The organism is Hymenobacter lapidiphilus (assembly GCF_003417065.2).
Taxonomy (GTDB): Bacteria; Bacteroidota; Bacteroidia; order Cytophagales; family Hymenobacteraceae; genus Hymenobacter.
The window spans coordinates 55037-159336 of record NZ_QVLT01000007.1; the positions used below are offsets into that span (position 1 = coordinate 55037).

The 104300-nt window shown below is 59.5% G+C and carries 79 protein-coding genes and 1 tRNA gene (1 of these 80 cut by a window edge); 31 read left to right on the top strand and 49 right to left on the bottom strand.

Translation table 11 applies throughout. From position 1 onward, the window contains the following. Positions 1-13 carry the 3' end of an EamA family transporter gene (locus D0N36_RS05920; protein WP_116940488.1) on the top strand. Its footprint begins 428 nt before the window's first position, so the window shows 13 of its 441 coding nt (coding positions 429-441); its start codon lies beyond the left edge, outside the window; it ends in the stop codon at positions 11-13. Between the two features lie 64 nt (positions 14-77). On the opposite strand, the gene D0N36_RS05925 is transcribed toward D0N36_RS05920, so the two are convergent. From D0N36_RS05925 to D0N36_RS05960, 8 genes are all read right to left on the bottom strand, one after another. Further along, the gene (locus D0N36_RS05925; RefSeq protein ID WP_116940489.1) at positions 78-1025 is read right to left on the bottom strand and encodes an NAD(P)-dependent alcohol dehydrogenase; all 948 of its coding nucleotides are present in this window, start codon (positions 1023-1025) and stop codon (positions 78-80) included. A 355-nt stretch (positions 1026-1380) separates the two neighbouring features. Then, positions 1381-2130, bottom strand: coding sequence for a carbonic anhydrase (locus D0N36_RS05930; RefSeq protein WP_116940490.1), 750 nt, complete (start codon positions 2128-2130; stop codon positions 1381-1383). Between the two features lie 89 nt (positions 2131-2219). Beyond that, the gene (locus tag D0N36_RS05935) at positions 2220-3827 is read right to left on the bottom strand and encodes a SulP family inorganic anion transporter (protein WP_116940491.1); all 1608 of its coding nucleotides are present in this window, start codon (positions 3825-3827) and stop codon (positions 2220-2222) included. A gap of 305 nt (positions 3828-4132) precedes the next feature. Next, positions 4133-5536: a sensor histidine kinase gene (locus D0N36_RS05940; RefSeq protein ID WP_116940492.1), complete on the bottom strand. Its 1404-nt coding sequence runs from the start codon at positions 5534-5536 to the stop codon at positions 4133-4135. A gap of 180 nt (positions 5537-5716) precedes the next feature. Then, on the bottom strand, positions 5717-6394 hold the full coding sequence (locus tag D0N36_RS05945; RefSeq protein WP_116940493.1) for a response regulator transcription factor: 678 nt from the start codon (positions 6392-6394) through the stop codon (positions 5717-5719). A gap of 77 nt (positions 6395-6471) precedes the next feature. Further along, a tRNA-Lys gene (locus tag D0N36_RS05950) sits at positions 6472-6547 on the bottom strand. Positions 6548-6725: 178 nt separating this feature from the next. After that, positions 6726-8465, bottom strand: a complete 1740-nt coding sequence (locus tag D0N36_RS05955) for a M3 family oligoendopeptidase (RefSeq protein ID WP_116940494.1) — start codon at positions 8463-8465, stop codon at positions 6726-6728. A gap of 222 nt (positions 8466-8687) precedes the next feature. Further along, entirely contained in the window at positions 8688-9794 is a 1107-nt protein-coding gene (locus D0N36_RS05960; RefSeq protein WP_116940495.1) for a ferredoxin--NADP reductase, read from the bottom strand. A 270-nt stretch (positions 9795-10064) separates the two neighbouring features. On the opposite strand from D0N36_RS05960, the gene D0N36_RS05965 reads away from it, so the two are divergent. After that, positions 10065-10763, top strand: coding sequence for a peptidoglycan DD-metalloendopeptidase family protein (locus tag D0N36_RS05965; protein WP_116940496.1), 699 nt, complete (start codon positions 10065-10067; stop codon positions 10761-10763). A gap of 171 nt (positions 10764-10934) precedes the next feature. Here the strand turns inward: D0N36_RS05965 and D0N36_RS05970 are convergent, their stop codons facing one another. After that, positions 10935-12149: an ABC transporter permease gene (locus D0N36_RS05970; RefSeq protein WP_116940497.1), complete on the bottom strand. Its 1215-nt coding sequence runs from the start codon at positions 12147-12149 to the stop codon at positions 10935-10937. A gap of 44 nt (positions 12150-12193) precedes the next feature. On the opposite strand from D0N36_RS05970, the gene D0N36_RS05975 reads away from it, so the two are divergent. The 3 genes from D0N36_RS05975 to D0N36_RS05985 all read left to right on the top strand — a co-directional run bounded on the left by D0N36_RS05975 (position 12194) and on the right by D0N36_RS05985 (position 15094). Next, the gene (locus tag D0N36_RS05975) at positions 12194-13447 is read left to right on the top strand and encodes an exo-beta-N-acetylmuramidase NamZ family protein (protein ID WP_116940498.1); all 1254 of its coding nucleotides are present in this window, start codon (positions 12194-12196) and stop codon (positions 13445-13447) included. Positions 13448-13551: 104 nt separating this feature from the next. Further along, positions 13552-14499, top strand: coding sequence for a methionyl-tRNA formyltransferase (gene fmt / locus D0N36_RS05980; RefSeq protein WP_116940499.1), 948 nt, complete (start codon positions 13552-13554; stop codon positions 14497-14499). 109 nt (positions 14500-14608) lie between these two features. Continuing rightward, on the top strand, positions 14609-15094 hold the full coding sequence (locus tag D0N36_RS05985) for a dihydrofolate reductase (RefSeq protein WP_116940500.1): 486 nt from the start codon (positions 14609-14611) through the stop codon (positions 15092-15094). A 141-nt stretch (positions 15095-15235) separates the two neighbouring features. Here the strand turns inward: D0N36_RS05985 and porU2 are convergent, their stop codons facing one another. Together porU2 and D0N36_RS05995 are read right to left on the bottom strand one after the other, a co-directional pair. Further along, a complete protein-coding gene (gene porU2 / locus D0N36_RS05990; protein ID WP_190242539.1) occupies positions 15236-19756 on the bottom strand; it encodes a putative type IX secretion system sortase PorU2 in 4521 nt (1506 codons plus the stop codon). A gap of 60 nt (positions 19757-19816) precedes the next feature. Further along, a complete protein-coding gene (locus D0N36_RS05995) occupies positions 19817-20914 on the bottom strand; it encodes a putative type IX sorting system protein PorV2 (protein ID WP_116940502.1) in 1098 nt (365 codons plus the stop codon). Between the two features lie 277 nt (positions 20915-21191). Between D0N36_RS05995 and D0N36_RS06000 the strand changes: the two genes are divergently transcribed. Together D0N36_RS06000 and D0N36_RS06005 are read left to right on the top strand one after the other, a co-directional pair. Beyond that, positions 21192-21539: a PadR family transcriptional regulator gene (locus D0N36_RS06000; protein ID WP_116940503.1), complete on the top strand. Its 348-nt coding sequence runs from the start codon at positions 21192-21194 to the stop codon at positions 21537-21539. A 50-nt stretch (positions 21540-21589) separates the two neighbouring features. Next, positions 21590-24226: a PspC domain-containing protein gene (locus tag D0N36_RS06005; protein ID WP_116940504.1), complete on the top strand. Its 2637-nt coding sequence runs from the start codon at positions 21590-21592 to the stop codon at positions 24224-24226. 364 nt (positions 24227-24590) lie between these two features. Here the strand turns inward: D0N36_RS06005 and D0N36_RS06010 are convergent, their stop codons facing one another. The 5 genes from D0N36_RS06010 to D0N36_RS06030 all read right to left on the bottom strand — a co-directional run bounded on the left by D0N36_RS06010 (position 24591) and on the right by D0N36_RS06030 (position 30919). After that, positions 24591-25622: a DUF4249 domain-containing protein gene (locus D0N36_RS06010; RefSeq protein ID WP_116940505.1), complete on the bottom strand. Its 1032-nt coding sequence runs from the start codon at positions 25620-25622 to the stop codon at positions 24591-24593. Between the two features lie 121 nt (positions 25623-25743). Beyond that, entirely contained in the window at positions 25744-28149 is a 2406-nt protein-coding gene (locus D0N36_RS06015) for a TonB-dependent receptor (RefSeq protein WP_116940506.1), read from the bottom strand. Between the two features lie 265 nt (positions 28150-28414). Beyond that, a complete protein-coding gene (locus D0N36_RS06020) occupies positions 28415-29833 on the bottom strand; it encodes a CCA tRNA nucleotidyltransferase (protein ID WP_116940507.1) in 1419 nt (472 codons plus the stop codon). Between the two features lie 140 nt (positions 29834-29973). After that, the gene (locus D0N36_RS06025; protein WP_116940508.1) at positions 29974-30243 is read right to left on the bottom strand and encodes an entericidin EcnAB; all 270 of its coding nucleotides are present in this window, start codon (positions 30241-30243) and stop codon (positions 29974-29976) included. Between the two features lie 94 nt (positions 30244-30337). Then, positions 30338-30919 carry an L-threonylcarbamoyladenylate synthase gene (locus D0N36_RS06030; RefSeq protein ID WP_116940509.1) on the bottom strand — a complete coding sequence of 194 codons (582 nt, stop codon included), beginning with the start codon at positions 30917-30919 and terminating at the stop codon, positions 30338-30340. A 332-nt stretch (positions 30920-31251) separates the two neighbouring features. On the opposite strand from D0N36_RS06030, the gene D0N36_RS06035 reads away from it, so the two are divergent. Then, positions 31252-31959, top strand: coding sequence for an outer membrane beta-barrel protein (locus tag D0N36_RS06035; RefSeq protein WP_116940510.1), 708 nt, complete (start codon positions 31252-31254; stop codon positions 31957-31959). A gap of 68 nt (positions 31960-32027) precedes the next feature. On the opposite strand, the gene mce is transcribed toward D0N36_RS06035, so the two are convergent. After that, complete coding sequence (gene mce, locus D0N36_RS06040; RefSeq protein ID WP_116940511.1) at positions 32028-32444, bottom strand: methylmalonyl-CoA epimerase; 417 nt, start codon at positions 32442-32444, stop codon at positions 32028-32030. A gap of 157 nt (positions 32445-32601) precedes the next feature. Between mce and D0N36_RS06045 the strand changes: the two genes are divergently transcribed. The 3 genes from D0N36_RS06045 to D0N36_RS06055 all read left to right on the top strand — a co-directional run bounded on the left by D0N36_RS06045 (position 32602) and on the right by D0N36_RS06055 (position 34743). Continuing rightward, positions 32602-33816 carry an IscS subfamily cysteine desulfurase gene (locus D0N36_RS06045; protein ID WP_116940512.1) on the top strand — a complete coding sequence of 405 codons (1215 nt, stop codon included), beginning with the start codon at positions 32602-32604 and terminating at the stop codon, positions 33814-33816. Between the two features lie 99 nt (positions 33817-33915). Then, positions 33916-34332 (top strand): Fe-S cluster assembly scaffold IscU, encoded by a 417-nt coding sequence (iscU, locus tag D0N36_RS06050; RefSeq protein WP_116940513.1) that lies wholly within the window; start codon positions 33916-33918, stop codon positions 34330-34332. A gap of 84 nt (positions 34333-34416) precedes the next feature. Further along, positions 34417-34743: a HesB/IscA family protein gene (locus D0N36_RS06055; protein WP_116940514.1), complete on the top strand. Its 327-nt coding sequence runs from the start codon at positions 34417-34419 to the stop codon at positions 34741-34743. Positions 34744-34933: 190 nt separating this feature from the next. Here D0N36_RS06055 and D0N36_RS06060 read toward each other — a convergent pair whose 3' ends face one another. After that, positions 34934-37309 (bottom strand): T9SS type A sorting domain-containing protein, encoded by a 2376-nt coding sequence (locus tag D0N36_RS06060; RefSeq protein ID WP_190242541.1) that lies wholly within the window; start codon positions 37307-37309, stop codon positions 34934-34936. Positions 37310-38003: 694 nt separating this feature from the next. Between D0N36_RS06060 and D0N36_RS06065 the strand changes: the two genes are divergently transcribed. Further along, on the top strand, positions 38004-38267 hold the full coding sequence (locus tag D0N36_RS06065; RefSeq protein WP_190242542.1) for a hypothetical protein: 264 nt from the start codon (positions 38004-38006) through the stop codon (positions 38265-38267). Positions 38268-39402: 1135 nt separating this feature from the next. On the opposite strand, the gene D0N36_RS06070 is transcribed toward D0N36_RS06065, so the two are convergent. The 12 genes from D0N36_RS06070 to D0N36_RS06120 form a co-directional block, all read right to left on the bottom strand. Continuing rightward, positions 39403-42612: a T9SS type A sorting domain-containing protein gene (locus D0N36_RS06070; protein WP_116940516.1), complete on the bottom strand. Its 3210-nt coding sequence runs from the start codon at positions 42610-42612 to the stop codon at positions 39403-39405. Between the two features lie 714 nt (positions 42613-43326). After that, complete coding sequence (locus D0N36_RS06075; protein WP_116940517.1) at positions 43327-44853, bottom strand: carboxypeptidase-like regulatory domain-containing protein; 1527 nt, start codon at positions 44851-44853, stop codon at positions 43327-43329. Positions 44854-44940: 87 nt separating this feature from the next. After that, positions 44941-45324, bottom strand: a complete 384-nt coding sequence (gene csgH / locus D0N36_RS06080) for a curli-like amyloid fiber formation chaperone CsgH (RefSeq protein ID WP_116940518.1) — start codon at positions 45322-45324, stop codon at positions 44941-44943. 181 nt (positions 45325-45505) lie between these two features. Next, a complete protein-coding gene (locus D0N36_RS06085) occupies positions 45506-46105 on the bottom strand; it encodes a hypothetical protein (protein ID WP_116940519.1) in 600 nt (199 codons plus the stop codon). 137 nt (positions 46106-46242) lie between these two features. After that, complete coding sequence (locus tag D0N36_RS06090; protein WP_116940520.1) at positions 46243-47016, bottom strand: hypothetical protein; 774 nt, start codon at positions 47014-47016, stop codon at positions 46243-46245. Positions 47017-47891: 875 nt separating this feature from the next. Next, positions 47892-49310, bottom strand: coding sequence for a CsgG/HfaB family protein (locus tag D0N36_RS06095; RefSeq protein ID WP_116940521.1), 1419 nt, complete (start codon positions 49308-49310; stop codon positions 47892-47894). 108 nt (positions 49311-49418) lie between these two features. Next, positions 49419-49844: a curli production assembly/transport component CsgF gene (locus D0N36_RS06100; protein ID WP_116940522.1), complete on the bottom strand. Its 426-nt coding sequence runs from the start codon at positions 49842-49844 to the stop codon at positions 49419-49421. A 48-nt stretch (positions 49845-49892) separates the two neighbouring features. After that, positions 49893-50426 carry a CsgE family curli-type amyloid fiber assembly protein gene (locus tag D0N36_RS06105; protein ID WP_200793380.1) on the bottom strand — a complete coding sequence of 178 codons (534 nt, stop codon included), beginning with the start codon at positions 50424-50426 and terminating at the stop codon, positions 49893-49895. Positions 50427-50617: 191 nt separating this feature from the next. Continuing rightward, a complete protein-coding gene (murI, locus tag D0N36_RS06110; RefSeq protein ID WP_116940524.1) occupies positions 50618-51454 on the bottom strand; it encodes a glutamate racemase in 837 nt (278 codons plus the stop codon). A gap of 97 nt (positions 51455-51551) precedes the next feature. Then, a complete protein-coding gene (locus D0N36_RS06115; RefSeq protein WP_242478818.1) occupies positions 51552-53279 on the bottom strand; it encodes a RecQ family ATP-dependent DNA helicase in 1728 nt (575 codons plus the stop codon). After that, a complete protein-coding gene (locus D0N36_RS19520; RefSeq protein ID WP_242478819.1) occupies positions 53267-53476 on the bottom strand; it encodes a DEAD/DEAH box helicase in 210 nt (69 codons plus the stop codon). Before D0N36_RS19520 ends, D0N36_RS06115 begins: the two co-directional genes overlap by 13 nt. 38 nt (positions 53477-53514) lie before the next feature. Next, positions 53515-54666, bottom strand: coding sequence for an endonuclease/exonuclease/phosphatase family protein (locus tag D0N36_RS06120; RefSeq protein WP_190242544.1), 1152 nt, complete (start codon positions 54664-54666; stop codon positions 53515-53517). Between the two features lie 177 nt (positions 54667-54843). Here D0N36_RS06120 and D0N36_RS06125 point away from each other — a divergent pair, with 177 nt between their 5' ends. The 3 genes from D0N36_RS06125 (at position 54844) to D0N36_RS06135 (ending at position 58204) form a co-directional block, all read left to right on the top strand. Beyond that, on the top strand, positions 54844-55461 hold the full coding sequence (locus D0N36_RS06125) for a MarC family protein (RefSeq protein WP_116940526.1): 618 nt from the start codon (positions 54844-54846) through the stop codon (positions 55459-55461). Between the two features lie 101 nt (positions 55462-55562). Beyond that, positions 55563-56597, top strand: coding sequence for a uroporphyrinogen decarboxylase (hemE, locus tag D0N36_RS06130; protein WP_116940527.1), 1035 nt, complete (start codon positions 55563-55565; stop codon positions 56595-56597). A 161-nt stretch (positions 56598-56758) separates the two neighbouring features. After that, positions 56759-58204 carry a DUF6056 family protein gene (locus tag D0N36_RS06135; protein ID WP_116940528.1) on the top strand — a complete coding sequence of 482 codons (1446 nt, stop codon included), beginning with the start codon at positions 56759-56761 and terminating at the stop codon, positions 58202-58204. Between the two features lie 201 nt (positions 58205-58405). On the opposite strand, the gene D0N36_RS06140 is transcribed toward D0N36_RS06135, so the two are convergent. From D0N36_RS06140 to D0N36_RS06160, 5 genes are all read right to left on the bottom strand, one after another. Continuing rightward, positions 58406-59422, bottom strand: a complete 1017-nt coding sequence (locus D0N36_RS06140) for a bifunctional heptose 7-phosphate kinase/heptose 1-phosphate adenyltransferase (RefSeq protein WP_116940529.1) — start codon at positions 59420-59422, stop codon at positions 58406-58408. Between the two features lie 128 nt (positions 59423-59550). After that, entirely contained in the window at positions 59551-60777 is a 1227-nt protein-coding gene (locus D0N36_RS06145; protein WP_116940530.1) for a pyridoxal phosphate-dependent aminotransferase, read from the bottom strand. 191 nt (positions 60778-60968) lie between these two features. Then, complete coding sequence (locus D0N36_RS06150) at positions 60969-62972, bottom strand: glycosyltransferase family 2 protein (protein ID WP_116940531.1); 2004 nt, start codon at positions 62970-62972, stop codon at positions 60969-60971. Positions 62973-63102: 130 nt separating this feature from the next. Further along, the gene (recR, locus tag D0N36_RS06155; RefSeq protein WP_116940532.1) at positions 63103-63717 is read right to left on the bottom strand and encodes a recombination mediator RecR; all 615 of its coding nucleotides are present in this window, start codon (positions 63715-63717) and stop codon (positions 63103-63105) included. Between the two features lie 85 nt (positions 63718-63802). After that, positions 63803-64084, bottom strand: a complete 282-nt coding sequence (locus tag D0N36_RS06160) for an ATP-dependent Clp protease adaptor ClpS (RefSeq protein WP_116940533.1) — start codon at positions 64082-64084, stop codon at positions 63803-63805. Positions 64085-64278: 194 nt separating this feature from the next. Here D0N36_RS06160 and D0N36_RS06165 point away from each other — a divergent pair, with 194 nt between their 5' ends. After that, a complete protein-coding gene (locus D0N36_RS06165; protein ID WP_116940534.1) occupies positions 64279-64836 on the top strand; it encodes a hypothetical protein in 558 nt (185 codons plus the stop codon). Positions 64837-65007: 171 nt separating this feature from the next. After that, positions 65008-65706 (top strand): hypothetical protein, encoded by a 699-nt coding sequence (locus D0N36_RS06170; RefSeq protein ID WP_116940535.1) that lies wholly within the window; start codon positions 65008-65010, stop codon positions 65704-65706. A 99-nt stretch (positions 65707-65805) separates the two neighbouring features. Here the strand turns inward: D0N36_RS06170 and D0N36_RS06175 are convergent, their stop codons facing one another. Next, positions 65806-66447 (bottom strand): YceI family protein, encoded by a 642-nt coding sequence (locus D0N36_RS06175; RefSeq protein ID WP_116940536.1) that lies wholly within the window; start codon positions 66445-66447, stop codon positions 65806-65808. Between the two features lie 50 nt (positions 66448-66497). Further along, positions 66498-66947, bottom strand: a complete 450-nt coding sequence (locus D0N36_RS06180; protein WP_116940537.1) for a MarR family winged helix-turn-helix transcriptional regulator — start codon at positions 66945-66947, stop codon at positions 66498-66500. A 168-nt stretch (positions 66948-67115) separates the two neighbouring features. Here D0N36_RS06180 and D0N36_RS06185 point away from each other — a divergent pair, with 168 nt between their 5' ends. After that, the gene (locus tag D0N36_RS06185; RefSeq protein WP_116940538.1) at positions 67116-67688 is read left to right on the top strand and encodes a DUF6799 domain-containing protein; all 573 of its coding nucleotides are present in this window, start codon (positions 67116-67118) and stop codon (positions 67686-67688) included. Between the two features lie 111 nt (positions 67689-67799). Here D0N36_RS06185 and D0N36_RS06190 read toward each other — a convergent pair whose 3' ends face one another. Continuing rightward, positions 67800-68843, bottom strand: coding sequence for a dipeptide epimerase (locus D0N36_RS06190; RefSeq protein ID WP_116940539.1), 1044 nt, complete (start codon positions 68841-68843; stop codon positions 67800-67802). Between the two features lie 147 nt (positions 68844-68990). On the opposite strand from D0N36_RS06190, the gene D0N36_RS06195 reads away from it, so the two are divergent. The 5 genes from D0N36_RS06195 to D0N36_RS06215 all read left to right on the top strand — a co-directional run bounded on the left by D0N36_RS06195 (position 68991) and on the right by D0N36_RS06215 (position 76014). Next, positions 68991-70412, top strand: a complete 1422-nt coding sequence (locus D0N36_RS06195) for a dicarboxylate/amino acid:cation symporter (RefSeq protein ID WP_116940540.1) — start codon at positions 68991-68993, stop codon at positions 70410-70412. Between the two features lie 280 nt (positions 70413-70692). Continuing rightward, positions 70693-71376 carry a hypothetical protein gene (locus tag D0N36_RS06200; RefSeq protein WP_116940541.1) on the top strand — a complete coding sequence of 228 codons (684 nt, stop codon included), beginning with the start codon at positions 70693-70695 and terminating at the stop codon, positions 71374-71376. 111 nt (positions 71377-71487) lie between these two features. Then, entirely contained in the window at positions 71488-73134 is a 1647-nt protein-coding gene (locus tag D0N36_RS06205) for a CTP synthase (RefSeq protein ID WP_116940542.1), read from the top strand. Between the two features lie 330 nt (positions 73135-73464). After that, complete coding sequence (gene yidC / locus D0N36_RS06210; RefSeq protein ID WP_116940543.1) at positions 73465-75330, top strand: membrane protein insertase YidC; 1866 nt, start codon at positions 73465-73467, stop codon at positions 75328-75330. A gap of 177 nt (positions 75331-75507) precedes the next feature. Further along, a complete protein-coding gene (locus tag D0N36_RS06215; RefSeq protein ID WP_147320768.1) occupies positions 75508-76014 on the top strand; it encodes a DUF6438 domain-containing protein in 507 nt (168 codons plus the stop codon). A 174-nt stretch (positions 76015-76188) separates the two neighbouring features. Here D0N36_RS06215 and D0N36_RS06220 read toward each other — a convergent pair whose 3' ends face one another. Further along, positions 76189-76938: a superoxide dismutase gene (locus D0N36_RS06220; protein ID WP_116940545.1), complete on the bottom strand. Its 750-nt coding sequence runs from the start codon at positions 76936-76938 to the stop codon at positions 76189-76191. Between the two features lie 281 nt (positions 76939-77219). Here D0N36_RS06220 and D0N36_RS06225 point away from each other — a divergent pair, with 281 nt between their 5' ends. Continuing rightward, the gene (locus tag D0N36_RS06225) at positions 77220-78467 is read left to right on the top strand and encodes a carboxypeptidase-like regulatory domain-containing protein (protein WP_116940546.1); all 1248 of its coding nucleotides are present in this window, start codon (positions 77220-77222) and stop codon (positions 78465-78467) included. Positions 78468-78644: 177 nt separating this feature from the next. Here the strand turns inward: D0N36_RS06225 and D0N36_RS06230 are convergent, their stop codons facing one another. Beyond that, the gene (locus D0N36_RS06230; RefSeq protein WP_190242545.1) at positions 78645-78785 is read right to left on the bottom strand and encodes a hypothetical protein; all 141 of its coding nucleotides are present in this window, start codon (positions 78783-78785) and stop codon (positions 78645-78647) included. A 73-nt stretch (positions 78786-78858) separates the two neighbouring features. Between D0N36_RS06230 and D0N36_RS06235 the strand changes: the two genes are divergently transcribed. The 3 genes from D0N36_RS06235 (at position 78859) to D0N36_RS06245 (ending at position 84868) form a co-directional block, all read left to right on the top strand. Further along, complete coding sequence (locus D0N36_RS06235; RefSeq protein ID WP_116940547.1) at positions 78859-79920, top strand: alkaline phosphatase D family protein; 1062 nt, start codon at positions 78859-78861, stop codon at positions 79918-79920. 74 nt (positions 79921-79994) lie between these two features. Further along, positions 79995-83084 (top strand): glycoside hydrolase family 3 N-terminal domain-containing protein, encoded by a 3090-nt coding sequence (locus D0N36_RS06240; protein ID WP_242478821.1) that lies wholly within the window; start codon positions 79995-79997, stop codon positions 83082-83084. A gap of 158 nt (positions 83085-83242) precedes the next feature. Then, entirely contained in the window at positions 83243-84868 is a 1626-nt protein-coding gene (locus tag D0N36_RS06245) for a 3-(methylthio)propionyl-CoA ligase (protein WP_116940548.1), read from the top strand. Between the two features lie 75 nt (positions 84869-84943). On the opposite strand, the gene D0N36_RS06250 is transcribed toward D0N36_RS06245, so the two are convergent. The 3 genes from D0N36_RS06250 to D0N36_RS06260 all read right to left on the bottom strand — a co-directional run bounded on the left by D0N36_RS06250 (position 84944) and on the right by D0N36_RS06260 (position 90756). Then, positions 84944-86116: an acyltransferase family protein gene (locus D0N36_RS06250; RefSeq protein ID WP_116940549.1), complete on the bottom strand. Its 1173-nt coding sequence runs from the start codon at positions 86114-86116 to the stop codon at positions 84944-84946. A 173-nt stretch (positions 86117-86289) separates the two neighbouring features. Next, positions 86290-87585, bottom strand: coding sequence for a RagB/SusD family nutrient uptake outer membrane protein (locus tag D0N36_RS06255; RefSeq protein WP_116940550.1), 1296 nt, complete (start codon positions 87583-87585; stop codon positions 86290-86292). 12 nt (positions 87586-87597) lie between these two features. Further along, positions 87598-90756 carry a SusC/RagA family TonB-linked outer membrane protein gene (locus tag D0N36_RS06260; RefSeq protein ID WP_116940551.1) on the bottom strand — a complete coding sequence of 1053 codons (3159 nt, stop codon included), beginning with the start codon at positions 90754-90756 and terminating at the stop codon, positions 87598-87600. A gap of 634 nt (positions 90757-91390) precedes the next feature. Between D0N36_RS06260 and D0N36_RS06265 the strand changes: the two genes are divergently transcribed. From D0N36_RS06265 to D0N36_RS06280, 4 genes are all read left to right on the top strand, one after another. Beyond that, positions 91391-93091, top strand: a complete 1701-nt coding sequence (locus D0N36_RS06265) for a SusC/RagA family TonB-linked outer membrane protein (RefSeq protein WP_199798311.1) — start codon at positions 91391-91393, stop codon at positions 93089-93091. 18 nt (positions 93092-93109) lie between these two features. Next, complete coding sequence (locus D0N36_RS06270; RefSeq protein WP_262895302.1) at positions 93110-94540, top strand: TonB-dependent receptor domain-containing protein; 1431 nt, start codon at positions 93110-93112, stop codon at positions 94538-94540. 111 nt (positions 94541-94651) lie between these two features. Continuing rightward, on the top strand, positions 94652-96241 hold the full coding sequence (locus tag D0N36_RS06275) for a SusD/RagB family nutrient-binding outer membrane lipoprotein (RefSeq protein ID WP_190242546.1): 1590 nt from the start codon (positions 94652-94654) through the stop codon (positions 96239-96241). Positions 96242-96400: 159 nt separating this feature from the next. After that, positions 96401-97684 carry a hypothetical protein gene (locus D0N36_RS06280; RefSeq protein ID WP_116940553.1) on the top strand — a complete coding sequence of 428 codons (1284 nt, stop codon included), beginning with the start codon at positions 96401-96403 and terminating at the stop codon, positions 97682-97684. A 292-nt stretch (positions 97685-97976) separates the two neighbouring features. On the opposite strand, the gene D0N36_RS06285 is transcribed toward D0N36_RS06280, so the two are convergent. The 6 genes from D0N36_RS06285 to D0N36_RS06315 all read right to left on the bottom strand — a co-directional run. After that, on the bottom strand, positions 97977-99776 hold the full coding sequence (locus D0N36_RS06285; protein WP_116940554.1) for a glycoside hydrolase family 10 protein: 1800 nt from the start codon (positions 99774-99776) through the stop codon (positions 97977-97979). A gap of 127 nt (positions 99777-99903) precedes the next feature. Continuing rightward, positions 99904-100245 (bottom strand): hypothetical protein, encoded by a 342-nt coding sequence (locus D0N36_RS06290; protein WP_147320769.1) that lies wholly within the window; start codon positions 100243-100245, stop codon positions 99904-99906. 219 nt (positions 100246-100464) lie between these two features. Beyond that, complete coding sequence (locus D0N36_RS06295) at positions 100465-101541, bottom strand: hypothetical protein (RefSeq protein ID WP_147320770.1); 1077 nt, start codon at positions 101539-101541, stop codon at positions 100465-100467. 756 nt (positions 101542-102297) lie between these two features. Next, positions 102298-102597, bottom strand: coding sequence for a hypothetical protein (locus D0N36_RS06305; protein WP_116940557.1), 300 nt, complete (start codon positions 102595-102597; stop codon positions 102298-102300). 115 nt (positions 102598-102712) lie between these two features. Then, positions 102713-103657: a Rossmann-fold NAD(P)-binding domain-containing protein gene (locus D0N36_RS06310; protein ID WP_116940558.1), complete on the bottom strand. Its 945-nt coding sequence runs from the start codon at positions 103655-103657 to the stop codon at positions 102713-102715. 130 nt (positions 103658-103787) lie between these two features. Beyond that, positions 103788-104300 (bottom strand): IS3 family transposase (locus tag D0N36_RS06315; RefSeq protein WP_116940564.1); only part of this gene is annotated, 513 nt, incomplete at its 5' end.

Consider the following 104300-nt stretch of genomic DNA (forward strand, 5'->3'; position numbering starts at 1 on the left):
AAGCAGTGACTGAGTGAGCTGAGCCGTTGCCCCACGCTACTCGCAACAATGGCTCAACTCACTCCGTCACTGGGTTACTAAGTCACTGTCAGAACTACTTTCCCGCTCGAACTGCCCTCTTCGTTGTAGCGGTGGGCGGCGGCCGTCTCGCTGAGCGGGAAGGTTTTATCGATGACCACGCGCAACGTGCCGGCCTGCAGCCAGGCCGAAATCAGGGCCAGATCGGGGCCGCTGGGGTTGGCCAGCAGCACGTGCGATGATTTATCGGACAGTAGCGCCGCCAGCTTGCCGCTCACCACGGTAACGGGCTCCGGGTCGGTGCTTACGTAGCGGCCATTGCGGCGCAGAGCCGCCTGGCTGGCCACAAAGCCCGACTTGCCGGCTGCATCAAAAATCAGGTCGTATCGGCTCAACTCCTTTGTAAAATCGTGCGCCTTGTAATCGAGGGCGCGGTCGGCGCCAAGGCTACGGACCAGTTCCAGGTTTTCGGCGCCGGCCGTGCCGGTTACCTCGCCCGCCCCCAGGGCCTTGGCCAACTGCACGGCAAACGCGCCCACGCCACCCGAAGCACCATTGATGAGCACCCGGTCGCCGGAGAGCAGTTTACCCTGGTCGCGCAGGGCCTGCAGGGCCGTAAGGGCGGCCAGCGGTACGGCACCCGCCTGCTCGAAGCTTAGCTTTTGCGGAATGAAAGCGGCGGCCGGCTCGGCCAGCAGGGCATATTCGGCGTTGGCTCCGCCGGTGCCGCCGTCGGCCATGCCGTACACCCGGTCGCCGACCGCAAAGCGCACCACTTGGCTGCCCACGGCCGCCACCTCGCCGGCCACGTCGCGACCCGGAATCATCGGGAAGCTGAACCCGGTCAGCAGCTTGATGTCGCCCCGGCGCACCTTCCAGTCGATGGGGTTGATGCTGCTGGCCCGCACCCGCACCAGTAGCTGAGTGGGCTTGGGCGTAGGGATGGGCTGGTCGCCGTAGCGCAGCACATCGGCCGGGCCGTATTCATTAAAATAGATGGCTTTCATTGCTTTCACGGTTAGTTTTCTGGTTCTGAGTTACTGGCTGGTCAGGCAGCGGCAGATGGGTTTCCGGAAGTTTTCGGGCCCTTTGGCGCATGCTACCCGGAAATTGGCACGGCCGTATGCAGGCACCTGCGCTCATCAGCACCCCTGCCTCTGTTCTTACGGCTTTCACCCGTCCTGGCGTTGCCAAAACATTCAGGTTGCCAGCAGCCGGACGCAAAAAACCGCCGCACCCAACGGATGCGGCGGTTCCAGCCATCGAGGCGCACTCCCCTCAGAACGCGCCCAGATGTTTGGCCGCCAACAGGCCGGCTAATCCGGACCAGATAACGGCGGCTTCTGCTATCAGTGGCGAAAACTACGCCTTCACTTCCGAGCCGTTGCTCGCCATCACATTCTTACCCGTCGTCTGCGACAGCGGTGCGGCGGCCTGCTCTTTTTCGGAGGCGGCAGGGGCAGCCGCCTGAGGAGTCGGCGCATGATCAACGCCCATGATACTATAAATGTGGTCCAGGTCAGAAAGGCTGTCGTTTTCCACCTGCAGGTCCTTCAGCAGGCCCTCCTTGATGTCGTAAACGAGGCCATGCAACTTGGGCGGGTTGGGGCCCCGCAGCGCGTTTTGGATGATACTGGTTTTGGTGAGGTTGCGCACCTGCTCAATCACGTTCAGCTCTACGAGCCGCCGCAACCGGGTCTCCTCATCGTCGATGCCCAAAAATTCCGTTTCGTGCAACCGGATAACGTCGCGGATACCGGTCAGCCAGCCATCAATCAGGCCGTACTGCTTGTCGCCGGCCGCCGCGGCCACACCGCCGCATCCGTAATGCCCGCACACAACTATCACCTGCACCTTGAGCACCTCCACAGCGTACTGCACTACCGAAAGCAGGTTGAAATCGGTCGGCACCACCAGATTGGCAATGTTCCGGTGCACAAACATTTCGCCGGGGCTGGTACCAGTTATAGCGGAAGCCGATACCCGCGAATCGGAACAGCCGATAAAGAGGTATTTGGGCTTCTGTCCGTTGGCTAGCCGGCTGAAGAACTCGGGGTCGGCGGCCCGGCGTTCGGCCACCCAGCGGCGGTTATTGGCAAGTATTGTTTCCATTGTTCGAAGTTGATTGAGAGGTGTTTTTACTAATTGGGAGGCGCAGGCATACTACCTGCCAATGCGGCTCTACAACCGACCGGCCGCGCTTAGTGCCCTATCACCTTTACCTGAGGAATGTTGCGCAGCTCCAGTTCGATACCGCGCTCGGGCGCTCCCTGACGGAAATTTTCGATGGCTTCCAGTACGTCGTAGTCAATAAACACCGAGTCGGAGCCGTCGATGACAACGCGGGCATTATGCGGCAACTCATCCAGGGCCCGCATAATGCTGGCTTTGTTGAGAAACGATACCTGCTCAGATAGCCGCAGGACAATCGGGCCACCCGATGCCTGGTCCAAACCACTGCGGAAGTAGGCCGAGTCGTAGTTGGCTTTTAGGATGTAGAACACTCCCACCACCAGGCCCAGCACCACACCCCTGAGCAAGTCGGTGAGCAGAATGGCTACAATGGTGATAATGAAGGGCAGAAACTGCTGCCACCCCAGCTTCCACTGAGTGCGGTACAGGTCGGGGTTGGTGAGCTTATAGCCAATAACGAGCAGAATGGCCGCCAACGCCGACAACGGAATCCGGTTGAGGAGCGGGGCCAGAAACAGCAAACTCACGAGCAGCAGTATGCCGTGGAAGAAGGCCGACATCCGCGTTTGGCCACCGGCGTTGATGTTGGCCGAACTGCGCACGATAACAGCCGTCATGGGGAGGCCACCCAACAGGCCGCTCAGCATATTGCCCGCGCCCTGGGCCATCATCTCGCGGTTGGTGGGCGTGCTGCGCTTGTGCGGGTCGAGCTTATCGACGGCCTCCACGCTAAGCAGGGTTTCGAGCGAGGCAACAATGGCAATGGTAAAGGCCACCGTGTAGGTTTCAGGACGGCTGAAAGCCGTCCAGTCGGGCGTGGTAATCAGGCCGGCCGCGTCCTGCAGCGAGTTGATGGGTGGCAGGCTCACCAAGTGCTCGGTTCCAACCGCCAGGCCCGGAGCCAGGCCCTGGAAGACTTCATTTAGCAGAATAGCCGCTACCACTACAACCAGTGCGCCGGGCACCAGCCGGGCTACTTTTACGCGCTTGCTCAGCACTTTATCCCAAAACAACAACAGACCCAGCGCCATCACCCCCACCATAGCCGGGCCGGGCTGAATGTTCTGGATGGCGTTACTGATTTCGCTGAACGTATTGCGCCCGTCGAGCTGCGTAAATGTCAGGTCCTCGAAATAGTCGGAATCAACTCCCAAAAAATGAGGAATCTGCTTCAGAATCAGAATCAGGCCAATGGCGGCCAGCATGCCGCGAATAACGGAAGTGGGGAAGTAGAGCCCGATGATACCCGCCCGGGCCAGGCCCAGCCCAACCTGCAGCAAACCAGCCAGCACCGTAGCAGACAGCATTGCCTCGAATGAGCCCAGCGTGGCAATACCCGCTACAATAATAGCCGTGAGGCCAGCCGCTGGACCGCTCACGCTCAAAGCCGAGCCACTGAGCCAGGACACCACCACACCGCCTACAATACCGGCAATAACGCCCGACAGCAGCGGCGCGCCCGAGGCCAGCGAAATACCCAGACACAGCGGCAGCGCCACCAGAAAAACCACTAGTCCGGCGGGTAAATCCTGGCTTAGGGAACTGAACGTTGAGGGAAGACGGTCGGAAGCTATTGGAGCGGCCACCTTCTTAGGGGCCGGTGCATTTTTTATCATAACGAGGGGAGGCAGTGCAGAAAATCAGGCTGGCCTCCCACTCAATTGAGCACGGCCAGCCCGATAATACAACAATACGACCGGGTCGTTAAACTCTGATTAAAAGCATGTTAAAGCCCGATTAAAGCCCGATTAAAGCCCAATTAAAGAAGTATAAAGAGCTAAGAGGCAGGTATTTAAACTGTGTACCTACCGCTATTTTTTTATAGCATTCTTCTCCCGGCTATTAGGCTATCTACCAAGTTATCAGGCAGTAAGCACTACTATGCGGGCAGGCGCGCAGCAGCAGTTGGCCCGGCAGCCAGCTAGCCGGCAGCCGGGAAAGTGAGCCGGACACGGGTACCCTGGCCCAGGGTGCTGGCTACTTCCACGCGCCCGCCATGCAACTCCATAATTTTGGCCGTGAGCGGCAGGCCGATACCATGGCCGGGCACAGTCCGCACCGCTTCAGCCCGGAAAAAGGGCACGAATACCTGTTGCCGGTCGGCCTCGCTCATGCCCGGCCCCTGATCAACGACGAGCAGCTGTACCTGGCTGCGGGTGGCCGTGAGCGTGGCCACAATGGGGGCAGTAGGATTAGCAGCCGTGAACTTGCAGGCGTTTTCCAGAATATTGAGAAAGGCCACCAGCACCAGCGCCTCGTTGCCGAGCACGGCAAACGGCACGGCAGCTGCCACGCCGGGTACTTCGCGGAAATCGAGGTCGATACGGCGGGTGGGATGGCGTCGATGCAGTTCCTCGTGGGCCATCAGCAGCAGTTCGTCGAGGCGCAGGCAGATGCGTGGTACCTGGCTGGGGTCGTCGGAGGCGCGGGCAATCTGGAGCAGGCCGTTAGTCAGGTCCTTGAGTAGCCGGGCCGCATCGAGGGTGGCACGCAGCACCCGCTGGTACTCCTCGGGGGTTCGCTCCTGCTGTAGCAGGGCCACTTCGAGCTGCCCGATGATGGCGGCAAGGGGCGTACGCAGCTCGTGCGAGGCGTCGCGCACGAAGGTTCGCTGGCCCACAAAAGCTGTTTCGAGCCGATCGAGCAGGCTATTGAAACGCTGGGCCAGCAACGATACTTCGTCGCGGCCCTGGCCGGGGCTCAGGCGCTGATGCAGGTCGGAAGCCGTGATGCTATCCACCTCGCGAACGATGCGCTTCATGGGCATGAGCGCTTGGCCAGCAAAAATCAGCCCCCCGATACCCACCACCACAAGCGAAACCAGCAACCCGAATGTAAGCACAGTCAGCAGGTTACCCAGCTTTTCTTCGCTATCGGCATCTACTGATGAGGCTACCACCACGAAGTTACCCCGGCCGGGTTCCTTATAAAGCAAGCCCACCGTTTGGTGGAAACGGCCCTCGAACCGCACCTCGCGGCCAGTCTGGCGCACCTGTTGCAGGAGTGAAACCGGCACATTTCGGTCTTCGCGGCCCTCGCGGAACACCATCCGGTTGCGGGCATCGAACACATGTACCTCCTCGGCCGGCAGCGTGCGGTAAAACTGCCGCAGATAGCGCCGGTACGAAGCCCGGCTACGCTCGTCGCCGCGCCGCGTACCGTCCAGGTACACGTGCGCTACCACTCTCGCCCGCAAAAACAGGCTTTCGGTAAATGCCTCGTGCCGCGACTGATAGGTAAAAAAGTAGATTACGGCTGCAAACAGCAGCAGCGTAACCACCAAAATGGCCGCAAACTGTACCGTAAGCCGCGCGCGAATCGTCATGGGTTAGGAATTAGTAATGAACGTCATGCCTCATCTGGCGGCCACGCAGCCGAAGCACCGCTACCGCTTCGTTGGTTCTAAGCAGGCAACAGGGTTCGTATTGCGGTAGCGGTGCTTCGACTGCCTCCTTGCGCTACATGCTCAGCGTGGCCCTCCACCACTGGCAACTGGCAGCCTGTTCTACTCCTCCTTCATCACATAGCCCATGCCCACAAGCGTATGGATGAGTTTGGGCGTGAAATCCTTGTCGAGCTTTTTGCGCAGGAAGTTGATGTACACGTCGATGACGTTGGAGCCGGTGTCGAAGCTCGTATCCCAGACCTGCTCCAGAATATCGACCCGCGACACGACGCGGTTCTGATTGCGCAGCAGGTATTCGAGCAGGGCAAACTCGCGGGCCGTAAGCTGGATGGGCTGGCCGGCCCGGTGCACCATTTTGCTGGCCGGGTCGAGGGTGAGGTCGGCCAGTTGGAGCATACCGCCGGCCGGGGCCACATCGTGGCGGCGGCGCGTGAGGGCCCGAATGCGGGCCAGCAGCTCCTGAAACGCAAAGGGCTTTACCAGGTAATCATCGGCGCCGGCGTCGAGGCCGCGGATTTTATCGTCGGTTTCACCCAGGGCCGTAAGCATCAGGATGGGCACGCCGGTGTTCTGAGCCCGCACCTGCCGGCACACCTCCAGCCCGCTCAGGCCCGGCAGCAGCGTATCGAGGATAAGCAGATCGTAGCCGCCCTGCCTGGCCAGGCGCAGGCCCAACAGGCCATCGGCTGCCAAATCCACCTGGTGGTGCTGTTCGCTCAGGCCCTGATGCAGAAACGCGGCAACCTTGGGCTCGTCTTCAACCAGCAGAATTTTCATGGCCGCAAGATACGCGGCTGGCCGGCTTCAACCCCGTCAACGAAAAAACCCTCACTACGAAGCGCAGTGAGGGTTTTTGGTGATCCCGCTGGGATTCGAACCCAGGACCCATACATTAAAAGTGTATTGCTCTACCAGCTGAGCTACAGAATCATTCCACTTCGCAAGGCCAAAGCCTTTTCAGAAGGGAGTGCAAAAGTAGCAGGCTTATCCGGTCGGTGCAAGCAAACGAGGTATTTTTCGCGTTTATGCGCCTCTCCTGCTGCCCAATTCCCTGATATTCAACCGTAATTGTTTACAGCCGCCCTGCTATTCTCCAGAGGAGCAACTGCTAGATTTTCGCCATTTCGTCCTGCACGAAGTCGGCCAGGGTGCGCAGGTATTCGGTACTGAAATCGAAGCGGATACCGGCCGCCGCGTAGATTTCGCCGATGGGAGCCGTGTAGCCCAGAGCCAGCGCGCGCTGGTAGCCAGCCAGGGCCGCCTGCGGGTTCTGGCGGTAGTTGCGCCACACGGCAATGGCGCCGAGCTGGGCCATGGCGTACTCGATGTAGTAAAAGGGTACTTCGTAGAGGTGTAGCTGCTTCTGCCACAGATAGGGCTTGATATGCTCCAGGCCCTTCCAGCTCACGGTGCGCTGGTTGAACTCGTCGAACAGCTCGACCCAGCGGGCATGGCGCTGCTCCTCGGTGTGGGTCGGGTGCTCGTACACCCAGTGCTGAAACTTGTCGATGGTAGCCACCCAGGGGAAGGTTTCGAGCACGCTTTCGAGGTGGGTACGCTTGGCACGCCGCAACTCCTCTGGGTCGGTAAAGAACACGTCCCAATGGTCGAGGCTGAGCAGCTCCATGCTCATGGAAGCCAGTTCGGCCACTTCGGAGGGCGGGTGCTTATCGGCGCCCAGCGGCAGGCGGCGCGTGAGGAAGCTATGCACCGCGTGGCCGCCCTCGTGCAGCATCGTCACCACGTCGCGCAGCGAGCTGGTCGCATTCATGAAAATGAAGGGCACCCCGGTTTCGTCGAGCGGATAGTTGTAGCCGCCGGGAGCCTTGCCCTTGCGGCTTTCCAGGTCGAGGTTGCCCATCTGTCCCATCGTGCGCAGGCACTGGCCTAAAAATGGGTCGAGGCGGTCGAAGACGGTGGTGGTTTTGGCCAGCAGCTCCGCGCCCGTGGCAAAGGGCTTTAGCGGCGCCTGGCCCGACACATCCACGTCGAGGTCCCAGGGGCGCAACTCGGCCAGTGCCAGATCCTGGCGGCGCTCCAGGTCGAGGTTATCGGTAAGCGGCACTACGGTTTCGCGAATGGCGCGATGGAATTCCAGCGTGTCCTGGGGCGTGTAGTCGAAGCGGCCGAGGGCGGCGAACATGTAGTCGCGGAAGTTGGCGAATCCGGCGTTCAGCGCCACTTGGTGGCGCAGACCGATCAGGCGCGTGTACAGCTCGTCGAGGGCCTTGGAATCCTGGAGGCGGCGCTCCTGCACGGCCCGCCAGGCTGTTTCGCGCTCCTGCCGATCGGGGCTTTTGAGGCGGTCAGCGGCTTGGGGCAGCGTCAGCTCTTCGCCGTCGAGCGTCACGGTCATGGCCCCGGCCAGGGCGGCGTACTGCTGCTGCTGGGTGCTGATTTCGGTTTTGAGCGGTACGTTCTCGGGCCGGTAGATGGCCAGCGCCTGCCGCACCGAGCGCACAAATACCCGGTAGCGGTTTTCATCGAGCCCAGGCAGAAACTCCGAGGCCAGCATTTTCTCGTTGAGCGCATGGTCGTGGGGCGCGACGTGGGGCTCAATCTCGTTCACAAAAAACTGGAAGGCCTCAGTGCGCGCGGCATCCTGGGTGTCGCAGGTCATGCGAATGTAGCGCCAGGCAAGGTCTTCGCTCAGCGCCGCTTCCAGCTCCGAGCGGTTCAGCAGCCAAAGCTCCAACTCTGCGGCCGAGCCGATTTCCCGGTCGCGCAGCTCAATGAAATAGGGCTCAATGGCGGCCCAATCGGTCACGGTAAACGCCTCGGGCAAGTATTGGCGGGGGGGGCGTTGGGTGTCGGTGGCGAGGTCGGCGGCGGGCGTGGAAGAAGTCATTTTATTGGAAGCTAGAAGCTGGAAGGCGAGAGGCAGGTAATAAGAGCTATGGGCAAGCAATAAATTGAACGTCATGCCTCATCTGGCGTCCGCGAAGCCGAAGCATCTCCATTGCAATAGTAATCCTGCGTTTGGTTACCGTTGCGGTAGAGATGCTTCGGCTTCGCGGACGCCAGATGAGGCATGACGTTCTATTTCAAAGTCTTAGCTTCTCAAGAATTCTTACCCAATCTCAATTACTACGTCGCTTGTGAGCGGGTGGCCGACGCAGGTGAGCACGTAGCCCTGGTTCATTTCGGAGTCCGAAAGGCCTTCGCGCTCGTCGAGGTGGACTTTGCCCGAGAGGCACTTACCGCGGCAGGCGGTGCATAGGCCGGCCTGGCAGCTGTAGGGCAGGTCGATATCCTGATCGAGGGCGGCTTCCAGAATCGTCTGTTCGGGGCTCACCTCGAACTGGTACTCAGCACCTTCATAGTGAATGGTGACGTTGCGGGAGCTGCTCTGCTCGCCGTCGTCGGCGGCCGACACGTCGCCGTGCCCGCCCGACTGGGCAACGGCCTCAGCCGAATCGGCGGCGGCCACGAAACTCTCGCGGCGCACGCGGGTCGCCGGCACACCCAGCAGCTCCAGGGCCGACTGGGCTTCCAGCATCAGCCCATCGGGGCCGCAGAGGAAATACTCGGCCTGAGCGGCCGGAAACTGGTGGCGCTGCTCCAGAATGCGCAACAGGGTGGTGCGGTTGAGGCGGCCGGTGTGCTTGTGCTCGGCGGAGGGGCGCAGGGGCTGACTGAACACGTGCTCCATCTGGAAACGGCCGGCGTACTGCTGCTCCAGCTGCCGAAGCTGGTCGGCAAAAATCACCGAATCTTCGTTGCGGTTACCGTAGATGAGCAGCACATGGCTCTTGGGCTCCTCGCGCAGAATGGCCTTGAGCATGCTCATGAGCGGGGTAATGCCCGAGCCGGCACCCACCAGCACGATAGAGCGGGCGGCCTGGGGCTGAGGTGCCAGCACGAAGTTGCCCAGCGGGGCCATTACTTCCAGCTGCTGGCCCACCTGCACGGTATCGAGCAGGTAGTTGCTCACGAGGCCGCCCGTTACGCGCTTTATCGTAACGGCCAGGCGCGGGGCCTCGCCGGGGGTGCTGCTGAGCGAATAAGCCCGGCGCTCCTTCTTGCCGCCGGGGCCGCAGGGCAGAATCAGGGTCAGGAACTGGCCGGGTTGGCAGGCCACGGGCTGGCGGTCGGGCCGCTCGAAATGGATGGTAACGGCGTCGGGGGTTTCCTGGGTCAGCTCAACAACATTCAGCGTCAGGTAGGGGCTACTCATAAGGGCAAGCAGGTATTACGGGTGGGTTTAAACACAAAGTTCGTTATTCGATTTTTGTTTCCCGCGTAGAATGTAATCCCGGGGCAGTAGAACGTGTCATGCGGAGCGTAGTCGAAGCATCTCTACTGCAGTAGTAATCCTGACGTTTGGTTAGCATTGCAGTAGAGATGCTTCGACTACGGCTTACGCCTTCGCTCAGCATGACAGTTCTCTACCTAAGCCGTTGCGTTCGTTCTGCCCGACAGTTCTTTTAAATCCATAAACTTCCAAATGCTTTCCGACTTACTCCGCCGCCACCAAGCCGATTTTGGCCCCGTACTGCCCGTCGACCTCAACTCACCCGAAGTGGCGCGCCTCGATTTCACGGCCGCCAACCCGCTACTCACCGCCGCCAACCTGCACGACACCGCTACCTTCGACCAGCTGGTAGCCCGGCTGCTGGCCGATAAAAACGCCCTGATTGGCGTGGGCGGCTACCTCGAAGACCGCGTCATTTACCGCCGCAGCCCCGGCCTGTTCGACGCTGACCCCACGGCCCCCGCCCGCTCGCTGCATCTGGGCGTGGATGTGTGGCTGCGCGCCGGCACGCCGGTATTGGCCCCGCTGCCGGCCACCGTGCACAGCCTCGCCGACAACGAAGGCCACGGCAACTACGGCCCTACCGTCATTCTGGAGCACGAGTTGGAAGGGACAGTTTTCTACACGCTCTACGGTCACCTCAGCCGCCGCGAAACCGCCCTGCTGCGCCCCGGCCTGGTAATAGCCCAGGGCGACACCTTTGCCGAAGTAGGCCCCGCGCCCGAGAACGGCGACTGGCCGCCGCACCTGCACTTTCAGGTTATGGCCGATTTACAAGGCCGGGTAGGCGACTTTCCCGGCGTGGCGCTGGTCTCGGAGCGCACCACCTGGGCGGCCCTATGTCCCGACCCAAACCTGATTCTGCAAAGCCGCCACTTAGCCACGGATTAGCACGGATTTTTCGGAGTTCACGGATTTTGTAGTCGGGCCTCCCGTGCCTGCGGCCGTTGGGCATTTTCTGTTTCCCAAAAAAGCAAAAAACCACCTCAACTGAGGTGGCTTTTTGCTTTTTTATCGTCTACAAAATACGTGAAATCCGAAAAAATCCGGGCTAATCCGTGGTCAGTCGAACTTGATGGCGGCCACTGGCTTGATGCGGGAAATCAGGTAAGTCGGAATCAGCACGGCCAGCAGGGAGGTGAAGAACGTAGCCGCGTTGAGCATCAGGATGATAGTCCAGTCCCAATGAATCGGCACACGGTCCATGTAGTAGTTTTCGGGGTCGAGCGGGATAACGTGCAGGTAGTACTGGATGGCGCAGAAGCCCAGCCCTATCAGGTTGCCCCAGAGGATTCCGCGCACCGTCAGGCTCAGGCCGCGGAAGAAGAACATGCTCCGGATCTGGTTATCGGTGGCCCCGATGGCCTTGAGCACCCCAATCATGTTGGTGCGCTCCAGAATCATAATAAAAATGGTGGCCACCATATTGAAAGTCGCCACGAAAATAATGAGCACCAGAAAGATAACCACGTTGCGGTTGAGCAGCTTTAGCCACTCGAACAGCTGCACGTACTGCTCGGTAATCTTGTCGAGCTTAAGGTCGTAGCGCAGGTTTTCGTAGAGGTTATCGGCTACCGGGTCGAGGCGGTTGAAGTCCTTGAGCGTGACTTCGAGCCCGCCCACCAATGTATCGGGCCAGGCGTTCAGGTCGCGAATCTGGCGGATGTCGCCAATGACGAAGGCCTCATCGAACTCGTCGAGGCCGGTCTGGTAGATGCCACTGACCACGAACTGGCGCACCCGCGGCGGGCTTTGAATAAAGTAGAACAGGGCCTTGTCGCCGACCTTGAGCCGCAGCTTGTCGGCCACCTTGCGCGACACGAGCACGTCGTTGCTGGCGGCTGAATCGGGGAAGGTGATGAACTTGCCGGCGGCCAGGTTCTTGCGCATCGAGGAGGGACTGGTCTTCTCGTCGATGCCCTTAATCACCACGCCCAGCACTTCATCTTTGGTTTTGATGATGGCCGTTTTGCGGGCAAAGGGCTGAATGGTGGCTACCTGCGGATTGTCGCGCAGCTCGCGCACCAGCTGCGGCTGGCCGATGGGCTCGGCCTCAAGCGAGTTGTTGGTGTCGTACTTACTGATTTGCAGGTGCGAGCCGAAGGAGAAGATTTTGTTCTGGATTTCGTTGCGGAAACCCTCCAGAATGGCAAACGACACCACCATCACGGCCAATCCCATGGCAATGCTGATGATGGCTATCTTTGTCACCGACGAGGTGAACGAGCCCGCATCGGCCCCGTCGATCTTATGAGATATGTACTGCGAAACGTTCACCGGCGTAAAGCTAGATGAATCCGAGTAGTTTTCCACCCCTGCCCATGCCTTCTTTCCTGCCCCAGAGTCTGCTCAGCCTCGCGCTACTGCTCACCGACTGCACCCGCCCGGCCCAGACGGGTTCGACTACGGCCGCCGCGCCCACCGCGCCCGCAGCCCAAACGGTGGCCGCGCCGCCCCAGGTGGTGCTAAAGCAGCCGGCCGCCGCGCCGCTGCAGGTGGCCGCCGCGCAGTTCGATAAGTACCTGCCGCTGCTGCAGGGCAAACGCGTGGGCCTGGTAGTGAACCAGACCGCCCGCGTGGGCCAGGCATTTCTGGTAGATACGCTGCTGAGCCGGGGCGTAAACGTGAAAGTGATTTTTGGGCCCGAGCACGGTTTCCGGGGCGAGGCGGCCGATGGCGCCACCATTAAGGATGGCAAAGATGCCCGTAGCGGCCTGCCGGCGCTGAGCCTGTACGGGGCCACCAAAAAGCCAACGCCCGAGATGCTGCGCAACATCGACGTGCTAGTATTCGACATTCAGGACGTGGGCGCACGCTTCTACACCTTCATCAGCACGATGCACTACGTGATGGAGGCCGCCGCCGAGCAGGGCAAGGAGGTCATCATCCTCGACCGGCCCAACCCCAACGGCTGGTACGTGGACGGTCCGGTGCTGGAGCCCAAGTACAAAACCTTTGTCGGCATGCACCCGATTCCGATAGTGCACGGCCTGACGGTGGGCGAGCTGGCCCAAATGATTAACGGCGAAAAATGGCTGGCCGGCGGCAAACAGTGCCGCCTGACGGTTATTCCGGTAGCTGGCTACACCCACGCCACGCGCTACGAACTGCCGGTGCGCCCCTCCCCCAACCTGCCCACCGCCCATTCGGTCGACCTCTACCCCAGCCTCTGCCTGTTCGAGGGCACCGACGTGAGCGTGGGCCGCGGCACCGACCGGCCGTTCGAGGTAATCGGGGCACCTACCCAGCCCGCCAGCCGCCCGTTCAGCTTCGTACCCACGCCCAACCCCGGCTCCACGGCCCCGCCTCAAAACGGCAAGCGCTGCTACGGCCAGGACCTGGAAGGCATCGGCGAAGTCGGCTTCACGCTCTCGTATCTGATCGACTATTACAACCAGAGCACGGCCAAGGACAAGTTCTTTACCGATGGCTTCGAGCGGCTGATGGGCACGGCCGAAACGCGCCAGCAAATTATTGCCGGCAAGTCGGAAGCCGAAATCCGGGCCTCCTGGGAGCCGAAACTGGGCGCTTATAAAGTGATGCGCCAGAAGTATTTGCTGTATCCTGAAAATTAAATTTCACGCAGTGTCTCGGGGTGGATGACGCGGTGTCTCGCAGTGTTGTTCAATGGCCACCCCGAGACACTGCGTCATCACCCCGAGACCCTGCGTGAAACCATATGCTCAACATCATTTTTATGGGCACCCCCGAATTTGCGGTGCCTACGCTTGAGGCCTTACTAAGCTGGGAAGGTTGCCGGGTAGTGGCCGTAGTTACGGCGCCCGACAAGCCCGCCGGGCGGGGCCGGCAGCTGCAGGGCTCGGCCGTGAAAGCGGCCGCCGAGGCCCACGGCCTGCCGGTGCTCCAGCCCACTAATCTCAAAAACCCCGAATTTCAGGCCGAGCTAAAAGGCTACGGGGCGGATTTGCAGGTGGTGGTAGCTTTCCGGATGCTGCCCGAAGCGGTGTGGAACATGCCGCCACGGGGCTCCATCAACGTCCACGCTTCGCTGCTGCCCCAGTACCGGGGCGCGGCCCCCATCAACTGGGCCCTCATCCACGGCGACACACAAACGGGTGTTACCAGTTTCTTCCTGCGCCACGAAATCGACACCGGCAACCTTATTTACCAGGATGCGGTGGACATTGCGCCGGAGGATGACTTCGGCTCGCTGTACGAAAAGCTGAAGGCGGCCGGGGCTGCATTGGCGTTGCGCTCGGTGCAGGCTATTGCCGCCGGCGAGGCCCCCAGCATTCCGCAGCCCGAGCTGCCGGAGTTGCGGCCCGCCCCCAAGCTCACCAAGGAAACCGGACGCCTCGACCCCATGCAGCAGTCGGCGCCGGCGCTGGCCAACCTCGTGCGCGGCCTTGCTCCCATCCCCACGGCCTTCATCCAGCTGCCCGACGGCCGCACGCTCAAAGTATTCCGGGCCCAACCATTCAGCGACGAGGAAGCCAGCGGCCCCGATATGGGCGGCGCCGGCCAGTGGCACACCGATGGCCGCAGCTACCTGCGCCTGCAAACCGCCGACGGCCTGCTCGACCTGCTCGACGTGCAACTGGAAGGCAAGAAGCGCATGCCCATCCAGGATTTCCTCCGCGGCTTCGATATAAAACTGCTGAGCTGAGTTGGTTGTCAGTAAAGGGTACGTCATGCAGAGCGTAGTCGAAGCATGACGTTCTTTTATTCCCTTTCGCCCGGCAACTTATCATTTCACTTTCCCACCATTCTACCTCATGACCGCACTCGTTGTAGCCGTGGCCGATAACGGCGTTATCGGGGGCGAAAACCGCTTGCTCTGGCATCTGCCGCTGGATTTGAAGCACTTCAAGCAGCTCACGCTGGGCCACCCCATCATCATGGGCCGGCGTACCTACGAAAGCATCGGTCGGGCCCTGCCCAAGCGGCGCAACATTGTGGTTACGCGTCAGGCCGGTTGGCAGGCAGGAGGCTGCGAAACGGCCGCCTCGGTGCTCCAAGCCCTGGAAATGGCCCGCACGACTGATGAAGACATTTTCGTCATCGGGGGCGGCGAAATATATCAGCAGGCCCTGCCCGCCGCCGACACCGTGTACCTGACCGAAGTACACCACGCCTTCGAGGGCGACGTGACCTTCGCCCAACTGCATCCCGGCGAATGGCGCGAGGAAAGCCGCGAGCGGCACGAGCCCGACGCAACCCATGACTACGCCTTTAGCTTCGTTACGCTACGGCGGCGGTGAGGCTGAATTGACCATACCCTGTCATCCTGAAGTATGGTCGCAGGCCCTCATTTCAAAGCATCACGCCCCATTCAATAAGCAAAAGCCCCTGACGCCAGCGTAGGCGTCAGGGGCTTTTTTTAGTTGTCACTAACGAGCAACCTACCGCAGCAACACTAACTTGCCCCAGTCCTTTTTGAAGGCTTTGTCGGCGGCGGTGGCACGCTGCCTAAACTCACCCGTGGGGTCATCGAGCACCACGCGGTAGAGGTAAGTACCGTTGGCCAGCCGGTCGCCGTAGGTGTCGGTGCCGTCCCAGTACTGCTCGGTCATGTTGTTACCGATGCGCAGCGGGCCCATATCCTCCATCATGATTTCCTTCACCACCCGGCCCGTCAGGCTCACAATCTGAATTTTCATGTTGCGCGGCAGCGTTTCGCCGGTAAGCGTGAAGACGAAGCGGGTTTTGCTGGTTACCGGGTTCGGGTACGGGAAGACGTTGGTGATGGACGAGCCCGACACGACCTCGAACGTGATGCGGTAGGGCTCGGTGCCGGCCGCGTTGCCGCTGCCGTCCTTGCCCTGTACTTCCAGCGTGTAGATGCCGTCGGTAAGCGGCTGGTTCTTGCCCGGCTCAAACACCAACCGGGCCAGGCCCTGAGCTGAATCGGCCTTGAAGGACGTGATGCTGACCCCGTTCAGGTCGATGGCCTGGCCAGCCCCGCCGGGACGGGTGAGCACGAGCAGAAAATTGCCACGGCTGACAATCGGACGAAGCTTGTCGATGTCGCGCAGCTGCACACTGATGCTGGGTCGTGACGATACAATTTCGCCGTTCAACAGGTGGCGGCCATCGAAGGCCACGTCCAGTACCGGCGGCGTATCGTTGTTTATTACCTCAAAGGGAGCTAGCGTTAGCTCGTTGTTGAAGTATTGCTGCTCGGGCTGGCGGCGCGGGTTGAGCACTACCTGGCCCGAGAGCGTACCGTAGAGGCCCCGGGCGTCGAGCGTGACATTATAAGTCTGCTGGGTGTGAGCCAGCAGGGCCGCACCCTGAAGTGGGTAATACCGCTCGCGCGGAACCCCAGCCGTGCCCGAACGCAGCACGATATAGCCCACGAGTGGCGCTTTGAAGTCGAAGTCCGATACGTTCTGGAAAGTTACCGGCACCGTAACCGAGCCGGTTTTCTGGGCCTGCTCCGTCAGCTGAACGACCGTGAGGGGCGTGGCGCTGGGGCGGACCACACCTTCGGGCACGCCCTGGTAGGTTACCAACCACTGTTCCAACTGCGGTGTCTGACCGGAGCTATCGGCGGTGAATGTGGCCTGCAGCTGCAGGTAGCGATACAGCTTAGCCGATACGCTACTCAGCGCCAGCGTCCGGCTCGTGACGTTGGGGTTGAGCACGATGGTGTTTTCCAGGCTATCGATGCCCAGCAGTTTCAGCGTGTAGCCAGTTCCCGATTCGGTGCGGACAGTGTGATAAAGCGTCTCCCACTGCCGGGCCGGGCCGATACGGGTTGAGGTAATCGTTCCCTGCCGGGTGTTCTCGTTGAAGCTCCACTGCCCACCGGGCACGGCTACTTCCACCCCACTCCGCTCGTCGCGGCGGAACTGCCCGGGGTGGCTCTGCGACCAACCGCCCTGGCTACGCCCTTTAATCACGCGGAACGAGCTAACGGCCCAATCAGGGCTTTCGTCACCTTGGGGGGCGTGCAGGCGCACCCGCCAGTACCATACCACACTATCGGGCTGGCCGGGCAAGGTGGGCAGCGCGGGCGTCCACTCGGGTACCATTACGGCATTCAGCCGCGCCTGCCGTAATGGGCTGGCGAAGGTTTGAGTGGTATCCAGTTCCAGGTCGTATTCGCGGCTGACGGTGGTAGGCACGTTGCTCTGGGCTACCAGCCGTACCTCATTTGAGCCCACAATGGCGAATTCGGGTGGGCTGAGCGTAGTCACGCCACCCGTCAGGAAGGTGTAGCTGAGCGTGGCGCGGTTATTTGTCTCGTCAAGTTCGGGAATGACATTATCGGGGTCGATATCAACCTGGAACGTATTCTGGCCAGCAATGCTGCCAGTGGCCGGGTTGGCCAGGGCCAGCGTGTAGGTAGTGTCCTTGCGGGCCTGGAGCACCACGAAGTTGAAGACACTGGTGCTGCTGCCCACCGTGCGGGTAACGCGGATCGGCAGCGAGCCAGTGGTGATTTTACCGGGGTTGCTCACGCCTAGCTTCAGCTCGAACGCGGCATTGGGCGTGGCTGGCACCACGGCCGGCGAAATTTGCAGGCGGCTGTCAGCCGTCTGGAAATCGGGGCGCTCAGGTGAGAACAGCCGCAAGGCCGGGTCGCCCTGCCAGATGGTGCTCATCAGGGAGGGCACGGCAAATTGCCCGGGCAGCAGCCTAGGCTGTAGGCGTCGGAACGCCTCGGCCTGTGCCTCTACTACCGGTTTACCGTACCACTGCGGGTCGGTGAGCAGCAGTTGGTAGGTCAGCTTATCTACCTGATCGATATTGGCCGCTACATCGAGCGAGGAGTTGCCCATGAAGCCCACACAGCCTTTATCAGGTGCCAGCATCCAGTCTTCGCCCATCGAGCCTTCGCCAGTGAAAGCATTGCCCGCCACGCAGCCGCTCATAAACATCACCGGATAACGACCCTTGTTGGCATACCCGCTGGCGGGGGCCAGAATGTTAGTGGGTGTCAGGTCGAAGTTGCGCAGGCTGCCGTGACCGAAGTAATGGATAATGGACACGCCTTCGTTCACCTGTGGCGCAATATCAACGACTATGGGCTCAAAGCCTAGCCGCCCAATCCGGTCAATAAATCGCACTATACGTCCCCCAAAAAAGGGCTTCCGCATAATCTGGCCGTATTCTTCCAGGTACCTTTTAAACTCTTCGGGCTCGCCGGAATTTTGACCGCCAGCCAGCAACACCACATTGCGCCGCCAGGGCTCCAGGCCCAGAGCCTCATGCTCGCGCAGTTTGTTGAGGTAGCTTATAATCTGGTCGGGATTGTTGGCCGCCACGCGCCCGGTAGCCATCCGGCTGATATAGTCGCCATTGGTCCAGTCGGCGGTGAAGAAAATATCGGATGCCCCGCGCGAGCTGGTGGGCACATAATCGGGCGTGCCTTCGTATTGAGCCGGTGTGGCCTGGCGATGGAACAGTCCTTTGTTGACACGCGTGCCGGTTTCATAGCCCTTGCCCAGCAGCAACAAGCTGCGCTTCGTGGCCGGGTTTTTCGTTAGCATCCATTGCGCAAACTGCCGGATGGCCAGCGCCGACTTCTCGCCGTAGTGGAACTGGTCGTAGAGCTGCTCGGTACTTACTACCAGCGTATCGTGCCTGCCACCCGCCACCGAAGCGCGGTAGTTGGCATAGCTACGCACGGCGTTACCCGTGGTGCCGTTGGTGGTGGGTTTCATCAGCCCCCGGGCACTCACTATCAGAAAATTGGCGGTGGTAGGCAGGGCCCGAAAGCGCACTGGCTGCGCCGGCAACGGCGGCACCAAGGCGCGAGCCAAATCGTGCAGGCGCAACATCGGGGAGCGGACGGTGACGGCCGGGAATACGAACTGCGAAGTGCTACCCGCAGTCTGGGGTGAAATGCGCACTACGGCAGCGGGGTCAGTTACGTCGTAGCCTACCACGGTAGCGGGCAAGTTATCCAACTGATATGTAATCGGCTTAGCCAGCGTCGAATCGGGCAGAAAAGCTACCCCAACGTGGCCCACCACCCAGCGGCGGGTCTGCGGGTAGGTAACGCGCAAGTACCCTACGCGCACGAAGTTATCTTTGGTATAGCCGGGCACCTGCGGGGCCGCTAATTTCACCTGCAGCTTACCATCGGCCCCAATGTCGGAAGCTCGCAGCAGGGTCCGAAATGTTCTTTTCGCAAGACCGGCCAGGGGGAAAGAGCCCAGCTCGCGGGGGTTGCTGCCCGAGACGACTGATACGACAATCGTTCGGGTAATGAATCTAGTTCCTACCACTACTAACTCCAGGGACGGGTCGCCGACCACGGCGGCCAGCGAATCAAGCACATAGTTGCCCTCGCCAACCAGCCGTTGGCCTTGGTAACCGATGTTTGTTGAGAGAAAGCCTTCACCCGACTCCATCCAGGGTTGGTACACCAGCTGTTCTTCGCTGATGCTTGACCAGGTAGCAGCTTGTATTTGCGTATCCTGCTTGAGCCAGTTGGCGTGCGGCGCGCCGGCCGCCAACTGGGGCTGGGCCATGCGCTTGCCCAAAGCGGTGGGCGACACGGTCAGGAAGTAAGCGGCGGTATCGGTGTATAGGCTGTAGAGGTTATGTACCTGATCTGCCGGGTCTTTGTACATGCCCCGGTCGAGCTGGCCATCGTTGCGCTGGCCAAAGAACTCGACGAACGAGCTGGCATCGAGCGCCGTAGCGTTGCCGCCCACATGGATAGCTACCTCTTTGCCCCGCCGCCACAGCTGCAACCGCCGTGGATCGGCGCTGGTGATACCAGCGCGCTGTAGGTAGGGGTAGTCGAGGCGGTAGATACCATCCTTCACTACTTTAATCTTATAGTACGGCTGGCCAGGCGTTAGCCATTCGTTGCCATAAGGACCCGACTGGGCCTGAACGGCGGCTGTGCCCAACAGGCTCAGCAGCAGCACCAGCCACGCGGTTTTCAGGTAGTGTTGTTTCATCGATATTCTGCTAGAAGGCGAATAGATAGCGTCCGGCGGGCTGAAGCACCGCATCAAAGCTTATTTCAGGCCGTAGCCCAGCGACACAATAATGGAGGTGGGCTGCGAGCGTTGGCCCAGTTTTTCCACGGCCAGCCGGGTCAGCGCCATGTCGAGGCGCAAACCGCTCAGGGCTACGCCCAGGCCCAGGCTGGGCTGCACTTTCCAGGTTTCGGAGCCCGTGAAGGACTGCACCTGCTGGGCGTTGCCCACGCCACCGCGCAGGTACACCAGGTTCTTGTAGCCCAGCTCCAGGCCGGCCCGCGGGTCGAGGTTCAACGCCTTGCTCGATACCAGCGTGTTGCGTTGCCCGTCGGTGCTCAGCTCCATATCGAGGGCGGCCAGGGCCGTGAACTCGCCGGGCAGCTTGATAAGGCGGCTGCCGCCGAATACGAAGAGCGGCAGCGTGATTTCGGTGCTGTTCTCGGGCATCTGGTCCAGCGCGTTGGCCGGTCCCTCGAACTGGTCGCGGTGAATGGTCCAGGCGTTGTAAGTGGTGGTAATGTCGCGGGCCATCAGGCCCAACTGCCAGCCGTTGCGGCGGTACTGCACGCCCGCATCGATACCGAAGCCGATGGCATCGGCAAACGAGCCGATGTTGCGGTAGATGACCTTGGCGTTGGCCCCCACCTGCAGGCCCTCAATGGAGCTTATTTGGCGGGCGTAGGAGAGCAGCAGCGCGTAATCGGCCACCGAGAAGTAGCGGATGTTATTGTAGTCGATGTAGCCGTACTCATTCACCAGGTTGCGGGTGTCGGCAATATCATCAACCCCCAGCCGAATGAGGCTCACGCCCAAGGCACTCTTGTCGTCGAGCTTCATGCCGAAGCCGGCGTAATCGTTTTTCACGATGCCCGAGAACAGCTCGGAGTGCATCAGCACACCGTCGTACTTGTTCTTCTGGCTCACCAGACCGGCCGGGTTCCAGTAGCCGGCGGTGGCATCGTCGGCCAGGCTGACCTGCACTTTGCCCATGCCCAGCGCCCGACCACCCACGCCCACGTTCAGAAATTCGTTGCTGTATTTGGGCGTTTTGGTCTGGGCCAGCGCCGGCGACAGCATTACCAGGCTTAGGCCTGCACCCAGCAACAGGGCCTTATAAGAGGAGAAGTGGGGCATAGAGAAGTAAGCCAGATTCGAGTCCGATAAAGGAAGAAAAGCACTGTTCGGCAGCAACGCAAGATACTTAGTAATAGTGCGTCTCGGATTGCCTTCCTCACTAAAAACCTAAAGTGCAGGCTCAAAGATACGCTTCCAGTGCTTAGCTACGGGGGTCTGCCGCCACCGGCAAACCAGAAAATCAGCGCAACCAAATATTTGTTTTAACAGTACCTTGTGTTACATAGTACCTTTTACTATCTTTGACTCATTCTTCACCCCCAATCTGTCTTCACTTATGAAAGTCGAGAACACCCAAGTGCAGATGCGGAAGGGCATTCTGGAGTTCTGCATCCTCGAAATCATTGCCCGCGGCGAGGTCTACGCCTCCGATATGCTCGAAGAGCTGACGGCGGCCCGCATGCTGGTCGTGGAAGGAACGCTCTACCCACTGCTCACGCGCCTCAAAAATGCGGGCCTGCTGGACTACACCTGGAAAGAATCCATGAGTGGCCCGCCCCGCAAGTACTACACGCTCACGGAGGTCGGGCAGGACTTTCTGCACCAACTGCGCCTGACCTGGGAAGAAGTCCAGGAGTCAGTCCGCATCATCAGCCAGAAACCCGGCTCCGCGCCTGCGCTCTAAGCGCCGCCTCCCTCCTCTACTCCTATTGTTGACTTGTTGCAGCAACTACGATGAAAAAGAACATCAGCATCAACCTCCAGGGCATGATCTTCCACATTGAGGAAGACGGTTACGAAGTGCTCAGCCGCTACCTGACCGAGGTGAAGGCCCACTTCAGCGGCTACCGCGGGCACGAGGAAATCGTGGCCGACATTGAGGGCCGTATCGCCGAGCTTTTCGCCGCCCGCATCACGCCGCTCAAGCAGGTAATAACCCTGGAAGACGTGGAAAGCATGACCGCCAAGATGGGCCGCGTGAGCGACTTCCAGCCCGCCGACGAGGCCGACGACGACGAGCAGCTGCTGGCCTCGGCCGTAGCCAACGGCTCGGCCCAGGGCACCTACACCAGCAGCACCGGCGGCAGCACGACTACCGATGTGCCGCCTACCACCGACGAGGCCGAAACGGGCACCAAGCGCCTGTACCGCGACATGGCCAACAGCAAAGTGGCGGGCGTGGCCGCTGGTATTGCCCGCTACTTCGCCGTCAATCCACTCTGGATCCGGCTGGGTTTCCTGGTCCTGGCGCTTATCAAGCCCATTTCCCGGGGCGTATTCGACTTCGATGATGAGTCCTTCCGCTTCGAAGGGTTCAGCCTGGGCGGTTTCGCGGTGCTGCTGTATGTGGTACTCTGGATTGCCCTGCCCAAGCGTCACGACGGCACGCCGGCCGATGAGGACCCGACCTTTAAGAAGCTCTACCGCGACACCGACAACGGCAAAGTGGGCGGCGTATCGGCCGGTCTGGCCGCTTACTTCCGGGTCGATGTGGTGCTGATCCGGATTCTGTTCCTGGTGGGTTTGTTTGCCGGGGGCTTCGCCTTTCCGCTCTACCTGGCCCTCTGGATTCTGCTGCCCGAGGCCAAAACGGCTTCCGACCGGCTCCGCATGCGCGGCTCGGCCGTTACGCTCTCGGCCCTCGACAGCAACCTGCGCGATAACCCGTATGCGGCTGGCTCCGAAGAAAGCACTCCTAACAACCGTCCTGTAGGCACGTTTCTGGAAGACTCGTTCAGCAACATCCGGCCGGTGCTCAACGGTATTGGCGGCATCATTCGGGCCATCGTGGGTGGCTTGCTCATCCTGACCGGTTTCAGCTTGCTGCTGCCCATTATCCTGGGTCTGGGGGTTGGCCTGGGGATGACTACGGCCACCGATTGGGTTGATGTCGGCCCGCTGCAGCCCTTCCTGCTCTTCAACGATATTTCAGTGTGGGCCGTGCTGTCGTTCTTCCTGCTGGTGGGCATTCCGGCACTGGGGCTGCTGCTCACCGGAGTAAGCATGCTGCTGCGCCGTCCGGTACTGTCGCGGGCTGCCAACCTCACGCTGCTGGGTTTGTGGCTGCTGGGCATCGTAGGCAGCTCGATGGCGGGCATACGGGCCAGCCGCGAGTTTCAGCGCGAGTCGGAGGTTACGCAAACCGTGGCCCTCAATGGCCTGACCAGCTCCCGGCTGCTGCTGGAGCGCCGCCAGCTCGACAACGACCAGTGGGTAGGCCTGGACATGATTGGTATAGACAGCGCCCAGGCGCCCCGATTTGAGCGCATCATCTCCGCCAAAGGCTCGTCCGATTCACTGGCCCGCCGCACGGCAGCTACGTCCACTACCCACAACCTGCGCGTCCTCAACGATTCGACCCTGAGTGTAGACGACCACTTCACGTACCAGCCCAAAGCCCGCCTGCGCGACCAGCAGATGCGCCTGCGCCTGCTCATGCCCCGCGGCCGGACTTTCCGCATGACGGAATCTTTTTCCAACTGGCTTGATGCGGAAGATTATGTGGGCGGACGCCAGCCATACAGGTCGGAGAATTTCGTGTACCGCATGAAGGGCAGCAAACTGGAATGCCTGACCTGCACCGATGCTGACCTGCGCGGCGGCAACGAGGACAATGCCGACGACGAAACCAGCGCCGACTACGACGAAGGCCGCGCCGATGCCAACATCAACCTCGACTTTGGCGGTGTAGACAGCTTCGACACGTCCGAGAGTGGCTACGGCGCAGGCCGGCGCAGCTACTCCGAGTCGGACTTCGACCACGTATCCGTGGCCGGGCCCTACCGGCTGGTGGTGCGCCCCGGCAGCAGCTACTCCATCAAAGCCGCCGGCTCCGATGAGGCCCTGCGCCAGCTGCTAGTGGAGCGCGACGGCAGCGAACTGGTTATCAAGCCCCGCAACCGCAGCGTGTTCCGGATGGGCGACTTTTCTTCCGAGGCCAGCCGCGTGCTGATAACCGTGGAGCTACCCGAGTTGAACCATCTCGAACTGGTGGGTGGGGCCCGCGCCCAGGTGGGCGGTTTCGGCACCGGCGACCTGAACGTAGAGCAGGCCGGCGGTTCGCAGCTGGCCCTCGACGGCAAGTTCGGCGAGCTGAATATGGACCTGGCCGGCGCCTGCCGGGCGGCGTTACGCGGCTCGGCCGACGAGCTGATAGTTGATGGGGCCGGTGCCTGCGAGGTAATTGCTTCCCGCTTCACCGCCCGCAACGCCAACATCGATGTGGTGGGCGCCAGCAAAGTACGCCTGAACGTGACCGGGGAGCTACAGGCCGAGGCCACCGGCGCCAGCGTAATCGAGTACAGCGGCTCGCCCACCAATGTGCGCCGCAGCGCCGTGGGTGCCTCCAGCGTCCGGGCCGTGCGCGACTAGGCGATTTTGCCAGCGGGGTACGACTACCCCGCTGGCCCTGCACGATGCTGGCTGCCGCACTTATTCTACTGTAACCCGTTGGCTTCTTAGCCGTTCTATATCCAAAACAGTAACCTTACACCGGGCCAAGCAACTATTGGCTCGGTTTTTATTTCAGCTTATTGCAGCGCCCACAAGGCGCCTTGGATAAGGGTCCGTATGTGAGTGAAAAAGTGCGACCCTAGAAAGCCCCGGCCTGTTTCCCTGCTGCAACAGGAGGGTTGGGGCTTTCTTATTACCAGCCCGTAGCTAGCCCCGGCAAACGCATAAGCGGCCGGCTCCACCTTGGGGCCGGCCGTTTATGCGTTTGCCGGAGAGCCGGTGGCTAGAAAAGCTTGATGCGGTACACCGCGTCGGTAGCGCCGCCGAACAGGCCGTAGCCGCCGCGCAGGTTGGAGTGCAGCGGGGCGGGTTCGGCAAAGGGGTTGCCATCGGTGTTGTAGAAGCGCAGCACCGACTGGAAAAACTGGTAGGTATCGGGCGTGATGCTACTAACGATGACTTCGAGGTAGCCTGGCTCCGGAATACTCCCCCCGCTGCCATAGCCGCCCTGGAAATACAGGCGCACGTCGGTACCGAAGCTCAGCAGCGGCCCGCTGCTGGTCGCGTCGCTGTACGGATACTGACTGTAGAAGCTGTCGGGCTGCGAGAGCTGAAAGCGGCTCAGGTTGATGTCGGGACCATCGGCGCCGGGCGCGCTGTAATCGCGCGACACGCCGCCCCAATAGTTGCCCTGCTTATCGAGTACGCGGGCATAAGCCAGGTAATAGTCGGTGGTAGCGGGGTTGTCGGCCACGGCCACTGTGAGGCGGCCGCCATAATCGACGTAGCCGTAGGGACCACCGCTATTGGGGTCGCGGGGGCGGGCCACGTAGCCGACCGATTCAATGGTGGGCACGGCGGGCAGCCTGAGACTGGCTTCGACAGCCTCTACGCCGGGGGCCGAGGCCCGCAACGTGTAGCGGCGGCCGGGCACGCCGGCAAAGCCCCGGGTGGGCGCATAGTCGCCATAAATACTGTCGGGCCGGCTGCCGCCGCTGTAGTAGCCCGGCTGGGCCTTCGAGCGGAACTGCTCCACCAGCTGGCCGCTTTCATCAAACAGCTGCACCGTGGCGTCGCCGCGGCCAGTCAGCTCCTTGGTTTCGAGCACGCCCTGGCTGCTGCTCACGTATAGCTTGCGCTGCTCAAAAAAGCTGCGGTTATTGGTAGTAGTGGGCGGTTCGGGGGGCGTGTTACTGAGCGTGTAGCTCAGTGCCATCCGGGGCGTGTGCGGCGGCGTGTCCACGTCCACAACCGTTTCGCAACCCGCCAGCCCCAGGCCAAGGCTTACCCCTAATAACAAACGCAGCTTATCCATATCAAGAAGAACTAAAAACCCAACGTAATCAGCAGAAACCAGTAAACCCAACGCGAAACGCGCAGCAACCAACGGACAAAAAAATCAGCGTAATCGGCTAATAATCAGCGGAAATCAGTAATCAAAATTTAAAGGCCTTGCTGAACGACGGGATAATGGGGAACAGCGACACCTGACGGTAGGTGGGCTTTTCCTGCACGTTGCCCTGGTAGTCGGTGTAGCCGCGCTGGTAGTAGAGGTAGTAGGGGTTGCGGCGGCTGTAAGCATTGTAAATGCTGAAGCTATTGACGATTTCGCCCCACTTCTTCTTCTTGGTCTTGCTCAAATCCAGATCGAAACGGTGGTAGGCCTGCATCCGGAACGAGTTCCGGTCGCCGTAATCGTCATACTCCTGGCCGCCGCCGAGCAAAAAACGGCCCTGCGAAAGCGTGGTGGCGTTGCCGGTGCCGTACACCCAGGTAGCCGAGAGCGTGAAGGTGGGACTGAAGTGGTGCGAGACGACCACCGACACATCGTGGCGCCGGTCGTATTTGTAGGGGAAGATGCGGCCCTGGTTGAGGTCGGGGAAGCGGCGCTTGCTCCAGGCCAGCGAGTAGCCGATCCAGCCGGTAGTGCGGCCGGTTTTTTTCTGCAGAAACAGCTCGCCGCCGTAGGCCCAACCTTTGCCGCTGGTCACCTTGTCTTCCCACTGGCTATCCACGGTGCCCAGGAAGCTGGCTCCCTCGCGGTACTCAATGAGGTTGCGCATGGGCTTGTAGTAGGTCTCGAAGCTCAGCTCGTAATCTTCCTCCTTGAAGTTGATGGTGCGGGCCGCCCCCAGGCTGAACTGCTGGGCCAACTGGGGCCGGATGACGGGCGTAGAAGGCACCCACAAATCGGTGGGCAGCCCAATGCCGCTGTTCACGAGCAGGTGCACGAACTGCGAGGTGCGGGCATAGGAGGCTTTCAGGGCCCACTGTTCGGTGAGCAGGAAACGTGCCGCCAGCCGCGGCTCGATGCTGGGATAAAACGTGCCCCGCACCAGAAAGCCGTTCAGGCGCAGGCCGCCGTTCACTTTCAGCCGCTCGGTCAGCCGGTAATCGTCTTCGGCGTAGAGGCCTACCTCGCTGGCCAGCGTCTGGGTGCCCAGCTTGGTCTGGCCATCCACGTCGCCGAAGTTACCCTTCTCCTGCAACGCGCCGGGCCGGAACGAGTGCAGAATATATTGCCCGCCAAAGCGGATGTAGTGGTCGGGCGAGGGCGCGTAGTCGAAATCGGTTTTAAGGCTCAGGTCGCGAATATTGGAGAAGTAACGTAGCGAGTATTTGTCGGTGCGGGGCTGGCCGCGGTTGTCGGTGTAGCGCTGCTCGTTTTCCTGGCCCACCTCAAACTGGTATTTGCTGTAGCTGAAATGGGTGTTCATGAACAGCTTATCGTTCACGACGCGGTTCCAGCGCAGGCCCGCCGTGAGGTTGCCCCAACCCAGGTTGGCCTCCGCGCGGCTGTAGTCGCTCGAATTTTTGTCTTTGTCGCGGAAGCGGGCGTAGAACTTGTCGTAGCCGGTGTAGCCGCTCAGGTACAGCCGGTCGCGGCCGCTGAGCTTCCAGTTGAGCTTGGCGTTGAGGTCGTGGAAGAAGTACCCCACCGAGCCGGCCCCGCCCTCGGCTGAAAGCTGCGACTTGATGAAGGGCTGGGCCAGGATATCGAGGTAGGTGCGGCGGGCCGAAATCAGGAACGAGGCTGTGTCTTTCTTGATGGGGCCTTCGAGCGTGATTTTGGCGGCCACAATGCCCACAGCGCCCTCGCCATGGAACTTCTGCATGTTGCCCTCCTTCATCGAAATATCGAGCACCGACGAGAGCCGGCCGCCGTAGCGGGCCGGGAAGCCGCCCTTAATCAGCTCCACGTTGTTGAGCGCGTCGGCGTTGAAAACCGAGAAGAAGCCGAACAGGTGCGCCGCATTGTACACCGGCGTGCCGTCGAGCAGAATCAGGTTCTGGTCGGGCGAGCCGCCGCGCACATACAGGCCGCTCTGGCCCTCGCCGCCACTCTGCACGCCCGGCAATAGCTGGAGCACCTTCAGCACGTCGGTTTCGCCAAACAGCTTGGGCAGGTTTTTAATCTGGGCGATGGGCACGTTGATGGTGCTCATGCGGGTGCTCCGTTCAATGCGCTCCTCCGTGCCCCGGTTGCCCACGATTTTTACCTCGCCCAGCTCACTGCTGATGGTGCGCAGCCGGAAGTTATGGCTGGCGTTGGCCGTGGCCACTGTAGCCCAACGGCTGCGCTCGTAGCCCAGGTAGCTGGCCAGCAGCCGCACCGAGTCGGTGGGGGCGGATAGCGTGAGCGAGTAGAAGCCGTAAGTGTTGGTGGCCGCGCCCTCGCCGGTAGCCGGGCTGACGACGGCCACGCCAATCAGGTTTTCGCCGGTAGCCGCGTCGCGCACATAGCCACTAATGGTAATTTTGCCCCCCGATTGGGCCCGGGCAGCCCCACCGGCCAGCAGCACCGCGCCGGCCAGCAGCAACGAGCGAATTATAGTATGCATAGCGGTTTCGTTATAGCTAAGGATTTTGAGGAAGGATCGATAAGTAATACTCGCTTGGCAAAAAAGATTGCCCCAAGTTGCGGAAGCAGGAACAATTTTGCAGCCACTCTCGTTGAAGCGTCCCAAAATTCCAACGCAAAAGTTACAATAAACTGATAATCAACAATAAATTAAAGCACCTGAAGCGAGAAAAGTGGAAAGGGGCCGCGCGAAACATTTGCTTCGCGCGGCCCCTTTCCACTTTTCTCGCTTCAGGTGCTACCCCCTACTCCGCTACCGGCGTCAGGCTCTGCTGGCGGCCCAGCTCCAGTAGCAACGCGAAGGCCTCATCGTATTCGTTGCGCACTTTGCCTTCCAGAATGGCTTCGAGCAGGGCTTCCTTCAACTCTCCCACGGCGCGGCTGGGCTTCAGGCCGAAGGTTTCCATAATAATTTCGCCGGTGATGACGGGCTTGAAGTTGCGCAGGCTGTCCTTCTCCTCCACTTCCTTCAGCTTCTGCTCCACCACATCGAAGTTGCGCAGGTAGCGGGCCACGCGGCTGTGGTCTTTGCTGGTAATGTCGGCCCGGCACAGCAGCATCAGCCGGTCAACGTCGTCGCCGGCCTCGAACAGCAGCCGGCGCACAGCCGAGTCGGTTACCACCTCCTTCACCAGCGCGATGGGCCGCAGGTGCAGCTTCACCAGCTTTTGCACCTGGCGCATCTCCTCGCCCAGCGGCAGCTTAAAGTCGGTGAAAATGCCCGGCACCCAGCGCGCGCCCTTGTCCTCGTGCCCATGAAACGTCCAGCCCACGCGCTTGTCGTAGCGCTTGGTGGCGGGTTTGGCAATGTCGTGCAGCACAGCAGCCCAGCGCAGCCACAGGTCGCCGCCGGCCGCGGCCACGTTGTCGAGCACCTGCAGCGTGTGGTAGAAGTTGTCTTTGTGCGCGTGCTGGCCCACTTTTTCCACGCCGTGCAGCCCGGCCATCTTCGGAAAGATGAGCGCCAGCAGCCCGCTGCTGAACAGCAGCTTAAAGCCGTAGCTGGGCTTGGGCACCAGCAGCATTTTGTTGATTTCGGTCGTAATCCGCTCCTGCGACACAATCCTGATCCGCTCCTTGTTGCGGGCCAGCGCATCAAACGTATCGGGCTCAATATCGAAGTTGAGCTGGGCCGCAAAGCGTACGGCGCGTAGCATCCGCAATGGGTCGTCCGAAAACGTAATATCGGGGTCGAGGGGCGTGCGGATGAGCTTGCGGGCCAAATCGCCCATGCCGTCGTAGCGGTCCACCAGAGTCCCGAAGTCGGCCTCATTCAGGCTCAACCCCAAAGCGTTGATGGTGAAGTCGCGGCGGGCCAAGTCTTCTTCGAGCGTGCCGGCCTCCACTTCGGGCTTGCGGCTCTCGGCTCGGTAGCTTTCCCGGCGGGCGCCCACAAACTCCACCTCAATGTCGGGCGTGGGCAGCATGGCGGTGCCGAAGTTCTTGAACACCGTCACGCGGGGCCGGCCGGGCAGGCGGCGGGCTACCTCCTGGGCCAGCGCAATGCCGTCGCCCACGCATACCACGTCCACGTCTTTGCTGGGTCGGTCCAGGGCCAGGTCGCGCACGTAGCCGCCAATTACGTAGGCCGGCGAGGCCTGGGCGGCAGCGGCGGCGGCAATAGTCTGGAATAAAGGCAGGTCGGGGAGTTGCGGCGTGTGCATGGCGCAAAGGTAGTAAGGCCCTCAGTATGGCCGGACTCGAAAACTGGTTTGAGAAGTACCGCGGGGACTAACCGCGCACAAAAAAAGCGCCCCCGGGAAATCCCGGAGGCGCTTTTCGGAGGCCGTTGCCGGCCGCGTAATTACTGCTTGGCAGGAACTTCCTCCACCAGCTTGTCGGCGGGCACGTTGCGCACAACAGCCGTGTCGCCATTCTCAGGAGCCATTTCAGCGGCGGCCTGGTCGGCGGTGTTCTCGATGGCGTTACCGGCAGCGTCGGTGGTGTTGGCAGCGTCGGTAGCAGCGCTTTCGGCGGTAGCCTCAGCGTTGTCCTGCGTTTTCTCCGAGCACGAAGCCAGAGCGAAAGGAGCGAAAGCGGCCAGAACGAGGAGGGATTTGAACGAGAATTTCATGGTCAGATAATAGAGGGTGATGAAAAGATTTGGGCTTCATACCGCGAATCCGTCAAACGTAACCCCCTGTCGAGCTTGTTTTTTTTCGGGGCGACTATTCCCGCACCGTTTCCAACGTGCCATCGGGCAGCACCCGCACCACCCGCGAGGGCGTGGCGCGGGTTGGGTCGTCCTGCCGCCAGTTCACCACGTAATCAACTTTCCGCACCAGTTCGGGCGCAACTTCGCTGAACACACTTGGGGTAGGCTGCCCACTGATGTTAGCCGAGGTGGATACCAGCCCGTGGCCCAACCGCCGCAGCACCAGTCGGCAGAACTCATCATCGAGCACTACCCGCATGCCAATAGTGCCGTCGGGGGCCAGCAGGTTGGGCGCCAGGTGGCGGCTACCGGGTACGATATAGGTGGTGGGCCGGGTTTGGGCAGCCAGCAGTTCGGGCAGGTTGGCGGGCACCACTTCGGCGTAACGGGCGAACATGGCCTCATCGGCTACCAGCACAATGCAGGCCTTCTCGGCCGGCCGGTTCTTGAGCTTATACAGTTGCTCTACGCCCCGGGATAGTTCGGCGTCGCAGCCCAGCCCCCATACCGTATCAGTCGGGTAAAGTATCACCTGTTGCAGCAGCAGCGCGTCTACGGCAGCATCGGCCTCGGAACGCAGGAATTTGGGAGTCATGGATTAGGGGTATGGGGGTGTAAAGGCTTCATGGATTGCGGACCTTAGTCGGGTGCGGGACTTCGCGCCGCTCTTGTTGGGTTGTTCGCGCCCACCGTTGTACGATTTTCATTGTACGGCTTTGGCAGCTTTCAGACAACATCACCGGCCAAAAGTCGCCAGTTAATCGGCAAGCGGGCCAATCGAAGGACCGCGAAGCAAATCTCCGGCTGACACTACATGTCGCCTACGACTACCTTGACAATAGTTGCGAAGCCATGCTGCCGCTTTTATGCAGAGCGTGAGGTGTTTTCCGCTACATTAGCGGCATCATTATCTCACTTCCTATCCAGATGATTAGGCTTTTATATTGCAGCCTGCTGCTACTGCCCTTGGCCGCTCGCGCCCAGTCCCCTGGCAATTCTCAAGTCACATCCAGGGTGTATGTCGGCCTGGGAGTAAACGCCGGCCGTTACTACGATAAGCGCACCGGTGATTTTCTCAGCCCTGAGTTGGTCTACTCTCCTTCCGTAGTAGCCGGCATACAGCTACTACCGAGCCTAGCCCTGCAGCTTAGCGCCACCACCTACGACTACCGGCGGCAGTACACCGCCTCTATCGAGAACTATGCGCAAAACCCGAATAACCCCGTTGTTGGCTACATAAACGGCACTACTAAGCGTCGCTATTATATCCTGCCGCTGCTAGCCCGCTACACGTTTGAGAGCAACTCCCAACGAGTGCGCTTCGACGCCCTGGCAGGTGCCAGTATCTATCATAGCCGGGAGCAAAACACCACTACCCTCACCGACACCCAGAACCGAATCACGGATCAATACGGCTATTCCCGGACTGGCACCTACGCCAACCCTGTGCTGGGTGCTGGACTTCGGTACGTAATAGCTCCGCGAGTGGAGGCCGCGAGTGAGGTGCGCGCGAATCTCTTTTATTTCGGGTACAGCGGCGCTATCAATCTCAATCTGGAGGTCAGCCTTCGCTATTGCTTCGGCACGCTGGCCGCGCAAAATCCCCCTACTACCTCTTCCGTTCTGGGCAAGTAATAATAGAAGAAACACTTGGCGCTACATCTTACGCGACTATAAAGACACTGAAGCCAGGCGCGTGGTCGTTAACCTCCCGGCTCCTCCACCGACTGGCACAACTCAACCAGCACGCCGGCCGCCGATTTGGGATGCACGAAGCAAACAAGCTTGTTATCTGCCCCGCGCTTGGGCTCTTCGTTGAGCAAGGTAAAGCCGGCCGCCCGCAGCCGCACCATTTCGGCCCGGATGTCGGCTACTTCAAAGGCAACGTGGTGGATACCTTCGGGTTTCTTGGCTAGAAACCTGGTGATGGCGCTGTCGGGCGAGGTACCGGCCAGCAGCTCTATTTTGGAGCCGCCAACCTGGAAGAAAACCGTGTCTACGGCTTCGGAAGCCACATGCTCGCGCTTGTAGGGTGGCTGGCCAAGCAGCGTGGTATAGAGGGCCGTAGCTGCTTCGAGGTCGTGAACGGCCAGGCCGAGGTGCTCTAGGTTGGTAAACATACGGAGGGAATAGCAGGCGGCCGCCGCCAGATAGCGCGGCTTCTTTGGATTTGTTCTACTTTTGCAGGGACGAATGTAGGGCGAAACTAAACCTGTTTGCCGGTTTTTGTGTTCTACCTACGAATGATTCTCCGCTGACAAACCAGAACTCCGGGCTATGCTCAAATTACCCATTTACCTCGATAACAACGCCACCACGCCCCTCGACCCGCGGGTTCTGGAAGCCATGATGCCGTACCTGACCGAGGTATTCGGCAACGCGGCTTCGCGCAACCACCCCTTCGGCTGGGCCGCTGAGGAAGCCGTAGACTACGCCCGCGACCAGATTGCCGGCCTCATCAACTGCGACCCAAAGGAGATTATCTTCACCTCGGGCGCAACCGAGTCGGATAACCTGGCCATCAAGGGCATCTACGAGATGTATGCTCAAAAGGGCAACCACATCATCACCACTACCACCGAGCACAAGGCTGTGCTGGATACCTGCAAGCACATCGAGAAAATCGGTGGCAAGGTTACCTACCTGCCCGTAAACTCGGAAGGCCTTATCGACCTTGCTGAGCTAGAGGCTGCCATGACGCCCCAGACAATTCTGGTGAGCATCATGTACGGCAACAACGAAACGGGCACCATTCAGCTCATCCGTGAAATTGCCGCCATTGCCCACAAGCACGGCGCGCTATTCATGACCGATGGCACCCAGGCCGTAGGCAAGATTCCGGTTGACGTGCAGGCCGATGGTATCGACCTGATGGCTTTCACGGCGCACAAAATGTATGGCCCCAAGGGCGTAGGCGCCATGTATGTGCGCCGGAAGAACCCGCGCGTGAAGGTTACCGCCCAGATGGACGGTGGCGGTCATGAGCGCGGCATGCGTTCGGGTACGCTCAACGTACCCGGCATCGTGGGCCTGGGCAAAGCTTGCGAACTGGCCAAGCAGGAAATGGCAGCTGATGCTGCGCGCTTGGGCGCGATGCGCGACCGGCTCGAAAAGGAATTGCTGACGCTGGAGGAGAGTTACGTGAACGGCTCGGTAGAACGCCGCCTGCCGCACGTGGCCAATATCTCCTTCAAGTACGTAGAGGGCGAAGGCCTGATGATGGGTGTGAAGGATTTGGCGGTATCGTCGGGCTCGGCTTGCACCTCGGCTTCGCTGGAGCCGTCCTACGTACTCAAGGCCCTGGGCCTGAGCGACGACTTGGCCCATAGCTCGCTGCGTTTCGGCCTGAGCCGCTTTACTACGGACGAGCAAATCGATTACGCCATCAACCACGTAAAAGAAGCCGTTACGAAGTTGCGTGAAATGTCGCCCCTGTGGGAGATGTTCCAGGAAGGCATTGACCTCGACAAAATCGAGTGGGCTGAGCATTAATTTTTTCAGACCTGAGTACAGATACATGAGAAGTGAGACTCGGTTCATCTGTTTTTGCCAAAATCTCACATCTCACTTCCAAAACCTGACTTCTACATCATGGCTTACTCGGATAAAGTAATCGACCATTACAGCAACCCCCGCAACGTGGGTACGCTGGATAAAAACAAGAAAAGCGTAGGTACCGGCTTGGTAGGCGCCCCTGAGTGCGGCGACGTAATGCGCCTGCAAATTGAGGTAGACGAAGCGACCAACACCATCACCGACGCTAAATTCAAAACCTTCGGTTGCGGCTCGGCTATTGCTTCCTCGTCGCTCGCAACCGAGTGGCTGAAAGGCAAAACCGTAGACGAGGCCCTGGCCATCGACAACATGGAAATTGTGGAAGAGCTGGCCTTGCCGCCCGTTAAAATCCACTGCTCGGTGTTAGCCGAGGACGCCATCAAGTCGGCTATTAATGACTACCGCGTGAAAAACGGCATGCCTGAGCTGGAAATGGCCAAATCGCACCACTAACTGGTTGATGAGGCCTGGGATGACGTTCAATGTTAGTATATCTGAACGTTACTAAGGCTCCGTAAACATTTAGCCCCCAATGCCATGATTACTGTTTCAGACAAAGCAAAGGAGAAAGTTGAAAAGCTGATGCACGACTCACAGTTGGACGCTACCTATCGGTTGCGGGCTTCGGTGGCCGGCGGCGGCTGTTCGGGCCTGAGCTATAAGCTCGACTTCGACAACGAAGTGAAGCACATGGACCAGGAGTTCGAGGACAAGGGCGTGAAGGTAGTAGTGGATATGAAAAGCTTCCTCTACCTGGCCGGCACCGAGCTCGACTTCTCCGACGGCCTTAATGGTAAAGGCTTCTATTTCGATAACCCCAACGCCTCCCGCACCTGCGGCTGCGGCGAGAGTTTTTCGGTATAGCGGCTACACGTACTTTGTTCTATATAAAAAAGGGTTCTGCCAATTGGCAGAACCTTTTTTATGCGCTATTTACTACATGAGCAAGCGTAGCTGCAGTGACTTAAAAGATGTTCGGGAAGCACTTTGAGTCATTAAGACCGTCATGCCCCATCTGGCATCCGCGCAGTCGAAGCAACTCAGGTAACGCGGCTTATTGCTTGATAATTTTACGAATCTCGCGTCCAGCCGGAGTGGTTATTTCCATTTGGTATAGTCCGGTTGGTAAGCTGGTTATGTCGAGTTCCGCTTTGCTGTCAGGCACTTCTCCGTCCATCATTATACTTCCTAACAGGCTGAGAATACGGTAGCGTCCTCCGGCCATAGGCAACTCTACCGTTAGTTTTGTCTGCACAGGGTTCGGGTACACGCGCACCTCACCCGGGGCGGCAACACTCACCACTACCGAGTAGCTACTCTTCCCATCGTGGTCGAGCTGATGCAGGCGGTAGTAGCCAGTGCCGGATAAGGGCTGTTGGTCGAGGGCAACGTACTCGTGGCGGCTGTTGCTGTTGCCCTGGGCTGCCAACGTGGCAATGGTGCGGAACCCTTGGCCCGTGGCGGAACGCTGCACCTCAAAGCTGGTGCTGTTCTGTTCAGTAGCCGTGGCCCAGCGAATCTGTACCCCTAACGGCCGCCGCTCAGCCCCAAAGCTGAGCAGCTGCACTGGCAATGGATTGTTGGATCCACTAGGTTCGGTGCTGGCCAGCGCAAATACGCTGAACGCGTCGAAGGTCTGGAATGGAGCTGACGTCAGCGTACCCGCTACGAACACGTCGGGCGGGGTGCCGGCCGCGCCGGTACTGGCCGAGCGGCCCGCACTGTTCCAGACGGTACCATCGCTCTGCGCAATTATCAACGAAGGCTGGGCGGGGTCGGTCACCTTGTCATCGGGACCAAAGCTGAGCGTGACGGTACCGGTAAAAATACCTGGAGTCGTGATGCCGGGGCTGGCCGTGATGGCGTAGCGCCGAACGCTCGACACCCGGGTAATACCATCGTTGAAGGGCTTCGGAGCGGGTGGACCCTCCAGTTGCTCCACGGCAACGGTAGTAGCCTGCGTAAGCGTAGCAGGGGCTAAGGTTACGGGGCGGTAGGCTCCCTGCTTGCCCACCGGGAACAGGAGGTTGCCGGTAGTATTAGCTGGCAATACCCGGGCTACCGGGCCATTAACGAAGCTGGTAGTGCTCCCGCCCTCAACAGCTGAAGTGGCCGCCAGCGTTAGCAGGTTGATGTTGGTAGTTGTGAGCAGGCCGGTTTGCAAATCAAGCCCTCCATTAGCTCGTACAGGAGCAAGCAACGTAACGCCACTGGCGTTATTAATGGTGAGCTTAGAGGCCGAACCGAACACCACGGGGCCAGGGCCACTGACGGTTTGGGGCGCTGAGCCATTGAAGGTAACAGCGCTGGCAGAACCAGGGTTGAAACTAAGCGAGCCGCCGGCATCTACCAGAATATTACCTCCAATGAAAACACCGTCGGTTAAGTTGATGCCCACAGCTGTGGGTGCTGCCACCTCCAGGTTGTTGAGGATAATGAGCGGTGAGCTGCCTGCCATGTTGGCTAGGCTCGCGCTGACTGTTGAAAAGCGTAGCAACCCATAGGTGCGGCCCGATAGCGCCGGTGAACCATCTGTTCTGGCAAAGTCGTAGATGCTGCCGCTCCGGAACTCTACCAAGGTAGCTGGCGAGGGTAGGTCGAAGGGACTGGTGCCCCCCTCCTGCCGGTAATTAGCGCCACTTTCAAATAACACGGCGTTGGGTACGCTGCCATCAAAGGGGCCACCAGTAGAATTGGCTCCGGCTACAAAAAGGCCTCCCATTGGTACCACAATGGCGTTGGCCTCACGCCCGATAAGGCGGTTGGCGGCCGCAATACTAGGAGCGGCATCGGAGGTGAATGCGCCGGCAATGCGGGCTGTTTCGCCGGCGGTGATGTCGATAATGACGGGCGAGGAGGCTGTAGAGGGCTCCAACCGGAGAGCCGAACTGATACCAATTGCGAGGTCGTCGCCGGCTATACCTCCGTCGAGCACCAGCGTTCGGCCCGATCCGGCGTTGGTAAGCGTGACTGACACCCTATTAACTAGCTGTAGCTGACCAACAGTTTGCGAGGAGGTGAAATCCAGAGCAGCAGTAGCGGAGGGCGTTACGTTGCCATCAAACAATAGTATATCATTGCTTACGGGCGCAGTGCGGGCCGGCGTCCAGTTGCCAGCGGCGCTCCAGTTGCTACCGGTTCCGTTCCAGGTGTAAGTAGCAACAGCTGTAGCCGACGTAGTAAAGGCCGCCGTGCTGGGCATAGTAGTAAGGTAGTTCTGGGTGCCTCCGCTACCGTTGTAAGCGTACACGTCTACAGTGTAGCCCGTCAGCGGGCTCAGGCCCGTTACCGTGAAACTAGTTGTAGTACCATCGGCAACCAGCACGTAGTTGGTGGGGCCAGTGGTGGCACCTGCGCCATACGTGGTACTAGCCGTGTAAGTGGCCCCATCGGATGGTGCCGCCGCTGCTACCGCCGTTGGCCGTATCACAACGAGACGGGCCGCACCATCGCCGCCAGCTACGTTAACACTAGCCGTACCAGAAGTAATGTCAGTGACACTTACCGTAGGTTGTGTTGTGGGCTGGGCGGCAGGGGTTGGCCCACCACATATGACGGACAAATCATCAAAGCGCCAGGGTGAAGTCGTTCCACTTGTCTTTACGAAGCGTATCCACACCTGTGGGCTGGCAGTATAAGCAGATAGGTCAACCGTATACTGGTCATACGAACTCGACGGCACGTTTGCATGATCAAAAGTTCCTACTGAAGTAAACGTGCCATCCTGCGAATCTGTAGATACCTGCACAGTCAGTGTTTTTGCAATGGTATTCGAGCTTCTCCCCAAATAGAACGTCAGGCTTAACGGCTTGGCCAGCATGGGTGTAGTCAATGCCCCATTTTCTGAGCTAAATACTGCCGCACCATTACCATTCTTTATATCTGCGGTGGCAGTAGAGCGAGCTACACCAGTTCGTATCCATCCCATAGGAGGAAACGTTGTGCTTTCGAATCCTTCGCTTAGACAAACCGAACCTCCTACCGGCGCTGTATTCACCGTGCCACTCACCGGCACACCTTGCGAGGTGCTACCCGATACGTTGGTAATCGTGCCACTCACAGGTCCGGCCGGCGCACTGGCCGCGATACGCACATAGATATCGGTAGTAGCTGTGCGGGACGCCGTGACACTGGTTGCAAACCCAGAAGCCGACGCCAACGACACCTCAAATCCGGCAGGTGCCGTAACGGTAATCGGGGCGCTGAGGCTGGTAGGTGTTAAGGTATACATCTTCGGGGGCGAGGCCGTGCCCTGCGTGGCTCTTAGGCCACCGATACTGGTGGGGCTGGCCCCGATTGAGGCAATGGGAGCCGCTGCCACACTACCCTGCACCGCCACGCTAACCGTAGTAGCGCCCGTGCTACTGTGCGTGATATTGCCATTATAGGTACCTGCAGTAGTTCCACTTAAACGCACGTAAACAGTACCGCCGGTAGCAGGCAGCTGCATCGTGTTGGTAGCGTTTCCATAACTGCCAGTAGTAGCGGAAAGCTGGTAGCCTGCCGGAGCCGTGATGCTGATTGGGTCGGTAAGGTTGGCCGCGGTTACGTTGTAAGTCTGCTCGGCTGAAGGCATACCTACTGTAGTACTAAACGTGAGCGGTCCGGCCGGTACCGTGATGGTGGCGGTTGCAGAAGCGTCTTTTACAGTTATATCATCAATTGCCCAACGCTCATTAGCATTATTATTCGACAGCGAAATGCGGAAACGCATAGCATTGCTTGCCGCAATACCCGAAACTGTTAGAGTACTGATGCCCCCATTACCTACTTGGGTTCCACTGCCTGATGACACTGTTGTAGGCACATTATCACCATCATGTACAGTGCTGGCAATTCCAGTGGCAGAGTAAGACCATTTAGCATTGTCGTTGCCTCTGACGAGAAGTTCTGAAGAGTAAGTTGCTCCTCCGTCTAGACTCACTTCTACTTTCACTTCATCTGCTGTATCAGAACCATTCGTTCCACTAGTCAATGAAAAAGAGGCTAGTCTGAAACTGAGTGTGATACCCAAATATCCATTCGTGTTAATTGCAGCAGAGGTAATAATGGCAGTGGTACTGATGCTTCCGGAACTCGGCCCTGTTTTAATGTACCCGTTATTAGATGAGACGAAATAGGGGCTTGCGGAAGGAGAGTCGCCCAAGTTCGAAGAGCCGCTTATGATTGTTCCATCGGTCCCTCCACTGCTCACAGCAACTGTAGGACCAGCAGGAGTTGTTTCGAAATCCTGAATAGCAATCGTTGTCTGCCCCCACCCTACCCCAGGGCATACTAGGCTCAGCAAAGGCAGTAGCAAGCCCCAAAATAGCTGCATTGAATGCGTGCGGGCCAATGGGGAGGTGGAAAGTGGTTTCATAAGCACGGAGCTTTGATTTAGTGTTCATCACCATACATTCATCATTAATAATAACACTTTTTTATTTTATTTTTGTACCATTCGTATAAATCATTTCATTAGACACAAAAAAAGAGCGCCTCCGGAATGGAGGCGCTCTTTTTTAAGAGCCTTACGGCAGATACTTATTGCTTCACAATGCGGCGGGTCACTTTGGCATTGCCATTACCAACCGTCACCAAATAGGTACCAGCCTTTAGGTTAGCCATGTTGAGCTTGCCATCAGCCCGCAACTGCTGAGCCTGTATGGTGCGGCCCGACAAATCGGTAATGGTAGCCAATACCCCTTCGGTACCGCCATTCATCGTGATGGTGAGCTGGTCGGTAACCGGGTTCGGGTACATAACTACTTCACCGGCTTTGAGGAAGCTTACTGGTACAATAGTGCTGTAGCTGGTTTTGCCGTCCAGGTCCACTTGCTTCAGGCGGTAGTACGACAGGCCATTCAGTGGCTGACGGTCTATCTCGTTGTACACGGTAGTGGCGTTGGTAGTACCCTGGCCAGCACGTGTAAGAACGGTTGTGAACGTACGGCTGTCGCGGCTACGCTCTACCACAAATTGCTTGTTGTTGAGCTCGGAAGCAGTCTCCCAGCGAATAGCTACCTGCGAACCGCTAGCCTTAGCCGAGAACGATACAAGCGTCACGGGCAGTGGTGGCTCACCAGGAGCTTCTTGACCAAGAATTAGGTTAGGCGTTGGTGGCGACAAGTAGTTCTCGGCACCGGGGACTGCAATGTTCAGATTGTTCTGAATGTTGTTGTACTCGAACGTGTAGAAGTAGTACGTAACCGCTGGGTTCAGCCCATCGATAACAACCGAATTGTTAGCGCCTGAATACACTACAAAATAACCGGGAGCAATCTGTGGCCCCACACCATATGTTTGGTTACCAGTAGTATACGGCGTGCCATCTATGGGCTGGTTAGCAGAAGGCAGTGTTGCCGATTCGCTGGCTACGATCAACCGTCCCTCTCCGTACCCAAGAGCAGCGTAGTTGGCGGGCAGATTGAATGTTACGATAGCTTTGGTCTTGTCAACATCATCTCGCTTTACATCAGCAATAATGCGCAGCGTGGGCTCAGTATCAATCGAGCGGCCCGAGAGCAGATCATTTGCACCGAACGACTGAGTCGAGGTATTAGAGAAGTCGTTGCTCTGGAATTGCAACGTCGACTGGCCAGTTCCCAAATAGGTTGGGGCATAGCGGATGAAAATCTGGCGGTCAACTACGTAAGTAGACGTATTAGGCGTCAGCATTATGCTGTTGCTAAACGTTACATTATCTAGCGACAACTCGAATTGCTGTGCGTTATTAACGTTAAGCGGATTAGTCGATAACAGCTTCGTGATGGTGATAGGCTGCAATACCCGCTGAGCCTTGATGTTGATAGCCTGCGCAGGAGTAGACTTTGTGTTGAGCACTATGTTGCGCTCCTCCACGAAGGGATTCAGGATCTGAATAGTTGGTTCGCTGGTACCATTAGCCTGGACGGCCTGCGAAGTGGCAGGGCTACTGGAGTTGATGATAACCGACGTAGTGCTAAGTGCCGATGGCGGCAGAAAACGTACGTAAATCGCCGTTTTAGCTACATCACCATTAGTAGCCGGCGTTATTGACAACACGTTGCCGGTGCCTACAATACCAGCGAAAGTAGGCTCGAGCGCTACCTGGAAGTATTGTGGAGCAGCTATCCGCAGATCCTGGAGCAAGTTGGTACCAGTTACGAAATACGACTGCACGTCCGAGGCTATACCAGGTACGGTAGAAAACTGCGCCAGTACGCCGTCAATATTGATAGTAGAGTTACCATTGATGGCATTGGCTTGGATGGTAACAACTTTAGGATCTGCACCTGTGCTGGTAGAAGTAATAGTACCTGCAAAGGCACCACTCGATACCGGGGCAACGAGTCGCACTTCTATTTCCCGCAAAGAAACCGTGCCGTCCTGAGCAGGATTGATAGTAATAGGGCCATTCACAAAGTCACCACCAGCGGTAGCATCGCGGAAAACGATGTTATTATTGGAGCCGGTTATAACCAATGGAGCTGTCAGATTACCCGCATTGATGGAGAAAGCCAGCGTTTGGGCCGAACCACTGGCAGAAACCGTCTGGAAGTCCAGATTGGTTGGGCTAACGACAATGAATGGACCGGTTGGAGCTGCCGTAGCCTGACCAGTTACGATAACGCCAGTGCTTGCGCCCCCGTTGCCGGTAGTGATAGCCGTAATAGTAGAGTTGTAGCTACCTGCTGCTGTTGGAGCAAAGCGGGCCTGCAGAGCGGCATTTACCTGATTGTTTACGGGGCTCAATGTAACAGTTTGCACGAAAGTCCCGCTGGAACCCAAACGAATAAGGAAGCCGTTTGGCGCACTCACAACAACATCGGAGGTGATGTTCCTACCGGTAATAGTAAAGTTCTGGGGAGCTGATAAATCACCAGCCTGCAACGTGGCGAAATTCAATTGAGCAGGAGCAGATGACAACGAAGCAAGAGGCAATACGCCTGTTCCCGACACACTCACATTTCTCGTAGTAGCTCCATTGCTGACGAATGAAACCTCGGTTACATAATTCTGCGCGGCCGTAGGTGTGAACCGCACATCCACCTTAGTATTCACCGAGCCGTCCGCAGGATTACGCGTCAGTGTCAGCGTCTGAGCATAGGTCCCGGAACCGCTAGCGGCTACCTCAAAACCTGCTGGCGCAGTAACCAAAATGTCGTTAGTAAGCGAGGTAGCTTTTACCTCAACCATCATCGGGGCCGAACTCGTGCCGACAATCTGGTTACCGAAGCCCAAGGCGGCGGGCGTTACCGTAATACTAGGCGAACCAGCTACTACATCGCCTCTCAGGTCAATTTCAGGTGAAGAAAAAATACGCCCATTACTAGGATTTCGGCTCTGGGCAGAAACCAAATCTACTACAGTAGTACCAGCACCTCCAGTAGGAGCGAAGCGTAGATATATAGTTGTAGGGGCAAGCGCCCCTGATCCATTCGTAGTGAATGAGATAGTGTTTTCACTAAATGAAGAATTGTTTTTGCTACCTTGAAATTCGGCTGGTATAACAACTTCAACACTGGTGTTGGCCCTCAAGCCAGAACCAGAAACTGTGTATGCTTTAGAAGACGAAAACTCCCCTACCGCCACCGAGCCGAAGTATTGGGGGTTTGCGCTACTATTTGCTCCCGGGCTTTGATTAGGGCCATCTGGTGTTAGGGTTAGTTGCTGTGCCTGGCCCAGCAAGGGCGCAAACCACAGCAGGGCCAATAACGCCCACAAGCGACCGGTTAAGCCGGGCTTGATATTACGTAAGTATTTCTTTTTCATGAGTATGATGAATGAACTGTTTGCGAGTGAAAGGGTACTTCTTCAGGGGATGCTATAGCGCAACGTCTCGTTTCCGCAACGAGTATGCCATTTTTTGATATCTTCCTGACAACATGCATTAAGCATCGCATTATAAGAGCATAGGCACACTTCGAACTATGATTAATCCTCTTTTTTGTCGTATACTCCCCATATAGGGAGAATACCTTTTAACATGCCAATCGAGTAGGTGTGTGTCTTATCCAGTTATGTATAAGTGCCAGACAATCACCTAGACCATTCATCACCTATTCAAAAACAGATGAATAATATATTCTTAATCAGATGGTTAAACAGCACAATTTCAGCCCACAGAATAGAACATCCGACTGGAAAACAGCATATTAAGCCATTCCCTATCATCAGCGGCTACAAAGTTAGCGAGCATTATCCACATAATCATGCTTAAAAAGACAAGTCGTTATATAACTATTCGCATATAGCTACTTTTTTTAAGTCTTGAGGCTGTTTAGAAAGCCAAAATCATGGTTCGACTTCGCGGACGGCAGATGGAGCGTGACGTTCTCATTTGTATCACCAAGTTTCTAAACACCTTCATCATCTGAGAGTGATGGGTAGCAGATACTTACGTTGGTGGCCATTCAGCTTAAAAAGGATGAGGGCTACCCACACTTTCGTAGGTAGCCCTCATCCTCTATTCTCTGTAACCTGCTCTTACTTCCAATCAGGCATCGTAGCGTTGTCGAACAGCTTTACCCGATTCCGGCCGTTCAAGTCAACCGTAAAAATCTCGGGTACCGATTGAGTCACGTTGTTTACCTGCACAAATATTATCCGGGCCCCATCAGGTGAGTAGCGCGGGAATATGTCGTTGAAGCCAGCGGGTTTGGTGGAGTTAGTAGTGCCGCCCGAGCCAGCTGATACGTCTACTAAGCCGCTACCATCGAGGTTCTGCGTGAAAATGTGCGCGTTGAGCTGCCGGCCGTTGCCGTCGTTGAATGCGTCTAAGTCGCGGGTGTACACAATGCGCTGCCCATCGACGCTGAAGGAAGGTGAATCGAGCCGGCCGGGTACGTTGCCGATCAGCTGCATGAAGTTCGAGCCGTCGGCATTGAGCAGGTAGAACTCCGAATCGTAAATGCTTACGCCTACTGTCTGCACCACAATGCGGTTGCCCTGCCCCGTCCAATCCACCTCCCGGAAATGCCGCTCAGCCGGAGCCGTAGCCAGCAGTACCAGGCCAGTACCGTCGCGGTTGATGCGGTAGAGCTTGTTGAAGCTGCTGTAGATTAGCTGTCCCCCATCGGGCGACCAGCTGTAGCCGACTCCCTGGTTGAAGTAGCCATCTACGGGTTGCAGTGTTACCTGTCGCACATCAGAACCGTCGCGGTTCATGGTGTAGAGCTGAAACTGGCCCGTAGCATTGGAGGTATACGCTATCCGGTCGCGGTTGGGGCTGAGCCGGGGGTTGGCTTCCACGAAGGCCGAGGTAGTGAGGCGCGTTAGTGTAGTGCCGGTTTCGTTGCTGGAATATATGTCGGTGTTACCATTTTCAGTGCGCGCAAAGAGGTAGCGGTTGTCGGGCTGCGGACCAGTCCGGAAGCTCCATAGTGGCGAACGGGCCGAGCTTCCGCCAGCGTTGCGCACTGTTACCTGCCAGAAGTACGTGGTGTTATAGTTTAGCTGCTTGGCCACCACCGTAGTATCACGGCTATTAGTGAGCAGATTGCGCGCAACGCCATTGGTGCCCTGGTACAACACTACATCGTAGCGCAGTGAATCGCCTCTGCTCGTTCCGGCTGCCGGATGCCACTCCAGCTTCACATCTGGTCCGGGAACTGTGGCTTGGTCGGCAGGCGCGGGCCGTACCGGTGGAGCAGGTGGCGTGGTCGACAGGTTTTTCTCCAGTACAATAGCCACCGCTACGACGGCTTCGTTCTCTACGGTTACTGCTACCGTCACCGAGCGATAATCGACCTTGGTTGCTACAATGGTCAGGCGGCCGGTAGGTACACCCGTCAGTTCGAAATTTCCTTGGGCATCGGTTACCACCGAGGACGTGGCGGGCGTTGAGGTGATAGAAGCATTAGCCAGGGGTTGATTATTACGGGCGTCGCGCACAGTGCCAGTCACCTTGCCAAACAGCACGGGCTCAACCGGATTATCCTCGCAGCTCGTGAGCCACAGCGTAGAAATAACTAACAGCAGCCACAGCGTTCGGGAGCGGATGGAAAGTAACATGGGTGGGAGGATAATGCAATGAGAAACGGAGGGGACTTGTATACTGCGCCGGCAATTGGGTACCGACAGGATGAGGCGTGTTTAAAACTACTTACTTCCAGGCTCATGCCGTACAGAATCCTGCGCCAACAAAATATTATGCGCGTCGAAGACGCGTAAATGGCCAATGTAAGTGCTTTGCCCATCAATATTTACCCGCGTACTGGACAGTAAAACCGATTGACCAGGGGCCAACTCGAATTCACCACCCTGCTGACTGGTTGAGCGCCCACCAGCTGACTGGCGCTCCAGGGTCATCTCGTATCTGAACGAGGCTACTTTTTTTATCAGACTAGTGCAGTTGCCGGTCATTTCCAACGTATTGCCGTGGGGTACAACCTGCAACCAAGCCCGGCAAGGCGGATCGGATTCAGCTTGGCTGACTCCGAGCAACGCGGCCCAGCTAGCCAAAAAAAACAAGGCAGTGTACATAGCGGTTTAGCATTTTTTGTTTACGCCAAATATACCTTTTTTTAGAAACATAGTACCATTCAAATTCGATTATTTATAGGACTCCTGCAACCAGTATTCCAAACACACAAACACCCGCCACTTTGGGAGGGCGGGTGTTTGCCAACATAAGTCGGACAGAGCGCAACGATCAGCTATTGTGCTACTGACCGATTCGGCCATTCTGAATAGAGAGTTTAATGCCGTTGCCGAGCATCTCTACCTCATAGCGCGCAGGAGGCAACGATTCGGAATTGGCTTGTCGCAACTCATTTTTATTTCCAAGCTGTAACACTTTTAAATCAGTGCCACTTCTGGTCTCGCTGACGTCAATGGTGTTCTTATTACCAATCTGGTTGAGTAAGGTCTTATTGTTGTCGCCAGTTACTTCTCTTGTCGCCTTATTTCCATATCCTTTCTGATTTATGGTAGTAGTATTACCGCTACCATTCTGAGTAAGGTATGCCTCATTGGAGAAGCCCACTTGCGTAATGTATGCTTGGTTGAGTAGAGTACCTGGGTTGTTCTGTCTGGCCTCGGCTATGTTGGAGCTACCCAACTGCACCAGTTTTGCCAGGTTCTGAGCGTTGCTCGGCAACGGCACAGGTAATCGTTCGAGAGCAGACAGGCCAAGATCCTCGGCTAGACGCTGGGCGGCGCTATTGGCCTCACTCTGGCCTTCCTGTTGCGCCTGCGCCCCATTGGCCCAACCCAGCAAACAGGCCACCAGGCCGGCAGATGCGAAAAAACGGAGCTTTTTCATAGGAGTGGAAGTTACGCAAAGTCCGATGGATTGCCTGCTGAACAATAACAGGTATTGGCCGGGCTCTTTCTCCGGCGAGAGAAGAGGCCCGGCCGTTACTACCTGCCGTGCAGATTTACTTTGCTACACCCGAAGGCTTAGCGACGCTGCATCACCAGAGCCTGGTTGTTATTGCCGCCTTGTTCGATGCAGCTGCGCTGGTCATTGAGCGTAGAGATTACGTTGGCAGTGCCGCCTTGCATGGTTACAGCCGTGTTGTTATTGCCTACCTGCAACTGCGTAGCTTTGCTGAAGTTCACGCGCTGGGTAATGCTACCGCTGTTGTTTGTGCCGTTCTGATCCTGCGAGGCAGTGTTACTGTTACCGTAGGTTTTGATGTCGGCATTGTTGTCATTACCCTGCTGGCGTTGCTGGGCCCAGTTGTCGTTACCGTTCTGGGAGGAGCCAGGATCAAAAGAACCAGTAACCTGATCGACGTTGATACCTGCCTTGTTGTTTTCGCCGGTCTGAAACTGCAGTGTAGTGTTCCGCGAACCCCAAACTACAGCATTAGCTTGGTTGTTTTTACCGCTCTGAGCCTGCAGGCCGTAGTTATCGTTGCCTTCCCGCTGATATAGCGCAGCACGGTTGCCCGAGCCTATTTGATCAACTACAGCCCGGTTGAAGCTTCCGAGGTCTTTGGATGGAGCACCTGGAGCTTGTCCTTGCACTACTACTGAGCAGTTATCAATGAGAGCTGGCGAAGGGAGCGAATTCAGGTTGTTCTGCTCAGCTGCACGAATCAGTGGCGCAGCAGGCTCGCAGCCTATGCAGGCGTTGATTGGGCGGAAGGTTTCGCGGGTACCCGACTGGGCGTAAGCGGAGCTGGCGAACAGGACGGCAGCAGCGGCGAGGAGTTGTACTTTTTTCATGGTAGTGGGGGAAAAGAGTGAAAAAAATAAGAGAAAAATTTCAAGGTGAGAGCCGGATACACAAAAGGAACTATTTCCTTTTTAGATTATCCTTGCCCTTTGATTGAGACAAATATAAATAAGAATAATCAACTTGCAAGAAGCACGAATAAAATTTAGTTATATTTTTACATCATAATATGATATTTATTAGATCAGGTTTATCTACTCGTATCCTATGTGTCTCATAATCAACAACAAGACGATATAGTTTAATAAAATATTTTTTTAGTTATATTTTATATGTATAAAATATTTTCCCACTAGCGCTAGCATGTTGAAGGCTCCTTCTTACCATAACAACCTACTGGTCAGCAAATTAAAATCAATAAACCTATCTACCAACACTCCATATATAGGAGGCTCTTCGGCTGTAGTTTCCGAAGTAGTGAGATAAGAAGGTTGGTATGCTAAGTAGCACAGCGAGTTGGAAACACCTTTTATAGCTAGCGCCCTCTGATAACACCTCGGGAGGTGCCATCAGAGGGCGCTTTTGGTCCGTTGCTTTGTATTGGGCTCCAGCAGCACTTGTACCATTGCTGCCTATCCCGGTTCGTCGGCTGGCTTTGCCCTTACTATTGAAGGATATGCGCTTTGCTACTTACGAATCCGGAATGTTTATGTAGCACTGATGCGAGGGAAAGACGCAGTAACGCTTATTCCTATGAAGAGCTATGCAGGGCCTTTGCTGAAGATTGCTATGTCACGTCATTCGAGTCTGTTTGTGCCTTTATTACAACAATATGGTTTCGCCCAGGCAGTGCAGCCACGAACAACCATCCTGTAAAAGCACTGTTGCCGCTACTAGTGGCGGCAACAGTGCTTTTACAGGATGGTTATTTGGCCGCCGGGCTTTTTCGGCGGGCGCTTAGTTGGTAGGTGATACCAAGCCGGACCCCGACACTATTGTCGTTGTAGCGCCCAACATCAGCGCCGTCAATGTCGTCGCGCAGAAACAGGCGGCTATCCACTCCACCAATCATGCTCCAGTTTAAGCTGAATTGATACTCGAGACCGGCACCGGCCGAAACATGAGGTGTAAACCGACTGGACGCTCCAACCGTGGACAGACTGTTGCCACTGGTAGTTACACCACCACCCAACTGAAGGTAGGGCGTAAAGCGGTCGGTAGGCAACACGCGCATCATCACGCCTGCTTCGGTAAAGTAGAATTTCTGATCGAAAAACTGGCGGGCGGCCAGTCGGCTCTGCCCAACAGCAACGTAGGGGTTGAGAAAACCGCCTGCGGGCTGATATGCCACCTGCAACTGCGTAATAGCCGTAATGCGGGGCGAGGCAAAGTCGCCGGCGTAGCGCTGGCCCCCGGCCGAAACGGTGGCCAGCAGCGCCTTCTTGCGGTCCAGCACCTGCCGGCCCAGTACATCGTAGAACTTGCCGTATTCCCGCTCGCTTACGTACTGCAGCATTTTGGGGCCCGTAGCTTCGGTTGAGTCCTTGGGGAGCCAGAGCCCATCCTGAATACCTTCGTAAATTAGGGCCTGTACGGCTTTTTCGATGGCCTCTTTAATCGCCATTTCACTTGGCTCATTATAGGTGAAGCCTGTTTCGGCTTCCATCAGGCGCTTAAAACTAACGAAGCGGAACAGGCTGCCCTGAATTTGCTGCGACAGAATGGTTTTGGAAGTGTACACGGTGCGCAGAATGCGGCCATTGCTGGTGCTGATGGCCCGTAGATACACCGTCACGCGGTCTTGGCGATACTGGCCTGAGGCGCCAGTGCCAAAGTAGCGTAGCCCGGCTCCACCGGTTAGCATGTTGGCATCGTAGGAAATTATACCACCCTCCAACATCACGCCCGCGAACAAAAGGGGCGGCAGTACGGGCTGCTTCACACCGGTCTGCTCGGTGAACTCGGCACGGGTGGAGCGAATAATTTTACGCTCGTTCAGCAGGTTGCCCAGGTTTTCGCGCTCGATGGGATCAAACCAGCCCGACTCTTCGAGCGCCCGCAGCAAAATGGTAGTTGTGCCCTGGGTAATAGCTGTCGAGAAGCTGGAACCATTGGCTTGAGGCTTATACTGGCCAGTCTGGTCGCGAAATTTATACACCGCTACCACTGTGCGGGACTTAGCCGCCGGCAGCCTGAGCATATCAGCGTTACCATTCACCTCGGCTCCCATTCGGGCCCGCTCGGGACTGAATGGCTGATGAAAATAGGGGCTGCAGGCAGCCAGCAGTATTCCGGTCAGCAAGCACAAGGCATAGGCAAAGGAACGTGCGGTAGCAGTATTCATAGACAGGCAGCGACTATTGTCGAAGGGAAGAAGAGAGGAAGAAACGCTGGGAACACATAAGGCAGGCAGCCGGGCCCTGAGGCCCGACACCGACACTTCGCCAACTGGCTAAGGCAGATTGGGAATGGTGACAGTGGTCTGGTTGCCGGTGGCGGGGTCAGAAATAACAATGACAACGCCATTGGAACCAGGCGTTACCTGGATCTGGTAGCCACCCACCGCGTAGCTACCGGCCTTTACCGTGCCACGGCCAAACTGGTCGCTGATGAAGCGGTCAGTAAGCTGACTCAGGATCTGGCGGTTGAGGTTAGCAGTAAAATTCGTGAGCGGATCCTCTACAGTCCGGGCCTGAGCGGCGTCGGGGTCTTTAAAGGTATCCTGGGCAGTGGCTGCGCTCAGTAGAGACGAGTAGTTGAATGGATTACCCCCGAAGTTGGGGTTGACAGGTTCGTATATAAAATCCTGGGCGCTGGCAGCTGGTGCAGCTACCAAGGCCAGCAGCAGCGCGAGAAAAGAGCAGTACAAGTATTTCATGGTGGAACAGGTTAGGAGGGAAGACGGGAGAGGTAGGGCAGGACAGTGCTAATAAACTTCCAGAGGCTGGCTGTTGCCCTGTTCCAGTTCGTTGCCCAGACGGTTGTTTTCGATGAGGTGCTGCGTGACAGTCCCCACAGCTTCGCTGGCAGCAGCTTCAATGTATTCCTCATTCGGCTGGAGCGGCATTTCGAGCAAATCGGTGTTGTTGACGGCTACCGTAACCAGAATACTGGTGCTCCGGGCCGGCTTCTCGGTAATGGTTACCACGTAGTCGCCCGAGCCGGCCGGAGCCTCGAACGTGTTGAAAAACAGGCTATAGAAGTCACGCCCCAATTTAGTAATGGTTTCATCAACGATGAGGCCGTCGACTTCAAACCCACGCTGGAATTTTCCGGTATTGGTCGAGTCGGCCGTTACCTGGAGTAGTAGCCGCAGGGCTTCCTCCAGCTGTTTGGGGGTAAGTGGGTTTGCTTTGCTTTCGTTGGTAGGGGCCTGGGCCGGAGCGGGGCTGCCCTGCTGCTTCACGCGGGCCGGCGGCTGCCGTACGCCCTGCGCCAGAGCGGCCGGAGCCAGCAGCAACAGGCATGGCAACAGCCAACAGCCCCATCTTCGCCAGAAATCAGCCGAATATATCATAGCACCGCCCGAGCATAAGAGCAACAAGCGCAAGGGCCAAACCACCTGGTTCTCCCTTTCGGTGCCTAAATATAAGTATTTACTATATGAATATGACTAATTTTGTTTAGCGTTAGAATGCACTTTATAAACTCCTACTCCCACAGCGGATAATGCTCCAAATTCACTTCCTGGCCGAAGAAAATGCGGGTGCTCTCCTCGAATGAGCGGGTAAAATCAGATACGTAGAAGTGGTGGCGGGGCGGCGCGGCAACCGCGGGAGCTAGTAGCTGCCGACTTTCCAGGTATTGCCGCACATGCTGGGCCACCACGTCGGAGGCGTCGAGCACTTCGGTGCGGCCCTGGTAGAATTCGGCAATCTGCTCCTTTATAAGGGGGTAGTGCGTGCAGGCCAGCACCAGCGCCTCCACCCCTTCCAGCGCGGGGTTGGAGAGGTAGGTTTCAATGACGTTACTGGCAATGGTGTCATTAAAGAAACCTTCCTCAATCATGGGAGCCAGCAGCGGGGTGGCCAGGCTACGTAAATCTACGCCGGCGTCGAGGTCGTCAACCTTCTTCTTATATACGTTGCTATTTACCGTTTGCTTGGTGCCAATCAGGCCCACCGTGCGGCCCGCGTACTGCCGCCCGACGTGCGCCACAATGGGGTCGATAACATTCAATACCTGGGCCTTGGACCCCACGTACTCGCGCACCAGCTCGTAGGCGGCCGCCGAGGCCGAGTTGCAGGCAATAAGAATAACCTTGCATTGCTGGCGTAGCAACAAGTCGCAGATCTTCACGGCGTAGGCCTGGATGGCAGCCGTACTTTTGTCGCCGTAGGGCAAGTGGGCCGTGTCGCCGAAGTATACCAGCCGCTCATGGGGTAGCACCTGGGCCACGGCCCGCGCCACCGTCAGGCCGCCAATGCCGCTGTCGAATACGCCAATGGGTCGGGTGGCTAAGTCGGGGGGAGAGGTCGGAAGTTTCATGGATGGCGAAGGTAAGGAGCAGCTCTTGGCTTTTCGAAGACCCTTTTTGCAGCTTATTTTCTAGAAATGGAAAAATAAGCTGCAAATACCTTCCCTCCTACCCGCTCAACCGCCCATCGGCCATGTAGCGCAGTTCGCCCAGCTCTACCAGGTCGCGCAGTAGGGCCGTGATGGCGGAGGCTTGGCCGGGAGCGTAATGGGTGAGCACTTCGCGGGGCGTTTGGGGAGTGGCCTTCACTAGCTCCAGCAGCTGGGCGCGGAGCTCGGGCAGCGGGGTGGCTTCCTGGCGGGCTTTTTTACGGGCCAGGCAGAAGTCGCATACGCCGCAGGCAGGCGCGTCCAGCTCGCCGAAATACTCCAGTAGCAGCTGCTGGCGGCAGCGGCCTCCGGTGGCGTAGCGGATAACCGAGTCGGTTTTGTGGGTAGCCAGCTCGCGCTGCCGGGTCAGGCGCTTCTGGTCGAGCGGCAGCTTGTCGGCGTCGTGGCGCGGGGTGGTGAACAGGGCCTGGGGCGACTCGTGACGGGGCTGGAACTGAATGATGCCCGAGCGGTGCAGGAACACCAGCATCTTGCGCAGCTCCACCACGCTCAGGCGCAGGTACTGGGCCAAGCTGTTCTCCGAAATCCGCTGAAAACCGGCAAACAGCTCGCCCCCATGCAGGCGCAGCAGGCTCTTGATGAGCTGGTCGTGCTGCACGTTGGCCACCTGGAAGCGGTAGAGGTCGGTATGGTCGATGGGAATGTGAACCCGGGCGGGGTCGTTGACGGCTTCGTTGAGCTGCACAAACCCTTCGCGGGCCAACGTGCGCAGGCTGTTGTGGGCGTCGAGGGCCTTGATGCGGTAGGTTTCGGCAAACTGCTGCAAATCGAAATCGAAGGCCACCAGCTCGCCGCCGCCCACGGCCGTGCGCGAGAAGTTGGCCAGCGCCTGGTACACGCGGCGCACCGTATCAAGCGGCGGATAGCTCAGGCGAGTGCGGCGGCGCAGCTCGTCGGCGTCGGCGGGCCCGGTGAGCAGCACGGCAAAGGCGTATTTCTCGTCGCGGCCGGCACGGCCGGCTTCCTGATAGTAGGCTTCCAGGTTATCGGGAGCTTCCAGATGCACCACCAGGCGCACGTCGGGCTTGTCAATGCCCATACCGAACGCGTTGGTGGCCACAATGCAGCGGGTTTTATTCTGCATCCAGTCCTGTTGCACGCGGGTGCGCTGGTCGGAGGGCAAGCCGGCGTGGTAGGCGGCGGCCGACAGACGCTGCTGCTGCAGGTAGGCGGCGGCGTCTTCGGTCTGGCGACGGGTGCGGGCGTACACGATGCTCGTTTTGTCGGCTCCCACCCCGCGCACCACCTCCAGCATCCGCCGGAACTTATCCTCGGTTTCGAGCACCGAGTACGAGAGGTTGGGCCGGGCAAAGCTCTGCTGAAACACGCGGTGGGTGCTGCCAAAAACCAGCTTCTCCACAATATCCTGGCGCACCTGCTCAGTAGCAGTGGCCGTGAGGGCAATGCAAGGCACGCCCGGCAGCAGCTCGCGCAGCTCGGCAATGCGCAGGTAGGGCGGCCGGAAATCGTAGCCCCACTGCGACACGCAGTGCGCCTCGTCAATAGCCAGCAGACTCACCTTCATCTTCGCCACCCGAACCCGGAACATATCCGTCAGCAGGCGCTCGGGGCTCACGTACAGGAACTTCACCGGCCCGTACACGCAGTTGTCGAGGGTCTGGTCGATTTCCTGGTGGCTCATGCCGGCATACACAGCTTCAGCCTTCACGCCGCGCTGGCGCAGGTTTTCCACCTGGTCCTTCATCAGCGCAATCAGCGGCGACACCACCAGGCACAGTCCCGGCCGGCCAGCGCAGGCACCTGGAAGCAGATACTCTTGCCGCCGCCGGTGGGCAGCAGCGCCAGCGTGTCGTGCCCGGCCAGCACTGCCCGGATGATATCTTCCTGCAGCGGCCGAAACCGGGTATGCCCCCAGGTCTGGCGCAGTACGTGCAGAATATCGTCGGTAGCTTGCTCGGGCATGCGGCAAAGGTACACGACGGGCTTGTAGAGCTTAACAACTACGCCCTAACGCCTGCCTCCTGGGCTTCTTCCTCCCGTTCTTCCTGCTTACCCTCCTGAATCTTCTCCACAGCCTCCTGCTTGTCAGCCGCATCTGCTTCCTCGAGGTTCTTCTCCTGCTCCGCTTTATCCTGGGGCTCAAAGCTCAGCTTGATGTAGATGGGAAAGTGGTCGGAGCCCACGTAGGGCAGCCGCTCCATCTCATCAACTTTGAAGTGGGGCGAAACGAATACATGGTCGAGGGGCCAGCGCAACAGCTGGTATTCGGCGTGGAAAGTGGGCATCAGGCCGCGGCCCACCCGTGGGTCGAGCAGCCCGCTGATGCGCCGGAACAACTCGGAGGTGTGCGACCAGGCCACATCATTCATGTCACCAAACACAATGGTCGGCTCGTCGCGCTCTTCCAACTCGCGGCCTACCAGCAGTAGCTCGGCGTCGCGGCGGGTACTGGTTTCCGACTCGGCAGGAGCCGGGGGCTTGGGGTGCAGCCCGTACACGCGTACCCACGTACGGCCGTCGGGCAGCTGCACTTTGGTGTGCACGCTGGGCACGTCGTCGTCGATAAGGTATTTGATTTCGCAGCCGTCGAGGGGCAAGCGTGAGAAAAACAGCAGGCCGTAGGTGTTGTCGAGCGGCTCGTGGCAGGTGTAGGGGTGGGTTTTCTCCATGGGCTTCAGCTGCTGATGCCACCACTCGTCGGTTTCCACCGCCATAATAACATCAGCATCAGCCTCTTGCAGCACCTTCAAAGCCTTGTCGCTCTGCTTGTTGTACTGCAGCACGTTCATCATCACCAAACTCAGATGGCCTTCACCATCGGTGCGGGTACTATCACCTACATGTTTGCCGGCCAGCGGTGTATAGGGCAGAATTCGGAACGCCTGGTAGCCGGTAGCCAGCGCCACGCTCGCCAGCAGTGCCGGCATCCAGTAAGTGTCTGCGGCAGGTTGGTGCCAGCCCAGCAGCACGCCCGCCACCAGTACCAGTAGCAGCACGCCCACAATCTGCAAACGCGGAAAATCGAAAACACGAATCCACCAGATCGTCTGGCGCATCAGCGGCAGCAGGGTAGCAATAAGGGCGGCGGCAGCCAGCAGCAGCACCAAGGCCTGTGCCAGCGTGTGCCAGGTAAAATCGTCGAAGTGGGGCACTAGACAAGGAGTTGGGATAAGAAAGAAGCCATTTGGCTGCTCTCCGGACGTGGTGTAAAGCTGCAACAGGGCTTTACGCACCCACCGCCAAGGAGTTGTTTTCGCTAAAAGTAGGATTTTCCCCGTGTTCGTGCCACAAAGGCTCGTACCTTTGCCGGCCATACCCTGCCCGCACCTATGGATATTCTGCTTGCCACGTTTACTACTCTGTTCTCCGTGGTTAATCCGTTCGGGGCCATGCCGGTGTTTCTGTCCCTGACCGAAAGCGACACGCCGGCCGAGCGCGCCAACATCGGCCTGAAGGCCTGCCTGTCGGTGCTGGCGGTACTGTCGGTATCGTTTTTTGCGGGCCAGTATGTGCTCAACTTTTTCGGCATCAATATTCACCATTTGCGCATTGCGGGCGGCATCCTGCTTATGCGCTCGGCTTTCGATTTGCTCACACCCGGCGGCAACCGCAGCAAGGTATCGGAGGAAACCATTGAGGCCAGCCGCGAGAAGGACGATATTAGCTTCACGCCCCTGGCCATGCCCATGCTCTCGGGCCCCGGCGCTATTGCCGTCTGCATCAGCCTTTACACCAATAAGCTCACGTATTTTGATATGGGGCTTATTTTCGTCGGCTTCGTGCTGGTGGCACTGGCCGTCTATATCATCCTCATGTCGTCGTTGCGGCTCACGCGCTTCCTGGGCCGGCCGGGCCTGGCGGCGCTGGCCCGCATCATGGGCTTCATCACGCTGGCCATCGGCGTAAACTTCATCATGACGGCCATCAAGGCCCTGTTTGTTTCTTAGCGGTTAGCTATTAGTTGATAGCTTTTGCTCCAAATACAGCCTTGCTGAATTCATTGAACGAGAGCTATCAGTTGATAGCTCTCAGCTAACAGCTTAAAAACATGCTCAAAAACGACCTGCTCCTGCGTGCCGCCCGCGGCGAAGAAACCGAACGTACTCCTGTGTGGCTTATGCGCCAAGCGGGCCGCATTTTGCCCCAGTACCGCGCGCTGCGAGGCCGGCTCAGCGGCTTCAAGGAACTGGTAGAAACGCCCGAGCTGGCCGCCGAGGTCACTATCCAGCCTGTCGATGCGCTCGACGTGGACGCCGCCATCATCTTCTCCGATATTCTGGTAGTGCCCGAAGCCATGGGCCTGACCTACGAGATGGTGGAAGCCAAAGGTCCGCTGTTTCCTGAAACCATAAAAACGGCCGCTGATGTAGCCCGGATGCGTGTGGCTGACCCCGAGGAGCACCTGGGCTACGTACTCGAGGCGCTGCGCGTCACCAAGCGCGCGCTCAACGGCCGGGTACCGCTCATCGGCTTTGCCGGCGCCCCCTGGACTATTCTGGCCTACATGGTGGAGGGCCACGGCTCGAAAACCTTCAGCAAGGCTCGCGGGATGCTTTACCAGAACCCGGAACTGGCCCACGAGCTGCTGCGCAAAATCACGGCCACCACCATTGCCTACCTGCAGGCCCAGGTAACGGCCGGCGCCAACCTTATTCAGGTGTTCGACTCCTGGGCCGGCATCCTGCCGCCCGCGCATTATGCGGAGTTCAGCCAGCGCTACATTGCCGAAATCTGCGCCGCGCTGCCCAACGTGCCGGTTACCGTATTTGCTAAAGGCGCCTTCTGGGCCATGGAAGATTTTGCCGCCCTGCCCTGCCGCACGATAGGCCTCGACTGGAACCAGGACCCGCGCACCGTGCGCCCGCTGGTAGGCGACAAAACCCTACAGGGCAACCTCGACCCCTGCGCCCTCTACGGCACGCCTGCCCAAGTGCAGGCCGCCACCAAAGCCATGCTCGATAGGTTCGGCCCCCAGCGCCACATTGCCAACCTCGGCCACGGCGTCTATCCCGACACCAATCCCGATAATGTGAAGGTTTTCATTGAAACGGTGAAGGAGTACAGCACCAGAATGCGCGGCTAACGCAAGTTGCTTGTGAACAAATACTCCTTTTACACCAAGCCAACACCTCGAATCAGGCTGCGACATCCTTAAAACCAGCCTACGATCAAGCAGCGCAAACAGCGTGGCCAGACCAGCACTGTTACCAGCATTATCTATTTTACTCTCACCCGACTACTGCCGTGCAACTCTTGGATTCGCGTTTGGTACGCTGGGTGGCGCGAAACTGGTGGGGGCTACTGGCAACTGGCGTGGGGTTGGGCTTGCTGCCGCTGCTACTGCTGTGTTATTACAACCAGCCGTACTCCGATGATTTCTCGTTCACTTCAGATGTTGAAGCTTACGGGTTCTGGGGTGCCCAAAAGCAATTATTTACCAATTGGTCGGGCCGCTACTTTACCAATTGGCTGCAACTGGTCGGGAACCCATTAAACCACCGCTGGCTGCGAGGAGTACAGTTGACCGCCGTTATCGGCCAGCTGCTACGGATAGCAGTCCTGTATGCCGCGATACGCCTACTAACCGGGCGGCAGCTACGCTGCCGCGATGCCGGCCTGCTGGCGGCGGGCCTGGCGTTGGTTTACAGTAGCATAGTCCCTTCCACATTTTCGGCGCTTTACTATTTCACCGAAGTAGTGGTATACCATGTTCCAGCGTGGCTGCTGCTTTTGGTACCGCTCACCGTCGACCGTTTTCAGCGGGCCCAAAGCCGCGGGCAACGGCTTACCTGGGGCCTGCTGTGCGGGTTGGGCACGGTCGCCGTTGCCGGTTCCAATGAACTGACTATCATACTATTATTCTTAATAATAGCACTAGGAACCGGGCTGAGCCTATGGCGCCGGCAGTGGGCCAGCGCCCGCGTGTGGGTGGCACTGGGAACTTTGCTGGCTGTTGCCGGCGCGGTAGCAGTTTTCGCCCCCGGTAACGTTTCGCGTTTGACCCTGGACAACTCCTTGCGGCCGATAAGCTCCTTTTGGGAAGGGCTGGCCCGCGTGAATGTCCTACTGCGCTATTTATTCACCAGCCCTGCTTTCCTTGTGATTCCGGCCTTCGTATTGCTATTGCGCCCAATAGCGGCCCAGGTAGCGCCGGCCCGGCCGCCGGGCCTGCGAATACCGCTGCTGCTCAGTGCGGCGGTACTCATAGCTGGCGTGGTGTTGGGCACACTACCTTACGCCCTGACGTGGTCACGCGTACCACTCATTCCGCGGGCGACTAACATCATACTGTGGTGGTGGCTACTGGGGTGGCTAGTTGCCGGCTGGGCCAGCCTGCCAGCTCTCCCCACGGTAATCATGCCCTTACCGGCCGCGATACGCGGGCTGGTAGGCGGCGTGCTGTTCATAATAGTGTTTACGGCCAGCAGCCACGCCTACCTGGACTTACGGTACGAAGCGCCGGCATTTGCCCGCCAATGGCAGTCTCGCTTCGCGGCGCTGCAACGGGCGGGCCGGGTGCCGCACGGCCAGCTAACGCTTCCGCCGCAGCCAACGCTCATCAACCGGCAGATAATTATGCCCCCTATCGGTATATCAGAAGATCCAGCTTACGGCATCAACACCCGGCTGGCGACGTGGTTCGGCCTCGATTCCGTGCGCGTTGCGGCCCCGCTTATTCTGCTCCGTTAAATTTTACTGAGCGCGCTTGCTAGCTCTGCAGCCGCCTTTGTCGCGGCCAAAATGGGTCTGCTCCCAGCAGCAACACTGCTTTCCCAACCAAGAAGCATCGACGGCGATGTTCAGCTTCCAATCGGTTGAAAGTTTACTGAACCTATTCCGTCTTTCGAGCACGTCGCGCATCAAGCGAGAATGCGGGCATGTTTCTACTCACTACCAGCTAAGCGCTACTTCATCCGCTTCGGTTAGCAGCTTCTGCTTCTCAATAGGCACCACGCCCACCTGCTCGCAAACGAGGCCGCCGCCCAGGTTGGCCAGCGCGGCAGTGGCCGCAACCGGCAGGCTCAGGGCCACGCACAGGGCGGCGATGCTGATAACCGTGTCGCCGGCACCCGATACGTCGGAGATAGTGCGCAGGTGAGCCGGCAAGTAGGTTTTCTGCCCGGCTTGCTGGGCAAATACGCCGTGTTCCGACAGCGTAACAAGCACCGTATCGGGCTGTAGCAGCTCGCGTAGCCGGGCCACGGCCGCCTCGAAACCGGCCCGGTCGGTGGTCGGGTCGCCGAATTCGAGCTTGAGGCCCTCGCGCAACTCCTTCAGATTGGGTTTGAACAGGGTGCAGTGCTGGTAAGCCAGAAAGTTCTTCTTCTTGGGGTCGACCACCGTGGGCACGCCCCGCTCGCGGGCCAGGCCGATGAAGTGGCGGATGTTGTTTTCGGTGAGCACGCCCTTGTCGTAATCCTCGAAAATCACCACATCAGCCCGCGTTAGCAGCTGCACGAAACGGGCCGTCAGGGCTTCGTTTTCGGTGGCGTCGAGGTCGGTTTCCACTTCCGAGTCGATGCGCAGCAGCTGCTGGCCCTGGGCCAGGATACGCTGCTTAACCGTAGTGGGGCGGGTGCCGGAGCGCACGATTCCCTCGGCCGATAGCCCGTTTATTGCCAGCCTTTCCAGCAGCTGGTCGCCGCCCGTGTCTTCTCCAATCAGGGCGCACAGCAGCGGCGTGGCCCCCAGCGCCTGCACGTTGAGCGCCACGTTGGCGGCCCCGCCCAGGCGCTGCTCAGTGCGGCTCACGTTCACGACCGGCACCGGAGCCTCGGGCGAGAGCCGCACCGAGCGGCCCCACACGTAGGCGTCGAGCATCACATCGCCCACGATAAGCACGGTCAGCTGGTTGAAAGCGGCAAACAAGTCGGGCAGCGAGGCGGGCGGCAGGGCAGTAGCGGGCATCAAAAACAGAATCTGGTAAGAAGCCGCAAAGATAGGCTGTAGCGCGAAGCTCCAGCTTCGCGTATCGTTGAACGGTGTCCTTTGGGAGTCAGCAATGACACGCGAAGCTGGAGCTTCGCGCTACAGCCTCACTTCAGCTTGGCCAACGAAACCTTGATCCGCTCGAAAGCCTCGCGGAGCTTATCATCGGCGGCGGCAGTACTGAAGCGCAGGCAGTCGGGGGCTCCGAAGGCGGCCCCATCGACGGCGGCCACGTGGGCATCGTTGAGCAGATACATGGCCAGGTCGGCGGCCGTAGCAATGGTTTCGCCGGTGGCTGTGGTGCGGCCGAAGCAGCCGCTTACCTCGGGGAACAGGTAGAAGGCGCCGCTGGGTACGTTGGTGCGGAAGCCAGGAATATCCTTCACCAACTCCAGCACCAGGTCGCGGCGGCGGCGGTAAGCGGCTACCATTTCGTCGGCTGAGGCGCGGCCGCCCTCCAGGGCCGCAATGCTGGCTCGTTGGGCAATCGAGCAGGTGCCGGAGGTAATCTGGCTCTGGATTTTCTCGCAGGCGGCGGCAATTTCGCGCCGGGCGGCCAGGTAGCCCACCCGCCAGCCGGTCATGGCGTACCCCTTCGAGAAGCCGTTGACGGTAATCACCTGGTCTTTTACCTCCTCAAACTGCGCCAGGCTCACGTGCTCACCCACGAAGTTGATGTATTCGTAAATTTCGTCGGCCAGCACATGAATGTGGGGATGGCGGGCCACCACGGCGGCCAGCGCGGCCAGCTCTTCGCGGCTGAAAACGGCCCCGGTGGGGTTGCAGGGCGAAGAATACATGATAAGCCGGGTGCGGGGCGTAATGGCAGCCTCCACCTGCGCGGCCGTCACCTTGTAGTCGTTTTCCAAGGCGCCAGTCAGCGGCACGCTCACGCCGTCGGCCAGCCGCACCATCTCCTCGTAGCTCACCCAATAAGGCGAAAACACCAGCACTTCATCGCCCGGATTAATCAAGCTGAGCACCACGTTGGCCAGCGCCTGCTTGGCGCCGGTGCTCACCACGATGTTCTCGGGCAGGTAGTCCAGCTGGTTGTCGCGCCGGAACTTGTCGCAGATAGCCTGCCGAAGCTCTGGGTAGCCAGGTACCGGCGTGTAGAAGGTGTAGCCCTCATCCAGCGCCTGCTTGGCGGCGTCCTTGATGTACTGGGGTGTCTGAAAATCAGGTTCTCCAAAGCTCAGGCTAATTACATCGACGCCCTCGGCCGCCAGCGCCCGGGCCTTCTTGGCCATGGCAATGGTTTGCGACTCCTGCATGGCATTGATGCGGTCGGAGAGAACAAGCGGGGCACGGTCGGTGGCAGCAGCTGCAGACATAATCGGGGCTTGATTTGGGTGGAAAGGTAAAGGTAGAACTGGCAAGCTAGAACGTCATGCTGAGCGAAGGCGGAGCCGGAGCCGAAGTATCTCTACCGCTTCGTTGCAACGCCAATCAGCCGACAGGTTTAGCATTGCGGTAGAGATGCTTCGGCTCCGCTCCGCCTTCGCTCAGCATGACACGTTCTTTCCTACTCCTCCCGGCCCAGCTGGCGCAGGCACTGGGCCATAATGCGCCAGTCGGTGGCGGGGTGGTAGTCTTTGGCGTAGAGCAGCTCCAGGCGGCGGCGGGTGGTTTCGGTGAGCGGGGCGGCGGCGCGCACGGCATCGGCGGGCGAGAGGATGGCGCGGGCCGCGGTTTGGGGCGCGGCGGCATGGCGCAGGCCCACCCAGGTGCGCGAGCCCACCAGCACCCGCAGGCAGTTGCGCAGGAAACCGGCTTTGCGCTGCGCAAACCACACCAGCACCGGGCTCAGCACCAACAGCAACAGGCTACTGAGGATGTCGAGCAGGCGCTTGTTGCGCACCTGTTCGGGGCGGAACAGGTTGAGTGTGATGTCGAGGGCGTAATAGTCGCCGGGCGAATCTTTACCGGAGCTGCCGATGATGTACTGGCTGCCGGGGGGCAGGATTTTGAAGGCTACCGGCGGGTGCTGGGGCAAGCCGGCCATCAGTCCGATAATCTGGCTGGCGGGCAGGTCGCGACCACAGAAAACCAGTTCATCGAGCCCGTAGATGCGGATAATGTCTTCCAGCTGACGCAATTCCCCCAGCAAATCGTCGGGCGGCGGCGCGGTAATTTCAGCGGCAGCCGAAACGGTGGCAGCGGGCTCAATGTAGCCGATGACGCGGGCCGGCACGGCGGCCTGCTCCAGCAGCTGGCGCACCCGGCGGCTTTCCTCGGCCGAGCCCACGATGCCCACGTTTTTCTGCTGACTCTCACTCAGGCCGAAGCGGCGGTAGCGCACGAAGTTGCCCGCCGCCCGGCGCAGCAGCAGCGCCGCCACGGCCCACACTCCGCCCAGCAGAATCAGGGCCTTCGAGAAGCGCCAGGCATCCAGAAAGTTACTCAGGGCCGAAATCAGCAGCGTGCCCACCACGATGCCGCGCACCAACCGTCCGGCCCGGAACGGCCGGTCGTAGGCCCCACTCAGGAAGGCGGAACCCAGCCACACGGCAATATAAGCGGGCACCGCCACCAGCATATACTGCTCGGGGTAGGGCTCGCGCACGTACTTGTGGTTCAGCTCCCAGTATGTTTTGAGCACGTACATGCCCGCGTAAATCAGGCCGGCGTCGAGCAGCACCGGGGCGGCGCGCAGCAGCAGCCGCTGGGCCACCGCCGCACCCGCCCGCAGCCAGATGGCCGCGTTTATCAGCACCGAAAACGTGCCCGCCCGCCCGGGAGCGAAGTGCTTGCGGGCAAAAATCACCATCGCCCGGTAAAATACGAACACGTAGTTGACGCTCGTGCGCTTCGTGCTCTCACCCTTATAGTGGATGATGCGGGTGCCGGGATAGTAGAAATTCTGCCAGCCGCCCTGCCTGAGCCGGTACGAGAGGTCGATGTCCTCGCCGTACATAAAGTAGTCCTCATCCAGCAGCCCCACCTCGGCCAACGCTGCTTGGCGCATGAGCATAAAGGCCCCGCTGAGCACCTCGATTTCGTGGGTTTCGTCGGGGCTGAGGAAGCCCAGGTGGTAGCGGCCGAAGCGCCGCGACTTCGGAAACAGCCGCGCCAGCCCGAATATCTTATAAAAGGCCACGGCCGGCGTGGGCAGGCCGCGCTTGCTTTCGGGCAGAAACCGGCCCTGTCCGTCGAGCATTTTCACGCCCAGCCCGCCGCAGCGCGGGTGCTGGTCCATGAACTCGCAACACAGCCGGAAGGTGTCTTCCTCCACCACCGTATCGGGGTTGAGCAGCAGCACGTATTCGCCCTTGGCTACGCGCAGGGCCTGGTTGTTAGCCTTCGCGAAGCCCGGGTTGTCGTGGTTGGCGATGAGGATAACCTCCGGAAACCGGGCCCGTACCATGGCCACCGAGCCGTCCACCGAGTTGTTATCGACCACAAATACCTCCAGCGGCCGGCCCAGCTTCTCGCCCGCCCGCCGCACCGACAGCAGCGCCTGCTCCAGAAAGTAGCAGACGTTGTAGTTGACGATAATGACGGACAGGGCAACTTCTTCGGGCGGCACGGAGCGGAGCGTCGGCGGTGAGGGCAGCGAAAGTTACGCAGAAGGGAGTTTGGAGGAAGGGATAAAAGGATGGGGGACGAAAGACTACATGTGAAGTCCTTCATCCCCCATCCTTTTATCCCTTATCCAATCAAAGCGCCTGGCGCTGGCGGTCGATAATGCTGCGGCCGAGGGTGATTTCGTCGGCGTACTCCAGCTCGCCGCCCATCGGGATGCCGCGGGCGATGGTGCTGAGATGCAGCTCGGGCTGGTCGCGCAGCTTGCGCGAGAGGTAAAAGGCCGTGGTGTCGCCTTCCATCGTGGGGCTGATGGCCAGGATTACTTCCCGGATTTCGGTGCCCTCGCGCGTGACGCGCTCCAGCAGCGAGTCGATGTTGAGGTCGCCGGGGCCAATGCCTTCAATGGGCGAAATGACGCCGCCCAGCACGTGGTACATGCCCTGATACTGGGCCGTGTTTTCGATGGCAATTACGTCGCGGATGTCGGACACCACGCACACCGTGCTCTGGTCGCGCAGGTGGTTGGCGCAAATGGCGCACTCGGCCGTGTCGGAAATATTGTGGCAAGTGTCGCAGTAGCGAATCTCGAAGCGCATTTTGGCCAGCGCCTCGGCCAGCGAGGCCGTGATATCGGTTTCGGCCTTCAGTAGGTGCAGGACCAGCCGCAGGGCCGTCTTCTTACCCACCCCCGGCAGCTTCGAGAGCTCCCCGACGGCGTTTTCAATTAGCTTGGAAGGAAACTCCATGTAGTTCGCTATTAGCTGAAATCTGTTAGCCTTTTTCGCCCTCTACTCCCGCAGAAAGCTATCAGCTATTAGCTGTCAGCTCAAATTAGAGTATGTCGGCCGAAATGCCACGGTCGTGGATGGCGGTGCACATGCCGGCCAACTCGTCGTAGCTGCCGTGCTTGACGGTGCACTGGCCTTTGTAATGGATAAGCAGCGTGCATTGCTCGGCCTGCTCGGGCTGGTGCCCGCACACGTCGACCAGGGTTTTGATAACGTGGTCGAAGGTATTATGGTCGTCGTTGTACACGATGAGGTCGCGCACATCAGTCGTCTTTTCCAGGAGCAGAACGTCCTCGTCGTACTCGATTAGCGGGTTGCTGTTCATGGCACAAAAATACGAAAAACCGGCCAGAAAACTGGCTACTACGCCCTTGGCAGCCGGGTATAACAGGGCGGCACGCCGATTCGTTTCCGGGTTCCGTAAAAGAGTATCGACGAAGCCTCCGCAGAGGTTTTGTGGCTCCTGCGAAGGCCTCGGCAACTTTTAATTCGTCAATTTTATTTTTTTAATTGAAACCAATGCCCGTTCCGTCCGCCGATTTCAAGCGCGCCCTCAAACAGCTTTCCGAGAAGGAAAAGGAAGCCCTGCTACTGCGGGCGGCCCGCCGCGACGCCGAGCTCTACGATACGCTCTGCTTCGAGTTGCTGCCCGACGTGGACGCGGCCACGGTGTACGAACAGGCCTCCGACCAAATACACGAGCTGTTTGCAGTGGGCGCTACCGGGCGGCTGCTCAACCGCAGCCTTACCAAAGCCCTGGGTAAGGCCGTGAAGGAAGTGGCCCGCGCCCGACGCATTACCAAGGACAAGCGTCTGGAAATCGACCTGAACCTGTACACGCTGCGCCACATTTTCGAGAACTACACCGGTCAGTTCGAAAGCCCCTATGCGGGCTTCTTTACGGCTACGGCCCGGTTGGCGGGCCGCACCACGCAGCTGGTACAGAAAAACCTGCACGAAGACCTCTGGCTCGAATACAAAGCCGACATCGACGACTTCCTGGCCCAACTGCATGCCCGCAGCAAGAGCCGCAGCCTCAAGTTCGAGCTACCCCGCGAGCTGGTATTGGCCGACTAATATCGGTTCGGTAAATGAGCCTGATTAGGCAGCTTATAAAAAGTTATATACTGAGCTAACAAAAAATATAAACTTTAGCATTCGCTAACAGAAAACCGTTCTGTTGCCTTATACATTTGGTTGGAATATCAAGGTGTGGTATTCTGATCCTATCATTCTCATCGTATTCATATGCGAAAACCCTTTACCCAAGTGGCGGCCGTTCTGTCGGCCGCCGTTTTGCTGTCTGGCTGCGCCGGTGGCTACCACGCCATCCAGCCCGAGCGAATTACCTCATACCAGCCGGCCGGCCCGGCCGGTGCTGCCGTGGATTTCAGCTACCGCTACAGCGCGCTACTTACCAACGGGGCCAACAAAAAGTACGTGAAGAAGGAGCGCAAGCGCGGCTACCAGATTGTGGCCGTACAACTGCGCAACAACACGGCTAACGAGTTCAACTTCTCCCGCGACTTGGAACTGACCTTCGGCGACCGGCCCATTCAGCCAGTTTCCTCCATGCAGGCATCTCAGGATCTGAAACAGGGTGTGGCCATTTATCTGCTGTATGTGCTGCTGAACTTCAATGTTGGCACCTACACTACTGTAAATGGCCAGATAACGGAAGATAATCGAACCTTCATTCCTACTGGTCCATTCATTGCCGGCGGCAACATGCTGGGGGCCAGTGCGGCCAACAAAAACATGCGCAACGAGCTGGCCCGCTACGACCTGACCAACAAGGTGCTGCAGCCCGGCGAAACCGTGTACGGCATCGTGGCCCTGCGCGAAACTAACGTGGCTCCTCTCAAGCTCACGCTTCGCAATAGCGCGGCCACCGCTCCGGCCACTGCTCCGGCCCCGGCGGTTGTGCCCAATGCCAGCGGGCAGTAAATTTTAGCTTAGGCACGCTACACAAAAGCCCGCAACAACCGTTGCGGGGCCTTTTGTGTAGCGTGCCTAAGCTCCGTAGCCTAAGCTCGAAGCACTACTTTACTTCTTGGCAATTACGTTGAAGCTGAGCGTGAACTCGTCCATGATGGCTTTGTCGCCAATGCTTTCGAAGAACGATTTGGAGCCGTACTTGATATCGAATTTGGTGCGGTCGATGACAGCCACGCCGGTAGCCGAGGCCACACCGCCCTTCACGCCGGTTTTGGCCGGGAAACTGATGCGCTGGGTGATGCCCTTTATGGTGAGGTCGCCGGCCACGGTGGAGTTGTTGCCCTTGGCGTCGCCCCGCAGCGGCGTGATGCTGGTAATGGTGAAGGTGGAGGTGGCGTTCTTGTCGATGCTGAAGAAATCATCGGAGCGCAGGTGGCCCATCAGCTTGCCGTTGGAGTCGGCATCCTTTATATCCTCCACTTTCAGCGAGTTCATATCAACGATAAACTTGCCGCCCACTACCTGGCTTCCGCGCACGGCAATGTTGCCGCTCTGGAACTGCATGGTACCGTTATGGGCGCCGGTTACTTTTTTACCTTCCCAGCCCAACGTGCTTAGCTGAGGCTGAAGCTCGAAGGCGGCCGAGGCGGCCGTTTTGGTCGAAGTGGCGTTGGTTTTTTTCTGGGCCGAGGCTGGGGCAGCAGCCAGCAGCGAGGCGGCCAGCAAGGCAGGCAGGAAGAACTTTTTCATGACAAAAAACAGAGAGGTAAAAAGAGTACGTGTGAGGCGGAAGACTACCGCTAGTCGCGGATTTTATCGAGCAGGCTACTAAGCTGGGCCGCTTCAGCAGGCGCAAGGTTCTGCACCCCGAACCGCTGGTCGTCCATGGCCGCATCGAGGCGAACGAGCAGTTCCAGACCGGCGTCGCTGATGCGGATATCGACGGCGCGGCGGTTGCTGGGGCACACGCAGCGCGTTACCAACTCCTTTGCCTCCAGCTTATCAACAATGCGCGAGGCGTTGCTGGTTTTGTCGAGCATGCGCTCGATAAGCAAGTTGACGGTGGCAGGCTTGGGGTGCTGGCCGCGCAGAATGCGCAGGATGTTGAACTGGGGCAGCGTGAGGCCGAACTGCTTGAAAAAGCCGCTTTGCTGCTGCTGCAGCCAGTTAGCCGTAAAAATCAGATTGACGTGCGCCTTCTGGTGGTCGTTGCGGAAAGCGGCCTGCTTGATTTCGTCCTCAATCTTCATGGGCAATGGAAAAGGCAGAACTGGCTGCAAATATATGTACATACATTTAATATCCAACCGCAGTTCCTCCCCTTGTTTGGGCAGGCGGGCAACAACCGGGCCGGCCAGCCCAACGCAACTATCGGAATGCCGTAAGTAGCTGCATTCTTCGACTTAACTTGCTACCCCATGAAAAAAATATTTTGCGCCCTACTGCTGACTCTGGCCGCCGCCCCGGCCCTGTACGCTCAGTCGCGGCCCGCTACCGAAGTAGCCGGCCCCGTTGAAACCTCACCCTCCGACCGTTTCATGCTCCAGAACGGCGAAGTTGTGCTCATGAAGGGCCAGCGCGCCACGACGCTCAGCAAGAACGTGTTGCTGAGAAACGGCACCAAAATCAACTACAAGAGCGGCATTGTGGAGTTGCCCGGCGGTAAAATCACCACGCTTAAAGCGGGCGACTACGTGCGGCCCAACGGCGACATCGTGTTTGGCTCGCCGGCTAGTGCCGCCCAAGCCCGTGGCGACAACTCGGTACCCACCACGGCCGAGTTCAGCACCTACACTGATCCGCGCCCGGCCCCCGGCAACGCCGCCGCCATGGAGACCCGCCTGAACGAGATGAACGACAAAATCGGACTCATGGCGCAGAAAATAGGTTTGCTCAACCAGAAAATCAGCCTGCTCAGCAGCGGTGGAAAAACCGCCGACACTTCGGCGCTGGACAGCCAGATTCAAGCCATTGATGCCAAGCTGAAGTAAGCAGAACGTCATTCAGAGCGAAGCGAAGAATCTCGCGTGCCGAAGTAATTTCCTACATCAGGATTACTTCGGTACGCGAGATTCTTCGCTTCGCTCTGAATGACGTTCTGCTTACGCTTTCTTCGCAGAGTCAACCAGCAGTCCGTTCTCCTCTCTCACCATCCCGAAGGGCTCGTCGCGTACAATTAGGAAGCCGTCGAGGTCGCACACGTCGGCCAGGGCGCTTATCTGCAGGGCCGACCAGATGCCGAGCGAGGTTTCGACCATGCAGCCGAGCATGGTTTGCAGGCCTTGGGCGCGGGTTTCCCGCAGTATGCGCAGGCCGTTGAGGTAGCCGCCGGCCTTCATCAGCTTCATGTTCACGCCATCGAACTGGCGGGCAATATCGGCGAAGTCAGCCCCGTCGGTTACCGACTCGTCGGCGAAAACGGGGCAGCCGAGTTGGCCTTTGAGGGCGCGGTAGTCGGCGGCGCAGGTGGCGGGCAGCGGCTGTTCGAGCAGGCGCACGCGCAGGCCGGGCAACCGCTCAATATGCTCCCAGCTTTGGCGCAGGCTATCGGTGTCGGGCCAGGCTTCGTTACCATCGATGATGAGCGGGTGGCCGGGCAGCAGGCGCGTTACCTCGCGCAGCAGGTCGAGGGCGCCGTCGCGATTCACTTTAATTTTCAGCAGCGAAAACCGGCTCAGGTCCTGCTCGCGCATAAAACCGGCTACCTCTCCCGGCTCCATGATGGGCAGCGTGGCAGCCGTGGGCACCGGCCCGGCCGGAGCAGGCACGCCCAGCAGATCGGGTACGGCCAGCCCCCGCCGGGCCGCCTCACGGTGTATAAAGGCCGACTCAAGGCCGAAGCGGAGTGCGGCGGCGGGTTGGTGTTGGGTCAGGAAATCGGTTAGCTCGGCCAGGGTTTCGCAGTGGCCCAGGCCAGCGGCCTGCAGCTGCGCAAACTCCTGTTGCAGGCCCTCGGGCGTTTCGTGGTAGCGAATGTTGGGAGCCGCCTCGCCACGGCCGGTGTAGCCACCGCCGGCCACTTGCAGCAGCAGGTTGGTTTTGGTGGTGGAGGCGTTGCGGGCAATTTTCCAGGTGAAGCGCAACGGTAGTGCAAGAGGCGTGAGCGTCCAGGTGAGCATGGGGCAGAACGGCCGGATGGTGGGCAAGCCGCGGTCGAAGCTAAGGGTTCGGCCGCGGTTCTCCGGCCGGGCCGCCTATATTTGTCGGATGCTGCTTTTGCGGGCAGCAACAATTACGGCGCTCCATCACTACTCCCACCAAACCGGCGGGCGCACCCCGCGCCCCTACACCGCATGAAAATATCCCGACTCACTCTTCTGGTTCTCGTCTTGTTCGCGCTGGCTGCCGGCCTCACAGTACTGGCCGCCCGCACCCCGCCTCTGCTTGACCCCAGAGTAGCGCTGGCCGCCCGCTGGCTGTTTCTGGTAGCCCTCACCTGGGCCGCCTGGAAACGCCGCTCCCTCACGTTCTGGATCGTCATCAGCATGTTTATCGGCGCTGAGATAGGCAACGACTACCCCGACGTGGCCGTGAACCTGAAGGTGCTAAGCGACATTTTCCTGCGCCTTGTTAAAACTATTATTGCGCCACTGGTTTTTGCCACGCTCGTCGTGGGTATTGCCGGCCACGCCGACCTCAAGCAGGTGGGCCGCATGGGCATCAAGGCGCTGGTGTACTTCGAAGTGGTTACCACTTTCGCTCTCTTCATCGGTCTAGCCGCCATCAACCTGACCAAGGCCGGCGCCGGCATCGACCGCACCGGCATTGCGGCCGACGTGGAGCAGCTGCAAACCGTGGAGCAGAGCACCAGCGACATTATCCTGCACATCTTCCCCGAAAACATTGCCAAATCGGTGGCCAATGGCGAGGTGCTGCAGGTGGTGATATTCGCCCTCATTTTTGCCGTGGGCCTGGCCATGGTGCACCAGCGCCACCGCCAGCCCATGATTACGATTACCGAAAGCCTGTCGGAGGTGATGTTCAAGTTCACCAACATAGTGATGTACTTCGCCCCCATCGGCGTGGGCGGGGCCATTGCTTACACGGTGGGTAAAATGGGCTTTGCGCCGCTGTTTAATGCGTTTCAGCTGCTGCTCACGCTCTATGGGGCGCTCATTGTGTTCGTGCTGGTGGTGCTGCTGCCCGTGGCCCTGATTGCGCGCCTGCCCGTTATGCGCATCGTGAAGGCCATTGCCGAGCCGGTGAGCATTGCGTTTGCCACTACTTCGTCGGAAGCCGCTTTGCCGCGGGCCATGGAAGCTATGGAAAGCGTGGGCGTACCGCGCCGCATTGTAGCCTTTGTGATGCCCACAGGCTACTCGTTCAACCTCGATGGCACTACACTTTACCTCTCGCTGGCAGCCGTGTTCGTGGCCCAGGCGGCGGGCGTCGACCTCACCTGGGGCCAGCAGCTGGTGATGGTGTTCACGCTCATGCTCACCAGCAAAGGCGTGGCCGGGGTGCCCCGTGCATCGCTTGTCATTCTGCTGGCCACGGTGGCTTCGTTCAACCTACCGGCCTGGCCGGTATTCATCATCCTCGGTATCGATGCCCTTATGGACATGGCCCGCACGGCCGTAAACGTAGCCGGTAACTGCCTGGCCTCGGCCGTAGTAGCCCGCTGGGAAGGCGAATTCATCGACAACTACGTAGCCCCCGACCCGGTTGACGACCTGGCCGAAACCGACAGCGCTCTGCTACAGCACGGGCACTAGGTTAGTGGTTAGTGGTTAGTGGTTAGTAGAAGAGCGTCATTCAGAGCATCTGATGCATGACGTTCTGATTTACCCCAAAGTGCCCCGCCGGTTCTATACCGGTGGGGCACTTTTTTGTCCAAAAAGTGGAAGTAGCAGAATTATCCGGAAGCAGTTCCATTTTTTGTTACCCGAGTACTATAAGAGCCTTTTTTTTCCTCCACCGACAGAAATCTTTTCCCTTACTTTCCCCGTATTTTTGTATTTCTATCTGACTGACAGCTTACTGACTGAAATGCGTATGAGGAATCTATATCGTGGAACTGCTTTATTCCTGCTGGCTGCCCTGAGCCTTGGGAGCTGCAAGTCGACCGAAAAGGCCGTGTTTCGGACTGTTCAGAGCAACAACTCGGTGGCTGTAGGTACGCTACCTAAGCTGGAAGCCGTAGTAGATGCCGGACCGCTCACCACCAACTCCGAAGATGGTTTCCCCGAAGATCCGGGCAAAGTGTTCCGGAAGGAACTCTCCTACCACCTGGCCGAATCGGCCGCGACGGGCCTCGATGTAGGCCTCGACAGCGTGCAGTACGGCTACGCCAAGCTGCAGATTACCCAGGCCACGCAGCAGCGCACCGGCCGGGTACTACAGATCTTTCAGATGCTGACGCTGATGACGCCCAGCCTGCTGGGCATTCCGCTGGAGTGGTACCGCACCGACGTCCGGGCCGAAGTACAAATCATCGACGCCCGCGGCGAAACCATTGGCACGTACACCGGCCAGGGCCGTAGCAAAATACGCGTGGCCGTGTACCACGGCTACGGCCAGGGCCACGGCCATGCCTCCCGCCTCGCCGACGTGCAGGGCCTGCGCTTGGCCCTCGACCAGATTCGGCCCCAGCTGGAGCAGGCCGCCGATACGCTGCGCCAGCAGCTGCTCAGCACCGGCCCGATTCAGGAAGTCGTTGGCGTGTCGCTGGAGCAGTAGCAGCCGTTGGGATAAGGGGGTTGCGAGGCGAAGAGGGTAAGCCCCTTAACCTAAAATAACTCCTTTGCAACGGCCGGCGGCCGGAGATAACGGCTAACTTTGTTTCCCGTTATGCCAGACCGAAATTCCACTTCCGCGGCGCCAACGGCCAAGTACATTTTTGTAACGGGCGGCGTTACTTCCTCCCTGGGTAAGGGCATCATCTCGGCCTCGCTGGCCAAGCTGCTGCAGGCCCGGGGCTTCCAGGTCACCATCCAGAAGTTCGACCCCTACATCAACATCGACCCCGGAACGCTCAACCCTTACGAGCACGGCGAGTGTTACGTGACCGACGACGGGGCCGAAACCGACCTCGACCTGGGCCATTACGAGCGGTTCCTGAACGTGCCCACCTCGCAGGCCAACAACGTCACCACCGGCCGCATCTACGACCACGTGATAACCAAGGAGCGCGAGGGCGCCTACCTGGGCAAAACCGTGCAGGTAGTGCCTCACATCACCGACGAAATAAAGCGGCGCATGCTGCTGCTGGGCCAGACCGGGCAGTTCGACGTAGTGATTACCGAAATCGGGGGCTCGATTGGCGACATTGAGAGCCTGCCCTTCGTCGAGTCGGTGCGGCAGCTGCGCTGGGATTTGCCCGAGAACAGCACGCTGGTTATCCACCTCACGCTACTGCCGTATCTGAAGGCTGCGGGGGAGCTCAAAACCAAGCCCACGCAACACTCGGTGCGCGATTTGCGCAGCGCTGGTCTGCAGCCCGATATTCTGGTGTGCCGCTCCGAGTACCCGATTCCGGCCGAGATGCGCCGCAAAATCGCGCTCTTCTGCAACGTCAATATCAACTCGGTTATCGAAAGCCTCGATGCCGACAGCATCTATTCGGTGCCGCTGCTCATGCTCAAAGAACATTTGGATGAGCGCGTTATCAAGAAACTCAACCTGAAAGGCGGCGCGGCCCAACCCGATTTAGAAGCCTGGAAGGACTTTCTGGGCCGCCTCAAGAACCCGACTGAAGAAGTGACGATTGCGTTGGTGGGAAAGTACGTAGAGCTGCCCGACGCTTACAAGTCCATAATCGAGTCGTTCATCCACGCCGGCGCGCAGAACGAGTGCAAGGTGACGGTGCGCAGCATCCAGAGCGACAACCTGACGGCCGACAACGTGGCCCAGCAGCTAGCCGGCGTGCATGGCGTGCTGGTGGCGCCCGGTTTCGGCGAGCGGGGTTTCGAGGGCAAGATTGCCGCCGTGCAGTACGTGCGCGAAAACGGCATTCCCTTCTTTGGTATTTGCCTGGGCATGCAGGTGGCGATGGTGGAGTTTGCGCGCAACGTGCTGGGCCTGAAGCATGCGTCTTCCACCGAGATGGATGCGCAAACGCCTGAGCCCGTTATTGCCATGATGGAGGAGCAGAAAAGCATCACTAAAAAAGGCGGTACCATGCGCCTGGGGGCCTACGACTGCGAATTGCGCCGGGGCTCGAAGGCGGCCAAAGCTTACGGCCGCAACCAAATCAGCGAGCGACACCGCCACCGTTACGAGTTCAACAACGAGTATCTGGAGCGCTTCGAGGCGGCCGGGATGCTGGCCAGTGGCCGCAACCCCGAAACCGGCCTGGTAGAAGTGGTAGAGCTGGCCGACCATCCCTGGTTCGTGGCCGGTCAGTTCCATCCCGAGCTGAAAAGCACCGTGCAGAACCCCCATCCGCTGTTTGTGCGCTTCGTGAAAGCGGCCATTCAGTACCGGAAGGGGCTGTAGTGGGAGTGATGCGCGAGTTAGATTTAGGCTAATAAAAGCCGCGTCATGCTGAGCTTGCCGGAGCATCTCTACTGCAATAGTGATTCAATGACAGGGTTACCATTGAAGTAGAGATGCTTCGACTTCAGCTCTGCCTACGCTCAGCATGACGTTCTTTTTGCATCAATCCAAGCCCCCGGATTTCCGGTTCCCGAACCCAAAATTTCCTCGCCGAAAAATATTCGGCGCGTAAGTCCGACCTTTGCGGCCGGGTGGCGGACTTCGGCCGGCGCCCGGCTCTTTATTTTCCGTTGGAAGCGCCCCGGCGTAGCTCCGCACACTTTTCAGTAAATGGACAGAAATTCAGCAATCGGCCTGTTTCTATTGGCGGCCTTGCTTCTGATTTATCTTCAGTTCGCGCCCAAACCCGAGCCCGCCGCCGTCGAGCTGGCCAAAACCACTAAGTCGGCCACTGCTGGCGGCGACTCGGCCCGTACTACCGCCGCGCCCGTCGCGCCCGACTCGGCGCAGCTGGTGAAGCAGCTCGGCTCGTTTGCCGCCGCCGCCCAAGGCACGGCTCAGACGACGGAGCTAAGCAACAAGCTGCTGACGGTAACCTTCTCCTCGAAGGGCGGCCAGCCCCAGTCTGCACGCCTGCACAAGTATAAAACGTTCGGTGGCCAGCCACTCGATGTTTTCGATGCGAAGAGCGCCCAGATGGACCTGCGCTTCCGCACCATCGGCGGCCAGCAGATAAAACTGTCGGACCTCTATTTCCGGGCCGAGCCCCAGGATAGTAATGCGGTGCGCTTCGTAGCCGACGTGGCTGGCGGACAGATTGAGCAGACCTACACGCTGGCCCCCGAATCGTACGAGGTGAGCTACAAGCTGCGTTTCAATGGCTTGAGCCAGACGCTGGCCCAGGAGCCGCTTACGTTCACGTTCGTGGACAATGTGCGCCAGACCGAGCAGGACCGTACTCAGAACCGCAACCACACCACCATCAACCGCTACCTCGTGTCGGGCGACCATACGGCATTGGCCGAGGGCAGCGAGACACCGGAAGAAATTAAGGTGGAGGAACCCATAAAGTGGGCGGCGCACAAGCACGATTTCTTCATTGCCGGCATTATTGCCGACAACGAGTTTACGTCGGGCCAGCTGAACTCGACGGTTGACCTGAATGACTCAACGTACGTGAAAACGCTGAGTAGCACGCTCAAGATTCCGGTGGCGGACGTGCAGCAGGGTAAGGCCAACTTCCGGTTCTTCTTCGGGCCTAACTCCTACGATCTGCTCAAAACCGTTGCGCCCGATTTCGACCGCAACGTGTTCCTGGGCTGGGGCCTGTTCCGCTGGGTAAACCAGTTTGTGATACTGCCCGTGTTCCACTTTCTGCAGCAGTACATCGCCTCCTACGGTCTGATTATTGTGCTGCTGGTAATTCTCATAAAGCTGGTTACCTGGCCCTTAACGTATAAAACGTACGAAAGCCAGGCCAAGATGAAGGTGCTCAAGCCGGAAATCGACGCCATCAAGGAGAAGTACCCGGATGACCAGATGAAGCAGCAGCAGGAGACGATGAAGCTCAACCAGAGCATGGGCGTCAATCCGCTGAGTGGCTGCGTACCGACGCTGCTGACGCTGCCGATTCTGTTCGCCATGTTCCAGTTCTTCCCCAACGCCATTGAGCTGCGGCAGGAGGCTTTCTTGTGGGCGAAGGATTTAAGCACCTACGACAGCCCGATTATTCTGCCCTTCGCCCTGCCGTTCATGGGCAGCCACATCAGCCTGTTCACGGTACTGATGACGATTTCGACGCTGGGCATGACTTACCAGACCAACCAGCTGAACCCTTCGGCCATGCAGGGCCCGATGAAGTTCTATAGCTACCTGATGCCGCTGATTTTCTTCTTCGTGCTCAATAGCTTCGCCGCCGGCCTGACCTGGTACTACTTGGTTTCCAACCTTGTAACGATGGGCCAGATGGCACTTACGCGCAGCTTCATCGACGACGACAAGGTGCGTGCCAAGCTTGAAGCCAACAAAGTGAAGAACAAGGACAAGAAGCCCAGCGGCTTCTCAGCCCGCCTGGCCGATGCCATGAAGGCTGCCCAGGAGCGCGACGCCCAGGCCAAGCCCGCCGGCGGCAAGAAGCTGGCCGCCAACAACGACGCGGCCGATGAGGCCGAACCCGCACCGGTGCCGACGACGTAACCAACCCGAAGAAGCCGCGCAAAACCCGCCGCTCGTAAGCTTCCGAAATAGTCGCATTTACCGCAAAGCCCCGTGCCCTTTATGGCTGCGGGGCTTTTTGGTGGCTTCTGGCCCGAACTTTGGCATTGGCGAATTACTATATTGAGTCGCTTTTATTCCCTGCCTCCCCCCTGTCCCATGCGTACTCCCCTGCTCCTTCCATTGCTTATGCTGATGCTCGGCGTGCCCGCGCTGCCTGCCTGCAAAAACAGCCGCCCGGCTGCTGCCGGCACCGTGGCCTCTACCACTGCCACGCAGCCTCAGCAGCAGGAAGCCGTGCTCGTATTCGGCCGCACGGCCTGCTTCGGCACCTGCCCCGACTATACGGCCCGGTTTTTTGCCGACGGCCGCCTGGAGTACGAAGGCCGCGAACACGCCCCCGTAGTGGGCAACCGCACGGTAAAACTGGCGCCAGCCGTAGTACAGCAGCTGTTGCGCGAAGCCGACCAGCTTGGCTTCGCGCAGCTGCGCGACGTGTACTCCAAAGGGGCCCTCGACTTACCTTCCACCACGCTCACCATCACGACGGGCAAAGGCACCAAAAGTGTGCGCGTAGATGAAGGCGGCCCCGAGAGCCTGCAAAAACTCTTTACGCAGCTCGATTACGAGGTGCAGAAGGCGTTGGGCGTGGTGGCCGAAAAGTAGAAGCTGCCTTACATCAATACGACTTACGCAAAAGAGGCCGTAGGCATGGCGCGAAGCTCCAGCTTAGGTGTGTAAGTCTTGATTTCAATATGAAGAGAAGAAGGCTGGGCCGCTGAACGAACCTGATGGTAGCGTACAGCGGCCCAGCCTTTTTCTCTTCGGCTTTTAGCCTACTCAGCCTTTTTTGGCGGCGTCGTAGAGGCGGCCGGCTTCGGGCCAGTTGATAACGTTCCAGAAATTTTTGATGTAGTCGGGGCGCTTGTTCTGGTGCTTGAGGTAGTAGGCGTGCTCCCAAACATCGAGGCCGATTATGGGCAAACCGCGCTGGTTGCCGGGCAGGTCCATGAGCGGGTTGTCCTGGTTGGGGGTCGAGGTGACGGCCAGCTTGCCGGTTTTCTTGTCCACTATCAGCCAGGCCCAGCCCGAGCCGAAGCGTGAGCTGGCCGCCTTGGTGAATTCCTCGCTAAACTTGTCGAAGGAGCCGAAGTCTTTGTCGATGGCTGTTTTGAGGGTGCCGGTAGGTTGCCCGCCACCTTTGGGGGTCATAGTCAGCCAGAAGAACGAGTGGTTCCAGTGGCCGCCGGCGTTGTTGCGCACGGCTTCGCTCTGCTTACTCATGGAAGCCAGCAAGTCAGCCATGCTCAGTTTTTCGGCCGGCGTGCCCATTACGGCCGCGTTCAGCTTGCTCACATACCCTTTGTGGTGGGCGTCGTGGTGGATTTCCATCGTGCGGGCGTCGATGTGGGGCTCCAGGGCATTGAAAGCGTAGGGCAGCGCGGGCAACGTAAATGGCCCGTCGGCAATGGGCGTGGCGCGGGCTTCGCGCAGCAGCTTCTCGTCGTGGGCGGCGGCCAGCAGGGCGGGGCTTACCAGGGCCCCGAGGGCGGTGAGCAGGCCGGTTTTGAGGAAATCACGCTTAATCATAGGAAGGAGGCTTTCGTTTTTCAGTAAACAGTTATTCGTTTTCCGGGGCCGATTGGTTCGTTTCCGAGGCAAAACTCTTCGCCCAATACGCTGGAAAAGTCCTCCCCAAAAAAAAGAGTAAACAGCAGCGGATATTGTCCCAATATACCAATGCTTACCTGCAACTACCGGTTCAGGTTCGGTTTTGGCCGTACTTTTACGCGCTCGGGCACGGTTTTGGGGGCATCCCGCGTTACCTCTTTTCTGGCCGCCGCTCTGCGGCTTCTCCCCCTTTATTGCATATGCCAACTTTCCGTTTTTCGCCGCCTGCCGTTCGTTTTGTAACTCTTCTGCTGGTTTTACTGGGCCTCGCCCACCTCAGCCAGGCCCAGGTGCAGCTGCGGGGTGTAGTGCGCGACCGGGAAACCCAGGAAGTGCTGCCCTTTGCCAGCATTGCCGTGCTGGGCACCACCAACGGTACCACCACCAACCTGGAGGGCGAGTTCACGCTCGTTGTAAAGGAGCTACCGGCCCAGCTGTTGGTGTCGGAGCTGAGTCACGTCCGCGACACGGTGCGCGTAACCTCAGGCGCCGCGCCGCTAAGCATTACGCTGGCCCCGGCCTCCGTGGTACTTCCCGAAGTGAAGGTGGCCAGCTATCCTTTTCAACTCGTAGACAGGGCCTTCCGCAACCTGGCGCGCAACTACCGCCGCAGCTACTACGGCCGCGCTTTCTACCGCCAGATCACGCGGATCGACAATGAGCCGACTGAGCTACAGGAGGTAGTCTGGAACGTAAAATCTAACCCGGCCCGCATTGAGGGTACCACGCTGGCTCAGGGCCGCTACGCCGGCGTGCAGGCCCCCATCAGCCTGAACAACTTCTCGGTGTATACCCGCCGCTACGGCCTGTTCGACGTCCGGCAGGATAGTACCACGTCCCTGGCCCTGTTCAGCCCCAACGTGGAGAAAAATTACCTGCTGGAACTTAAAGGCATTGTGGGCGAAGACTCGACCGGTGGGGTTGCCGAAATCGGCTTCGAAACCCGGCCCGAGCTGGCCTACCAGGCCCAGGGCACCGTCTGGATCGACCTGGAAACCAACCAGGTAGTGCGCTACCGGGTGGTGCAGCCCAGCTTTACAGGCAGCACCAGCAACCCGCGCCAGAAGTTCACCAACGCCAAACTGACCATCGAAATGACCTTTAAGCCCGGCGGCGCGGCCGGCATTGCCCCGCTGGAGCTGATGAAAATGGACCTGACCACCGACCTGACTGAGCCGGGCAAGGAGCCGCTGGCCATTAAGGTGTCGTCGTTCACCTATTTCTACGACCAAAGCACGACGAACCCGCGCCTGCCCTACGCCCAGGCCAGCCTTACCGACCGTGACCTGGACGCCATCCGGGCCAAGCCCTACGACCCCGAGTTCTGGGCCAACAACCCAATAGTGAAGCGCACCCCAGCCGAGGACGAAGTAGTAGCCGCCTTCGAGAAGAAAGGCGCTTTCGGCTCGATGGTAAAAGGCCAGACCCGCAAGCCCGCCCGGCGGTAGGGTTTAGGGTTTAGGGTTTAGGGTTTAGGGTTTAGGGTTTAGGGTTTAGGGAAAGGAACGTCATTCAGAGCGAAGCGAAGAATCTCGCGTGCTGACGTTGAGTTACCATCACAACATCAGCACGCGAGATTCTTCGCTTCGCTCTGAATGCCGTTCTTTTCAGTTCTGCACACTCGTTTACAGGCTGAAGTACAACACCAGCCCCATTAGCACCAGCCCGGTCAGGAAGGCACAGCCCAGGCCGATGCCGATGAATTTGAACAGGCGGATGTCGCTACGGGAATGGTAGGCGCGGCGGGGTTCGGGATTTTCAGGCATGAGGAAGTAACCGGTCAGCGCGCTAAAAGTAACTGGCAGCGCAGCTTTCGGCCCCAAGAGGCATCTTTAGGCCATGAAATTGCCTTTACCCCACCTGCTACTGCTGGGCCTGCTGGCCGCCTGCTCGCCCCGCACCCCGCTGGCTACCACGCCCGCCGCCCCCGTAACTACCGCTGCTGCCCCGCGCCCCGCGGCCAACGAGTTGCGGGTGGCGTTCGGCTCCTGCAGCCGCCAAAACCTGCCTCAGCCGCTGTGGGACGACATTACCCGCGACCAGCCCGACGTCTGGATCTGGCTGGGCGACAACATCTACGGCGACTCGGACGACCCCGCCGTGCTGCAGGCGAAGTACACGCTGCAGTTCAACCAGCCCGGCTACCGGCAGCTGCGCGAGCAGGGCACGCGCATCATCGGCACCTGGGACGACCACGACTACGGCCGCAACGACGGCGACAAAACCTACCCCTTCAAGGCCCAGAACCAACAGCTGGCCCTCGATTTTCTGGAGGAGCCCGCCGACAGCCCGCGCCGCCGCCAGGAGGGCATTTACGCCGCCTACGAGTACCGGGTGGCCGATAAGAAGGTAAAAGTGCTACTACTCGACGACCGGTATTTCCAGGACCCGCTGTACCGCGACGCCCAGAAGGTGTACCAGCCCAACCCCACCGGCGACATGCTGGGTGAGGCGCAATGGGCCTGGCTGCGCGAGCAGCTGGCCGGCTCCGACGCCGACGCCCATATCATCGGCTCGGGTATTCAGTTTCTGCCCACCCAGCATCCCTACGAGAAGTGGGCTAACTTCCCGGCCGCCCGCCAGCGCCTGTTCGACCTGCTGACCGAGACCCGCCCCAAGGGCCTGCTGCTCGTCAGCGGCGACCGGCACATCGGCGAGGTGTCGGAGCTGGCGGTGCCGGGGCTAGCCCGACCGGTGCTGGAGGTGACGTCGAGCGGCCTGACGCACCCGGCCACCCAGAATACCGGCGAGCCGAACGCGCTGCGGGTGGGGCCGCTGGTCAACCATAAGCACTACGCGTTGTTCCGTTTCCGGGCCCCGGAAGGCCGGCTGCTGCTGGATATGTCGTTGCGCGGCGAGGCCGGCCACATCTTTTACGAGCAGGTAATCCGCCTGGAATAAGCGCTGGTCCGCCGCGCCTTCGCGCCGCATGCCGTACATTGAGTCCGCCCCTTCATCCTTCACTCCTGCCCCTCTTGGTTTACCTCCGCCGGTTCACTCTCCTGCTTGCGCTGCTGGCCACCGCCACCACGGCTCCAGCCCAGCGCCGCCCTGCTACTAGTTCAGCCAAAGCGCCAATAGCTACCAAACCAACCCCGCCGCGCAACCAGCCCGTGCCGTTTGCCGGGCAGCTGGCCGGCTCGCGCTGGGTCGATTCGGTGATGAGCACGCTCACGCCCGACCAGCGGGTGGCCCAGCTGTTCATGGTAGCCGCCTACTCCAACCGCACCCGCGCCGATGAGGATTCGGTTTCGGCCCTGATTCAGCGCTACGGCATCGGAGGCCTGATTTTCTTCCAGGGGGGGCCGGTGCGCCAGAGCCGGTTGCTAAACCGTTACCAGAGCCAGGCCCGCGTGCCGCTACTGGTGGCCATGGACGCCGAATGGGGCGTGGGCATGCGCCTCGACAGCGTAGTGCGCTTCCCTTACCAGATGAGTTTGGGCGGCCTGAAGGACAACGCGCCCATCTACCAGATGGGCCGGCAGGTGGCCGCCCAGTTCAAGCGCCTGGGCATGCACGTCAATTTCGCGCCCGTCGTCGACATCAACAACAACGCCCAAAATCCAGTCATCGGCTTCCGGAGTTGGGGCGAAAACCGCGAAAACGTTACCGAAAAGAGCCTGCAGTACATGCAGGGCATGCAGGACGCGGGCGTGCTGGCGGTGGCCAAGCACTTCCCCGGCCACGGCGACACCGACGTGGATTCGCACCTCGCCCTGCCCCTGCTGCGGGTGGATCGGCAACGGCTCGATACGCTGGAGCTCTACCCCTTTCGGCAGCTGATGGCGAAAGGCCTGGGCGGCATGATGGTGGCCCACCTCAACATTCCGGCCCTCGATACCACGGGCGTGCCCTCTACCCTTTCCAAGCCGATTATTGAAGGCTTGCTGCGCCAGAGAATGGGGTTCGAAGGCATCATCTTCACGGATGCCATGAACATGAAGGGCGTGACGAGCATGTATCCCGCCGGCGAGGCCGATGTACTGGCCCTGCTGGCTGGCAACGACATTCTGGAGTTCAGCGAGAATATTCCGCTGGCGTTGCGCATGGTGCGCGAGGCTATTGATAAGGGTCAGATTTCGCAGGTTGAAATTGACCGCCGATGCCGCAAGGTGCTGGCCCTGAAACAGTGGGCGGGCCTGGACCGCTACCGCCCCATCGAGCTGCAGAACATCGTGGCCGACCTGAACACGCCCCATGACCAGTACCTGAGCCGGCAGCTTTCGGAGCTGAGCGTAACGGTGCTGCGCAACCAGCAAAGCCTGCTGCCACTGCAGCGCCTCGACACGCTGCGGCTGGCCACGCTCACGCTCGGCACCACCGACACCACCGCGTTCCAGCGCCGGGTGGCCGATTACGCACCGGTGCGCCACTTCTGGCTGTCCGCCACGGCCTCGCTCGACGAGTTGACGAAGATGCGCGAAACCCTGAAGGACTACAACACGGTACTGGTGGGCGTGAACAACCTGGGCCGCCAGCCGGCCACCGGCTTCGGCGTAACGCCCGAAATGAACGTGCTGCTGCGTGAGCTGGGCGGCAAAGGCCAGCAGCTGGTGGTGAGTGTGTTTGGCACGGCCTACGCCGTGGACCGCCTGCGTGACCTGAGTCGGGCCGGAGCCGTGGTGCTGGCCTACCAGGAAAGCCAGAACGCCCAGGAAGTGGCCGCCGAGGCTATTTTTGGGGGCATTTCGGCCAGCGGCAAGCTGCCGGTTACCGTGTCGCGCACCTATGGCTACGGGGCCGGGCTGGCTACGGCCGGCAGCACGCGGCTGCGCTATAGCTTCCCCGAGGCCGTGGGCATGAGCAACGACTTGGAAAGCCGGGTTGACTCGGTGATGAACGGGGCACTGGCCGCCGGGGCTTTCCCGGGTGGCGAGGTGCTGATTGCCCGCCGCGGTACGGTGGTGCTGCGCAAAAGCTACGGCACCCAGACCTACGGCCCACAGGCCCGCCCGGTACGCAACGACGACCTCTACGACTTGGCCTCGCTCACGAAAGTAAGCGCCGCGCTACCCGCCCTGATGAAGCTGCAGGATGAAGGCAAATTCTCGCCCGACATGACGCTGGGCCAGCTGTTCCCGGAGTTCAAAGGCACCAACAAGCAGGACCTGAAGCTACGTGATGTGCTCACCCACCAAGCCCGCCTTAAGTCCTGGATTCCGTTCTGGAAAGACTACACCAAACCCCACGGCCTGTTCAATGCCCTGTTCGGCAAGAGCCCGGCTGCCGGCACGGTTTCGCTCACGCAGCCCACCGAGATGAACCGCCGCTACTTCCGGCCCGATTCGTCGGCCCGGTTCCCGCTGCCGGCCGGCCCGAGCCTGTGGGCCCGCCAGGATTTTCCGGAGCTGATTACGAATGCTATTGCCGAGTCGCCGCTCAACGAGAAGCCCGGCTACGTGTACTCCGACCTATCGTTCATCATGTACCCGCGCTTCGTGAAAGCCGCCTCGGGCAAGCCGCTCGACCAGTTTGTGCGCGATGAGCTGTACCGGCCGCTGGGCGCCACCACGCTGGGCTTCAACCCCACCCACCGCTTCCCGCTCAGCCGCATCGCGCCCACCGAGTACGACTCGCTGTTCCGCCACGGCCAGCTGCACGGCACGGTCCACGACGAGGGTGCGGCCCTGCTCGGGGGCGTCTCGGGTCACGCGGGCCTGTTTGGTTCAGCTAACGATTTGGCCAAGCTCGTGCAGCTTTACGCCTGGAACGGGCGCTACGGCGGGCAGCAGCTCATCAAGTCCGAAACCCTGGCCGAGTACACGCGCTGCCAGTTCTGCCCCGACAACCGCCGCGCTTTGGGCTTCGACCGACCCGCCACCAACCCCGGCCTGAACTCGGCTAAAAGCGCCTCGACGGCCAGCTACGGGCACACCGGTTTCACCGGCACGCTGTTCTGGATTGACCCTAAGGAGGAGTTGATTTGCATCGTGCTCACCAACCGCCTGAATCCGACCCGCCGCAACAATAAGATTTCCAGCCTCAACGTGCGCACCAACGTGCTGCAGGTGGCGCTGGAGAGCATCCGGCAGAAGCCGGCAGTGGAAACGACGGTGGAGGAGTAGACTGTTTTTCACGCACAAGAGCGCCGGGGCATGCGTAGAGGTTAAAAGGAGGATCATCCTTTTCCTCTGCGCATGCCGCTGCGCTCTTCTGCGTGAAAACTAAAATCCACCGGAAAACCTCTAGCTTGAAGGCCTATACCTAAACCAGCCCGAAACGAATGCTAGGACTCATGATGCACCAGCCCCTGCGCATTGCCGGGCTGCTCGAACACGCCGAAAAGTGGCACGCCGACACCGAAATCGTGAGCCGGCTGGCCGAGGGCGGTTTCCACCGCTACACCTACGCCGGGCTGGGCCGCCGGAGCCGGCAGCTGGCCAATGTGCTGGCGCGCCTGGGTATAAAACCCGACGACCGCGTGGGCACGCTGGCCTGGAACAACCACCGCCACCTGGAGCTGTACTACGCCGTGTCGGGCATGGGGGCCGTGTGCCACACCATCAACCCGCGCCTGTTTGGCGGGCAGCTCACCTACATCATCGACCACGCCCAGGACCAGGCCATTTTCTTCGACCTCACCTTTCTGCCGCTGGCCGAAAAGCTGGCCCCCGCTTGCCCCAACGTGCGGAACTGGGTGCTGATGAGCGACCGGGCCCACATGCCCGAAAGCACCACGCTGCCCGATCTGCGCTGCTACGAAGACCTGCTCGCGGCCGAGCCGGCCGAGTTCGAGTGGCCGGTATTCGATGAAAATACGGCCTCCTCACTCTGCTACACCTCGGGCACTACCGCCGAGCCTAAAGGCGTGCTCTACTCGCACCGCTCCACGCTGCTGCACACCTTCGCGGCCGGCCTGCCCGACTGCTTCAACTGCTCGGCCCAGGACGTGATTCTGCCCGTTGTGCCCATGTTCCACGTCAATGCCTGGGGCATTCCGTACCTGGCGCCCATGCTGGGCTGCAAGCTGGTACTGCCCGGTCCGGGCCTCGATGCGGCCAGCCTTTATGAGATGTTCGAGCAGGAAGGCGTGACGTTTTCGGCCGGCGTGCCCACCATCTGGCTGGGACTGTTAGCCTTCATGCGCGAAAAAGAGCTGCATTTCAGCACCCTGCGCAAGATGATTGTGGGCGGCGCGGCCTGCCCGCCGGCGCTGCTCAAGGCCTTTGGGGATGAGCTGAACGTAGAAATTCGCCACGCCTGGGGCATGACCGAAACCTCGCCCCTGGGCACTGTCAGTACCCTCAAGCCCCAGCAGACTGACCTGCCGCCCAACGAGCAGTTTGACCTGCTGGCCAAGCAGGGCCGGGTGATTTATGGGGTGGATATGAAGATTGTGGACGACGCCGGCCAGGCGCTGCCCCACGACGGCGTAGCCTTCGGCGACCTGCTGGTACGCGGCGCATGGGTGGTGGCCGACTACTTCGGCACCGACGCGCCCAACCAGCTTACGCCCGACGGCTGGTTCAGCACCGGCGACGTGGCCACCATCGATGCGGCCGGCTTCATGCAGATAACTGACCGGAGCAAAGACGTCATCAAGTCGGGTGGCGAGTGGATTTCGAGCATTGCGCTGGAGAACCTGGCCGTGGGCCACCCCGCCGTGGCCGAAGCCGCCGTAATTGGCCGACCTCACCCCAAATGGAGCGAGCGGCCGCTGCTGGTGGTGGTGCGCCGGCCGGGCATGGATGTTTCGGTGGAAGAGCTGCTGGCGTTCTACGAAGGCAAAGTGGCCCGCTGGTGGATGCCCGAAGCCGTGGAGTTCGTGGACGAGCTGCCGCATACAGCCACCGGCAAAGTCCGCAAAACCCAGCTGCGGGAGGATTTCGGGAGCTACACGTTCGAGTAGCGTTTTCACGCAGCGGAGCGCGGAGGTAGAGAGATACTTATCTCTCTACCTCCGCGCTCCGCTGCGTGGAACCTGCTAAATCTTGATGATAACGCCCTTTTTATACATCCCCCACAGCACCCCAAACCAAATCAGCACGCACACCAGCGCGCCCGCCAGGGAAGCATTTACCGGGCTGCAATAGGGCGTAAAAAAGGTATTATAGAGCCAGGCTTTAAGCGGTACTCCCTCGCCCACATGCACCGCATTAAGGGTTTTGGCCACGATGCCCGAGAGGAAGAATACGGTAATAGCATTCACGCCATACACCTGCCCGAAGGCGGTCCACCAGCCGCGGCGGCCCCGCACGTCGCAAAGCCAGTAGAGCAGCGCTAGGGTGGCCGTGGCGAGGCCGCCGGTGTAGAGCACGTAGGAGCTGGTCCAGAGGCTTTTGTTGATGGGGAACCACATATTCCAGATGAGGCCGGCCACAATGAGGCCGGTGGCGGCTACAAACAGCTGGGCCACCCGCACGGCCGGCTCCAGCTCGCGGCGCCGCAGGTATTGGCCCATCAGCATCCCGAGCAGGCCGGTGGCAATGGCCGGCAGCGTACCCAACAGCCCCTCGGGGTCCCAGGTGCGGCTCTGCTTCCAGAGGTGGGCTTCGCTGAACACGGCCCTATCGAGCCAGGCCCCAAGGTTGGTTTCGGGCTCCAGGTTGGCTGTCCCGAAACCGGGCACCGCCACCAGCTGCAGCAGCACGTTGTAGCCCACCAGCAGCGCAAGCAGCAGCCCGATTTGCTGGCGGCGACTGGTTTTCAGAAACAAGATACCGCAGGCCAGAAACACCCAAGAAATGCGGGCCAGCACCCCCGGAATTCGTACCGTATCAAACTCGAACTTCGGGTACAGCGCCATCAACAGCCCCAACCCGAACAGAATGCCTGCCCGCCGCAGCACCCGCAGCATGGCCGCGCCGTGGGTAGCCGGCTGCTGCCGGGCCGCCCCCAGCGCGTAGCTGATGCTGACGCCCACAATGAACAGGAAAAACGGGAAAATGAGGTCGGTTGGGGTGCAGCCGTGCCATTTGGCGTGTTCCAACGGGGCATAGATGTGGCCCCAGTCGCCGGGGTTGTTCACCAGAATCATGGCCGCCACCGTCAGCCCCCGAAACACGTCGAGCGAAATGAGGCGGGCGGGCTGCGAGGCCTCGGCCAGCGGCAGCGCGCCGGTGGTTTCGAGAGCGGCTTGGGTGGTGGCGGTGGTCATGTTTTTTGGCTGTTAGCTGTTAGCCGAAAGAACGTCATTCAGAGCGCAGCAAAGAATTTCGCGTGAACCATTGAGGTGTTGTTGCAACGGTTTGCGCGAGATTCTTCGCTGCGCTCTGAATGACGTTCTCTTTTGAGCGTTGAGCGGCTGAACGCCAGCTCTCAGCCCACAAATTAATTAGCCGGATCGGGGGGCGTATTACCGTTGTTTTCGCGCTCGATGCGCGGGTAAGGGTAGAAATTGCGGTTGCGCTCGGCCCCCGGCTGGCCCGGACCGGGCCGGCCGAAGCGGCGGCTGTCGCTGAGCCGGAAGCCCTGGAAGGCCAGCTCGACGTAGCGGTTACGCAGAATTTCGAGCAGAATAGCATCGGCTGTGAGCGGACCCGAATAAGCCGGCAGACCGGCCCCGAGCGGGTCGTTGGCAGTGGCCGTTTTGGTCAGCACTTTGTTCAGCTCGACGACAGCGTTGGCCAAATCGCCTTTGCGGGCGTAGGCTTCGGCCCGAATCAGCAGCATCTCGCCCGGCACGTACACCGGAATCGGAGCATCGTTGGCCGTGTAGAAACCCAGCCCGCGGTTCTGGGTGGGCAAGGGGGCAGCCCGCACCAGAAACGGAATCCGCCGGTCGCCGGGGGCCGGGGCCAGCGGCCCGCTCAGGCCCAGGTTCGCATCGGTGGGCTCGAAGATGTTGCGGTTGCCGAACACCACATCGAAGAGCGGGTTGCGGGCAATGTTGTTGAAGTTGAACACCGAGCGGCTGCTCAGATTTACGCGCCCGGCGGCGGCCAGGGCCTTGTCGTAGTCGCCGAGCACGAGGCTGTAGCGGGCGATGAGGGCCTGCAGGGTGTTGGTCAGGTCGATGCCGGGTACGATTTTGCCCCGGAATTCGGCCGAGACGGGCGCGGCAGCCAGCTGAGCGGCGGCAACCTCCAGCTGCGCGACGGCGCTGCGCAAGGCCTCCTCACGCGGCACGAAGGTGGCGTTTTCACCCGTCACCAGCGAAGTCTGCTCGAAAAACTGCGCGATGTCGCCCAGCGTCAGGGCTCGGAAAATGCTGGCGTAGGCCACGATGCCGCTGCGGGTGCCGGGGTCGGTGGCGTTGCTGGCGTTGGCCAGAATCAAATCGGCGTTAGCCCGCACCAGCTGCGAAGTGGTCCAGAGATTCCGCACCACGGCGTTGTCATTCACGATGCTGGCCCCGCCAACGGCCACATTGTTTTCATCGACGTTACCCTGGTTGAGAATGAACATCTCGCGGGTGCTCAGGCCGCTCAGGGCCACTTTGTTGTAGAGCACGCTCACCAGCCCACCAGTTGCGTAACGGGCCTGCAGGCCGTTGCTGAGCAGCGTCAGCCCCTCGGCCGAGCCGGTAGCCTGCTCCACGCTGACGGTGCTCGGATTAATATATTCCTTGTTGCAGCCGCCCAGTACGAGTGTACCGGCGACGAAAAACAGAACTAGATTTTTCATGGGAAGGGAGGGCTAAAAGGTGGCCGCCAGGCGGAGCTGATAGGTACGCGGAATGGGCACGTTGCCGAAGTCGATGGCCCGCAGCAAATCGGAGGAGCCGCCGGCACTGGTTTCGGGGTCGAAGCCCTTATAATTATCCCACGAAATCAGGTTGCGCCCCACCAGCGAGAGGTCGAGGGCGCTGATATACTTAGTGAACGTGGGCAGCCCGTAGTTGAGGGCCACTTCGCGCAGCTTCACAAACGAGCCGTCGTCGATGCGGAACTGCTGGGTGTTGTAGATGGCATAAATGTAGCCGCGGGGCAACTCGCCGCGCAACTCTTTCTCGGCCAAATCGCCCAGGCCCACGCCCTGGCGGGTACGGTAGTCGGCGTTGAACACATCTACGCCCTGCACGGCATCAAACAGCACCCGCAGGCCCAGCTTTTTGTAGGTGAAGCTGGTGGTGAACGAACCGGTCCAGTCGGGGTTGGGGTTGCCGATGAGGGCCTGGGCCACGGCCGTGCCAGGCCCGTAGCTGGGCTGGCCATCGGCCCCACGCGAGGGCACAAAGGTTGTGGAGCCCGTAACCTGACCAATGGTGCGCTCATCCTGCGGGAAGCCCTGGGCGTTGAGCAGCAGCGAGCCGTTGGGGTTGGTGGCGTAGGTCGAGCCGTAGAACACGCCGGCCGGCTGGCCCTGGAGCAGGTACACCGGAGCCCCGGCCGAGTTGGCGATGGTAATGGCCTGGATATTACCGTTCGAGCCGGGCAGTTCCGTTACCTTATTGCGGTTGCGGCTGAAGACGACCGTCATATCCCAGCTGAAATCGGCGGTGCGGATGGCCGTGCCGTTGAGCAACAGCTCCAGACCCCGGTTTTCCATCGTGCCCACGTTGTCGAGAATGGTCGAGCCGCCGGTGGTTGGGGCCAAGTTGCGCGGCACCACCAGGTCGGTGATGCGCTGGCGGTACAGCGTTGCGCTCAGGCTCAGCCGGTCGCCGAAGAAGCCCAGATCCACGCCGCCTTCCAGCTCGTTGAGGCGCTCGGGTCGCACGCTGTTGTTGGCCAGCTGCGCCGAGGGCACCAGTGCGCTGGCAACAAAAAGACCGGGATTAACCTGGTAGAACCGGTCGTAGGGGCCGATACCGTTCAGGTTGCCCGCGTCGCCGTAGCTGGCCCGCAGCTTGAAGGTGTTGAATTTCTGGGCGAAGGCCGCGTTCTTCCACAAACCGATATCCGACAGCACCAGCGAGCCGCTTACTTTGGGGTAGTACTGGTTGGTCTGGGAAGCCGAGAAGCGCGACGAGCCGTCGCGGCGGATGGCCCCGGTCAGGAAGGCCAGGTTGCGGTAGCCCACCGTGGCCTGCCCGTAAATACCATTCAGGTCGGACTGAGCCAGCGAGTAGTCGGCCGTTACGGTGGTCGGGGCGGCCCCGCGGATGGTGGTCACGAAGGGAGCCAGGAACTGTCCCTGCTGGGTGGCGAACGAGTTGCGCAGGTACTGGTAGTTGTAGCCGGCGCGCAGGTTGAGCTTGAAATCCTCCGAGAAATTGTACTCGTAGCCCAGGTTGATATCGGAGTTGAGGTTGATTTCAGTGTTGTTGGCATCGGAGGCAAACCCATCGGGGTAGCGGGCCGCCGGCAGGCCGGCCGCCGCTTGGTACGGGTAGGGCCGGATGTAGCCCTGGCCCACCTGCGAGTAGGCATCCACGCCCAGAATGTAGTCGAAGCTGAAGCCTTTGAACGGGGTCAGGTTTACTTGCAGGTCGCTGATGGTGCGGTTGGTAGCCTGCGTGAACTTCATGTCCTCGATGGTCGAGAGCGGATTGACGCGGGTGGGCTCCACGGCCAGCAGGTTGCCGTTGGCATCGCGCCGGCTGATGTCGTAGATGTTGTTGGTGATGTTGATGGCGTTGATGGGGCTGTAGAAGACGTTGCCGTTGGCTTTCTCGCTGGCCGAGCTGTTGATGTAGCTCACCCCGGCCGATATCTTGGCCCAGCTCGTCAGCCGCTGATCCACGCGGGCACGCAGGTTGTAGCGCTTGAAGTCGGTGTCTTTGATAATGCCGTTGTTGTTGAGGTAGCCCGCCGACACGAAGTATTGCGTCCGGTCGGAGCCGCCCGAAATCGAGACGCCGTTGTCGGTGCCGGAGGCGGTGCGGAAAATATCCTTGAAATAGTCGTAGCGCTGCACGTCGACGAGGTTGCTGGCCAGTTGGGCCGTGCCGTTGGCGCGCGTAATGCCCACGGTAGTAGTTCCGGGGTTGGCCGCAATCTGGGCCGCCGACACGCCCGAAATCGGGTACAACCGCAGGCCCTCGAAGCCGAACTGCTTACCAAACGTGTTCACCGGCACCGACTTGCGCAGCTCATTTATTTGGAAACTGGTGTATACCGACACCCGCGGGGCCCCGGCCTTGCCGCGTTTGGTGTTGATGATAACGACCCCGTTGGAGGCCCGCGAGCCGTAGATGGCAGCCGCGGCTGCGCCGTTGAGCACATTTAGGCTCTCGATGTCGTTGGGGTTGATATCGGCCAAGCGGTTCTGGCCGGGGTTGGCCGTCCCGATGTCGTTACTCAGCGCCCGTTGCGACACGTTGGTGCTCTGGTTGCTCACGATTACGCCGTCAATCACGTACAGTGGGTCGGAGGAGCCGGCCAGCGAGGTAATGCCGCGTAGCCGCACCGACATGGAACCGGAGGGGTCGCCCGAGTTCTGCACGATTTGCGCGCCGGCCACCTTGCCCTGCAAGGAGTTGAGCAGCTGCCCGCTACCCGTTTTCTGCAGCTGCGTGCCGTCGATGACGGTGATGGCGTTGCCCAGCTCGCGACGGTTCACGGCCACCGTCGAGCCGATTACGACTACATTATCGAGGCTCTGGCTGGCGGTGTTCAGTACCACGTCGGTACTGACCGAGGCATTACTGCCCAGCGTGATGGAGCGATTTTCACCTTGGTAGCCAATGGCAGAAAATACGAGTCGATAGGTGCCGGGGGCCAGGTTTACGGCCAGCCGGTAGTTGCCGTCGGCATCGGTCGAGGCCCCGAGGGTGGTGCCGCCAACCAATACCGTTACGCCCGGCAACGCCTGGCCGCGTTCATCGGTAATGCGGCCCTGCAGCGAAAAAGCCTGCGGGGTTTGAGCTAGGGCGGTACCCAGGGGCAGCGCGGCCAGCCCACCCAGTAGCATCAATGGTCGTATGCAAGAGTAGTGGTGGGGCATAGGAGGCAGGACTAAAGGATGAAACTGAAACAAACTGTGGGAATGTAGCAGAAATATTAGTCTTTTCTGTTGTAAGATTTTGCTAACTGCCAGCCGCCAGCTTCCTATTTTCTACTCAGAGCGCAACCGCACCAAAGCATCTGGCTCCCGTGTTCGGGCAGGGAAGGCTGGCCGCGGAGATGGGTAGTGCAGATGTGGCGCCCAACTTTCGGATACCTCGCTCGCCAACAGGGGCGCTCTATTCGCGTAACTCCTGCAAAGGGGCTTTTCGCGTTGGTAAAGTTGCGGAAAGGCAGTATTTATCGGGCAGGATAACTGGCCGCTATCGACAGTTTCAAACGCAGACCAATGCGCAGGAAGCGACAGCTGGCTTGGGCAATGTGGACACAGAAGCTGAAACACCACCCATTATACCTGCTTTCACGCTGGTCGTTTTTCGGCTTTATCAGTATCCTCGTTTACCGCTTTAGCAGGCCGATTGCGCTTTTTTTCGCACTTTGTACCGTTGCCGGCGGCATTTCTCCGCCCCGTTACGCCCAGCCCACTGGCTGTCGGCCACACCGGCCGCTGCTCCATTTCCCATCACTCTTCTCCCTGCACCATGCAAAAACTCTACTGGCTGGCCCCCGCGCTGGGGGCCGCGCTGGCCCTCCCGCCCCAGGCGGTTCGGGCCCAGACAACGGCGCAGCGCACCGTAACGGGCGTTGTAACGGCCGCCCTCGACCGCTCGCCGCTGCCCGGTGTAACGGTAATTGTGAAGGGCACCACCATTGGCGCTACCACCGATACTGAAGGACGCTTTTCGGTAACGGCTGCCCCGGGCAGTACACTCTCGTTCAGCTTTATCGGCTACACCACCCAGGAGCGGGCCGTGGATGCCGGCGACGGCCCTATCAGCATCGCGCTGAAGGAAAATACTACGGCCCTCAACGACGTGGTGATTACTGGCTACAACATTGCCCAGGAACGGCGCGACATTGTAACGGCGGTGCAGGAGGTGAAGGCCAAGGACATTATTGACTCGCGCCAGACCAACATCGTGAATGCGCTGCAGGGCAAGGTGGCGGGCGTCAATATCACCTCTTCGGGTGGCTCGCCGGGCGAGGGCGCGGCCATTGTTATCCGGGGCGGCACCTCGCTCGACGGCGACAACCAGCCGCTGTTCATCATCGACGGGATGATTATGGACAACTCGTCGTTTCAGGAAAGCACGGCACCCGGCGGAGGCTCGCAGTTCAATGGCCTGCTGGGCCGCTCGGTGGGCACGCCCAACCGCGCCGGCGACCTCAACCCCGAAGATATTGCCAGCATGACAGTGCTGAAAGGACCGGCCGCCGCCGCCCTTTACGGCCTGCGAGCTGCCAACGGCGCCGTGGTTATCACCACCAAGAAGGGCACCGCCGGCCGTACCACCATCAACTACCGCACGCAGTTTTCGGTGGATGAGGTGAACCGGCTACCCAGAACGCAGGATCAGTACCAGCAGGGCTCGAACGGGGTGTTCGACGCTACCACCCGCAACTCGTGGGGGCCGCGCTTCGCGCCGGGCCAGGCACAGTTCGACAACCTGCCCAACTTCTTTGATAAGGGCTATGCCTTCCAGAACTTCCTGAATATGTCGGGCGGCACCGAGAAGGCTACGTTCTTCGTGTCGGCCTCGCGCCTCGACCAGACTGGCGTAACGCCCGAAAACAAGTACGACAAAACCACGGTGCGCCTCTCGGGCACGGCTCAGCTTTCGCCCAAGTTCAACGTAACGGGCTCGGCCCAGTACCTGAACTCGGGCGGGCGGCGCACCCTGCAGGGCCCGGGGCTGTTTGGCTCGCAGGGCGGCTTTCTGCTGAGTTTGCTTAACTGGCCCCAGAATGATGACGCCCGCGTTTACCTCAACGCCGACGGCAGCCGCCGCCGCCTGCTGCCGCCCAACAACGGCACCGACGTCGACGCGGACAACCCTTACTGGTCGGCCATCTATAACCCCCAGACTGACCGCACCAACCGCTTTCTGGGCAACACCCAGCTCAGCTTCAAGGTACTGCCCTTCCTGACGGTAAGCCACAACATCGGTACCGACCTGGCCACCACCCACTCGACTTCGGTGCGGGCGGTGGGCACCTCGCAGGTGGGCAACCAGAACGGCGGCATTTCCGAAACCGTGGACCTCAACCGGCTGATTACGGCCACTACCCTGGCCTCGTTCCAGCACACGTTCAGCGAAAACCTGCGCGGCTCGCTGATTCTGGGTAACACCATCGAGCAGAGCCGCAGCGAGGCGGTGGACTACATCGGTCTGATTTTCTAGAACCCCACCTTCGTAAGCATCAACAACACGGTAAACCGAAATGCCTTACAACGGGTGAGCACCCGGCGGCTGGTGGGCAACTTCGCTCAGCTCAGCACCACGCTTTTCGACCAAGTGATTGTGGAGCTGCAGGGCCGCTACGACAAATCGTCGACGCTGCCGCGGCCCGAAGAGGGCAAAGTGTTCGGCAAGGGCTTTGGCTACGGCTCGGCCGCGCTGGGCTACGAGTTTACCCGCACGCTGGGCCTGGAGCAGAACAGCATCCTCAACTACGGCAAGCTGCGGGCCTCGGTGGCCCAGGTGGGCCGCGACACCGGCCCATACCGGGTACTGTCGCCGCTCACGAGCAACACCTACATCGGGGGCGGCTTCCGCAACGACTTCTTCGGCTCCAACCCGATACTCAAGCCCGAACAAACCCGCTCCTACGAGGCCGGGGTTAACCTGCAGTTCTTCCAGAACCGCCTGGGCTTCGATTTCAACTACTATTTCTCGCGCACCAAAGACCAGCTGATTGCCCCGCGCGTAAGCCAGGCCACGGGCTTTATTCTGCAGTACATCAACGGCGGAGTAGTAACCAACGAGGGCCAGGAAATCACGCTCAGCGGCACGCCTATCCGCTCGGATTCGGGCTTTGGCTGGGATATTCTGGCCAACTTCTACCACAACACCAACCGTACCGAGTCGCTGCCCTCCCCGCTGACGGTGGTGTTCCAGTCGGATGCCTTTATTACCAACGTGCACCAGGGCGGCGCTTTTGTGGGCCGGCCCATTACGGGCATTGCCGCCTACGATTTCCAGCGCGTCACGAACCCCGAAAGTCCCGACTTCGGCAAGATGCTCATCAACCCCACCACCGGTTACCCTATTCCGGGCAATACGTTTACTTACGTTGGCAACCGGGCCCCGCGCTTCACCACCCAGGTTACCAACACGTTCAGCTACAAAGGTTTGGGGCTGAGCTTCCTGCTCGATTTCCGGGTGGGCGGCAAAGTAGTGAACGGCAACGACCTGTATAGCACCGTTACAGGCACCGGCCCGCGCACCACCGAGCGCTACAAGGAGGTGGTATTCGATGGCGTGGTGACCAATGCCGACGGCAGCTACTCGCCCAACGCTCGTCCTGTCGAACTGACCCAGGGCTACTACCAGAACATTCTGGGCGCTGTGGGTACGCCCTTTATTGAGGACGCTTCCTGGACGCGCCTGCGCTACGCCACGCTCAGCTACGCGCTGCCAGCCGCGCTGCTGGAGCGCACCGGCGTTATCAAGGGGCTGGAGCTGAACGTAACCGGCCGCAACCTGCTGCTGCTGACCAAGTACACCGGGGCTGACCCCGAAACGGCGGCCTCCGGCTCGGGCGTACGCGGTGGTGGCTCCAACGGCTTCGACTACGGCAACGTGCCCGCCACCCGCGGCGTGGACATGGGCCTGCGCGTTACTTTCTAATGATAAGCTGCTAGCTATTAGCTGATGGCGATTAGCTTTTTGTACTCACAGAAAGCACCGCCAACCAGCCAGCAGCTAACTACTATCAGACAACAGCTTAACTACACGACAATGAAAAAATATCTTCTGTTTCTGGGGCTGCTCGTGGGTGGAACCGGGGCCCTGAGCTCGTGCGAGAGTTTTCTCGACGTGAACGACAACCCCAACAACCCCTCCGAGGCCACGCCTAACTTCCTGCTGCCCAACATCATCGCCAACGGCATTCAAACGCAGATGTTCACTAGTCTGCGCACGCCTTATATCGAGCAGTACATCGTGAGCCGCACCGTGAACAGCGGCGGCAACGACCAGTACCGCTTCACCAACGCTCAGAGCACCAACACGTTCAACTACTCCTACTTTCAGTCGGGCGGCAACATTCCGCCCATGATAAAGGCAGCGCAGGCCGAGGGCTCGGTGTACTACGTGGGCGCGGGCAAGATCATGCAGGCCCTGATTCTGGCCCACCTCACCGACATGATGGGTGACGTGCCCTACTCCGAAGCCTACCAGGGCGGGGCCAACTACAAGCCCAAGTACGACTCGCAGGAGCAGCTGTACGCTTCCATCAACCAGCTGCTCGACGAGGGCATTGTGGAGATGAGCAAGCCCGCAAGCGAAAACACGCGGCCGCTTTACAGCACCTCGCCCAGCGAGAGTGGCGACATTTTGTACAAAGGTGACCCGGCTAAGTGGGTTCGGCTGGCCTACTCGCTTAAGGCGCGGCAGCTCAACCACCTCACCAAGAAAGCCAGCTACGACCCCAACGCCGTGCTGGCTCTGGTTGATAAGGGTTTCAAGGCCACGACCGACGATGCCCAGCTGCAGTTCCAGGCGGCGGTGGCGCCCCTGGTCAACTCCACCAACATCTTCGGCACCACGCGCTCCAACTTTGGCACGGCCACGTTCTCAAATAACTTCCTCGACTACCTCGATGGCACCACGTTTCCGGGTGTAACCGACCCGCGCTTCGGCATTATGGCCCCCACCACGAGCACCGGGGCCGCTCCCGGCGCCGGTACGCCTGCCGGCACCAACCTCACGCCGGGCAGCACGCTCACCGATTTCTACGCCAGCTGGTACGCCCGCGACCTGGGCTACTTCGAGGTTATCACCTACCACGAGCTCAAATTCATCGAGGCCGAGGCTGCCTTTAAAGCCGGCAACAAAGCCCGGGCCCTGACGGCTTACAAGGAGGGAATTCGGGCACACATGGCCAAAATTGGCGTGGGCGGCACTTTTGCCGCGCCGGCCGTTACGTTCCCCGTTATCACGCCGGCCCAGATTACGGCTTACCTGAACAGCGCCGCCGTGGCCCAGACGGCCGAGCAGCTGGCCTCGCCTACCAACCCCGCCGTGCCCCGCGCCATCATGGAGCAGAAGTACATTGCCATGTTCCTCAACCCCGAGTCCTGGACCGATATGCGGCGCTATGATTTCAGCTCCGCCGTGTACGTGAACTTCCAGTACCCGACCGGCAATAGCGTAAACGCCGACCTGTCGGGCAACGCTGACCCCAAGCTGCGCTTCCCGCGCCGCCTGCTGCCGGGTGCCACCGAAACCCTGTACAACCCCGAGGAAGTGGCCCGCCAGTTCGCCGAAGCCGGCGCCACCACCAACGACGACTACATCGGTAAGCCCCTGTGGTTCGACCGGCCTTAAAGAAATGGTCAGGCTACTTGTCATGCTGAGCTTGCTGAAGCATCTCTACCGCTTCGCAGCAGTCATTCAACGAAGCGGTAGAGATGCTTCGGCAAGCTCAGCATGACGGTGCTTTACCCCGTTCTCCCCATCCTCTCTTCGACTTTTTTCCCTTTTGATATGAACCCTACGCCCTTGTTTTCCCGCCCGGCCCGGCTGCTGCCGCTGGCGGCGGTGCTGCTGCTGCTGAGCAGCTGCGAGAAGGAGCTGGATACGTACTACTCCGAAGTCGGGCCCCAGTTCCCCACCTTCTCCACCAACGCCCTGGGCACGGCCAGCAAATACGCTACCGGCGAGGTAGTGCCGTTCGAGTTGCGCTTTGCCCCCCAAACCGACCCGCTCAAGGAAATCCGGATTTACCAGAAAATAGAGCCCGGCCGCGACTCGACGCTGGTGACCACGATTCCGTACAAAGCGTCCTTCTCGCGCATCCGGCAGGCCGATACACTGGTCGTAAACTACGTGGTGCCGGCCGGTGCCAACAAAGCCAACGTGAAGGTGGATGCCCTGCTGGTGAGTGCCAACGGCCAGATCAAGGGCCGTAACTTCAGCTTTCGGCTGGCCGAAGCCACACCTACCGTCCGCCTCACTGCCCCGGCCAACGTAACCCTGCCGGCCGGTGCACCACCCGCTCCCGGCGACGTGGTGCGCTTTCCGGTAGTCATCAACGAGGGCGGCATCAATACGGCCTCCTCCTTCACGGCCACCGGTATTCTCTACAAGGATATCGACAGCCTGATTACCTATGTGAAGGTGGGTACGGCCGCCGAGCGGCGCTTTGCCCGCCAGCGCGTGCCGGTAGCTGGCACCCAAAGCGGCGCGGCCACCACTGTAAACGTCGATGTCGCGCTACCGGCCGGCAGTGCGGGCCAGCCGGTGGTATTCCGCTTCGAAGCCAAGAGCCGCTTCCTGAGCGTGCCCCCGAGCACCCGTTCGGCCACGGCTACGGCCACCGCCCTCACGCCCGTGGCGGCTACGTCCCTGGCCGCACCGCGCACCGCCACGCTTAGCTACACCGGCACCGCCGGCGGCGACCTGGCCGCCTTCGACCTGACGACCTTCGCGCCGGTAGCCGCCACCGCGCCCGTTACGACCAAGGATGTAGCCATCACCAGCACGACCGGCAATGCCGTACGCCTGCAGGCCCTCAACACGACGAGGTTTGTGCGCGTAGCCACCGGCGGCGCGGCGGCTTACACCAACGCCACGCTCAATAGCATCCGCCAAACCTACCAGAGCGCGGCCACCGCCAGCCAAGTGGCCCAGTTCGATAACGTGCTCGTCGGCGACGTCATCATCGCCCGCCTGCGTGGCCTCGACCAGTACGCCATCTTCACCGTCACCGGCCTCAACCGCACTTCCACCACCGACGTGGCGCTGACGCTGGCTATAAAGACGCTGTAGGTTTTTTGTTAGCTGTTTTACCCGAAACCGCCCCGACTCGTTTGAGCCGGGGCGGTTTTTATTTTGGGCGATTCTAACGTACCCGGTTCAAACTCACAGTGAGTTTCAGGCTGGTATATGGGTGTAGAAACGCAACATCTTGCGTCTCGTCGTTGAACGGCTTGGGAGCGCACCATTCAATGGCTTCGTTCAACAATGAGACTCGACACCAGTTCTATATGTGCGCTACTTCTACCAGGGTTTAAGCACGGTTCACCAGACCGAAAGCTATCAGCTAATAGCTAAACCCAAGCTACCGTCGGCCGCCGAAGATTCGCTCGAAGAAGCCGCCGCGCTTTTTGGTTTTGGTCTTCACTTTGATTTTGGTGGGTGCCGAAGTGCCTGGGACGGGCCGCGCAACGGGCGGACGCGGAGCCGGGGGTTCGGTGGCCGGCTGGGGCGTAGGCGGCGTTACGGGCTCCGGTGCGGGGGCCGGTGCCAGAACTGGCTCGGGTGGGGCCTGGGCGACGATTATTTCGGCGGCGCGGCCGGTGGTGCGCACCCACACCGGGCGGCTCTCGTTGTGCAGACGGTCGAGGGAGGTGAGGTAGTAGGCGTAGGCCTCGCCGGGGCGGGCGGTGGTGTCGGCGAAGATGAGGCCGGTGACGGGGCCGGGGCGCACCAGGGCCAGCAGGTTGCGTGGGTCGTCGGGGCGGGGCGTTTGGTCGGGTGTGAAGCGGTAGAGGGCGTAGTAGGAAGCCTGGTCGCCGTCGGGGGCGGGCGGGGCGGGTTGCCAGGTGAGGACGTTGGCGGCGGGGCTGGCCGTGAGGGTCAGGCGCTGGGGCGGCAGCGGCGGCACGGCGTCAATCCAGGGCATGGTGGGCGGCAGGGCCGGGTAGCGGAACTCGTGCTGGCGCAACGAATCGGTGGTGCGCAGCGGATTGGCCATGAGCGACTTCGAGCTGAAGAACACGCTGCCCTGCAGCTCGGCCGGGAAGGTGCGGTTCAGGCGAATCTGCCGGGGCAGCTCGCGCGGGTTGCGCCACACGGTGTCGGCCTTGGTGTTTTCGAGCATGCGGTAGGCGCCGTGGCCGATGTACACGTGGCGGCCGTTGGCGTTGCGGGCCCACCATTCCACCAGCGTGGGGTAGCGGGCCACCGCGAAGCCGGTGCTCCAGTACAGCTGGGGCAGCACGTAATCCACCCAGCCCTGGCGGGTCCATTCCAGCGCGTCGGCATACAGGCCGTCGTAGCCCTCGAAGGCGCGGGTGTCGGAACCGTTGGGGTCGGTGCGCTGGTTGCGCCACACGCCGAAGGGCGAGATACCAAACTTCACCCAGCGCTTGGTGCTGCTAATGGATTCGTGCAGGTCGCGGATGAGCAGGTTCACATTCTGGCGGCGCCAGTCGGCCAGCTTGAGGTTATCGGGGTTGTAGCGGGCGAAGGCATCCTGGTCCTCAATCACCTTTTTAGCCTCCGGATAGGGGTAGAAATAGTCGTCGAAATGCACCCCGTCGATGTCGTAACGACGCACCACGTCCAGAATTACGCGATTGATGTAGGCGCGCACTTCGGGCAGGCCGGGGTTGTAGAGCAGCTTGCCCGAGTAGCGCAGAAACCACTCCGGATGCTGCCGGTACGGATGGTTGGGCGCGAGCCGGCGCGTGAGCGTGTCCATGGTGGCCCGGTAGGGGTTGAACCAGGCATGGAACTCCATGCCGCGGTTGTGGGCCTCCTCAATCAGGAAGGGCAGCGGGTCGTAGTAGGGCGCGGGGGCCTTGCCCTGGGTGCCGGTCAGCCACTTGCTCCAGGGTTCCAGTTCGCTGGCGTAAAAGGCATCCGAAGCGGGCCGCACCTGCACAAATACGGCGTTGATGCCGGTGCGCTGGTGGTCGTCGAGGATGCGGCGGTACTCGCGGCGCTGCTGCTCAGGGCTCAGGTTGCGGCTGCTGGGCCAGTCGATATTCTCGACGGTGGCAATCCAGACGCCCCGCAATTCCCGTTTGGGCGGCACTGCCTCCTGGGCCCGCCCCACGTGGGGCAGACCAATCAGCAGACAGGCAATCAGCAACAGGACAAACGGCGGGCGGGCGGCGGCAGGCAGTACGAGCATTGCCGCAAATTTAGTCCTAAAAAGCCGAGCCAGGCCTACGGCGGGCCACAATTACCCGGTTCGGGAGGCGGCCTGCCACCCGAAAAGCCACCCAGCGGGTCCGCATCCAGATCTAAGCTAGACGTGCTTATGCGGCCTTCAGCTTTATCAGGGCCTCGGCTTCGGGCTCCTCCACCCACACATCGACCCCTTCAATGGTGAAGATGCAGTACGCATTGCTGAACCACGAGGCCTTGTGGCGCGATACGAGCTCCAAGCTGTCGGCCGGCAGAAAGAGGATGGCTTTATCGAGGGCGAAAGAATCACGCTGCAAATAGAGGCCGCCATGCTGCACGGCTACCTTCATCGTGTTTTTGTACATCATGGCCCCCACCCGGGCCGAGCTACTCTGCCAGCGCAGCTCCATCGGCTCGCCCAGCATACTATGGCGGACTGCCAAATCGCCCCAGCCACCACCAAAGATGGACATACGTAACCGGCGGAAGACGAAGCGAAGTCCTAAAAAGATGAAAAACAGGAAAACGATGTTTACGAAAATGGCGAGGTAATCCTCCGGCATGGGGGCTTGTGTTTTACACCTTGTTGAAACTCCCAAAATGCGGTATCTGACCAGCTGTAGAGACGTCTTCCACCGACTGTTCCAGACCAACGCGAAGCTACAAAACTGTCCTAAGCCCTGCGGCCGGCTTCAGGGCTTCACAACCAGATTATCCTGCACAATTTCGAAGCCGCGCTTACTAACGGCCCAGGCCACTGGTTCATCCTGCTGGGTGAAGCGGATGTTTTCCATTAGTACCCAAAATGTACCGGCCCGGGCCAAAAGCACCTGCCGCTCCTGGGCCGGAGTGTCGGCGGCCACGTTGGTTTGCGGGCTCAGGGCGGTGAAGACCTCATCAAAAGAGCCGAATTTGGGCGCCGGGACCAGTTGGGCGGGAGCAAACGTGAGGTGGTCGGCTTGCTGGTAGCCCAAGCGGTTTTCATCCTCCAGCTGGCGCATCTCGACCTCGCTCTGCCCGGCTGTAAGCATTAGGTTAACCAGGCCGATGCGGCGACCGACCAGATCTTTAGTGAGCTTGACCTGGTAGAAGTGCTCGTCGCTGAGGGGGCTGTTCTGTTGATGCCACGACAATGGGAATACGGTCGAGAGCTTCGCCGGTACAGTTTGCACCAGCGTGCGCAGCTGCTCGGCATAGTCCCACTCGGTGGGGTGCATGAGCTTGAAATTGCTGACGGCCATGAAAAAGACGTTGGCCATGTCAGGGGTATAGTTAGCTTCGGGCGTACTGGCCTGCACCACGAAAAAGTGGGCTCCGCCAATTTCTGCCCAGTTCTTGAGCACCAGCCAGCGGGAGATACGCCGCGCCCCCGCTGGCCCCCCAATCGTCAGCACATCGGGCACCGCTCCACCCGGCTGCGCAATGTGCCGCTCGTGCACTACGTGCTCCTTCTGCGAATGCAGGGACATCGTCAGCCAGTCGCTGGGCGATATTTCCTGCGATATGTATGCCAGATACACTTTAATATTGGCTTCGGGCCCCGTCGTAGCCTTCACCTCCGTGCGTAGCCCGAAGGGATTTTTCGGCGTAATAAGTTGTCGCTCGCCCCGTACCTGCCCCCAGCTCAGGGGCATTGTAATCCCGAAATGCATGGCCGGATTCGGGTCTTGCTCCACATCAAGCACCCCAAACAGCTTCGGAATCTCCTCCTTGGCATACGGTAACTGGACGGGAAACGGGAGGGTTGAAGGAGCACCAGAAGAGTTCATGGTCGGACTAGCGGGGGTGGTACTGGATGCGGGGGTGGACTCGCAGCCTGATAAGGCAATAAACAGGATCAACCCAACTAGCCCCAAGCGTCTAACTAGAGACGGATATACGGTGCGGAAAAATCTGGTAGTAGAACTCATTCAAACGAGGCGCAGGATGATGTACGGATAGCCAGCCAAAGCTAAGTAAAGCGGTTGCAAACTCCGCATGCAGTATTTCTATGCCAGCCATCATAGCCAAATAGGCCGCCATCAACGGCAAACGCCCGGTGGTGTTGGGGCAAAACAACCAGCACAGCCTACTAAAACCGGAACCAAAACCACAGATTCTTCTTGTGTGGAGCTACTTCAGCAACTCGTGCAACATGGTCTGCCCAAAGAAGACCCGGACACGCCCGTTGCGCTTCAGAATACTGCTGACTTTGCCCGTTTGCGGGACGATGCTTTTAATGGCTTTATAGCCAATGCAGGATTAAGAAGTATCCTGGTAAGCGGACCCACAGCGGTTTCTCGAACCGTAGACCCAGGATGAAGAGACGCATCTTTACGTCTTGTCGTCCGCGCCGTTGGTCCGTTATCGTTCAACGAGAAGACGCAAATATGCGTCTCTACACCCTGCTGGACACACCGTTTGCGAAGCCGCTTTAGGGCATCAGTAGCACATCTACCTATTAGCAATGGCCCAAAAAAAAGCCTGGTCGCCGTTGAGGCAACCAGGCTTTTTTTATGAAATGCGGTAGCCCGCATGCCACGCAGTTAGTCGTTGGCTTTCACTTTCTTCTTGGTCTTGTTCTTCTTGTCTTTCACCTTCACGTCGGCCGGCATCGTAGTGACGTCCGTCATGGGGGCTACAGTGGTTGCCGACTGCGTTTCTACGGTGGTAGTGGTGGCAGGTGCGGTAGTGGTGGTCGAGTTCATCACACCCGTGGCCGGGTCCGTCTGGGTGGTCGTGCTTTGCTGGGGCGTGGTGGTGGTTGTGGTAGTGTTGGTGGTTTGTGCGTTAGCAGCAACAGCACCAAACACGAATACAGCGGCGAGAACAAATAGCTTTTTCATAGTCAGGAAAGAAAGGAATTGGGTGAGAATTTCGAAGCAACCGGACGGTTATTTCGAATTTAGGACTTCAACGCATTCATTCGCCCATAGTTGTATTTTACCTGAATTATATACTTTATTTAAGAAGCTCGTGTAGCACCGTTTGCATAGCAAACGTGCGGTTGCCGGCTTCCTGGATGATGAGCGAGTTGGGCGAATCAAGCACGGCATCCGACACTTCCACGTTGCGGCGCACGGGCAGGCAGTGCAGGAATCGGGCGTCGTTGGTACCGGCCATGTGGGCGGGCGTCAGCATCCAGCTGGGGTCGGTGCTGAGCACGTTGCCATAGTCGTGGTAGCTGCTCCAGTTTTTGGCCTGCACGAAGTCGGCGCCGGCCAAGGCCTTGTGCTGGTCGTACTCGATGCGGGCGCCGCGGGTGAACTTGGGGTCCAGCTCGTAGCCTTCAGGGTGGGTGATGACGAGGTCTACCCAGTCGATGTCGGTGAACCAGTCGCAGAACGAGTTGGGCACGCACTGGGGCAGGGCGCGCACGTGCGGGGCCCAGGTGAGCACCACTTTCACGCGCTCCTTCTGCTTGGTTTCGGCCACCGTCAGCAGGTCAGTGAAGCTTTGCAGCGGGTGCAGCGTGGCGCTTTCGAGGCTGATGACGGGCACCGTGGCGTAACTGAGAATCTTGTTGAAGAAGACCTCGCTGTAATCGGCTTCCTTATCGGTGAGCGTGGGGAAAGTGCGCACGCCCAGCACGTCGCAGTACTGGCTCATCACGGCAATGGCCTCCTTGATGTGTTCCTGGGTCGAGCCGTCCATCACGGCACCATCGGCCGTTTCCAGCGTCCAGGAGTCGGTACCGGCGTTCAGCACCCACACCTGGGCCCCGAGGTTGTAGGCCGCCTTCACCGAGCTAAGCCGGGTGCGCAGGCTGGGGTTGAAGAAGATGAGGCCTACCGTTTTGTTGCGCCCGACTTCCTGGTAACCAAACGGGTTGGCTTTGATTTCGAGGGCCTGCTGCAACAGAACTTTATAGTCGCCCGCATCGGCGAAGGAAGTGAAGTTTTTCATTTGAGCATGTTAATCACAGTAGCAAACTGTGATTTGGCAGTCGGAGTAACGACCTTATGGACAATTATTTACCTTGGCAGTTAATCGTGCTGACCTCCTCCCAATAGCTGGACCGCCCAAAACTAGAGGCTCAGGCGTTTTGAAGCTCGACTGTAACAGCGACTGCCATTACTTGATTGGGCGTTAAATTCTGGAGCGAACTGTGGGGTCGAAAGCCGTTGTACTCCTGCCGCCACTGCTCGATTTTCTCCTGCGCGTCGGTCAGCGACAGGAACCAATGCACGTTCAAACACTCATCCCGGAAGCTACCGTTGAATGACTCAATATAGGGGTTATCCGTCGGTTTGCCGGGCCGCGAGAAGTCCAGTGTGACCTGCTGCTCGTAGGCCCATTTATCCAGCGCCTTGCTGATGAACTCGCTGCCGTTGTCGACCTGGATGCGTTCTGGTACGACGCCCAGCGTTTGCTGCAAGTGACTCATTACGGCCACCACGTCTTCTCCTTTCAGCGACTGCCCGACGTGAATGGCCAGGCACTGGCGACTAAAATTATCGACTATTGTTAAGGCCCGGATCTTGCGCCCATCGAAGAGCTGATCGGCTACGAAATCCATGCTCCAGCTCTGATGCGGCCGCTGCAATTC

Coding starts and splice junctions, on each gene's coding strand:
- D0N36_RS05925 (WP_116940489.1), bottom strand. CDS start 1,025: ATGAAAGCCATCTATTTTAATGAATACGGCCCGGCCGATGTGCTGCGC.
- D0N36_RS05930 (WP_116940490.1), bottom strand. CDS start 2,130: ATGGAAACAATACTTGCCAATAACCGCCGCTGGGTGGCCGAACGCCGG.
- D0N36_RS05935 (WP_116940491.1), bottom strand. CDS start 3,827: ATGATAAAAAATGCACCGGCCCCTAAGAAGGTGGCCGCTCCAATAGCT.
- D0N36_RS05940 (WP_116940492.1), bottom strand. CDS start 5,536: ATGACGATTCGCGCGCGGCTTACGGTACAGTTTGCGGCCATTTTGGTG.
- D0N36_RS05945 (WP_116940493.1), bottom strand. CDS start 6,394: ATGAAAATTCTGCTGGTTGAAGACGAGCCCAAGGTTGCCGCGTTTCTG.
- D0N36_RS05955 (WP_116940494.1), bottom strand. CDS start 8,465: ATGACTTCTTCCACGCCCGCCGCCGACCTCGCCACCGACACCCAACGC.
- D0N36_RS05960 (WP_116940495.1), bottom strand. CDS start 9,794: ATGAGTAGCCCCTACCTGACGCTGAATGTTGTTGAGCTGACCCAGGAA.
- D0N36_RS05965 (WP_116940496.1), top strand. CDS start 10,065: ATGCTTTCCGACTTACTCCGCCGCCACCAAGCCGATTTTGGCCCCGTA.
- D0N36_RS05975 (WP_116940498.1), top strand. CDS start 12,194: ATGCCTTCTTTCCTGCCCCAGAGTCTGCTCAGCCTCGCGCTACTGCTC.
- fmt (WP_116940499.1), top strand. CDS start 13,552: ATGCTCAACATCATTTTTATGGGCACCCCCGAATTTGCGGTGCCTACG.
- D0N36_RS05985 (WP_116940500.1), top strand. CDS start 14,609: ATGACCGCACTCGTTGTAGCCGTGGCCGATAACGGCGTTATCGGGGGC.
- porU2 (WP_190242539.1), bottom strand. CDS start 19,756: ATGAAACAACACTACCTGAAAACCGCGTGGCTGGTGCTGCTGCTGAGC.
- D0N36_RS05995 (WP_116940502.1), bottom strand. CDS start 20,914: ATGCCCCACTTCTCCTCTTATAAGGCCCTGTTGCTGGGTGCAGGCCTA.
- D0N36_RS06000 (WP_116940503.1), top strand. CDS start 21,192: ATGAAAGTCGAGAACACCCAAGTGCAGATGCGGAAGGGCATTCTGGAG.
- D0N36_RS06005 (WP_116940504.1), top strand. CDS start 21,590: ATGAAAAAGAACATCAGCATCAACCTCCAGGGCATGATCTTCCACATT.
- D0N36_RS06010 (WP_116940505.1), bottom strand. CDS start 25,622: ATGGATAAGCTGCGTTTGTTATTAGGGGTAAGCCTTGGCCTGGGGCTG.
- D0N36_RS06015 (WP_116940506.1), bottom strand. CDS start 28,149: ATGCATACTATAATTCGCTCGTTGCTGCTGGCCGGCGCGGTGCTGCTG.
- D0N36_RS06020 (WP_116940507.1), bottom strand. CDS start 29,833: ATGCACACGCCGCAACTCCCCGACCTGCCTTTATTCCAGACTATTGCC.
- D0N36_RS06025 (WP_116940508.1), bottom strand. CDS start 30,243: ATGAAATTCTCGTTCAAATCCCTCCTCGTTCTGGCCGCTTTCGCTCCT.
- D0N36_RS06030 (WP_116940509.1), bottom strand. CDS start 30,919: ATGACTCCCAAATTCCTGCGTTCCGAGGCCGATGCTGCCGTAGACGCG.
- D0N36_RS06035 (WP_116940510.1), top strand. CDS start 31,252: ATGATTAGGCTTTTATATTGCAGCCTGCTGCTACTGCCCTTGGCCGCT.
- mce (WP_116940511.1), bottom strand. CDS start 32,444: ATGTTTACCAACCTAGAGCACCTCGGCCTGGCCGTTCACGACCTCGAA.
- D0N36_RS06045 (WP_116940512.1), top strand. CDS start 32,602: ATGCTCAAATTACCCATTTACCTCGATAACAACGCCACCACGCCCCTC.
- iscU (WP_116940513.1), top strand. CDS start 33,916: ATGGCTTACTCGGATAAAGTAATCGACCATTACAGCAACCCCCGCAAC.
- D0N36_RS06055 (WP_116940514.1), top strand. CDS start 34,417: ATGATTACTGTTTCAGACAAAGCAAAGGAGAAAGTTGAAAAGCTGATG.
- D0N36_RS06070 (WP_116940516.1), bottom strand. CDS start 42,612: ATGAAAAAGAAATACTTACGTAATATCAAGCCCGGCTTAACCGGTCGC.
- D0N36_RS06075 (WP_116940517.1), bottom strand. CDS start 44,853: ATGTTACTTTCCATCCGCTCCCGAACGCTGTGGCTGCTGTTAGTTATT.
- csgH (WP_116940518.1), bottom strand. CDS start 45,324: ATGTACACTGCCTTGTTTTTTTTGGCTAGCTGGGCCGCGTTGCTCGGA.
- D0N36_RS06085 (WP_116940519.1), bottom strand. CDS start 46,105: ATGAAAAAGCTCCGTTTTTTCGCATCTGCCGGCCTGGTGGCCTGTTTG.
- D0N36_RS06090 (WP_116940520.1), bottom strand. CDS start 47,016: ATGAAAAAAGTACAACTCCTCGCCGCTGCTGCCGTCCTGTTCGCCAGC.
- D0N36_RS06095 (WP_116940521.1), bottom strand. CDS start 49,310: ATGAATACTGCTACCGCACGTTCCTTTGCCTATGCCTTGTGCTTGCTG.
- D0N36_RS06100 (WP_116940522.1), bottom strand. CDS start 49,844: ATGAAATACTTGTACTGCTCTTTTCTCGCGCTGCTGCTGGCCTTGGTA.
- murI (WP_116940524.1), bottom strand. CDS start 51,454: ATGAAACTTCCGACCTCTCCCCCCGACTTAGCCACCCGACCCATTGGC.
- D0N36_RS19520 (WP_242478819.1), bottom strand. CDS start 53,476: ATGCCCGAGCAAGCTACCGACGATATTCTGCACGTACTGCGCCAGACC.
- D0N36_RS06125 (WP_116940526.1), top strand. CDS start 54,844: ATGGATATTCTGCTTGCCACGTTTACTACTCTGTTCTCCGTGGTTAAT.
- hemE (WP_116940527.1), top strand. CDS start 55,563: ATGCTCAAAAACGACCTGCTCCTGCGTGCCGCCCGCGGCGAAGAAACC.
- D0N36_RS06140 (WP_116940529.1), bottom strand. CDS start 59,422: ATGCCCGCTACTGCCCTGCCGCCCGCCTCGCTGCCCGACTTGTTTGCC.
- D0N36_RS06145 (WP_116940530.1), bottom strand. CDS start 60,777: ATGTCTGCAGCTGCTGCCACCGACCGTGCCCCGCTTGTTCTCTCCGAC.
- recR (WP_116940532.1), bottom strand. CDS start 63,717: ATGGAGTTTCCTTCCAAGCTAATTGAAAACGCCGTCGGGGAGCTCTCG.
- D0N36_RS06160 (WP_116940533.1), bottom strand. CDS start 64,084: ATGAACAGCAACCCGCTAATCGAGTACGACGAGGACGTTCTGCTCCTG.
- D0N36_RS06165 (WP_116940534.1), top strand. CDS start 64,279: ATGCCCGTTCCGTCCGCCGATTTCAAGCGCGCCCTCAAACAGCTTTCC.
- D0N36_RS06170 (WP_116940535.1), top strand. CDS start 65,008: ATGCGAAAACCCTTTACCCAAGTGGCGGCCGTTCTGTCGGCCGCCGTT.
- D0N36_RS06175 (WP_116940536.1), bottom strand. CDS start 66,447: ATGAAAAAGTTCTTCCTGCCTGCCTTGCTGGCCGCCTCGCTGCTGGCT.
- D0N36_RS06180 (WP_116940537.1), bottom strand. CDS start 66,947: ATGAAGATTGAGGACGAAATCAAGCAGGCCGCTTTCCGCAACGACCAC.
- D0N36_RS06185 (WP_116940538.1), top strand. CDS start 67,116: ATGAAAAAAATATTTTGCGCCCTACTGCTGACTCTGGCCGCCGCCCCG.
- D0N36_RS06195 (WP_116940540.1), top strand. CDS start 68,991: ATGAAAATATCCCGACTCACTCTTCTGGTTCTCGTCTTGTTCGCGCTG.
- D0N36_RS06200 (WP_116940541.1), top strand. CDS start 70,693: ATGAGGAATCTATATCGTGGAACTGCTTTATTCCTGCTGGCTGCCCTG.
- D0N36_RS06205 (WP_116940542.1), top strand. CDS start 71,488: ATGCCAGACCGAAATTCCACTTCCGCGGCGCCAACGGCCAAGTACATT.
- yidC (WP_116940543.1), top strand. CDS start 73,465: ATGGACAGAAATTCAGCAATCGGCCTGTTTCTATTGGCGGCCTTGCTT.
- D0N36_RS06215 (WP_147320768.1), top strand. CDS start 75,508: ATGCGTACTCCCCTGCTCCTTCCATTGCTTATGCTGATGCTCGGCGTG.
- D0N36_RS06220 (WP_116940545.1), bottom strand. CDS start 76,938: ATGATTAAGCGTGATTTCCTCAAAACCGGCCTGCTCACCGCCCTCGGG.
- D0N36_RS06225 (WP_116940546.1), top strand. CDS start 77,220: ATGCCAACTTTCCGTTTTTCGCCGCCTGCCGTTCGTTTTGTAACTCTT.
- D0N36_RS06230 (WP_190242545.1), bottom strand. CDS start 78,785: ATGCCTGAAAATCCCGAACCCCGCCGCGCCTACCATTCCCGTAGCGAC.
- D0N36_RS06235 (WP_116940547.1), top strand. CDS start 78,859: ATGAAATTGCCTTTACCCCACCTGCTACTGCTGGGCCTGCTGGCCGCC.
- D0N36_RS06245 (WP_116940548.1), top strand. CDS start 83,243: ATGCTAGGACTCATGATGCACCAGCCCCTGCGCATTGCCGGGCTGCTC.
- D0N36_RS06250 (WP_116940549.1), bottom strand. CDS start 86,116: ATGACCACCGCCACCACCCAAGCCGCTCTCGAAACCACCGGCGCGCTG.
- D0N36_RS06255 (WP_116940550.1), bottom strand. CDS start 87,585: ATGAAAAATCTAGTTCTGTTTTTCGTCGCCGGTACACTCGTACTGGGC.
- D0N36_RS06260 (WP_116940551.1), bottom strand. CDS start 90,756: ATGCTACTGGGTGGGCTGGCCGCGCTGCCCCTGGGTACCGCCCTAGCT.
- D0N36_RS06265 (WP_199798311.1), top strand. CDS start 91,391: ATGCAAAAACTCTACTGGCTGGCCCCCGCGCTGGGGGCCGCGCTGGCC.
- D0N36_RS06275 (WP_190242546.1), top strand. CDS start 94,652: ATGAAAAAATATCTTCTGTTTCTGGGGCTGCTCGTGGGTGGAACCGGG.
- D0N36_RS06280 (WP_116940553.1), top strand. CDS start 96,401: ATGAACCCTACGCCCTTGTTTTCCCGCCCGGCCCGGCTGCTGCCGCTG.
- D0N36_RS06285 (WP_116940554.1), bottom strand. CDS start 99,776: ATGCTCGTACTGCCTGCCGCCGCCCGCCCGCCGTTTGTCCTGTTGCTG.
- D0N36_RS06290 (WP_147320769.1), bottom strand. CDS start 100,245: ATGTCCATCTTTGGTGGTGGCTGGGGCGATTTGGCAGTCCGCCATAGT.
- D0N36_RS06295 (WP_147320770.1), bottom strand. CDS start 101,541: ATGAACTCTTCTGGTGCTCCTTCAACCCTCCCGTTTCCCGTCCAGTTA.
- D0N36_RS06305 (WP_116940557.1), bottom strand. CDS start 102,597: ATGAAAAAGCTATTTGTTCTCGCCGCTGTATTCGTGTTTGGTGCTGTT.
- D0N36_RS06310 (WP_116940558.1), bottom strand. CDS start 103,657: ATGAAAAACTTCACTTCCTTCGCCGATGCGGGCGACTATAAAGTTCTG.